The 115,343-nt window shown below is 71.9% G+C and carries 93 protein-coding genes (1 of these 93 running past the window's edge); 40 read left to right on the plus strand and 53 right to left on the minus strand.

Annotated features, from left to right (window positions below; genetic code table 11):
• Positions 1-575 (minus strand): transglycosylase domain-containing protein (locus QSK31_RS04945; protein WP_285681446.1); only part of this gene is annotated, 575 nt, incomplete at its 3' end.
• 395 nt (positions 576-970) lie between these two features.
• On the opposite strand from QSK31_RS04945, the gene QSK31_RS04950 reads away from it, so the two are divergent.
• Positions 971-1,735, plus strand: coding sequence for a methyltransferase domain-containing protein (locus QSK31_RS04950; protein WP_285681447.1), 765 nt, complete (start codon positions 971-973; stop codon positions 1,733-1,735).
• A gap of 90 nt (positions 1,736-1,825) precedes the next feature.
• Here QSK31_RS04950 and QSK31_RS04955 read toward each other — a convergent pair whose 3' ends face one another.
• The 9 genes from QSK31_RS04955 to QSK31_RS04995 form a co-directional block, all read right to left on the minus strand.
• Positions 1,826-3,289 carry an acyl-CoA synthetase gene (locus tag QSK31_RS04955; RefSeq protein WP_285681449.1) on the minus strand — a complete coding sequence of 488 codons (1,464 nt, stop codon included), beginning with the start codon at positions 3,287-3,289 and terminating at the stop codon, positions 1,826-1,828.
• A gap of 2 nt (positions 3,290-3,291) precedes the next feature.
• On the minus strand, positions 3,292-3,747 hold the full coding sequence (locus tag QSK31_RS04960; protein WP_285681451.1) for a MaoC family dehydratase: 456 nt from the start codon (positions 3,745-3,747) through the stop codon (positions 3,292-3,294).
• A complete protein-coding gene (locus QSK31_RS04965; RefSeq protein WP_285681453.1) occupies positions 3,744-4,631 on the minus strand; it encodes an amidohydrolase family protein in 888 nt (295 codons plus the stop codon). Before QSK31_RS04965 ends, QSK31_RS04960 begins: the two co-directional genes overlap by 4 nt.
• 1 nt (position 4,632) lies before the next feature.
• The gene (locus QSK31_RS04970; protein WP_285681454.1) at positions 4,633-5,529 is read right to left on the minus strand and encodes an SDR family oxidoreductase; all 897 of its coding nucleotides are present in this window, start codon (positions 5,527-5,529) and stop codon (positions 4,633-4,635) included.
• Positions 5,530-6,373: 844 nt separating this feature from the next.
• Positions 6,374-7,315, minus strand: coding sequence for a branched-chain amino acid ABC transporter permease (locus QSK31_RS04975; protein WP_285681456.1), 942 nt, complete (start codon positions 7,313-7,315; stop codon positions 6,374-6,376).
• Positions 7,312-8,172 (minus strand): branched-chain amino acid ABC transporter permease, encoded by an 861-nt coding sequence (locus QSK31_RS04980; RefSeq protein ID WP_285681458.1) that lies wholly within the window; start codon positions 8,170-8,172, stop codon positions 7,312-7,314. The genes QSK31_RS04975 and QSK31_RS04980 overlap by 4 nt, the downstream gene beginning before the upstream one ends.
• Positions 8,169-8,840, minus strand: a complete 672-nt coding sequence (locus QSK31_RS04985; protein ID WP_285681459.1) for an ABC transporter ATP-binding protein — start codon at positions 8,838-8,840, stop codon at positions 8,169-8,171. The genes QSK31_RS04980 and QSK31_RS04985 overlap by 4 nt, the downstream gene beginning before the upstream one ends.
• Entirely contained in the window at positions 8,837-9,607 is a 771-nt protein-coding gene (locus QSK31_RS04990; protein ID WP_285681460.1) for an ABC transporter ATP-binding protein, read from the minus strand. Before QSK31_RS04990 ends, QSK31_RS04985 begins: the two co-directional genes overlap by 4 nt.
• Positions 9,604-10,746: an ABC transporter substrate-binding protein gene (locus QSK31_RS04995; RefSeq protein ID WP_285681462.1), complete on the minus strand. Its 1,143-nt coding sequence runs from the start codon at positions 10,744-10,746 to the stop codon at positions 9,604-9,606. Before QSK31_RS04995 ends, QSK31_RS04990 begins: the two co-directional genes overlap by 4 nt.
• A 129-nt stretch (positions 10,747-10,875) precedes the next feature.
• On the opposite strand from QSK31_RS04995, the gene QSK31_RS05000 reads away from it, so the two are divergent.
• On the plus strand, positions 10,876-11,658 hold the full coding sequence (locus tag QSK31_RS05000) for a PaaX family transcriptional regulator (protein ID WP_285681463.1): 783 nt from the start codon (positions 10,876-10,878) through the stop codon (positions 11,656-11,658).
• Positions 11,659-11,701: 43 nt separating this feature from the next.
• Here the strand turns inward: QSK31_RS05000 and QSK31_RS05005 are convergent, their stop codons facing one another.
• Both QSK31_RS05005 and QSK31_RS05010 read right to left on the minus strand, forming a co-directional pair.
• A complete protein-coding gene (locus QSK31_RS05005) occupies positions 11,702-12,781 on the minus strand; it encodes a zinc-dependent alcohol dehydrogenase (protein WP_285681465.1) in 1,080 nt (359 codons plus the stop codon).
• Positions 12,774-13,742, minus strand: a complete 969-nt coding sequence (locus QSK31_RS05010) for a Gfo/Idh/MocA family protein (RefSeq protein ID WP_285681466.1) — start codon at positions 13,740-13,742, stop codon at positions 12,774-12,776. Before QSK31_RS05010 ends, QSK31_RS05005 begins: the two co-directional genes overlap by 8 nt.
• A gap of 160 nt (positions 13,743-13,902) precedes the next feature.
• Here QSK31_RS05010 and QSK31_RS05015 point away from each other — a divergent pair, with 160 nt between their 5' ends.
• The 4 genes from QSK31_RS05015 (at position 13,903) to QSK31_RS05030 (ending at position 19,659) form a co-directional block, all read left to right on the plus strand.
• Complete coding sequence (locus tag QSK31_RS05015) at positions 13,903-14,913, plus strand: glucosyl-3-phosphoglycerate synthase (protein WP_285681468.1); 1,011 nt, start codon at positions 13,903-13,905, stop codon at positions 14,911-14,913.
• Positions 14,910-16,034, plus strand: a complete 1,125-nt coding sequence (locus tag QSK31_RS05020; RefSeq protein WP_285681469.1) for a glycosyltransferase — start codon at positions 14,910-14,912, stop codon at positions 16,032-16,034. Before QSK31_RS05015 ends, QSK31_RS05020 begins: the two co-directional genes overlap by 4 nt.
• Before the next feature lie 80 nt (positions 16,035-16,114).
• Positions 16,115-18,235 carry a putative bifunctional diguanylate cyclase/phosphodiesterase gene (locus QSK31_RS05025; RefSeq protein WP_285681471.1) on the plus strand — a complete coding sequence of 707 codons (2,121 nt, stop codon included), beginning with the start codon at positions 16,115-16,117 and terminating at the stop codon, positions 18,233-18,235.
• A gap of 11 nt (positions 18,236-18,246) precedes the next feature.
• Positions 18,247-19,659, plus strand: coding sequence for a sensor domain-containing phosphodiesterase (locus QSK31_RS05030; RefSeq protein ID WP_285681475.1), 1,413 nt, complete (start codon positions 18,247-18,249; stop codon positions 19,657-19,659).
• Positions 19,660-19,668: 9 nt separating this feature from the next.
• Here QSK31_RS05030 and QSK31_RS05035 read toward each other — a convergent pair whose 3' ends face one another.
• On the minus strand, positions 19,669-20,736 hold the full coding sequence (locus QSK31_RS05035) for a DUF2855 family protein (RefSeq protein ID WP_285681476.1): 1,068 nt from the start codon (positions 20,734-20,736) through the stop codon (positions 19,669-19,671).
• A 187-nt stretch (positions 20,737-20,923) separates the two neighbouring features.
• On the opposite strand from QSK31_RS05035, the gene QSK31_RS05040 reads away from it, so the two are divergent.
• Positions 20,924-21,886 carry a hypothetical protein gene (locus QSK31_RS05040; protein WP_285681478.1) on the plus strand — a complete coding sequence of 321 codons (963 nt, stop codon included), beginning with the start codon at positions 20,924-20,926 and terminating at the stop codon, positions 21,884-21,886.
• Here QSK31_RS05040 and QSK31_RS05045 read toward each other — a convergent pair.
• The 6 genes from QSK31_RS05045 to QSK31_RS05070 all read right to left on the minus strand — a co-directional run bounded on the left by QSK31_RS05045 (position 21,825) and on the right by QSK31_RS05070 (position 31,773).
• Positions 21,825-22,499, minus strand: coding sequence for an ABC transporter ATP-binding protein (locus QSK31_RS05045; RefSeq protein WP_502872911.1), 675 nt, complete (start codon positions 22,497-22,499; stop codon positions 21,825-21,827). The genes QSK31_RS05040 and QSK31_RS05045 overlap by 62 nt on opposite strands.
• A 62-nt stretch (positions 22,500-22,561) precedes the next feature.
• Positions 22,562-25,306 carry an FtsX-like permease family protein gene (locus QSK31_RS05050; protein WP_285681481.1) on the minus strand — a complete coding sequence of 915 codons (2,745 nt, stop codon included), beginning with the start codon at positions 25,304-25,306 and terminating at the stop codon, positions 22,562-22,564.
• A gap of 5 nt (positions 25,307-25,311) precedes the next feature.
• Positions 25,312-28,047, minus strand: coding sequence for an alpha-amylase family glycosyl hydrolase (locus QSK31_RS05055; RefSeq protein WP_285681483.1), 2,736 nt, complete (start codon positions 28,045-28,047; stop codon positions 25,312-25,314).
• A gap of 122 nt (positions 28,048-28,169) precedes the next feature.
• A complete protein-coding gene (locus QSK31_RS05060; protein ID WP_285681484.1) occupies positions 28,170-29,123 on the minus strand; it encodes an ROK family protein in 954 nt (317 codons plus the stop codon).
• Positions 29,120-30,607: a M81 family metallopeptidase gene (locus QSK31_RS05065; protein WP_285681486.1), complete on the minus strand. Its 1,488-nt coding sequence runs from the start codon at positions 30,605-30,607 to the stop codon at positions 29,120-29,122. Before QSK31_RS05065 ends, QSK31_RS05060 begins: the two co-directional genes overlap by 4 nt.
• 8 nt (positions 30,608-30,615) lie before the next feature.
• On the minus strand, positions 30,616-31,773 hold the full coding sequence (locus QSK31_RS05070; RefSeq protein ID WP_285681488.1) for an ROK family transcriptional regulator: 1,158 nt from the start codon (positions 31,771-31,773) through the stop codon (positions 30,616-30,618).
• A 191-nt stretch (positions 31,774-31,964) separates the two neighbouring features.
• Here QSK31_RS05070 and QSK31_RS05075 point away from each other — a divergent pair, with 191 nt between their 5' ends.
• The 4 genes from QSK31_RS05075 to QSK31_RS05090 are packed head-to-tail and all read left to right on the plus strand — an operon-like array spanning position 31,965 to position 37,553.
• Positions 31,965-33,728 carry a peptide ABC transporter substrate-binding protein gene (locus tag QSK31_RS05075; protein WP_285681490.1) on the plus strand — a complete coding sequence of 588 codons (1,764 nt, stop codon included), beginning with the start codon at positions 31,965-31,967 and terminating at the stop codon, positions 33,726-33,728.
• Between the two features lie 2 nt (positions 33,729-33,730).
• On the plus strand, positions 33,731-34,690 hold the full coding sequence (locus tag QSK31_RS05080) for an ABC transporter permease (RefSeq protein ID WP_285681491.1): 960 nt from the start codon (positions 33,731-33,733) through the stop codon (positions 34,688-34,690).
• Positions 34,687-35,550, plus strand: a complete 864-nt coding sequence (locus tag QSK31_RS05085; protein WP_352244369.1) for an ABC transporter permease — start codon at positions 34,687-34,689, stop codon at positions 35,548-35,550. The genes QSK31_RS05080 and QSK31_RS05085 overlap by 4 nt, the downstream gene beginning before the upstream one ends.
• Before the next feature lie 11 nt (positions 35,551-35,561).
• Entirely contained in the window at positions 35,562-37,553 is a 1,992-nt protein-coding gene (locus tag QSK31_RS05090; RefSeq protein ID WP_285681492.1) for an ABC transporter ATP-binding protein, read from the plus strand.
• Here QSK31_RS05090 and QSK31_RS05095 read toward each other — a convergent pair.
• A complete protein-coding gene (locus tag QSK31_RS05095; protein WP_285681494.1) occupies positions 37,527-39,101 on the minus strand; it encodes a methyl-accepting chemotaxis protein in 1,575 nt (524 codons plus the stop codon). The two genes, QSK31_RS05090 and QSK31_RS05095, sit on opposite strands and share 27 nt — an antisense overlap.
• A 17-nt stretch (positions 39,102-39,118) precedes the next feature.
• Positions 39,119-40,195 (minus strand): multiple monosaccharide ABC transporter substrate-binding protein, encoded by a 1,077-nt coding sequence (gene chvE / locus QSK31_RS05100; protein ID WP_285681495.1) that lies wholly within the window; start codon positions 40,193-40,195, stop codon positions 39,119-39,121.
• 115 nt (positions 40,196-40,310) lie between these two features.
• Between chvE and QSK31_RS05105 the strand changes: the two genes are divergently transcribed.
• Together QSK31_RS05105 and QSK31_RS05110 are read left to right on the plus strand one after the other, a co-directional pair.
• Complete coding sequence (locus QSK31_RS05105; RefSeq protein WP_285681497.1) at positions 40,311-43,673, plus strand: TIR domain-containing protein; 3,363 nt, start codon at positions 40,311-40,313, stop codon at positions 43,671-43,673.
• Positions 43,674-43,711: 38 nt separating this feature from the next.
• Positions 43,712-47,095 (plus strand): TIR domain-containing protein, encoded by a 3,384-nt coding sequence (locus QSK31_RS05110; protein WP_285681499.1) that lies wholly within the window; start codon positions 43,712-43,714, stop codon positions 47,093-47,095.
• Between the two features lie 7 nt (positions 47,096-47,102).
• Here the strand turns inward: QSK31_RS05110 and QSK31_RS05115 are convergent, their stop codons facing one another.
• Positions 47,103-48,641 carry a phospholipase D-like domain-containing protein gene (locus QSK31_RS05115; protein WP_285681501.1) on the minus strand — a complete coding sequence of 513 codons (1,539 nt, stop codon included), beginning with the start codon at positions 48,639-48,641 and terminating at the stop codon, positions 47,103-47,105.
• A gap of 73 nt (positions 48,642-48,714) precedes the next feature.
• Between QSK31_RS05115 and QSK31_RS05120 the strand changes: the two genes are divergently transcribed.
• The 6 genes from QSK31_RS05120 (at position 48,715) to QSK31_RS05145 (ending at position 56,535) form a co-directional block, all read left to right on the plus strand.
• A complete protein-coding gene (locus QSK31_RS05120) occupies positions 48,715-49,908 on the plus strand; it encodes a carbohydrate-binding protein (protein ID WP_285681503.1) in 1,194 nt (397 codons plus the stop codon).
• Between the two features lie 747 nt (positions 49,909-50,655).
• Entirely contained in the window at positions 50,656-50,907 is a 252-nt protein-coding gene (locus QSK31_RS05125) for a hypothetical protein (RefSeq protein ID WP_285681504.1), read from the plus strand.
• 144 nt (positions 50,908-51,051) lie between these two features.
• Positions 51,052-53,001: a tachylectin-related carbohydrate-binding protein gene (locus QSK31_RS05130; RefSeq protein WP_285681505.1), complete on the plus strand. Its 1,950-nt coding sequence runs from the start codon at positions 51,052-51,054 to the stop codon at positions 52,999-53,001.
• Between the two features lie 226 nt (positions 53,002-53,227).
• Positions 53,228-54,982 carry a CehA/McbA family metallohydrolase domain-containing protein gene (locus tag QSK31_RS05135; protein ID WP_285681506.1) on the plus strand — a complete coding sequence of 585 codons (1,755 nt, stop codon included), beginning with the start codon at positions 53,228-53,230 and terminating at the stop codon, positions 54,980-54,982.
• A gap of 9 nt (positions 54,983-54,991) precedes the next feature.
• Positions 54,992-55,315 (plus strand): YciI family protein, encoded by a 324-nt coding sequence (locus tag QSK31_RS05140; RefSeq protein WP_285681507.1) that lies wholly within the window; start codon positions 54,992-54,994, stop codon positions 55,313-55,315.
• Complete coding sequence (locus QSK31_RS05145; RefSeq protein ID WP_285681509.1) at positions 55,312-56,535, plus strand: RNA polymerase sigma factor; 1,224 nt, start codon at positions 55,312-55,314, stop codon at positions 56,533-56,535. Before QSK31_RS05140 ends, QSK31_RS05145 begins: the two co-directional genes overlap by 4 nt.
• Before the next feature lie 6 nt (positions 56,536-56,541).
• Here QSK31_RS05145 and QSK31_RS05150 read toward each other — a convergent pair whose 3' ends face one another.
• The 5 genes from QSK31_RS05150 to QSK31_RS05170 form a co-directional block, all read right to left on the minus strand.
• The gene (locus QSK31_RS05150) at positions 56,542-58,269 is read right to left on the minus strand and encodes a potassium channel family protein (RefSeq protein WP_285681510.1); all 1,728 of its coding nucleotides are present in this window, start codon (positions 58,267-58,269) and stop codon (positions 56,542-56,544) included.
• A gap of 42 nt (positions 58,270-58,311) precedes the next feature.
• Positions 58,312-58,698: a DUF6394 family protein gene (locus tag QSK31_RS05155; RefSeq protein WP_285681511.1), complete on the minus strand. Its 387-nt coding sequence runs from the start codon at positions 58,696-58,698 to the stop codon at positions 58,312-58,314.
• Positions 58,699-58,737: 39 nt separating this feature from the next.
• Positions 58,738-59,712: a class I SAM-dependent methyltransferase gene (locus QSK31_RS05160; protein ID WP_285681512.1), complete on the minus strand. Its 975-nt coding sequence runs from the start codon at positions 59,710-59,712 to the stop codon at positions 58,738-58,740.
• A gap of 103 nt (positions 59,713-59,815) precedes the next feature.
• A complete protein-coding gene (locus QSK31_RS05165) occupies positions 59,816-60,274 on the minus strand; it encodes a prepilin-type N-terminal cleavage/methylation domain-containing protein (protein ID WP_285681514.1) in 459 nt (152 codons plus the stop codon).
• Positions 60,275-60,406: 132 nt separating this feature from the next.
• A complete protein-coding gene (locus QSK31_RS05170) occupies positions 60,407-60,907 on the minus strand; it encodes a glutathione peroxidase (RefSeq protein WP_285681516.1) in 501 nt (166 codons plus the stop codon).
• Positions 60,908-61,069: 162 nt separating this feature from the next.
• Between QSK31_RS05170 and QSK31_RS05175 the strand changes: the two genes are divergently transcribed.
• Positions 61,070-62,416: an FAD-dependent oxidoreductase gene (locus QSK31_RS05175; protein ID WP_285681518.1), complete on the plus strand. Its 1,347-nt coding sequence runs from the start codon at positions 61,070-61,072 to the stop codon at positions 62,414-62,416.
• Positions 62,417-62,465: 49 nt separating this feature from the next.
• On the opposite strand, the gene QSK31_RS05180 is transcribed toward QSK31_RS05175, so the two are convergent.
• From QSK31_RS05180 to QSK31_RS05190, 3 genes are all read right to left on the minus strand, one after another.
• Positions 62,466-64,898 carry an immune inhibitor A domain-containing protein gene (locus QSK31_RS05180; RefSeq protein WP_285681520.1) on the minus strand — a complete coding sequence of 811 codons (2,433 nt, stop codon included), beginning with the start codon at positions 64,896-64,898 and terminating at the stop codon, positions 62,466-62,468.
• A 97-nt stretch (positions 64,899-64,995) separates the two neighbouring features.
• Positions 64,996-68,127 (minus strand): family 78 glycoside hydrolase catalytic domain, encoded by a 3,132-nt coding sequence (locus tag QSK31_RS05185; RefSeq protein ID WP_285681522.1) that lies wholly within the window; start codon positions 68,125-68,127, stop codon positions 64,996-64,998.
• A 198-nt stretch (positions 68,128-68,325) separates the two neighbouring features.
• Positions 68,326-69,525, minus strand: a complete 1,200-nt coding sequence (locus tag QSK31_RS05190) for an FAD-dependent monooxygenase (RefSeq protein ID WP_285681524.1) — start codon at positions 69,523-69,525, stop codon at positions 68,326-68,328.
• Positions 69,526-69,629: 104 nt separating this feature from the next.
• On the opposite strand from QSK31_RS05190, the gene QSK31_RS05195 reads away from it, so the two are divergent.
• On the plus strand, positions 69,630-70,541 hold the full coding sequence (locus tag QSK31_RS05195; protein ID WP_285681525.1) for a TetR/AcrR family transcriptional regulator C-terminal domain-containing protein: 912 nt from the start codon (positions 69,630-69,632) through the stop codon (positions 70,539-70,541).
• A 55-nt stretch (positions 70,542-70,596) separates the two neighbouring features.
• Here the strand turns inward: QSK31_RS05195 and QSK31_RS05200 are convergent, their stop codons facing one another.
• Entirely contained in the window at positions 70,597-70,833 is a 237-nt protein-coding gene (locus QSK31_RS05200; RefSeq protein ID WP_285681527.1) for a type 2 periplasmic-binding domain-containing protein, read from the minus strand.
• On the opposite strand from QSK31_RS05200, the gene QSK31_RS05205 reads away from it, so the two are divergent.
• Positions 70,832-71,512 carry an SDR family NAD(P)-dependent oxidoreductase gene (locus QSK31_RS05205; protein ID WP_285681530.1) on the plus strand — a complete coding sequence of 227 codons (681 nt, stop codon included), beginning with the start codon at positions 70,832-70,834 and terminating at the stop codon, positions 71,510-71,512. The genes QSK31_RS05200 and QSK31_RS05205 overlap by 2 nt on opposite strands.
• Before the next feature lie 43 nt (positions 71,513-71,555).
• On the opposite strand, the gene QSK31_RS05210 is transcribed toward QSK31_RS05205, so the two are convergent.
• From QSK31_RS05210 to QSK31_RS05220, 3 genes are read right to left on the minus strand one after another with little or no spacing between them, the layout of a single operon-like run.
• Positions 71,556-72,206: a response regulator transcription factor gene (locus tag QSK31_RS05210; RefSeq protein WP_285681532.1), complete on the minus strand. Its 651-nt coding sequence runs from the start codon at positions 72,204-72,206 to the stop codon at positions 71,556-71,558.
• Positions 72,194-73,324, minus strand: a complete 1,131-nt coding sequence (locus QSK31_RS05215) for a hypothetical protein (protein ID WP_285681534.1) — start codon at positions 73,322-73,324, stop codon at positions 72,194-72,196. The genes QSK31_RS05210 and QSK31_RS05215 overlap by 13 nt, the downstream gene beginning before the upstream one ends.
• A complete protein-coding gene (locus QSK31_RS05220; RefSeq protein WP_285682041.1) occupies positions 73,321-74,427 on the minus strand; it encodes a sensor histidine kinase in 1,107 nt (368 codons plus the stop codon). The genes QSK31_RS05215 and QSK31_RS05220 overlap by 4 nt, the downstream gene beginning before the upstream one ends.
• A gap of 140 nt (positions 74,428-74,567) precedes the next feature.
• Here QSK31_RS05220 and QSK31_RS05225 point away from each other — a divergent pair, with 140 nt between their 5' ends.
• Complete coding sequence (locus QSK31_RS05225; protein WP_285681536.1) at positions 74,568-75,401, plus strand: peptidoglycan-binding domain-containing protein; 834 nt, start codon at positions 74,568-74,570, stop codon at positions 75,399-75,401.
• Positions 75,402-75,416: 15 nt separating this feature from the next.
• Positions 75,417-76,016, plus strand: coding sequence for a hypothetical protein (locus tag QSK31_RS05230; RefSeq protein ID WP_285681538.1), 600 nt, complete (start codon positions 75,417-75,419; stop codon positions 76,014-76,016).
• Between the two features lie 93 nt (positions 76,017-76,109).
• Here QSK31_RS05230 and QSK31_RS05235 read toward each other — a convergent pair whose 3' ends face one another.
• The 3 genes from QSK31_RS05235 to QSK31_RS05245 are packed head-to-tail and all read right to left on the minus strand — an operon-like array spanning position 76,110 to position 80,373.
• A complete protein-coding gene (locus QSK31_RS05235) occupies positions 76,110-76,898 on the minus strand; it encodes an oxidoreductase (RefSeq protein ID WP_285681540.1) in 789 nt (262 codons plus the stop codon).
• 4 nt (positions 76,899-76,902) lie between these two features.
• On the minus strand, positions 76,903-77,697 hold the full coding sequence (locus QSK31_RS05240; protein ID WP_285681542.1) for an alpha/beta hydrolase: 795 nt from the start codon (positions 77,695-77,697) through the stop codon (positions 76,903-76,905).
• Between the two features lie 39 nt (positions 77,698-77,736).
• On the minus strand, positions 77,737-80,373 hold the full coding sequence (locus tag QSK31_RS05245; protein WP_285681544.1) for an AAA family ATPase: 2,637 nt from the start codon (positions 80,371-80,373) through the stop codon (positions 77,737-77,739).
• A gap of 28 nt (positions 80,374-80,401) precedes the next feature.
• Between QSK31_RS05245 and QSK31_RS05250 the strand changes: the two genes are divergently transcribed.
• Positions 80,402-81,463, plus strand: coding sequence for an FAD-dependent oxidoreductase (locus QSK31_RS05250; protein WP_285681546.1), 1,062 nt, complete (start codon positions 80,402-80,404; stop codon positions 81,461-81,463).
• An 83-nt stretch (positions 81,464-81,546) separates the two neighbouring features.
• Here QSK31_RS05250 and QSK31_RS05255 read toward each other — a convergent pair whose 3' ends face one another.
• Positions 81,547-83,271 carry an MOSC and FAD-binding oxidoreductase domain-containing protein gene (locus QSK31_RS05255; RefSeq protein WP_285681548.1) on the minus strand — a complete coding sequence of 575 codons (1,725 nt, stop codon included), beginning with the start codon at positions 83,269-83,271 and terminating at the stop codon, positions 81,547-81,549.
• A gap of 135 nt (positions 83,272-83,406) precedes the next feature.
• On the opposite strand from QSK31_RS05255, the gene QSK31_RS05260 reads away from it, so the two are divergent.
• Genes QSK31_RS05260 through QSK31_RS05270 form a run of 3 tightly spaced genes read left to right on the plus strand, consistent with a single transcriptional unit; the run spans position 83,407 to position 88,155 of the window.
• Complete coding sequence (locus tag QSK31_RS05260; protein ID WP_285681549.1) at positions 83,407-84,222, plus strand: class I SAM-dependent methyltransferase; 816 nt, start codon at positions 83,407-83,409, stop codon at positions 84,220-84,222.
• A 51-nt stretch (positions 84,223-84,273) separates the two neighbouring features.
• Positions 84,274-86,709, plus strand: a complete 2,436-nt coding sequence (rph, locus tag QSK31_RS05265) for a rifamycin-inactivating phosphotransferase (RefSeq protein ID WP_285681550.1) — start codon at positions 84,274-84,276, stop codon at positions 86,707-86,709.
• A gap of 24 nt (positions 86,710-86,733) precedes the next feature.
• Entirely contained in the window at positions 86,734-88,155 is a 1,422-nt protein-coding gene (locus QSK31_RS05270; RefSeq protein ID WP_285681552.1) for a hypothetical protein, read from the plus strand.
• 38 nt (positions 88,156-88,193) lie between these two features.
• On the opposite strand, the gene QSK31_RS05275 is transcribed toward QSK31_RS05270, so the two are convergent.
• Together QSK31_RS05275 and QSK31_RS05280 are read right to left on the minus strand one after the other, a co-directional pair.
• A complete protein-coding gene (locus tag QSK31_RS05275) occupies positions 88,194-88,496 on the minus strand; it encodes a hypothetical protein (protein WP_285681554.1) in 303 nt (100 codons plus the stop codon).
• Between the two features lie 340 nt (positions 88,497-88,836).
• Positions 88,837-89,667 carry a helix-turn-helix transcriptional regulator gene (locus tag QSK31_RS05280; RefSeq protein WP_285681556.1) on the minus strand — a complete coding sequence of 277 codons (831 nt, stop codon included), beginning with the start codon at positions 89,665-89,667 and terminating at the stop codon, positions 88,837-88,839.
• Positions 89,668-89,794: 127 nt separating this feature from the next.
• On the opposite strand from QSK31_RS05280, the gene QSK31_RS05285 reads away from it, so the two are divergent.
• The 3 genes from QSK31_RS05285 to QSK31_RS05295 are packed head-to-tail and all read left to right on the plus strand — an operon-like array spanning position 89,795 to position 92,202.
• Positions 89,795-90,790 carry an SDR family oxidoreductase gene (locus QSK31_RS05285; RefSeq protein WP_285681558.1) on the plus strand — a complete coding sequence of 332 codons (996 nt, stop codon included), beginning with the start codon at positions 89,795-89,797 and terminating at the stop codon, positions 90,788-90,790.
• Between the two features lie 9 nt (positions 90,791-90,799).
• On the plus strand, positions 90,800-91,552 hold the full coding sequence (locus QSK31_RS05290; protein WP_285681560.1) for a methyltransferase domain-containing protein: 753 nt from the start codon (positions 90,800-90,802) through the stop codon (positions 91,550-91,552).
• Positions 91,549-92,202 (plus strand): pyridoxine/pyridoxamine 5'-phosphate oxidase, encoded by a 654-nt coding sequence (locus tag QSK31_RS05295; RefSeq protein ID WP_285681562.1) that lies wholly within the window; start codon positions 91,549-91,551, stop codon positions 92,200-92,202. Before QSK31_RS05290 ends, QSK31_RS05295 begins: the two co-directional genes overlap by 4 nt.
• A gap of 33 nt (positions 92,203-92,235) precedes the next feature.
• On the opposite strand, the gene QSK31_RS05300 is transcribed toward QSK31_RS05295, so the two are convergent.
• From QSK31_RS05300 to QSK31_RS05330, 7 genes are all read right to left on the minus strand, one after another.
• Positions 92,236-92,775 carry a hypothetical protein gene (locus QSK31_RS05300; protein ID WP_285681563.1) on the minus strand — a complete coding sequence of 180 codons (540 nt, stop codon included), beginning with the start codon at positions 92,773-92,775 and terminating at the stop codon, positions 92,236-92,238.
• A gap of 140 nt (positions 92,776-92,915) precedes the next feature.
• Entirely contained in the window at positions 92,916-94,406 is a 1,491-nt protein-coding gene (locus tag QSK31_RS05305) for a sensor histidine kinase (RefSeq protein WP_285681565.1), read from the minus strand.
• Positions 94,403-95,095: a response regulator transcription factor gene (locus QSK31_RS05310; protein ID WP_285681567.1), complete on the minus strand. Its 693-nt coding sequence runs from the start codon at positions 95,093-95,095 to the stop codon at positions 94,403-94,405. The genes QSK31_RS05305 and QSK31_RS05310 overlap by 4 nt, the downstream gene beginning before the upstream one ends.
• Positions 95,096-95,178: 83 nt before the next feature.
• The gene (locus tag QSK31_RS05315) at positions 95,179-97,332 is read right to left on the minus strand and encodes an FtsX-like permease family protein (RefSeq protein WP_285681569.1); all 2,154 of its coding nucleotides are present in this window, start codon (positions 97,330-97,332) and stop codon (positions 95,179-95,181) included.
• Positions 97,329-98,009, minus strand: a complete 681-nt coding sequence (locus QSK31_RS05320) for an ABC transporter ATP-binding protein (protein ID WP_285681571.1) — start codon at positions 98,007-98,009, stop codon at positions 97,329-97,331. The genes QSK31_RS05315 and QSK31_RS05320 overlap by 4 nt, the downstream gene beginning before the upstream one ends.
• Positions 98,006-98,530, minus strand: coding sequence for a PadR family transcriptional regulator (locus QSK31_RS05325; protein ID WP_285681574.1), 525 nt, complete (start codon positions 98,528-98,530; stop codon positions 98,006-98,008). Before QSK31_RS05325 ends, QSK31_RS05320 begins: the two co-directional genes overlap by 4 nt.
• A gap of 65 nt (positions 98,531-98,595) precedes the next feature.
• Positions 98,596-99,384: an SDR family NAD(P)-dependent oxidoreductase gene (locus tag QSK31_RS05330; protein ID WP_285681575.1), complete on the minus strand. Its 789-nt coding sequence runs from the start codon at positions 99,382-99,384 to the stop codon at positions 98,596-98,598.
• Between the two features lie 101 nt (positions 99,385-99,485).
• Here QSK31_RS05330 and QSK31_RS05335 point away from each other — a divergent pair, with 101 nt between their 5' ends.
• On the plus strand, positions 99,486-100,058 hold the full coding sequence (locus QSK31_RS05335) for a TetR/AcrR family transcriptional regulator (protein ID WP_285681577.1): 573 nt from the start codon (positions 99,486-99,488) through the stop codon (positions 100,056-100,058).
• Between the two features lies 1 nt (position 100,059).
• On the opposite strand, the gene QSK31_RS05340 is transcribed toward QSK31_RS05335, so the two are convergent.
• Complete coding sequence (locus tag QSK31_RS05340; protein ID WP_285681579.1) at positions 100,060-100,803, minus strand: SDR family oxidoreductase; 744 nt, start codon at positions 100,801-100,803, stop codon at positions 100,060-100,062.
• A 46-nt stretch (positions 100,804-100,849) separates the two neighbouring features.
• Between QSK31_RS05340 and QSK31_RS05345 the strand changes: the two genes are divergently transcribed.
• Positions 100,850-101,902: an alpha/beta fold hydrolase gene (locus QSK31_RS05345; protein WP_285681580.1), complete on the plus strand. Its 1,053-nt coding sequence runs from the start codon at positions 100,850-100,852 to the stop codon at positions 101,900-101,902.
• On the opposite strand, the gene QSK31_RS05350 is transcribed toward QSK31_RS05345, so the two are convergent.
• From QSK31_RS05350 to QSK31_RS05365, 4 genes are all read right to left on the minus strand, one after another.
• Positions 101,892-102,794: a carbohydrate ABC transporter permease gene (locus QSK31_RS05350; RefSeq protein WP_285681582.1), complete on the minus strand. Its 903-nt coding sequence runs from the start codon at positions 102,792-102,794 to the stop codon at positions 101,892-101,894. The genes QSK31_RS05345 and QSK31_RS05350 overlap by 11 nt on opposite strands.
• The gene (locus tag QSK31_RS05355; protein WP_285681584.1) at positions 102,791-103,720 is read right to left on the minus strand and encodes a carbohydrate ABC transporter permease; all 930 of its coding nucleotides are present in this window, start codon (positions 103,718-103,720) and stop codon (positions 102,791-102,793) included. Before QSK31_RS05355 ends, QSK31_RS05350 begins: the two co-directional genes overlap by 4 nt.
• Positions 103,721-103,723: 3 nt before the next feature.
• Positions 103,724-105,025 carry an ABC transporter substrate-binding protein gene (locus tag QSK31_RS05360; RefSeq protein ID WP_285681586.1) on the minus strand — a complete coding sequence of 434 codons (1,302 nt, stop codon included), beginning with the start codon at positions 105,023-105,025 and terminating at the stop codon, positions 103,724-103,726.
• Positions 105,026-105,155: 130 nt separating this feature from the next.
• Positions 105,156-106,472 (minus strand): PQQ-dependent sugar dehydrogenase, encoded by a 1,317-nt coding sequence (locus tag QSK31_RS05365; protein WP_285681587.1) that lies wholly within the window; start codon positions 106,470-106,472, stop codon positions 105,156-105,158.
• Between the two features lie 336 nt (positions 106,473-106,808).
• Here QSK31_RS05365 and QSK31_RS05370 point away from each other — a divergent pair, with 336 nt between their 5' ends.
• The 5 genes from QSK31_RS05370 to QSK31_RS05390 are packed head-to-tail and all read left to right on the plus strand — an operon-like array spanning position 106,809 to position 111,831.
• A complete protein-coding gene (locus tag QSK31_RS05370) occupies positions 106,809-107,969 on the plus strand; it encodes a hypothetical protein (RefSeq protein ID WP_285681588.1) in 1,161 nt (386 codons plus the stop codon).
• Positions 107,956-110,322 carry a sensor histidine kinase gene (locus QSK31_RS05375; RefSeq protein ID WP_285681589.1) on the plus strand — a complete coding sequence of 789 codons (2,367 nt, stop codon included), beginning with the start codon at positions 107,956-107,958 and terminating at the stop codon, positions 110,320-110,322. The genes QSK31_RS05370 and QSK31_RS05375 overlap by 14 nt, the downstream gene beginning before the upstream one ends.
• Positions 110,323-110,337: 15 nt before the next feature.
• On the plus strand, positions 110,338-110,787 hold the full coding sequence (locus QSK31_RS05380; protein WP_285681591.1) for a roadblock/LC7 domain-containing protein: 450 nt from the start codon (positions 110,338-110,340) through the stop codon (positions 110,785-110,787).
• Positions 110,784-111,230: a DUF742 domain-containing protein gene (locus QSK31_RS05385; protein WP_285681593.1), complete on the plus strand. Its 447-nt coding sequence runs from the start codon at positions 110,784-110,786 to the stop codon at positions 111,228-111,230. The genes QSK31_RS05380 and QSK31_RS05385 overlap by 4 nt, the downstream gene beginning before the upstream one ends.
• 10 nt (positions 111,231-111,240) lie before the next feature.
• Entirely contained in the window at positions 111,241-111,831 is a 591-nt protein-coding gene (locus QSK31_RS05390) for a GTP-binding protein (RefSeq protein ID WP_285681595.1), read from the plus strand.
• Between the two features lie 535 nt (positions 111,832-112,366).
• On the opposite strand, the gene QSK31_RS05395 is transcribed toward QSK31_RS05390, so the two are convergent.
• Positions 112,367-113,944, minus strand: a complete 1,578-nt coding sequence (locus QSK31_RS05395; protein ID WP_285681597.1) for an MFS transporter — start codon at positions 113,942-113,944, stop codon at positions 112,367-112,369.
• Positions 113,945-114,081: 137 nt separating this feature from the next.
• On the opposite strand from QSK31_RS05395, the gene QSK31_RS05400 reads away from it, so the two are divergent.
• Entirely contained in the window at positions 114,082-114,774 is a 693-nt protein-coding gene (locus QSK31_RS05400) for a response regulator transcription factor (RefSeq protein ID WP_285681599.1), read from the plus strand.
• Positions 114,774-115,343: the 5' end (the start) of a sensor histidine kinase gene (locus QSK31_RS05405; protein ID WP_285681601.1), read on the plus strand. Its footprint extends 1,194 nt past the window's final position; only the first 570 of its 1,764 coding nucleotides appear in the window; its start codon is at positions 114,774-114,776; the stop codon falls past the right edge of the window. Before QSK31_RS05400 ends, QSK31_RS05405 begins: the two co-directional genes overlap by 1 nt.

Here is a 115,343-nt window from a genome sequence, read left to right on the forward strand (position 1 = left end):
CGCATGATGCCCTTCATGTCGATGCCGTGATGGTCGAGGAACCCCTTGTCCTCGGCGGCCATCACCGCCTCGCTGATGATCGGGTTGATGCTCTGGTACGGCAGCAGGGACCGGTTGGTGTCACCGATGGTGGCCAGCGGCGTCGTGTCGTTGGCCGCGAACAGCTGGGTGACCTGGTCCTCGGCCTTGGGCTCGGTGAGCTGCACATCGTCGAAGAACCAGGTGCCGGCGACCACACCGCCACCGAGCAGGATCACCACGACCGCCGCCAGCGCGGTCAGGATGTTCGCCCGGCGCCGCTTCTTGGCCGCCTTGGTCCGGTCCTTACCCGGCGGCGGCGGACCACCAGGACCTGCCAGATCGTCGTACACCGGCCCGGGCACCGGTCCGGGCGGGACCGCGGCCCTGGCCACCGACGCCGACCCGACCCGGGCCGTGCCCACCGACGCACGCCCACCGACCCGGGCCGACCCGACCGAGGCCGAGCCCACCGAGGCACGGCCACTGTTTCCGCCCACGGAGGCCGAACCACTCACGCCGGCACGGCCGGACTGCGGATCACCGTACGAGTTCATCGGGCACACCTACCGGTCATCGTGTCGCGCGGGCGAGGCATTGTCGGCACATCGAATCGAAAGGCACGATCGGGGCGACATGATGCCATCTCTCGACCATGTCGGTACCCCCGGTGGCTTTCGCGGCGGCCTCGTCGTGCGGTGGACGGTCGACGACAGGCAGGCCAGGGCCGTCATGAAGCGTCCGAACTGGACCGGATGCCGCCAGCTCGGACCGAGGTCGTTCCGACTCGAGCGGTCGTGACCGGCGCCGTGGCGTGGGCGACGACGCGCCGCAGAGTGTCGAAGGTCTCCAACGAGTGCCCGGCCACATTGTCAACGAGTGCCTGGCCACATTGTCCTGGCCACATTGTCTCGTAGAGTGGACTCCGCGCGACGACCCCGAGAGGATGCGAATGTCTCTGCAAGCCACTCAGGCCGAGTCGACGAGCCGCCGTCGGCGCCACCACGCCGGGCGCACCGCCGAGTCGCACGCCGCGTTCCTGCTGCCTCATCTGCGGCCGGGCATGGCCCTGCTCGATCTCGGCTGCGGTCCCGGCTCGATCACCGTCGGCCTGGCCGCCGCCGTCGCGCCGGGCGGGACCACCGGCATCGACGTGGATCCCGAGCCCATCGACGGCGTCACCGTGGTGGCCGGCGACGCCACCCACCTGCCGTTCCCGGACGACAGCTTCGACGCCATCCACGCCAGTGCGGTGCTCCAGCACGTGCCCGATCCCCTCGCGGTGCTGCGAGAGGCGCGCCGGGTCGCCCGTCCCGGCGCGGTGATCGGCGTCGTCGACGCCGACTGGGACGGCGAGTTGCTGTACCCGGCGGACGACGTGATCCGCCGGTCGATGGAGATCGCCCGAAAGCTGCGGGAGGGCACCAGCCCGTTCGTCGGCAAGCAGCTGCGTCACCTGCTGACCGAGGCGGGTTTCGTTCGCGCCGAGGGATTCGCCCGGGTGACCCACCACGGCACGGTGGACGAGGTCGCCGGCGTCAGCTCGTTCACCGCGTCACTCTTCCGCTACCCGGCCGCCGTCGACCGTGCGGTGGCCGAGGGCTGGGCGACGGCGGCGGAGCTCGAGGAGATGAGCCTGGCCTGGACGGCCTGGGGCGAGCAGCCCGGCGCGTTCCTGGCCCGGTTCTGGTGCGAGGCCGTCGCCTGGGCGGAGTAGCCCCCTGTCACCACGCGGCGCGCCAGTGATGGACGAGGCCGGTTGACTACCGCGACAACATCGTCGTCTTCGCCGCCTTGACCCGATGACCTACGGCAGCGGCGCGGCTCGTAGCGCCGACTTGCGGACCTTGTTGGACGCCGTGCGGGGGAGCTCGCCGACGACGTCGAGGTAGCGCGGGATCTTGTAGCGGGCCAGCCGCAGCTCCAGGAAGGCCCGGATCTCGGCCGCGTCCACCCGCCTGCCGGGCGCCGGCACGAGGAAGGCCCGCCCGGTCTCGCCCCAGGTCTCGTCGGGCACGCCGACCACCGCGGCCTCGGCGACCGCCGGATGGTCGAACAGCACCGCCTCCACCTCGGCCGGGTAGACGTTCTCGCCGCCGGAGATGTACATGTCCTTGATGCGGTCGACGATGCGGTAGTGGCCGTCGGGACCGACGACGGCGACGTCGCCGGAGCGGAACCATCCGTCGGTGAAGGCGTCGCGGGTGGCCGCCGGGTCGTTCCAGTAGCCGGGCGTGACGTTGGGCCCGCGCACGAGGACCTCCCCGGGCTCGCCGGGCTCGGTGTCGCTGAGGTCCGGGCGTACGCATCGCACGTCGGTGAAGAACACGGGAGCGCCCGCCGATCCGGGGTGGCTGACGCTCTCCGGCGCATCGAGGAAGGTCGCGCCGGGCGCCGTCTCGGTCATGCCGTAGCCCTGGCAGAAGGTCAGCCCGCGCTTTTGATAAAGCTCGATCAAAGCTGAGGGTACGGACGTCCCGCCGGTCAGCAGCCTGCGGATCGAGCCGAGATCCGCCGTGGGCCAGCGCGGCGAGGCGGCCAGCGCGGCGTACATCGACGTGACGCCGAACATCAGCGTGATCCGGTGGCGTTCGATGGCGTCCAGGCAGCCGTCGACGTCCCAGCCGGGCATGATGACCGAGCAGCCGCCCTTGAGGAACGTCGGCAGCAGGCACTGGTTGAGCGTCGCGACGTGGAAGAGCGGCGCGCTGGCCAGGGTCACCTCGTCGCCGGCGACGTCCACGCCGACGAGCAGGTTGTAGGTGTTCCAGACGATGTTGGCGTGGGTGAGCACCGCGCCTTTGGGCCGCCCGGTGGTGCCGGAGGTGTAGAGGATGCACGCGGGGTCGTCGTCGGCGGTGGCCGGGACGCCGATCGGGGCGTCGTCGCCGGCCGCGAGCCAGGGTTCGTAGTCGTCGAGGGTCACCGTGACGATCGCCGTCCGGACGACGAACGAGGGCGCGTGGATCAGCAGGCGCGCGCCGCTGTGCTCCAGCATGTACTCGATCTCGGGGGCGGCGAGCCGGAAGTTGAGCGGGACGAACACGCCGCCCGCCGCGTACGTGGCGAACATGGTCTCGACGAAGGCCGGATGATTGGGGCCGAGGTAGGCGACCCGGTCGCCGGGACGCACCCCGGCGGCACGCAAGCGGCTCGCGAGCCGGGCCACCCGGTCGGCGAGCTGCGCGTAGGTGGTCGCGCGGCCGGCGTACACCAGGGCGGTGCGGTCGGGGGAGATCAGGGCGCGGCGCGCCGGCCAGGTCCCGAGCATGGTCAGGCGTACTGGCGGAAGACGGCGCGGGCGACGCAGGCCGGCTTGTCGGCGCCGTCGATCTCGACGGTGAAGTCGAGGGCCAGCTGCACGCCGTTGCCGGACACCTCCTCGACGCCGGCCACGGTGCCGGCCAGCCGGATCTTGGCGCCGACCCGCACCGGGCCGGGGAAGCGGACCCGGTCGAGGCCGTAGTTGATGCCCATCCGGACGCCGCGGATCTCGAGGAGCTCCTGGAACAGCGGGATGACAAGGGACAGGGTGAGGTAGCCGTGGGCGATCGTGCCCCGGAACGGTCCCGCGGCGGCCCGGTCGGCGTCGACGTGGATCCACTGGTGGTCGCCGGTGGCGTCGGCGAACGTGTTCACCCGGTCCTGGGTGATCTCCAGCCACGAGCTGTGGCCGAGGTCGCGTCCGGTCAGAGCCTTGAGCTCGTCGAGTCCGGTGACGGTGATCATGGGCGGGACTCCTTGTCGGTGGTGAGGCCGAGCAGCCGGGCGGCGTTGTCCTTGAGGATCTTCGGGCGTACGTCGGGCTTGATGTCCAGATCGGCGAAGTCGGCCAGCCATCGGTCCGGGGTGAGGACCGGGTAGTCGGAGCCGAACAGCACCTTGTCGCGCAGCAGGGTGTTGGCGTAGCGGACGAGTTGCGGCGGGAAGTACCTGGGCGACCAGCCGGAGAGGTCGATGTGGACGGACGGCTTGTGCGTGGCCACCGCCAGCGCCTCGTCCTGCCACGGGAACGAGGGGTGGGCGAGGATGATCCGCAGATCCGGGAAGGTCGCCGCGACGTCGTCGACGAGCATCGGGTTGGAGTACCGCAGGCGGATGCCCCCGCCACCGGGCACCCCGGCGCCGATCCCCGTCTGTCCGGTGTGGAACAACGCGGGGACGCCGAGCTCCTCGATCGCCTCGTACAGCGGGAAAGCCATCGGGTCGTCCGGAGCGAAACCCTGGAGGCTGGGGTGGAATTTGAAGCCGCGCACCCCGTGTGCCTCGACCAGCCGCCGTGCCTCGCGCACCCCGGCCCGGCCCTTGTGCGGGTCGATGCCGGCGAACGGGATCAGCACGTCCGGGTGGCGGGCGCAGTCCTCGGCGATCTCCTCGTTGGGAATCCGCGGGTGCCCGGTGGCGTGCTCGGCGTCGACGGTGAAGACCACGGCGGCCATCCGGCGCTCGCGGTAATACGCCGCGGTCTCGTCGATTCCGGGCTGCCGTGGCGCTCCCGACCTGAAGTACGCCCCGGAGGCGGCGAGCAGCTCGGGGCTCAGCGAGCCGCGCCCGTCGCGCCCGATCTCGGCGTGGGTGTGCACGTCGATCGCGGTCAGTTTCTCGACGTCCACGTCACACCGCCGGGATTCCGTACGTCTCGGGCTCGGCGCCCACCCCGGACGGCCAGGCGGCGGCGATCGCCTCGGCGGTCCAGCCTCCGTCGGCGAAGGCGACCGTCTTCTCGGCCGGGTGCGACCACAGCGCGAGCCGGTCGCCGCCGACGCCGATCGCCTGGCCGGTGATGTCCGCCGCCGCGTCCGACGCCAGGAACGTGATCAGCCCGGTGACGTCCTCGACGGTGCCGAGTCCCGCGTCGCGCCGCAGCCGCGCCGGCAGCGGCTGCCCGGTGCGTTCGGCCTCCTCGATCAGCGGCGCGAACGCGGGGATGGTCCGGGTCATCTCGGTGGCGGCGACCGGCACGACGGCGTTCACGGTGATCCGCGACCGGGCCAGCTCCATCGCCCAGGTGCGGGCCATGGCGGCGATCCCGGCCTTGGCCGCCGCATAGTTGGTCTGCCCGAAGTTGCCGCGCTGCCCGGCCGGTGAGCCGACCAGGATCAGCCGGCCGCCGTCGCCCTGCTCGCGCATCCGCACGGCCGCGGCCCGCGCGCAGGTGAACGTGCCGCGCAGATGCACCCGCACCACCGCGTCGAAGTCGTCGTCGGTCATCTTCCACAGCACCCGGTCGCGCAGGATGCCCGCGTTGGTGATCAAGACATCGATCCTGGTGTACGCGCGGACCGCGGTCTCGACGAGCAGTTCGGCGGTCTCTGTCCCGCCCACCTCGGCGGCGACCCCGGTGGCCGCGCCGCCGTCCTTGGCGATCGCCTCGACCGCGGCGTCCACGGCGCCGGGGTCGAGGTCGTTGACGACGACGGAGGCGCCGGCGGCCGCCAGGGCGCGGGCATAGCCCAGTCCGAGGCCGCGTCCGCTCCCGGTGACGACGGCGACCTTCCCGTGCAGATCCATGAGCTCTCCTGATCTCCCGCCGGCGCGGGAAAGAACGTTCGTTCTCTTCTATGAACGGGCGGGTCGTCAGCGGGCGAGGTCGAAGGGCGCGGGTAGGGGCTCGGCCGGTAGTGCACATACGAGTGGGACGGCAGGCCCGGCGGCCACCGGCCGGACGTGACGCGCCGTTCGAGCGTGCCCAGCGCGGCCGGCATCTCGTCGTCGGTGAACGTGCGGTGCCCGGCCCGGTCGACGAAGGCCTGCCGCAGCTGCCCGAGCCGGCCCGCCCGGGCGGCCGTGTCCCGGTAGGCCGCCCGCACCTGGACCGGCACGAGCTCGTCGCCGGTGGTGTGGATGGTCATCAGCGGCTTGTCGAGGCGCCCGGTGAACGAGATGTTGCGCGCCATGAAGGCGACGGCCCGGCGGTCGGCGGAGATCCGAGGCGCGGCGGCCAGTGCGGCGAGGTCCCGCTCGACGGTCACGCCGGCCTCGCGGTACAGCGCCAGGACCTCGTCGCGCTCGGCCGAGCGGGCCAGCATGCGCCGGTAGTCGACGCCCGTGTTCCACGACATGTTCCCGCCCGAGCGGCTCTCCGCCTCCTGTCGCCACGACAGTCCTACATAGACGGTCGTGCCGATCGCGCCGGGGGAGATGTTGTGCAGCGCCGCGGCGAGGGCCGTGCGCGCCCGTCCGAGCGGGGTGGCCTGGGCCGCGCCGAGCGCCGCCGACAGCGTGGCGATCGACGCGGCCGCCGTCGCCTGGTCGGGCAGCCGGACCAGCGGCACCGTGGAACCCGGCAGCAGCAGGGTGCGCAGCGCGAAGAGCGGGTCGAGCGTGCTGGCCGGCGCCATGGCGAGGAGGAGCTTCATGGCCTGCGTTCCTTCACGAGGCGGTCGGTCACGGCGGGGACGATGCCGCGGGGGAGGTACAGCACGGTGACGACGAGCAGCAGGGCGTAGACGGCGTACGACAGCACGCTCGGCGCGTAGCCGGGCATGCCGGGCTGGGTGCCGAGCGTGTTGAGCGCCTGGACCAGCAGCACGATGACGGTGGCGCCGACCACCGGGCCGGCGATCGTGCCGAGCCCGCCGACGACCGCCATCACCACGAACTCGATGGACAGCAGCACCGGGAACGAGCCCGGCGACAGGTAGCCGAGGTAGAACGCGTAGACGCCACCGGCCAGCCCGGCGAACGCCGCCGACAGGGCGAACACGGTCAGCCGGTAGCGGCCGATCGCCACGCCACCGGCCGCCGCCGCGATCTCGCTGGTCGCGGCGGCACGCAGCCCGCGCCCGGCCCGGGAGGCGACGATGTTGCGGGAGATCACCAGCACCACCGCGAGCACGGCCCAGGACAGGTACGCGTACCCGAGGTCGCCGCCGACCGGGAGGGTGGGTATGCCCTGCAGACCGATGGCGCCGCCCGCCCAGTCGCCGCGCCCGAGCAGGGACAGCAGGATCAGCTGCATGGCCAGCGTGGCGAAGGCCAGGTGGTGCCCGCGCAGCCGCAGCAGGGGAGCGCCGAGCAGCACCGCCGCCACGGCCGCGACCACCGGCGCCGCGAGCAGTCCTGCCAGGGTCGGCACGCCGTGCACGGTGAGCAGGCCGGCCGCGTACCCGCCGATCGCGTAGAAGGAGGCCTGCCCGAGCGAGACCTGACCGGCGTACCCCATCAGCATCGACACCCCGGCGGTGACGGTCGCGGCCAGCCCGAGCAGCACGAAGGTCCCGAGATGCCGTTCCGGCAGGAGCGGCGGCAGGGCGAGCGTGACGACCACGGCGGCGACGAGCAACCAGCGGTTCATCGGGCCGGCTCCGGGACCGCGCCGCGCCGGGAGGCCTGCACGATCATCACGGCGAGCATGAGGACCAGAGCCACCTCCAACTGGTACGCGCTGCCCCCGTACCCGGCGATCAGGGTTTGGGCGACGCCGAGCAGGAGGCCGCCGCCGAGCGCGACCACCGGCCGGGTCAGGCCGCCGAGGATCGCGGCCGCGAATCCGTTGACCAGCAGTGTCACGTCGCTGTCGAAGGTCACCTGCTGCACCGGCGTGGTCAGGACTCCGGCGAGGCCGCCGAGCGCGCCGCCCAGCGCGAACGCGAGCAGGCCCATCCGCCGCACGTCGATGCCCACGACCAGTGCCGCGTAGGGGTTGGAGGCGCAGGCGGACAGCGCCTTGCCCACGTCGGTGCGGGCGAAGAACGCGGCCATGGCCAGGAACACCGGCACGGTCACGGCGAGGATCAGCAGGTAGTGGGCCTGCAGCCGGGCGCCGCCGACCACTGCCACGCCGGGCACTCCGGCGAACGACCGCGGCTGGTCACCCCAGATCACGATCTCGATCGCGTACGCGAAGATGCCGAGCCCCAGCGTGATGATCAGCGACGTGCCGGGCGTGGTGCCGGGACGGCCGATCGCGACGAGGCCCACGAGCAGCCCGGCGAGCGCGGCGGTCAGCACCCCGGTGAGTTCGGCGAACCCGTGCGGCAGCCCGGCCGCGAGCAGCGACGAGGTGAGCATGGCGGCGACGACGGCGAAGGCGCCCTGCGCGAAGTTGACCACCCGGGTGACCCGGTGGATGGCCACCAGGCCGCTGGCGACGAGCGCGTACCCGGCGCCGATGCCGAGGCCGGTCAGCAGGTACCCGAGGAAGTCGCTCACCGCACCGGCCCACCCAGGTAGGCGGCGGTCACCCGCTGGTTGTGTGCCAGGTCGTCGGCCGGTCCGTGCAGGACGATCCGCCCGGCCTCCAGGACGTACGCCCGGCGGCAGAGGTCGAGCGCGAGGCGGGCGTTCTGCTCGATCAGCAGCACCGCCAGCCCCCGCTCGGCGTTGAGCGTGCGCAGATGGGCGATCAGATCGGTGACCACCAGCGGGGCCAGGCCCAGGCTGAGCTCGTCGACCACCAGGACGTCGGGGCGGGCCATCAGCGCCCGCCCGATCGCCACCATCTGCTGCTCGCCGCCGGAGAGCAGACCGGCGCGGCGGCGTCGCAGGCCGTCCAGAGCGGGCAGCAGCCGGTAGATCTCCGTGGTGTCACGGCCGCCGCGCCCGTTGCGCCAGCCGCCGAGGCGTAGATTGTCGTCCACGCTCAGGTCGCCGAACATCTCCCGGCCCTCGGGCACCTGCGCGAGCCGGCCCCGGACCGTGACCCGGCCCGCCGCCGGGCGCACCAGCCCGGACAGCGCCTTGACCAGCGTGGTCTTGCCCGCCCCGTTGGGGCCGATCAACGCCACGAGGTCACCCTCGGCCACGGTCAGGTCGACGCCGTCCAGCGCGGTGGCGCCGCCGTAGCGCACCGTCAGCCCGGCGACCTCGGCGACGTTCACGCCGCGGTGCCCAGGTAGGCGCCGACCACCCGCGAATCGGCCCGGATCTCGGCCGCGGTGCCGTCGGCGATCACCCGGCCCAGGTCGAGCACGGTGACCCGGTCGGCGAGGCGCATCACGAACGCCACGTCGTGCTCGACGAGCAGGATCGTCAGCCCGTCGCCGCGGAGATCCTCGACGAGCGTGGCAAGGCGTTCCCGCTCGGCCGTGCGCAGCCCGGACGCCGGCTCGTCGAGCAGCAGCAGGCGCGGCCGGCCGCAGAGCGCCCGGGCCAGCTGCAGCGCGCGCTGCTGGCCGAGCGGCAGTTCCTCGGCCGGCCGGTGCGCCCAGTCCTCGATGCCGGTGCGGCGCAGGCACTCGGCGGCGCGGTCGCGGATCTCGCGTTCCTCGCGACGGTGCGACGGCAGCCGGAACGCGGCGGCGAGGAACCCGGCGTGGGTGGTCGCGTGCGCGCCGGCCATCACGTTCTCCAGCGTGGTCATGCCGGGGAAGATCCGGGCCGCCTGGAACACCACGCCGACACCGAGCCGGGCCCGGCGGTGCGGTGGCAGGCGATCGATGCGGACGTCGTCCAGCCGTACGGAGCCGGCGTCGGGCGCGAGCTGGCCGCCGATCAGGCCGAACAGCGTGGACTTGCCGGCGCCGTTCGGCCCGATCACCGCCCGCAGCTCACCCGGCGCCACGCTCAGGTTTGCATCGCGTACGGCGAAGACACCGCCGAAGGCGCGAGACACCCCCGAGACCTCGAGCGCGGCGCCGGACGTCACCTGCCACCGACCGTGGCGAGCTTGGCCTTGGAGTAGCCGGTGGGCACGAACCCGCCGTCCCGGACCGTGTTGAGGGAGATGTAGTCGGTGGTCAGTCCGCTGTGGTCGGTCGCCGAATACTTGTAGGTGCCGTTGGGCGTGGTCAGGGTCAGCCCCTCGAGCGCGTCCCGGACCTTCTCCCGGTCCGAGCTGCCGGCCTTCGCGATCGCCGCCGCCAGCAGCTTCACCCCGCTGTAGCCGTCCTGCGCGAACTGTGGCGGCGGGTATCCGTGCGCGGCGGTGAAAGTGGTGGCCAGCTCGTCGATCGCGGCCTTCTGCGGACCGGCCGGCAGGGCGTTGCCGACCACTCCGATCGAGCTGGCGACGGTGACGCCCTCGGCCGCCGGACCGGCCGGGTCGAGGAACAGCTTGCTGGCCTGCGAGCCGGTCATCACCAGCGGGATCTTCAGGCCGGACGCGGCGTACTGCTTGGTCAGCGCCACCGCGGGCGCGCCGGTCGCCCACACCATCAGCGCCTGCGCCTGCGACGACCGGACGTGGGTGAACACCGCCCCGAACTCGGTGGCGCTGGTCTGGAACTCCTCGACCGGCTCGAGCGTCACCCCGTACGTCGCGGCCTTGCTCTTCAGGCCCTTGGCCCCGGCGTTCGCGTAGCTGCTCCGGGTGTCGAAGGCGACCGCGAGCCGGGTCACCCCGGTGGCCTTGAGGTACTGCAGGGTCGCCTCGGCGTAGGTGCCGGCGGTGGCCGGGACGACGAAGACGTACGGATGGATGGGCTGGACCTGCTCGTCGGCCGGTGTGAGCGACAGGTACGGGACCTTCTCCCGGTCGACCAGCGGGATCGTGGCCAGCGCGGAGTTGGAGAACGGCGAGCCGATGATCGCGTCGGCGTCGCCCTTGACCTCGTTGAAGGCCAGCACCGCCTGGTCGGGCAGGCTCTTGTCGTCGCGGACGGTCAGCTCGATGCGCCGCCCGCCCACCCCGCCGGCGTCGTTGATCTGTTGGACGGCCAGGGCGACGGACTTCTGGTTCTCGCTGCCCAGCGGCGAGTAGTTGCCGGTCAGCGAGACGATCTGGGCGACCCGGACGGGGTCGTCGCCGTCCGCGGCGTCGCCGCCGCAGCCGGCCGTTGCGGTCACGAGGATGAGGGCGGATAGGAGCGGCACTGCTCTACGCACGAGTACCTCCGCGTTTCGGTCCCGTTACGGTAGGTATCGAAGTTAGGCTCTTTCGTATCGGCCGTCAACAATCTGACTAACATCGATGCCATGCCGTCCCCGCAGACCCTGGTCCTGATGCTGCTCGGCGACTTCGTCCTCGACCGGGACGTCTGCGTCTACTCCGGCAGCGTCATCGACACGCTCGCCCGGCTCGGCATCTCCTCGCACGCCACCCGCTCGACGCTCACCCGGATGGCCGGCCGCGACCTGCTGCGCCGTCAGCGCCACGGCCGCCGGATGTACTTCGGGCTCACCCCGCGATCGACCGCGATCCTGCGCGACGGCCGCCGGCGCATCTGGGACACCGGCGCGGTCAACGACCGGTGGGACGGCACCTGGACGCTGCTCAGCTTCTCGCTGCCCGAGTCCTGGCAGCGGCAGCGCCACGACCTGCGGTCCCAGCTCAGCTGGACCGGGTTCGGACCGCTGCAGGGCGGGCTGTGGATCGCGCCCGGCGAGGTGAACGCCCGCGACATCGTCACCGGGCTCGGCCTGGAGGCGCACGCCCGGGTCTTCCACGCCCGCGTCGACGAGATCACCGACATCGCGGCCATGATCGCCGACGCGTACGACCTGGCCGAGGTGGCCGCCCGTTACCAGGACTTCCTCGACCGCTGGGAGAACGCGCCGGCAGCGCCCGACCCGCTCGCGGCGCGGCTGAGACTGACCGCCGAGTGGCTCGACGCCATCCGCCGTGATCCCCGACTGCCGGTCGAGCACCTCCCGGCCGACTGGCCCGCCGTCCGTGCGCAGAAACTCTTCCGGGATCTGGAGCTCTGCTACGCCGAGCCCACCGCCCCGCTCGACCTGCAACCGGTGCGCGAGCAGTGACGGACTCCGCGTGCGGACGGTCGACTGTGGACGGTACTACCGGTCAGAAGGCCAGCACGGCCTGCACCTCCTGGCGGCGGCGGTCGGCGAGGTCGGTCAGCAGGGCCGGCCCGTCGTCGAACGGGACCACCGCGGTGATCAGGTGGCGGCGGATCGCGTCGCCGTCGCGGTGCAGCAGACGGACGGTCTCGGCGGACAGCCGTTCGCGGTCCCAGGTCGCGCCGAGCCCGCGCGGCACCCGGCCGATCTGGGCGCAGCGGACCGTCAGGCCGTTGTGGTGGAACTCGGCGCCGAGCCGTACCTCGTCCGCGCCGCCCTGGTAGAAGGCCAGGTCGATGACGGTGCCCTGCGGGCGTAGCAGGCGCAGCGCCAGGTGCAGGGCGGACGCCTGACCGCGGCACTGGAACACCACGTCGGCGCCGCGGTCGTCGGCGGTGTGCCGCCAGGTCGTCTTCAAGGTGACCGCGATGTCATCGGCGTCCGGGTCGAGCGCCTCCAGACCGAGCGCCTCGGCGATCGACCGCCGCTGCGGGGTCGGGTCGATCACCACCACCGACGCGGCGTGGTGCGCGCGGGCGAACAGCGCGGTGAGCAGGCCGACCACGCCGGCGCCGACGACCGCGACCCGGCGGCCCTCGACGCCGTCGCCGAGCCGGCGCGCACCCGGGCCGTACAGGTCGGCGGCGGCGTGCAGCAGGCCGTTGGCGCAGATCGGGCCCATGTGCGCGACGTAGATGCCGAGGATCGGGTCCAGGCCGGCGGGCAACGGCACCACCCGGTCGCGCAGCGGGTCGCCGGTCCAGCCGGTCCGGTGCCCGTACGTCATCGCCACGACTTCGCCTTCGGCGACCGCCGGGGTGTCGCTGCGTTCCACCCGGCCGACCTCCATGTAGCCGAGGCGGGTCACCGGGTACGGGTCCGGGGCGTCGCCGGCGCGGAACAGGCCGAGCGCCGGGTCGAACCGTTCGTGCAGCGCCGGGTTGGTGCCCTTGACGAAGCTGAGCTCGGTGCCGGCCGAGACGCCGCTGAACAGCGTGCGCACCCGGAACGGGCCCGGCGCTCGCGGTTCCTCGACGATCTCCGGCTTGCCCGGCCCGGTCACCACCAGGTTGCGGTCAGACATGCGGCACCGCCACCGGGCGGCCGATGCGGGCGGACTCGGCCACGGCGGCGGCGAGCGCGTGGGTGCGCAGAGCTTCGGCGTACGGGACGCGCACGTCCTTGCCGTCGCCGCGCACCGCCTCGACGAACGCCCGGTCGACGGCCACGCGGGCGTCGTCCGGGTCGGTGTCGACGCTCCACTCGCCGTCCCCGTCGCGGACCGTCAGCTTGTCCTCGGTGATCGCCAGCGCCAGGCCGTCCGCATAGATCTCCAGGCCGGCCCGCTGCTTCCAGCCCAGCACACAGGTCGCGGCGAGGGTGCCCACGGCGCCGCCCGCGAAGCGCAGCGTGGTCACGGTCGCGCCGTCGATGTCGGCGCCGTCGACCGCAGGCGGGATGCCGTTGCCCGTCGCGTTCACCTCGTCCACCTCGCCGACCAGGTGCCGGAGCAGGTCGAGCACGTGCGCGGCCTGTTCGACGACCGGCCCGCCGGAACGGTCGCGGTGCGGCCACCACGCCACCGGGGGCACCTTGTCCAGCCAGGCGCCGGTCACCAGGCGTACCGGCCGATCCCCGAGCACCTCGCGGGCCCGCTCCACGACGGTGCTGTAGCGCCAGTGATGACCGACCCCGGTGAGCAGCCCCCGCTGGGCGATCAGGGTCGCCGTCTCGCGTGCTTTCTCCAATTTGATCTCTATGGGCTTTTCCACGAAGAGAGGAAGACCGGCCTCGATGACCGCTCGTTCCGCCGGCCCGTGGGCGAACGGCGGGACGCACACGTAGACCGCGTCGACGCCCTCGGCGAGCAAGGCCGCAACGTCCGGCAGAGCGCTCGCGCCGTGCTCGGCCGCGAGCTCGCGGGCGGCCGCCGGTTGGACGTCCGTAACTCCTGCCACCTGCACATCCGGCAGGCCGGACAGGACGCGCGCATGCCTCTGTGCCACGCCGCCCGCGCCGACCAGTCCCACCCTTGTCGCCCCCATCGGGCCTCCCGTCGTCGTTCAGCGGTTCCGGCCTGAAGACTTCCGCGGCGTGGCGAGTCGAAACCTCGGACCGATCTTGTTCACACGCCGGAAAGATTGTTCCGGGCACTGTGGGGAATGCGGTGATCTCCAATCGCATCGAGCCTCGGGGGATCCGCGCATGCAGCAGTCGACTTCACCGGCCGTCTCGCCTGTCGTCGAGGCCTGGGCCACGTACCGCACCGGCAACGCCACGCAGTGGAGCGCACGTCACCTGGCCGCGGCCAAACGCGGCACCCGGGTCAGCGTGGTCATCCCGGCCCGCAACGAACAGCAGACGATCGGCGCGATCGTGACGACCATCCGGCGCTGCCTGGTGGCCGAGGTCCCGCTGGTGGACGAGATCGTGGTGGTGAACTCGCGCTCCACCGACGCCACGGCCGCCCGCGCCCGGGCGGCCGGAGCCCGGGTCGTCGATCAGGACGAGGTCACCCGGGGCCTGCCCCGGATGGAGGGCAAGGGCGACGCGCTCTGGGCCGGCCTGGCCGCCAGCACCGGTGACATCGTCGCGTTCGTCGACGGCGACCTGCGCGACTTCTCCGCGGCGTTCGTCACCGGGCTGCTCGGCCCGCTGCTCACCGACCGGTCGGTGGAGTACGTCAAGGGCTTCTACCACCGCCCGCTGGTCGGCGCGGCCGGCGTCGAGGCGGACGGCGGCGGCCGGGTCACCGAGATCAGCGCCCGTCCGCTGCTCAACCTGTTCTGGCCGGATCTGGCCGGCTTCGTGCAGCCGCTGGCCGGCGAGTACGCGGGCCGCCGGGCCACCCTGGAGCGCATCCCGTTCGTCTCCGGCTACGGCGTCGAACTCGCCATGCTCATCGACCTGCTCGACCTCGTCGGCCTGGACGCGCTGGCCCAGGTCGACCTCGGCGAGCGCCACCACCGGCATCAGAGCCTGGACGCGCTCGGCCGGATGTCCGCGCAGATCATGGTGACCGCATGGAGCCGGCTGCACCGCCGCGGCCTGGTCACCGAGCCACAGCCGCCGGCCACCGCGCTCACCCAGTTCAGCCGGGGCGGCACCGATCCGCTGCCGCACCTCAACCGCGAGGTCAGCACGGCCGACGTGAGCGTGGGCGAGCGCCCGCCGCTGGCCACCATGCCCCGCCCGGCGACGGTGCCGGCCGCATGAGGGTGCTGATGAACGCCGGCCCGTGGCTGCCGGTCCCGCCTCGTGGCTACGGCGGCATCGAGAACGTGATCGCGACCCTGGTGCCGGAGCTGCGCCGGCTCGGGGCCGAGGTCGTGCTGGCGACCGTGGGGGACAGCGACCTGGCCGTCGAGGAACGGGTCGCGGTCTTCCCCAGCGGCCGGTTCGACGAGTTGCAGCGCCCGTACAACCAGGTCTGCGGCGTGGTTCCGGCGCACCAGCACGCGGTGGTCCGGCGGCTCGACCGCGGCGACATCGACCTGGTGCACGACCACGTCGAGGCGGCCGGCCTGACCATGCTGGCCGGGCTCGGGCCGGATGCGCCGCCCGGGCTGCACACCCTGCACTGGGATCTGCGGAAGCATCCCGAGCTGTACGGCACCTTCGACGGTGGCTCTCGCGTACGCGTCAACGGCGTCTCCGCCGACCAGCTGACGCACGCCCCGGAGGCGTTGCGCGCGCACGCCGTGGGTCACGTGCACCTGGCGACCCCGCTGGCCGACGGCGCGGATCGCCGCGCGCGTACGGAGAAGAGCCCGTATGCCGTGGTCCTCGGCCGCATCACCCCGGGCAAGGGACAGGACCTCGCCGCGCGGCTGGCACACAGCGCCGGCTTCGACCTGGTGCTGGCCGGTCCGATCGGCCCCTACCGGCAGCCCGCCGACCTGCTGGCGGCCGACCAGCGGAACCCGGACGTGCGGTTCTGGCACGAGGAGGTGGCGCCGCACGTCGACGGCGACCGGGTCCGCTGGGTGGGCACGGTCGCCGGGGCGGCGCGGGACAGCCTGGTCGCGTCCGCCGAGGTGGCGCTGTTCCCGTTGCGCTGGAACGAGCCCGGCGGCACCGCGGTGGTCGAGTCGCTGGCGCTGGGCACCCCGGTCGTCGGCATCGCCCGGGGCTGCCTGCCCGAGCTCGTCGAGCACGGCCGCACCGGGCTGATCACGACGGACGAGGAGGAGCTGGGGGAACTCGTCCACGCGGCGCGACGCCTCGAGGAGGCCGAGTGCCGGGCCGAGGCCGCCCGGCGCTTCACCCCGGCGACGATGGCCGCCGCCTACCTGGGGCTTTACGAGCGGATCAGCGCCCCGGTTCCTGCCGGATAAGGGGACCGCAACGCCCGGGTGTCCGGAAAGTTTCGGCTGTCCTCTTATGCGGTCACCGCTCAAGGTCGATACTGCGAAACGTGTGGCAGCGAATCCGTCGTCGGAGCGCCGACGTCCGCCTGGGCGTGAAGATCGTCGTCGTGTCCGTCGCCGGCTCGATGATCTTCGCCGTCCTGGGCGTGGTGGGTCAGGTGAGGCTTCACGACCTGTCGGCCCGCCAGGACGGCGAATACCGGACGAACGTCACCGCGCTCGGCCTGATGACCTCGATGCGGTCGGCCATCGGTGGTCAGCAGGAGGCGGTCCTGTCGTTCATCCTCTCCGACGCGGGCCCGTACCGGGACGCGTTCGGCGCCGCGATCGCCACTACCGACCGCACGATCGACGACAGCCTCACCCGCCTCGCCGGCATCGGCCTGCCGCCGGCGGAGACCAAGATGCTCGCCGCCGTCCGCTCGGACATCGGGATCTGGCGCAAGTCCCGCGGCGTCGCGCTGGGCGCGGCCCAGGAACAGAACGACCGGCAGGGCGTCGTCTACACGATCGTCCGGCTCGAGTCGGTCGCCCGGGCGGTCAAGCAGTCGTCCGACGATCTGCTCAACCGCCTGGTCGAGAAGGTCGCGGCCGGCGCCAAGCAGGCTTCCACGGACAGCGCCGAGCTCGCCCGGCTGATGCTGGTGCTCGGCGTCGTCAGCCTGGTCGCCGCGCTGGCCATCGCCCTGATCCTGGTCCGCGGCATCTCGCGCCCGCTGTCGGAGGTGGTGGACGTGCTGAGCCGGGTCGCGAGCGGCGACCTGAGCAAGAAGGTGACCGTCCGGAGCCGGGACGAGATCGGCCGGATGGGCGAGGCGCTGAACACCACCCTGGAGGTCCTGCGGCACAGCTTCGACGCCGTGCAGTACCAGGCCTCCCACGACAGCCTCACCGGGCTCGCGAACCGGTCGCTGCTCCAGCGGCAGATGCAGGCCGCCGAACGGCAGGCGCGGACCTCGGCCGGCGGCGCGATCGTGCTGCTCGACCTGGACGGCTTCAAACAGGTCAACGACATGTTCGGGCACGCGGCCGGCGACCGGGTCCTGACCATCACGGCGCAGCGGCTGGTACGCACCCTGCGCGGCGCCGACACCGTCGCCCGGCTGGGCGGCGACGAGTTCGCGGTGCTGCTCACCGACATGCCCGGCCCGGCCGAGCTGCAGCGCCTGGTCGAGGTGCTCGTCGAAGCCCTGGAACAGCCCGCCGACTTCAACGGGCGCACGCTGTCGCCGCGGGTGAGCGTCGGCGCCGCCCTGTGGGAGCAGGGTCAGGGTGCGGAAGCGGTCATGCGTTCCGCCGACGAAGCGCTCTACCTGGTCAAAACCGTCCGCAAGGGCATCCATCCCGATCGGCGGCGTGGCCGGGACTGGCTCGCGGCCGACCTGCGGACCGCCCTGCAGGAGGAGCAGTTCGAGGTCTGGTACCAGCCGCTGGTCCGGCTCGAGGACGAGCGCCCGGTCGGTGTCGAGGCGCTCGTCCGCTGGCACCACCCCGACCAGGGCACCATCTCACCGGCCGAGTTCATCCCGATCGCCGAGCACGCCGGCGTCATCTACCCGCTCGGGCTCTGGGTCCTCGAGCAGGCGTGCCGCCAGGTCCGGGCGTGGCAGCAGCACCTGCCGGGCGGCAGCGACCTCTACGTGAGCGTGAACCTGTCGCCCCAGCAACTGCACGACCCGAAGCTGGTCGACGACGTGGTGTCGGTCGTGCGCGAGACCGGCCTCGACCCGCGGTCCCTCGTCCTCGAGGTGACCGAGTCCGCCATCGTCGACGAGCGTCAGGCGGTTCCCAACCTCCTTGCGCTTCGCGCCCATGGCGTACGCATCGCGATCGACGACTTCGGCACCGGCTACTCGTCCCTGCACTACCTGGCCAGCCTCCCGATCGACATCGTGAAGATCGACCAGTCGCTGGTCAGCGGGCTGGACGGCTCCCCGGAACGGGCGGTGATCATCGAGGCGGTCGTCCACCTGAGCCGTGTTCTGCGGTTCAGCACCGTGGCCGAGGGCATCGAGACCACCGACCAGGCGAGCGAACTGCGACTGCTCGGCTGCGTCGTCGGCCAGGGGTACCTGTGGTCACCGCCACGTCCCGCCGACGACATCCGGTCGCACCTGACCGTCCTGCCCCTCATCAGCGACGAGCGGCGGCCGATAAGAACGGTGTGACCGTCCCCCATGTGCGTGACGACGCCGACCCGGCCGCGAAGGCCGTTTCCGGCATCGAGGGCACGAGGCGGGTGCTGTCCTGGGCGATCGTGGTGGTGGGCATCGGCGTCCTGACCGCCTTCACGTCGTACCTGTGGGACTGGTCCGAGGTCTTCATCGGCGGCGAGGCGCCGGAACGGGACGAATGGCTGGAACTGGTCGGCGCGGCCTGGCTACCGGTCGTCGTGGCGGCGGTGATCCGCCTGGTGCGGGCCCACCGGGCGCTGACGACGACCGCGCTGGAGGCGCTCGACGCCTTCGACCAGACGGTTCACACCAGCCACGGCTGGGCCTGGCGGATCGACCACGACCGCCGCATCCTGCATTCCAGCGACGGCATCCGGGCGTTGCTGGGGTACGACCCGGAGGACGTACTCGGCAGCGACGTGCTGGACCTGCTCCACTGCGACGAGAGCCGGCCGCTGATCCTGGCCAGGCTTCAGAGCGAAGCCGCGACCAAGAACTGGGACGACTGGCAGACCAGGCTCAGACACCGCGACGGATCCGTCCGCCACGTGCGCAGCAGCGTCACTCCCATCCTGAGCAAGGAGGGCCGGGGGAGCGGCAACCGCATCGTCGCCTACCGCGGCTTCACCACCGACGTCACCGCGGAGGTGGTCGCCGCCGCGGCGGACCAGGCCCGCGAGTTGCAGGAGCAGGCCGCGCACGCCCGGATCAGCGCGGTGCTGGCCGATCCGCGGGCGTTGCAGATCGTCTTCCAGCCGATCGTCGACGTCCGCGCGCACCGGACCATCGGCATGGAGGCGTTGTCGCGGTTCGCCGGCGAGCCGTACCGCACGCCGGACGTCTGGTTCGACGAGGCGTGGCAGGTCGCGCAGGGCCCCGCACTGGAACTGCATGCCATCGGCGTCGCCTGCGCGCAACTGGCGACCCTGCCCGCCGACATCTACCTGTCGGTCAACGTCTCGCCGCAGACCATGAGCACCCCGCGGTTCACCACCCTGCTGGCCGATCTGGGCGCGGACGCGCACCGGATCGTCGTGGAGGTGACCGAACACGCCGCGGTCACCGACTACGACGTCCTCGCGGCCGCCGTCAAGCGGTTGCGCGGCTTCGGCGCCCGGGTCGCCGTCGACGACGCCGGTGCGGGCTACTCGTCCATGCAGCACGTGCTGCGGCTGACCCCGGACATCATCAAGCTCGACCGCGGGATCGTCGCCGGCATCGACGAGGACGCCGCGAAACGCGCCCTGGTCACCGCGATGACGGGTTTCGCCGCCTCGCTGAACATGACCGTCGTCGCCGAGGGCGTCGAGACGGACGCCGAACTGAAGGCCCTGATCGGCGCGGGCATCCACCACGCGCAGGGCTACCTGCTCGGCCGTCCGGCGCCGTTGACGCCGGCCGTCCCGGTCCCGACGTAGCCGCCGGGATCACAGCTGGAGAACGTGTCCCACCCGTGGCGGCGTCCGGCCGTCGAGAACCTCGAGCCACACCCGCGGCAGGTCGGCGGGCGCATCGCTGACCCGGATCTCGATCCACTCACCGACCGCCGCAGCAAACCGCTGCCAGGCGACCGTGAACCGCCTGTCGAGCTCGTCGCGCCCCCAGTCCTGGCCGCGCTTGCGCATCTGCACCGGGGCGAAGAACACCTCGCCGGCCGCGTCGGCGTTCGGCGTCTGTCCGGTGAGCCCGACGGCGATGTCACGGACCAGCCGGCCACCCAGATGCCGGCGAAGCGCGTCCCGGATCGCGGGCCGTCCCGACAGGTCGAGATACACGGCGGGCGCCGCGTCGAGGCGGCTGACGTCCTCGTACGGCAGGACCTCGTCGTAGCAGCCGAGCGACCGGGTGAAGTCGACGTTGGCCGCCGAGGTGAGCGCGACCAGGCGCGGGCCGCGGCCCCGCAGCTCCACCGCGGCGGCGTAGGCCGTCTTGCTCGACGCCGACGAGAAGATCAGCGACTCCGCGCCGTAGAAACCGTTGTCGGCGACCTGATCCGCCAGCATGAACGAGGTGAAGAACAGCGGCCGGAACAGGATGAGCAGGTCTTCGGAGTCCTTGCGGTAGGCGGGGTCGCCGGTGGTCAGCCGGTACGCGTTGTACGGCGACGGCAGGCCGGCCCGGTGCGGGCTCCCGTCCCGGAAGCCGTGCTCGTCGGCCCGGCCGGGCCGGACCACCAGATGGCCCGCGGGCGGCAGATAGCCGTAGACCCGTTGTCCCGTAACGACATCGGGAACCGTCGAGGCGACGACGTCGGCGAAGCCCCACAGCGGTGGCAGGCCCCACCCGCCGGTCAACCCGCGCGGCTCGGGCGGGAAGAACTCCCAATATCTCATCGCGTCGCCGAGCACCGCGTAGGTCACGTTGTTGGCGGAGAGGCCGACCCGGTCGACGCGCAGCAGAACCTCGCCGCCGGCCGGCTCGGGCGCTTCGCCGTCGGCGAGTGTGGTGCGCCGGAGGTCGTCGCGCGCGACGGCGAAGGTCCAGGATCCAGGCATGGTCCGACGGTAGGTAAGTAGTGCGGTGCTCGGCAAGTGCACTGTGAGTGCAAAATCCCACATTCGTCACTCGAATGTGAATGGATATTGTCGGATCAGGGACTCGTGAAACATATTCCTTTGCCCCCCGTTCCGTATGCGTGCGAACCTCGGCCGGTTGATTGAACTATCAGTGACGGAGGGCGACATGGATCGGCTGACATCGGGCGGCATATTACGAACGGGCGAGCGGCTCCGGTCCGTCACGGGCTGGCTGGAACTCGTCATGCAGGCCGACGGCAACGTCGTGCTCTACCGCATCCAGAACGCGGTGCCGCTGTGGGCCAGCAACACATTCGGCCAGCCGATCTCCCGGCTCGTCATGCAGGGCGACGGCAACCTCGTGGCGCAGGACGCCCAGGGATCACCGCTGTGGGCGAGCGGCACCCATGGTCATCCCGGCGCGGAGCTCGTGCTCCAGAACGACGGCAATCTGGTGATCTACGACGTGGCCCGGAACCCGCTGTGGGCGACGAATACCTTGCGGAACTTCAATATTCCGACAATGCGTACCGAGGACGCACGGGGCTATTCCTACGTGGAGACCTCGGAGCGCTGGAAACTGCTGTGCCAAGGCCTTCCGTGCTTCACCGCGCTGCAATGGCCGGGTTATGCGACCGCCGTCATCGAGGACGTGATCGACGGCGAGCCGGTCGTCATTCAACTCTGGCGGGGATGGTGTCAGAAATTTCTCAACAATCCCGTCTTCCCGGGCGGCATCGGCGCCGAGGTGGGCATCTACCGCCGCGATCCGGGCCGCGTTCTGCCGGCGTCGCTGCCGTTCCTGCCGGCACCGCTCGGCGCGTTCTACACCAGCGCCGTCGCCGGCCTGGACGACACCCAGGTGTGGTGGCCCGCCCCCGACCTCGGCACGAAGCTCGAATTCTCGCTGATCAACCCCGTGACGATGGAGACCGTCTTCAGCGTCGGGCCGCAGCGGTCGTACTGGCTGACCAGGTGGATGAACGAGGACTCGTACCTCAAGTACACCGCCGATCAGGGGTTCCGCATCCCGATCCTGCCCGACGCGTACATCCTCGAGTACCGGGTCAACGGCCGCGCCCGGCGCTGGTCGAGCCGGGTCGCCCGGGCCGACCGGGTACCGGCCTGACGGAGGAGCCGGTCCGGGGCGAGAGGCGGCCGTCCTTCAGGCGCAGCACCCGGTCGCAGCGGTCGGCGACCTGCTGCTCGTGCGTGGCCACCACGATCGTCACGTCGGGCACGGCCAGGAGGACGTCGAGGATCTCCGCGCCGGTGGCCGAGTCCAGGTTTCCGGTCGGCTCGTCGGCCAGCAGCAGCGACGGGCCACCGATCAGCGCGCGGGCGATGCCGACCCGCTGCTGCTGGCCGCCGCTCAGCTGGGACGGCAGCGCGGACTCGCGACCGGCGAGCCCGACGGCGGCCAGCAGCTCGCGTGCCCGGGCCCGCTTGTCGAAGCCCACCCGGAACGGCTGTACCGGCGCGATCACGTTGTCCTCGGCGGTCAGCGCCGGCAGCAGGTGGTAGCGCTGGAAGACGAAGCCGATCGAGCGCCGGTAAGCGGACAGCCCGCGCCGCGTGAGCGAGGTGATCTCGATGTCGCCGACGACGATCGTGCCCGCGTCGGCGCGGTCGATGGCGCCGAGCAGATGCAGCAGGGTCGACTTGCCGCTGCCGCTGGCCCCGGTCAGCGCCACCACACTGCCGGCGTCGATGGTCAGCGACACGTCGTCGACCGCGGCGATCCGGCCGGGCCCGCTGCCGTACGCCTTGCTCACGCCACGTACCGAAACAAAGGTCACCGCGGTCACTCCTCGGCCAGCAGACGGGCGGGCGGCAGGCGACGCAGCGCGATGGCGGGCGCCACCACGGCCAGACCGGCGACCGCGACCGCACCGGCGGCGATGAGCGCGGTCAGGCCCAGCAGGTGATTGTTGACCCCGCCGGCGAACCAGGCGACCCCGGCCAGCCCGGCCGCCGCACCGGGCACGGCGCCGAGCACGCCGATCCCGAGTCCCTCGTACGCGATCATCCGCAGCAGCGCGCCGTCGGTCCAGCCGCTCGCCCACAGCGTGGCGAGTTCCGCGGCGCGTTCCCGCACGTTGATGTAGAGCACGTCGCCGACCGCGCACGCGCCGAGGACGACCGTGGCCACCGACGCGGCGAGGTCGACCGGCCGGACCCGTACCGCGACGGCGTCGCCGAGCAGCGTGCCGACCACGTCGTTGTGGAAGACCACGAGCACGGCGAGCAGCATCGTCAGCGCGGCCACTCCCACGGCGAGGGCGAGTGCTCCGACGAGGGTGCGTCCGGGTACGCGTACCAGCTGAACCAGCGCCTGACCCACCAGCGTGCGATGGTGCCGCGCCCGCCGCGCCACCCGGACGGCCGGATGGACGGCCGCGCCCGGCGTGGCCCGGGCAGCCGACGCGGCCGGCACCACAGCCGCCAGCACGGCGATGACCAGGCCGATCGGCACGGCCGCCGCCGCCTGCGTCGCGGACAGCTCCACGCCGGCCAGACGTGCCAGCGGTATCGACGAAGCGCCGGCGAGCACGCCGGCGGTCAGCCCGACGAGGGCCACCTCGCCCATGATCGCCGCGGCCAGGCGCCCGGCCGGCCAGCCGAGGCAGGCCAGGACGGCGAGTTCGCGGCGGCGGTCCCGGACGGCCGCCGCGACCGCGTTGCCGAGGAAGAGCACGCAGACCACCAGCACCAGGCCGGACAGCAGCACACCCTTGCGGTCGGCGGCCCGGACGATCGCGACCGCCACACCCTTGCGGGACCACGGCTCGGCCAGCGTCAGCGCGGGACGCCCGTAACCGCCCGCCGGGAGTTCCACGGTCTGCGGCGCGGGCGACGACCCGATCATGATGTCCACGTCGAGGCCGGTCGTGACGGCGACGTCGTGCGCGACCTGCCGGACCCGTTCCTGGCTGAGCGGGTCCATCCCGGTCACGCCGGCCACCCGCAGCCGGATCGCGCTGATCGGGGCGGCCTGCTGCGCCGGTGGCAGATGCAGCGCGCCGACCGCGGCCAGGTTGGTGAGGATCAGCGGCGGCGCGGACAGATAGCCGACCGGGCTGCCCGTCGGCAGCAGCGGCCGATCGTGGAGCAGTCCCCGGGTGCGGTCGTCGGCGCCGGGCACCCCCGCCGGGCGGTACGTCTCCATCGGCACCGCGGACAGCGGGGAGAACTCGCGCAGCCGTTCCGGATCGAACTCGCCGGTGATGTCCGCCCGCGGATAGCGGTCGAGGGTGAGCAGGGGAGCGCGGGGCGGGCTCAGCGGCCGGAACCCGGTGTCCAGCGCCACCGCCGGGGGCAGGTCGGTGCCCTGCCCGCCGCCGTCGAGATCGACCCGCCAGCCCTTCGCGTTGCCGGTCACCGGCCGGGGGCGGAGCCGGCCGTCGTAGCTCGGCGCGCCCGGCTGATAGAGCAGCCCCAGGTCGGCGCCGTCCCCGAGGGGCGCCGCCGCCGGCGAAACCGTGACACCGGTGTCGACCGGGTCGCCGCCGGCCCGGCCCAGCGCCGGCAGGGACTCGGTGATCTCCTTGCCGGGCAGCACCGTCGCGGCGGCCGGGCCGAGCCGGCGCACCGACACCCGCACCTGCTGATCGACAAAGCTACGGTCGGCGACCATCACCGGCACGCCGAGATGACCGAGGTCCTGGTCGGCGATGCGGGTGTTGGGCGGGCGGGGCACCGGCTGCTCGTCCGGCCGCAGATACCGTCCCGACACGAGCGCCCGGTCCAGTCCGACCAGCGCGGCCTCCGCGGACGGGTCGACGGCGGCGGCCGGCACCATCACCCGCGAGCGCAGGGTGACCACGAGCGGGCTGGACGCCTGCCGGAACGTCAGCTCGGAGCGCTCCGCCGGCGTCGTGCCGTCCTCGCCCGGGACCAGCCCGTCCGCGCACATCGGCACCTTGCGGCCGTCCGGGTGCACCTCGAGCACGGTTGAGTAGCACAGCGGGAGCGGGCGCTTCGGCAGCCGCGTACCGTCGCCGTAGACCGGCCCGGGCGGCTGCACACCCACGATGTCCTTCTCGGGGTAGATCCTGTTGCGCGTGACATAGACATAGTGCGGGGCGTCGGCGATGACGGTGAGACCTCGGTCGGTGGTCCAGGTGGGCGTCAGAGCAAAGATCTGGGTACGCCGTGACGGATCGATCGCCCCGGTCAGATCGACCTTCTGCTCGATCGGCACATAGGTGTAGCCGAGCATCGCGATCGGCGCGGTGACCGCCACGCCCGGCAGGCGGCGGACCAGGTCCAGTTGCGCGGTGGTGATCCCGCCGTACACGCCGGTCAGGTAGTTGGGCCGAACCAGCCCACGCTCGTCCTCGGCGCCTCCGCGGGCGCCCGCGGGCCGGACGAGCACGTCGTAGGCCGCGCGGTAGCCCGCCTCCACCGTGCCGACCGTGCGCACCTGCGAGGTGGTCGCCGAGCCGCTGAGCACGACGAAACCCGTGGTGGCCGCCAGGATGCCGGCCAGCATCGCCAGCGCACGCCGAGGCCGCCCGCGGAGTTGCGCGATCACGAACCTCAGCACGATGCCTATTGTGGCGGGCTGGTGCGGATCGCGGGATCCCCCTGGACGATCCAGACCCGCGGATGGTCGATCGGGGTGAACGACCGGTCACCGCCGGGCTCGCGGGTGGTCGGCACGGTGTCGCCACCGGGCGTGTGCATGATGAAGTTGACCGGCTTGGTGTCGTCGGTGAGCGGGATCTCGTACTCGGCCCACCCGTCGGCGATCCGCGCCGGTGGCCACGGCCGGTCCCACGCGACCTGCGCCAGCACCGCGGGATCGATCCCGTCGCCCCACAGGTGCAGGCCCCAGCCGTCATAGTCCCCGGCCGGCCGGTGGTAGCGCAGCGTCGCCACGGTCACCGGCGGTCCGGCGTACCGGACGGTCCGCACCGCGCTGGTCACCCGGGTGCCGTCCGGCTCGGCGAGGATCGCGCGATAACGCACCTGCGCACCGGCGGCCAGGTTCAACGGACCAAGATCATCCAAGATGGTGTACGCGGGTGACGACGCGTCCCGGCCGATCGTGGTCCACGGCCCACCGGCGACGCCGCGCTCGAAGCGGACCACGTGGGTGGCGCGTTCCGGGTCGGCGACCGCACGCACCTCGACCGTGCCGCGCACGTTTGCGCCCTCGGCGGGGGCCTCGACGGTCACGGCCGGCGGCGGCACCCGGGTGTCCCGGGGCCGGCTCGCCCGCGAGTGCCCGGCGTTGTCCAGCACGACCGCGCGGTACCGCACCTTCGTGCCGGTGGCCAGCCCGGAGACGTCGTGGAAGACCCGGTACGGCGCGGTGTCGTCGGTGCCGATCGGCGTCCAGCCGCCCCGGCCCGCCTCGGCGTAGAAGGTGACCTCCTGGAACGAGTCGCTGCCGACGTTCGCGGTCACCTCCATGCGTGCGCCGGCCGGTGCGGGGGCCGCCAGCGAGACGGCCGGGGCCTGCCGGGACGCCGGGATGCGGCCGGCGGACCGGTAGACCACCGTGGACAGTGGGGGAACGGTCACACTCAGAAGGCCGGCGTTCGTCTTCCGGGAACCGCTTGCGCCGTAGACGGCGGTGAAGTCGCCGCCGGTGAAATAGGTCGGGACGGCCGCGGTGCGGGGCTGCTCGCTGTTGTTGAGCGCCACCACGTACTCGCGCTGCTTCTGGCGGTCGACCCGGGAGAACGCGTAGACCCCGGCGTCCTGGTCGGCGTACCGGCTCTGGTGGGCGCCGTCGCGCAGCGCCGGATGCTGCCGGGTGAGCGCGGCCAGGTCGCCGATGGCCCGGTAGAGCGGGTGGCCGGCGACGAAGTTGTCCTGCGCGTGGGTGGCGGCGGTGCCGAGCAGGTCGTCGTCGAGGTAGTCGGGCACCCGGCTGGCGAACATCGTCTGCCGCGCATCCTGGTCGCCGCCCGGCCCGGTGAAACCCTGCTCGTCGCCGTAGTAGACGACCGGGTTGCCGCGGGACAGGTACATCAGCTCGTGCGCGAGCCGGTCGCGGGCCACCCACTCGGCGTCGCCGGCGTCCGGGTTGTCGGCCCGCACGAAGCCGCCGATCCGGCCCATGTCGTGGTTACCGAGGAAGGTCGGCAGCTCGTAGACGTTCGAGTCGGCGTCGGTGTACCAGTCGTCGTCGGTGAAGAACCGCCCCAGCGCCTCGGCCGGCTGCCCCCGGGAGGCGTAGTTGCGGGCCGCGTCCTGGAACGGGAAGTCCAGCACCGCCTGCATCCGGTCGCTGGTGGTGAAGTGCGAGGTGAACGGCCGCGAGGTGTCGAAGACCTCGCCGTACATGAAGAACTCGCTCTTGCCGTGCTCCTTCGCGAAGCGCAGGATCTCGGGACCGAACCGCTGCCAGAACTCGTCGTTGACGTGCTTCATCGTGTCGATCCGGAAGCCGTCCACCCCGAAATCGGCGATCCACGTCCGGTAGATGTCGGTCATGCCGCGCACCACCCGCGGGTGCTCGGTGAACAGGTCGTCCAGGCCGAAGAAGTCGCCGTAGAGCGAGTTCTCGCCGGTGAACGTGGTGTCGCCGCGGTTGTGATAGAGGGTGACGTCGTTCAGCCAGGCCGGGACCTTGAGGTCACGCTCGGCCGGGTCGAGCACCGGCGTGTACGGGAACGACACCGCCGGATCCAGCTTCGGGAAGGTGCCGGTCCCCGCGTGATCGCGGTCGTCGAACGGCCGGCCCGCGGCGGTCCGGTACGGCACGGCGTCCTTCGACACGTACGGCCGGCGCGCGCCCTGCTCGTACCCGATGACGTCCGCGGTGTGGTTGGTGATGATGTCGAAGTAGACCTTCATGCCCCGCCGGTGCGCGGCGTCGATCAAGGCCCGCAGGTCGGCGTTGGTGCCCAGGTGCGGGTCGATCTGGGTGAAGTCGGTGATCCAGTACCCGTGGTAGCCGGCCGACGGCCCGTCCTCCAGCTGCACCGCCTTGTTCTTGAAGCTCGGCGTCAGCCAGATCGACGTGGTGCCCAGACCCTGCACGTAGTCGAGCCGCTGCAGCAGCCCGGCCAGGTCACCGCCGTTGTAGAAGCCCTTGCGCGCCGGGTCGAAACCGGACACCAGCGGGTCGTCGCCGAGCCCGCCGCGGTCGTTGGCGGTGCTGCCGTTGGCGAAACGGTCGGCCATGACGAAGTAGAAGTTCTCGTCGGTGACCGGCGCCCGCAGCGAATGCCGCCCCCGCAACTCGTCACCGCCCGCGTGCGCGGGAGTCGCGATCACGCCACCGGCCAGCACGGTGGACAGCAACACGGCCAGAGCACGGCGGACGCGCATGGTTCCTCCCACTGTTACGCAGCGGAAACATTCAACCACGCGATCGCGCGATGTCTATCCGCTCGGCGAGGCCGGCGGGCCCACCAGTGCGACGCCGCTGCCAGGTAGCTGTCGTCGCTGCCTTACGGCAGGCCCCAGCCGTCGGGCACCGGGAGGCCGGCCTCGCGGCGAGCCATGATCGCCGCGCCCATCAGGGCCGCCCGCGCGCCGAACGTCGACGGCAGCACCGGCGGTGGCGGGCGCCAGGCGAGCGCGTCACGCAGGGTGTCCCGGACCGGGGCGAAGAACAGAGCGCCCGCGTCGGCGAGCCCACCGCCGAGCACGATCTCGGCCGGGTCGAGGGTGAGGGTGAGGGTCGCCAGGGCCGTGCCCAGGGCGAGGGTCGCGTCGTCCCAGACCGTGCGGGCCAGCGGATCCGAGCCGACCGCGGCGGCGATCGCGCGGCTGTCCATCTCGGGCGCGCCGCTGGGCTCTTTGCCGGCCGCGCCGCTGGGCTCTTTGCCGGCCGCGCCGCTGAGCCGTGCGTAGCGGCGGGCCAGGCCGCCGGCGGAGGCGTACACCTCGAGGCAGCCGCGCTGGCCGCAGCTGCACGGCTCGCCGCCGGGGTGGACCGGCATGTGGCCGACCTCGCCGGCGGCCCGGGTGGCGCCGGCCAGCGGCACGCCGTCCACCACGACGGCCGCGGCGATGCCGGTGCCCAGCGCCAGCAGCAGGAAGCCGGTCAGCCCCCGCGCCCGGGCCTCGGCGACACCCGCCGCCCGCACGTCATGCCCGACCGCCACCGGGATGCCGAGGTCCTCGCTGATCAGGGCGCGCAGCGGGACGTCCCGGAGCCGGAGATTCGCGGCCCACCGCACCACGCCCTCGTCCTCGTCGACCAGCCCGGGGGTGACCACGCCGATCGCCGCGGGCTCGGCGGCCTCGTCCCGAAGCCGGCGGCACAGGGATCTGACGGCGGCGACCGGATCGTCGTCGGCTCGGGTCGGCGCGGTCACCGAGTGCCGGACCCGGCCCGCCGCGTCGACCACGGCGCCCTTGATCGTGGTTCCGCCGACGTCGACCGCGAGAACGGTCACCCGGTCACCACGGTGAGGTCCGCGTCGAAATCGCGGTCCAGGGGAAAGAACGGTCTTTCTACTTTGGTGTACGGCAACCGGGCCAGGTGCTGGTCGACGCCGCCCGGCGTGAGCGCGAGCATCCAGTTCCCGGCGGCCTCGAACAGCTCGGGCTCCAGGTAGCCGATCTTCACCGTCACGATGCCGGCCGACGCCACGTCCACGCCGAGCCGCCGGTAGGAGTCCAGCAACCGGTACTGCATCCGGCGGGACGTCACGAAGACGCTCAGACCTTCGATGCGTACGCTGACGCAGCGCCCGCCGGCCGGGTCGTCGGCGACGGCTTCCAGGGTGCCGTCGAGGTCCAGCGGTCCCGGGTCGCGGCCGTCGATCCGCCCACCGGCGGTGACCCGCACCCGCGAGCCGATCGGATGATCCGCCACCTCGGCGACGGCCTGCGGATCGACCAGCGAGGCGAAGACCGACCGCCGGGCGAGCACGTCGGGGCGGGCCAGCATCCGCGACAGGGCGTAGGTGACGTCGTCGGCCCCGCCCGCACCCGGGTTGTCACCGGAGTCGCTGATGAAGAACGGACCCGGCGCGGACGAGGCGACCGCGGCGTCCAGGCACTCGTCCATCGTGCCCGTGGGTGCCACGAAGGCGAACTTCTCGCGCGCCGCCCAGAAGTGGTCGCCGAGTTCCCGGGCAGCGGTGGCGACCGCGGTCGCATCGTGCCCGGTGACGACCACAGCGCCCCGGCAGCGGGGCTGGTCGGCCCAGGCGAATCCGATCCAGACGGCCGCGTCGATGATGCCGGGGCGGGCCTCGATCTCCGGGATCCGGGCGTAGAGGCCGCGGGCGGGCTCGTCGCGGGTGCTGGTCTGTTCGCCGGGCAGCAGGATCGGCACGTGCACGAGGGCCTTGTGCGGCCGCACCGAGGCGGCGCCCGTGGAGGTCGAGGCGGCGCCCGTGGAGGTCGAGGTGGCGGCCCGGCGCAGGGCGTCGGTCAGGTTGCGGGCGGCTCGCTCGCGGGTCTCCCAGACGTCGACGTGCGGCGCGGTGCGGTAGCAGGTGAGCAGGTCGCAGGCGTCGAAGAGCACCCGGGACACGTTGCCGTGCAGGTCCATCGCCGTGGAGATGAGCGGCGCCGGGCCGATCGCCGCGCGGATGGCGGTGACCAGGTCGCCTTCCGCGTCGTCGCGCCCGACCACGCTCATCGCGCCGTGGAAGTCGAGCAGCATGCCGTCGACCGGGCCGGCGGCGGCGAGCTTCTCCACCATCTCGCTCTCCCACGCCCGGTACGCCTCCGGGTCGACCGCCCCGCCGGGGAGAGCTCGGGCGTGCACCAGCGGAACCCACTCCACGCCCTCCGCCCAGGGCTGGTCGAGCCAGTCGTAGCGGGCCAGCAGCTCCTTGTCGCGCGTGACGTCGAAGTCGAAGGTGGTGCTGATGTGCGGGGAGAACGTGCTGGACTCGATGTGGATGCCGCCGATGGCGACGCGCATGCGGGCTCCTAGGAGGGGGATCTGACGTCGGCGGTGGTGCGTAGCAGGTGTCCGAGGCCGGTGAGCGCGGCGTCCGGTCCGGCGGCGCTGGCCTCGATGGCCAGGGCCTGGGTCATCGAGGGCAGGCAGCGTTCGTAGAGCATGCTGCGCGTCGCCGCCACGTAGACGTCCAGGCTGGACAGTGCGCCGCCGACGACGACCGAGCTGGGGTTGAGGAAGTTCACCAGGCCGGACAGGGCCACGCCGAGGAGGCGGCCGGCCTGACGCACGGCGGTGACCACGGCGGGATCGCCGTCGTGGACCGCGACCATGATGTCCTGCAGGCTCATGCCGGGTGTGCCCGGTGCGGCGAGCTGCCGGGACAGGGCGGCCCCGCTGGCCACCGTCTCCAGGCAGCCGCGGCTGCCGCAGGAGCACTGCCGCTCGCCGCTGTCGGCGACCCGCACGTGGGTCACGTCGCCGGACAGGCCGCGCCCGCCGCGGAAGATCTGGCCGTCGCTGACCAGACAGGCGCCGATGCCCGTGCCGGCCTTGACGTAGATCATGTCGCCGGTGTCCTGGCCGCGCGTCACGTACTCGCCGATGGCCGCGGCCTTGGCGTCGTTGTCGACCAGCAGCGGCCCGGCGAAGTCGTCGAAGGCGTGCGCCAGGTGCACCGCCGGCTCGGCGCCGCTCCAGCCGGGCATGCGGGCCGGGCCGATGACCCGCCCGCTGGGGAACTCCACCGGGCCGGGCAGCGCCACGCCGACGCCGAGCAGGGCCTGGCCGGGCGCCGTCGTCGCCTGGAGCCGGGCGAACGTCTCGTGGACCGTGCCGAAGACCGCGGCCGGGCCGGCCCCGATGTCGATCGGGACCTCGGCGGTGTCGCGCACGGCGCCGCCGGCCGTCAGGAGCCCCACCCGGGCGTGTTTCCCGCCGAGCTCGGCGACGGCCAGGACTCCGTCGGTCTCCCGCAGCCGCAGGATGCGCGGGCGCCGGCCCCCGGTGGACCGGCCGCTGCCCTCCTCGAGCAGCACGCCCTCCTCGATCAGCCGGCGCACCACGGCGGTGACGGTGGAGGGCGCCACCCGGAGCGCCTCGGCCAGGTCGGCGCGCGAGGTGGCCGCGCCGCTGGAGAGCAGACCGAGGGTCTGATCGCGCAGCGTGGCGGGGATCGATGGGTGCACAGGCCTCTCCTTGTCCGAACAGACCCACAGTCTGCCCGGCGCCCAGATCGCCGGGAGCAAGAGTTCGGTCAGGGCGTCAGTGACTTTGAACGTAGCACGGCGAAAGTAACCGAACTAAGCCCTTATTTTTCGTTGACCTGAAACTTTGGCGGGTTTAGGTTCACGGCGTCGGACGTCAAGGAGCGGTGATGATGACAAGCAGACTTCTGCGCACGGTGGCGGTGGCAGCCGGCGCGATCCTCGTCGGGACGGGCCTGGTGGCGTGTTCCGGCGGTTCCTCGGAGGAGGGCGGCAAGGGCGCGAGCAAGGACTCGGCGACCGTCGCGTTCCGTACCCCGAACTGGATCCTGCCGATCTCGGCGCCCGGCTTCACCCAGGGCGAGAACGCGATCTTCACCTCGGCGCTGTACCGGCCGCTGTACTCGTACCAGCTGGACGGCACCGCGCAGTACAACATCGACGCGAACCGGTCGCTGGCCGAACCTCCGGTGGTCAGCAACGGCGGCAAGACGCTGACCATCACGCTCAAGGACGACAAGTGGTCCGACGGGACGGCGCTGACGACCAAGGACATCCAGTTCTGGTACGCCCTGGTCACCGCCAACAAGGACAAGTGGGCGTCGTACCGCAAGGGCGGCTTCCCGGACAACATCGCCGACTGGTCGGTCAAGGACGACAAGACGTTCTCGATGACCACGACGCAGGCGTACAACCCCGCGTGGTTCGTGGACAACCAGCTCAACCGGATCACCCCGTTGCCCGCCCACGCCTGGGACTCCGAGGGGGCGGCGAGCACGCCCGCGGGGGCGAAGAAGGTCTTCGAGACGCTCACCGCGGCCGCGAAGGACCCCAAGACGTACGACGCCAACCCGCTGTGGAAGGTCGGCAGCGGCCCGTGGAAGCTCGAGAAGTACGTGCCCGGCGGCGAGGTCACGCTGGCCGCGCAGGCGAGTTATTCGGGTAGGGACAAGCCGAAGCTGGCGAAGGTCGTGCTGCGCCCGTTCACCGGTGACGACGCCGAGTTCAACGTGCTGCGCGCCGGTCAGATCGACTACGGGTACGTGCCCGCGGCCAACACGTCGCAGAAGTCCTATCTGGAGTCCAAGGACTACAAGGTCTCGCCCTGGTACGGCTGGTCCATCACCTACCTCCAGCTGAACTACAGCAACCCGAAGACCGGCGTGCTGTTCAAGCAGCCCTACCTGCGCCAGGCGATGCAGATGCTGATCGACCAGCCGACGATCAGCAAGGTGATCTGGGCCGGCATGGCGGCGCCCACCTGCGGCCCGGTCCCGCCGAAGCCGGGCACCACGGACGCCTCGGGCTGTGTCTACAAGTTCGACCCGGCCGCCGCGAAACAGCTGCTGGAGAGCCACGGCTGGAAGGTGACGCCGGACGGGCAGACCACCTGCCTGACCCCCGGCGCGGCGGACACCCAGTGCGGCGAGGGCGTGGCCGCCGGTCAGCCGCTGACGTTCACGGTGACCAGCCAGACCGGCTTCGCCGCCACCACGAAGATGTTCGCCGAGATCAAGTCGCAGATGGCCAAGCTGGGCATCACGCTGACCATCAAGGAGGTGCCCGACTCGGTGGCCGTCACGCCGGCCTGCAAGCCGGCCGAGGCGACCTGCGGCTGGGACATGTCCTTCTTCGGCTCGCAGGGCAGCTGGTACTACCCGGCGTTCGCGAGCGGCGAGCGGCTGTTCGCCACCGACGCCCCGGTGAACCTGGGCAGCTACAGCAATCCGGAGGCGGACAAGCTGATCGACGCGACCCAGTTCTCCGGAGATGACAGCGCCCTGACGGCGTACAACGACTTCCTGGCCAAGGATCTGCCGGTGCTGTGGATGCCGAACCCGGTCTACCAGATCTCGGCGTACCGCTCGGGTCTGCAAGGTGTGGAGCCGCAGGACCCGATGAACTCCATGCGCTTCCAGGACTGGTCCTGGAAGTAGCGATGGTCCGATACCTCGTCACGCGGGTGGGGCAGGCGATTGTCGTCATCGTGCTGGTCACGGTGATCGCCTTCCTCATCCTGCACCTGCTGCCCGGCGGCGCCGCGCGGGCCACGCTGGGCAAGGAGGCGACGCTGGACCAGCTCGCGGCCTTCAACCACGAGATGGGCTACGACAAGCCCTGGTTCCAGCAGTACTTCCTGTACCTGCGGCGGCTGGTGACCGGCGACTTCGGCTACTCGTACCAGCTGAACCAGTCGGTGGCCGAGGCGATCACGCAGCGGCTGCCCAAGACGATCGTGCTGTCCCTGCTGTCGACGGTGCTGGCCGTGCTGGTGGCGATCCCGCTGGGCGTGATCCAGGCGGTGCGGCGCAACCGGTCGGCCGACTACGTCATCACGTCGTTGTCACTTCTGGCGTACGCGACACCGATCTTCTTCATGGGTCTTCTGATGATCATCCTTTTCTCGCAGGTCTGGCCGGTGCTGCCACCGGAGGCGCCGCAGGGCTTCACGGTGGGTGAGGTGCTCGCCGAGCCGGCCGGGCTGGTGCTGCCCGTGGTCACGCTGGCGATCGTCACCATCGCGGTCTACTCGCGGTACGTGCGCTCGTCGATGGTCGACAACCTGAACGAGAACTACGTGCGCACCGCCCGCAGCAAGGGCCTCCCGGAGTGGCGGGTGGTGCTGGTGCACACCTTGCGCAACGGGCTGTTCCCGGTGATCGGCCTGCTCGGCATGTACCTGCCGGCCCTGTTCAGCGGCGCCCTGGTGGTCGAGTCGCTGTTCAACTTCCCGGGCATGGGCCAGCTGTTCTGGCAGGCGGCGCTCAAACGGGACTTCCCGATCCTGCTCGGCGTGACCGTCGTCGTGACGATCGCGACGGTGGCCGGATCGCTGGTCGCCGACCTGCTCTACGCGGCGGCCGACCCCCGGGTGCGACTTCGGAGGAACGTGTCATGACCGCGCCCGTCCGCTCCCGGTGGCGGCTCGGCCTCGGCGTCTTCGCGGAGAACCGCCTCGCCCTGGTCGGCGCCGGCATCTTCCTCGCCCTGGCCGCCTTCTCGTTCCTGGGCCCGTTCGTCTGGCACACCGACCAGGTGCACACCGACCTCGCGTCGGTGCACCTGGACCCGGGCACGCCCGGCCATCCGCTCGGCACCGACGGCGTCGGCTACGACCAGCTCGGCCGGCTGATGCTCGGTGGGCAGACGTCGATCATCGTCGGGCTCGCCGCCGGCCTGCTCGCCACGCTGGTGGGCACGATCTGGGGCGCCGTCGCCGGGTTCGTCGGCGGCTGGGTGGACTCGGCGATGATGCGGGTGGTCGACGCGATGATGTCGATCCCGGCGCTGTTCCTGTTCATGCTGCTCGCCGCGATCGTCACCCCGAGCGTCACGATGCTGATCGTGATCATCGGCGCGTTCGCCTGGCTGGGCCCGGCCCGGCTGGTCCGCGGCGAGGCGCTGAGCCTGCGCACCCGCGAGTACGTGCAGGCCATGCGCGGGATGGGCGGCACCAGTGGCCGGGCGGTGCGCCGGCACATCGTGCCCAACGCGATCGGCACGGTGATCGTCAACGCCACCTTCCAGGTCGCCGACGCGATCCTCTACGTGGCGTACCTGTCCTTCCTCGGCCTCGGTGTGCCCCCGCCCGCGGCGAACTGGGGCGGGATGCTCTCCGACGGCCTCGCCGACACCTACAGCGGCCACTGGTGGCTGCTCTATCCGCCCGGCATCGCCATCATCCTGATCGTGCTCGCCTTCAACTTCATCGGCGACGGCTTGCGGGACGCCTTCGAGGTCCGTCTCCGCCGGCGTTGAGAGGACTTGCGATGACCGAACCCCTGCTCGAGCTGCGCGACCTCGACACCGAGATCGCGGTGCGCCGCGGCGCCGTGCACGCCCTCGACGGCGTCAGCCTGCGCGTGATGCCCGGCGAGACCCTCGGCATCGTGGGGGAGTCCGGCAGCGGCAAGACGATGACCGCGCTGTCCATCATGGGTCTGCTGCCCTCCGGCGGCCGGGTGACCGGCGGCGAGATCCTCTTCGAGGGGCGGGACCTGCGTTCGCTCCCGCCGGACGAGGTTCGCCGCATCCGTGGCGTACGCATGGGAATGGTCTTCCAGGATCCGTTCACCTCGCTCAACCCGACCATGCGCATCGGCGCCCAGGTCGCCGAGCCGCTGCGGGTGCACGAGAAGGCCGGCCGGGCCGAGGCCCGCGAGCGCGCCGTCGAGATCCTCCGACGGGTCGGCATGCCCCGCCCGGACAGGATCGCCGGCAACTACCCGCACGAGCTGTCCGGCGGCATGCGGCAGCGGGTCGCGATCGCGATGGCGCTGAGCTGCTCCCCGCGCCTGCTCATCGCCGACGAGCCGACCACCGCACTGGACGTCACCACGCAGCGGCAGATCCTCGAGCTCATCGACGATCTGCGCGAGGAACTCGGGATGGCGGTCATCCTGGTCACCCACGACCTGGGCGTGATCGCGGGCCGCGCCGACCGGGTCGCGGTGATGTACGCCGGCCGCGTCGTCGAGACCGCCGCCACCCGCGAGTTGTTCCGCGCGCCCCGCCACCGCTACACCGAGGCCCTGCTGGAGTCGCTGCCCGAGGCGGCCGACGGCGAACGCCTTTACAGCATTCCCGGCCTGCCCCCCGACCTGTCCCAGCCGCTGACCGGCTGCCGGTTCGCGCCGCGCTGCCGGCACGTCACCGACGAGTGCCGCGCCGCCGACATCCCGCTGACCGGCGACACGCACCAGTTCGCCTGCCTGCACCCCGCCGCAAATCAAGATCAACTTCATGCTCGGGTACGCCCGGAGCGCGCGCCCGCCGCGGAGCGGCCGCCACTGCTCTCGATCCGCGGCCTGGTCAAGAACTACGGGCAGGTCAGCGCCGTCGCCGACGTGTCCTTCGACGTGGCGCCGGGGGAGACCTTCGGCCTGGTCGGCGAGTCCGGCTGCGGCAAGTCCACGGTGGGCCGCCTCGCCGTGGGCCTGGAACGGCCCAGCGCCGGCCGGATCACCCTGGACGGCACGGACATCGCCGGTCTGAGCGGCCGGGAGCGGCGCCGCATGCACCGCCAGGTCCAGCTGATGTTCCAGGACAGCTACGCCGCCATGAACCCGCGGATGCGCGTCGACGCCATCCTCGCCGAGCCGCTGGAGATCCAGAAGGTCGGCGACCGCCGCGCTCGCATCGACACCCTGCTCGACCAGGTGGGGCTGTCCCGGCAGGTCCTCGAGCGCTACCCGCACGAGTTCTCCGGCGGCCAGCTGCAGCGCATCGGCCTGGCCCGCTCGCTGGCCCTGCACCCGCGCCTGATCGTCGGCGACGAGCCGGTGAGCGCACTGGACGTGTCGATCCAGGCCCAGGTCCTCAACCTGATGCGCGACCTGCAGCAGGAGCTCGGCCTGGCGTACGTGTTCATCAGTCACGACCTGTCCGTCGTCGACTACATGGCCGACCGGATCGGCGTCATGTACCTCGGCAAACTCGTCGAGGTCGGGCCGGCCGGGGACGTGGTGCGCAACGCCCGCCACCCGTACACGCGGGCGCTGATCGATGCCGTCCCGACCATCGACGCCCCCACCGTCGAGGGCCTCACTGCCGACGGCCGGGCCCGCGAGCGGATCGCCATCGAGGGTGAGCTGCCCAGCGCCCTGAATCCGCCTACCGGCTGCCGGTTCCGGACCCGCTGCCCGCTGGCCGCGGAGATCTGCGAGACCGAGCCGCCGCTGACCGGCGACACGCACCAGGTGGCCTGCCACTTCCCGCTGCGACCGGCGCGGGCCTCAGGAGCGGAAGTGGCTCACCAGTGACTGCAGGTCCTGTGCCATCTTGCTGAGCTCGGTCACCGCGTTCCGGGACTCGGCGATGCCCTTCGTGCTGACCTGGGTCGCGGTGGCCAGCCCGGTGATGTTGTCGGCGATGTGACCCGCGCCGGAGGCCGCCAGCGCGACGCTGCGGCTGATCTCCTCGGTGGTCGCGGTCTGCTCCTCGACGGCGCCGGCGATGGTGGCCTGGTAGCCGTTGATGCTCGCGATCACCGAGGTGATCTCGCCGATGGCGCTGACCGCCCCGGCCGTGTCCGTCTGGATGGCCTGCACGCGCTGCGAGATGTCGTCGGTGGCCCGGGCGGTCTCCTGCGCCAGCTCCTTGACCTCGCCCGCGACGACCGCGAACCCCTTGCCCGACTCGCCGGCCCGGGCCGCCTCGATGGTCGCGTTGAGCGCCAGCAGGTTCGTCTGCTCAGCGATGCTCGTGATGACCTTGATGACCGTGGCGATCTCGGTGGACGACTCGCCGAGCTTGCCGATCTGCGCCGTGGTCGCCTCGGCCACCTCGACCGCCCGCGCGGCGACCCGGGCCGCCTCGGCGGCGTTGTGTGCGATGTCGCGGATCGAGCCGCCCATCTCGTTCGCGCCGGTCGCGACCGAGGAGACGTTCTCGGAAACCTCCGACGCCGCCCGCGAGACGCCCTGCGCCTGCTCCGACGCCTGCTGGGCGGACGACATCATGGTGCCGGACGTGGCGGTCAGCTGCTCCGCGGCCGCGGCCACCGAGTGCGCGGAGGCGGTCACCGAGCTGACGACGCGGCGCATGTTCGCCTGGGCCTCGTCGAGCGCGAGCGCCATCTGGCCCACCTCGTCGCGGCTGTTCACGGCCGCCCCGACCGTGAGGTCACCGGCGGCCATGGCCTGGAGCGCCCCGCGTACCCGCAGCAGAGGCCGGGTGATGGACACGACGACCAGCTGGGCCAGCAGGCAGACGAGGACGGCGGCCAGCGCGACCACCAGCCAGAGCACGTGCTGAGCGTTCGCCCGGGCCTCGTCCGCCGCGGCCTCGGCCCGGGTCACGGTGTCGATGAACAGGGTTCGTTCGTTGTCGAGCACGGCGCTGATCAGGTAGTTGTCGACGCCGACCTGCTCCGAGGCCAGACGCGCGCCGTCCCGGTCCGCGGCCGCGCCGTCGACGAAGCGCCGCAGGGTGACGGTGTAGTCGGCGGTCACGCTCTTGACCCGGCCCACCGCGGCGGCCAGCCCGCCGGGCAAAGGGATCTTCTCCAGCTGGACGACGAGGTCGTTGGTCGCCGCGATCTGCTCCTGGAGCGGCTTCACCTGCTGCGCGGGGTTGTCCCGGATGACCGCGCCCTGGCCGAGGGCCTTGAGCTCGGTCGCCTTCTGATCGATCCGCAGCACCAGGGTGCTCGCGGCGTTGATCTCCTTCTGCTGCTCCGCGGTCCGGGTCGCGGTCCGGTCACCCGCGATCGTCACGATCAGGCAGGTCGCCAGGGCGGCCAGGCTCGCCACGACCAGCATGGCCAGCTTCGCGCGGATCGGTAGGTCCAGGAAACGCCTCGTGTTCACGCTCGTCCTCCGCCGGTTCAACCGGCCAGCTGGTCGGCGGTGAAATAGCCGCCGTCGACCAGGACCCGGCGATAGTTCGTCCTGTCCACGTCCACCGGCTGGAGCAGGAACGCCGGCACCACCTTGACGCCGTTGTCGTACTGCTTGGTGTCGTTGACCTCGGGGGTGCCGCCGGTCAGCAGGGAGTTGGCCATCTGCACGGCGACCTTCGCCAGTTCCCGGGTGTCCTTGTAGACGGTCTCGGACTGCTTGCCGGCCGCGATCAGCTTGACCGAGTCCAGTTCGGCGTCCTGGCCGGTGATGATCGGCAGCCGCCGCCGGTCGGCCACCAGCGCCTCCAGGATGCCGCGGCTGAGGCCGTCGTACGGCGACAGGACCGCGTCGAGCCGCTCGTCGGCGAGCGGACCGGCGAGCAGGCGTTGCATCCGCGTCTTGGCCACGGCGCCGTCCCACCGCAGCGTCGCCACCCGCCGGAAGCTGGTCTCGCCGCTGACGACCCGCAACTTCCGCGATCTCAGGTACGGCCGCAGCACGCTCATCGAGCCGTCGAAGAAGAAGTCGGCGTTGTTGTCGTCCGGGGATCCGGCGAACAGCTCGATGGTGAACGGCCCCCGCGCCTCCGGCAGGCCGAGCGCCTCGACGATGTACCTGGCCTGCAGGACGCCGACCTTGAAGTTGTCGAAGGTGGCGTAGTAGTCGACGTCCGGGGTGTCCCGGATCAGCCGGTCGTAGGCGATCACCGGGATTCCGGCGGTGGCGGCGGAGGCGAGCACGTCCTTCAGGGCGCCGCCGTCGACCGAGCCGATCACCAGAGCCCGGACGCGGTTGTCGATCATGCCCTGGATCTGGCTGATCTGACCCTTCACGTCGTCCTCGGCGTACTGCAGGTCGGTCTTGTACCCGAGCAGTTCGAACTGCTGTTCCATGCCGCGGCCGTCGCTGAGCCAGCGCTCCGACTTCGTGGTCGGCAAGGAGATGCCGATCGTCCCGCGGTCCGGCGCCGCGACGCTGATCTCCGGGGCGGCGCAGGCCGCGGACGTCGCCAGCACGATGACGCTCGCGACAGCGAGCAGCAGAACCCTGGGCAACCGCACGTCCCGACGATGCCACGGCTGGGTGCCTCATATTCGGTATTTCTGCGGATAGGCCGGAATTCCGATGGCCGGGTTTGGTGGTTGCGCGTGTGACGTGCAGAATCGACCATCGCCGATGCTGTTATCTCCACGGGGGCTTCTGGTGTCGTTCAACGGGTTCATTTCGTACAGTCATGCCGCGGACGGGCGGCTCGCGCCGGCGGTTCAGCGTGGTTTGCATCGGTTGGCGAAGCCGTGGCATCGTCGCCGTGCGCTGTGGATCTTCCGGGACCAGACCGGGCTTTCGGTCACCCCCGCGCTGTGGACCTCCATCCAGAAGGCCTTGGACAACTCCGAGTACTTCGTGTTGATGGCGTCTCCGGAGGCGGCGCAGTCACCGTGGGTGAATCGCGAGATCGAGCATTGGGTCGCGACCAAGCCGCTGGATCGCATCCTTCCCGTGGTCACCGACGGCGAGTGGCGGTGGGATCCGGTGGCCAAGGACTTCGACGCCGAGTCCACCTCGGTGCCGGCCGCGCTGCGCGGGGTGTTCGCGGAGGAGCCGCTCTACCTGGACCTGCGGTGGGCTCGCGACGACCGCCACCTGAGCTTGCGGCACTCCCGTTTCCGGGACGCGATCGCTCAGCTGGCCGCGCCGATGCACGGTGTGAGCAAGGACGATCTGGAGGGTGAGGACGTCCGCCAGCATCGCCGTGCGGGCCGGATGCGGCTGTCCGCGGTGGCCTCGCTGCTGGTGCTGACTGTGCTGGCCTCGGTGACCGGTTTGTCGGCGGTGCAGAATGCCGCCCGGGCCAACGCGTCCGCGGTGGAGGCCAGGCAGCAGCAGAAGGAGGCTTCGGCCCAGCGCGGGCATGCGGAGCGGTTCGCCACCGAGGCTCAGCAGCAGGAGGAGAAGGCGCGCGACCAGGAGGCGCGGGCGCGGGCCGCGGCGGCCGAGGCGGATCGGCAGGAGGAGTCGGCGCGGGCGCAGAAGGCTCTGGCTGACAAGGCCAAGGGTGACGTCAAGGTCCAGCTGGACAAGGCGGACAAGGCGGCGGCGCGGGCCAAGGAGCAGCAGCGGCTGGCCGCGCGCCAGGGGGTGCTGGCGCGCGAGTCGGCGGCCGAGTCGCGCAAGCAGCAGCAGCGGGCCAAGGAGCAGGAGCGGATCGCCCGGGAACAGGAGCGGCTGGCCGGCGAGGCGGGCGCGGAGGCCGCCAAGCAGAAGAAGATCGCCGGTGAGCAGCAGAAACTGGCCGCCGCCGCGGAGGCGCAGGCGCGCGCACAGGAGCAGATCGCCCGCGATCAGGAGGCGAAGGCGAAGGAGGCCGGCGACGAGGCGGCCCGCCAGCAGAAGATCGCGATCAGCCGCCGCCTGGTCAACCAGGCCAAGGCCACGGTCACCGACAACCCGCGGACGGCGTTCAAACTCGGCGTCGCCGCGCAGAAGGTCAGCCCCACGGACGAGATCAAGCGGGACGTGACCGGCCTGATCACCTCCACCAGGCAGCTGAGCACGATCGACGACGTGTTCCAGACCTCGTACGGGCCGCGCGGCCCGTTCGCCACCGGCGCCCCCGACGGGACCGTGTCGTTGTGGGACATGGCCGAGCCGGCCAATCCGCGGCGCCTCGCCACGATCAAGGAGCCCGGCGCCGAGTACGCCCACGTGTCGGTCAGCCCGGACGGGAAGACGCTGGCCATCGGCTGGTCGGACGGCGCGGCCCTGTGGAACGTGACCAACCCGGCCGATCCCGTCCGCCTCGCGCAGCTGCCTCCGGGCCGGTACGGCGTCGTCGTCTTCAGCCCGGACAACCGCACCCTCGCCACCGGCAACCGCACCGTCGAGGCCGGTGAGCCCGAGGACGACAACGGGTACGCGTCGCTGTGGGACGTGACCGACCGCACCAGCCCGGCCAAGCTTTCTGAGCTGCACGGCCCCGGCATGGAATCGGCCTACGACATGGCGTTCGGCAACGGCGGCCAGACCCTCGTGGTCCAGCACTTCGGGGCAGTCGTCTGGGACCTCACCGACCGGGCCAACCCGGTGAAGCGCAGTCAGATCAACGAGCTCCACAACTCGGCCGGGATGGCCTTCCACCCGTTCCTGTCGTTGCTGGCCATCGGCGACCTGAGCGGCGCGGTCACCGTCTACGACATGAACGACCTGTCGCAGCCGCGGGTCTGGTACACCTCCCGGAGCAGTTCCCACGAGAACCTCACGCTGGCCTACAGCCCGGACGGGAGCCGCCTGATCGCCGGGTTCTACGACGGCACGACCATCGTCTGGAACACGGCCGCCGGCAACATGTACGAGCTCGCCCGGGTGACGGGCCGCGTCGGGGTCACGTCGCTCGGTATGAGCCGGGACAACCGCACCCTGCTCACCGTGGAGTCGGCGGAGACCGCGGTGCTGTGGAACATGGAGGACTTCGCCACCCCGGAACGGCGCGCCACCCTCCCGGGGCACGACAACGGCGTGCTGTCGGTGACGTACTCGACCGACGGAAAGACCCTGATGAGCATCGGATGGGACAACCAGGCCATCTTCTGGGACGTGTCCGGCTCCGAGCCGGTCCGGCGGGCGACCGTCCCGCTGCTGAACGGCCGGCGGATCGTGCAGGGGGCGATCAGCGCGGACGGCCGTACCGCCGTCGCCGTCGACAACGACGGACTGCTCCTGCTGACCGACACGTCCGATCCCGCGAACCCGGCGCCGTTCGCCGGCACGCACCTCGGGAACAGTCTGTCGTTGATACAGCTCAGTCCGGACGGGAGTCGCCTGGCGCTGATCGTCGGCACGCACCTCCAGATGTTCGACGTGAGCGAGCACCGCGGCATGCGCCTGCTCACCGACATGCCGATCCCCGTTCAGCCGCCGCGGGCGATGGCCTTCAGCCCGGACGGGCAGATGCTGGCCTTCACCTACCACAAGACGGTGAACCTGTGGGATCTCCGCAACCCCGCGTCGCCGCAGAAGGTCGCCACCCTGTCCGGGCACGCCGACCAGACCATGTCGGTGGCGTTCGGGCCGACCGGGAAGACCGTGGCCACCGGCAGCGCCGACCGCACCGTGATCCTCTGGGACATCACCGACCTCAAGGAGCCGGAGCGGTACTCCACCCTGACCGGCGCCTACTACCCGATCGCCAGGGTCGCCTTCAGCGCGAACGGCCGGACCCTCATCGCCGGTGAGACGTCCAGGTCGTCGACCATCTGGGACGTCGCCGAGCCGGCCCGGCCGATCCGGCTCTCCCGGATCCTGACCAACCACGCGTACGAACGGGGCGCGCTCGCCTTCAGCCCGGACGGCCGGACCCTCGCCGTCGGCACCGACCAGGACCTGCGGGAAGGGGTCGGCATCTGGGACCTGACGCGGCAGAACAACCTCCGGGCGGACCCGGGTGCCTTCGGCTGCACCGTCACCGGCAAGGGCCTCACCGAACGGGAATGGGTCCGCCTCATCCCCGAGCTGCCCTACGAGCGCACCTGCGCCGGCTGAGTCCCTCGGCGGTCCACGCAACTCCATAGGAGCTTCTGGTGTCGTTCAACGGGTTCATTTCGTACAGTCATGCCGCGGACGGGCGGCTCGCGCCGGCGGTTCAGCGTGGTTTGCATCGGTTGGCGAAGCCGTGGCATCGTCGCCGTGCGCTGTGGATCTTCCGGGACCAGACCGGGCTTTCGGTCACCCCCGCGCTGTGGACCTCCATCCAGAAGGCCTTGGACAACTCCGAGTACTTCGTGTTGATGGCGTCTCCGGAGGCGGCGCAGTCACCGTGGGTGAATCGCGAGATCGAGCATTGGGTCGCGACCAAGCCGCTGGATCGCATCCTTCCCGTGGTCACCGACGGCGAGTGGCGGTGGGATCCGGTGGCCAAGGACTTCGACGCCGAGTCCACCTCGGTGCCGGCCGCGCTGCGCGGGGTGTTCGCGGAGGAGCCGCTCTACCTGGACCTGCGGTGGGCTCGCGACGACCGCCACCTGAGCTTGCGGCACTCCCGTTTCCGGGAGGCGGTCGCTCAGCGGGCCGCGCCGATGCACGGTGTGAGCAAGGACGATCTGGAGGGTGAGGACGTCCGCCAGCATCGCCGTGCGGGCCGGATGCGGCTGTCCGCGGTGGCCTCGCTGCTGGTGCTGACTGTGCTGGCCTCGGTGACCGGTTTGTCGGCGGTGCAGAATGCCGCCCGGGCCAACGCGTCCGCGGTGGAGGCCAGGCAGCAGCAGAAGGAGGCTTCGGCCCAGCGCGGGCATGCGGAGCGGTTCGCCACCGAGGCTCAGCAGCAGGAGGAGAAGGCGCGCGACCAGGAGGCGCGGGCGCGGGCCGCGGCGGCCGAGGCGGATCGGCAGGAGGAGTCGGCGCGGGCGCAGAAGGCTCTGGCTGACAAGGCCAAGGGTGACGTCAAGGTCCAGCTGGACAAGGCGGACAAGGCGGCGGCGCGGGCCAAGGAGCAGCAGCGGCTGGCCGCGCGCCAGGGGGTGCTGGCGCGCGAGTCGGCGGCCGAGTCGCGCAAGCAGCAGCAGCGGGCCAAGGAGCAGGAGCGGATCGCCCGGGAACAGGAGCGGCTGGCCGGCGAGGCGGGTGACGAGGCTGCCAAGCAGAAGAAGATCGCCAGGGACCAGGCGAAGCTGGCCACCGAGGCGGCGGCGCAGGCTCGCAAGCAGGAGCAGATCGCCCTTCAGCAGGAGAAGAAGGCCAAGGCAGCCGGCGAGGACGCTGCCCGCCAGCAGAAGATCGCGATCAGCCGCCGCCTCGTCAACCAGGCCACGGCCATCGTCGGCGACGACCCGCGGACCGCGTTCCAGCTCGGCGCCGCCGCGCAGAAGGTCGACCCGTCGGCCGAGGTCAAACGGGATGTGGCCGGCCTCGTCGCGTCCACCCGGCACGTCGGCGACATCGCCGACGTGTACCGGACCGCGCACGGCCCGGACGGCCTCCTCGCGACCGTCTCGTTTTACGGGGTCGCCTCGCTGTGGAACGTGACCGACGCCCCCAGGCCGCTGCGGCTCGGCACGGTCGCCGAGCCCGGAGTGAGCAACCCCGGCGTCGCGCTCAGCCCGGACGGGAAGACGCTCGCGATCGTCTGGGACCAGGGCGGCGCGCTCTGGGACGTGACCGATCCGGCCAACCCGGCCCGCGTCGCGGAGCTGCCGGAGGGCCGGCACTATTCCGTCGCCGCTTTCAGCCCGGACGGCCGCACCCTCGCCACCGGTGTCCGCGTCCCGACCGAGGGGCCGGAAGGGCCGGGTGGACCGGAGGGTCCCAACGGCTACGCGGCTCTGTGGGACGTCACCGACCGCACCCGGCCGGCCGAGCTCGCGGTGCTCGCCGGCGGCAAGATGTTCGCGGCTTACGAGCTCGTCTTCAGTGCGGACAGCAAGACCCTCGTGGCCGCGCACCGCGAGGCGGTCGTCTGGGACGTCAGCGACCCCGCGCACCCGGTCAAGCGCAGCCAGATCGACATGCGCGACACGACGTACGGCATGGCGTTCAGCCCGTCCCAGCCCCAGCTGGCCCTCGGGGACTCGAGCGGGGTGGTCACCGTCCACAACCTGGAGGATCCGTCACACCCGGTGCCGTTGTACACCTTCACCAGCGGGCTCCGGGGCAACATGTCGCTCGCGTTCACCTCGGACGGGCGCCGGCTGGCCGCCGGGTTCAGCGACGGCACTGCCATCGTCTGGGAGGTGACCCTGGGAGACCAGCGCGAGGTGGCCAGGCTGGCCGGCCGGATCAACGTCACGTCGCTCGGGTTCACCCGGGACGACCGGACCCTGGTGACCGTGGAGGGGTCCCAGAACGCGGTCCTGTGGAGCATGGAGGATCTCGCCGGTCCGGCACGACGCGCCCGGCTCCGGGCGCACGAGACCGGTGTGCAGCTGGTTCAGTACGCCGCCGACGGCCGTTCGATGGTGACCACGGGCTGGGACGGCAATGCCGTCTTCTGGGACGTGCCGCGCGGCAGAGCGCCGGTCCAGCAAGGCATCGCGCCGGGCGGAGTGCCGGTCCGGCAAGCCACCGTCGTGCTGCACGGCGGCCGGCGGGCCGACCGGACGACCTTCAGCGCCGATCTGCACACCGTGGTCTCCGCCGACGACGAGGGCCGGATCACCATGAGGGACACGACCGATCCGGCCGCGCCGCAGACTTTCGCCTCGATGCGGCTGCCGTTCCTGCCGATGGACCTGAAGCTCAGCTCGGACGGGCGCTACCTGGCGATAGCCGGCGGCGGTGTGGTTCAGCTGTGGGACGTGGGCGACCACGCCGATCTGCGCCGGCTCAGCGAGAATACGGTCGGCGCGGGGCCCACCTCACTCGCCTTCAGCCCGGACGGGACGGCCCTGGCCGTCGCGACCAGCAACATCGTGGGGCTGTGGGACATCGTCGCCGACCCGTCGGAGCCGCGCACGATAACCAAGATGGCCGACCCGTCCGCGGACGTGCGGACGGTGGCGTTCGCGCCCAGTGGCAACATCCTGGCCGCCGGCGGCTACCGCACCGTGATCCTCTGGGACGTCACCGACCGCGCAAACCCGCAGCGGGTCTCCGCCCTGACCGGCCACGCCGACGGGATCTCGAGGATCGCCTTCAACGCCGACGGCACGACCATGGCCGTCGGCGACCGGGCCCGCTGGGCGACGCTGTGGGACATCGCCCAGCCCGCACGGCCGATCCGGCTCTCGCGCATCGACAGCTTCGACGCGCTCCGCGACGGGGCTCTCACCTTCAGCCCGGACGCGACCACGCTCGCCATCGGCGACGACGACGGCGCCGGGGACGTCGTCCTGTGGGACCTGGCGCGGCTCAACCGCCTCCGCGCCGACCCGGCCGCCTTCGGCTGCGTGATGGCCGTCAAGGGCCTCACCCCCGCGGAGTGGCGCCGCCTCATCCCCGAGCTCGACTACCAGCCCACCTGTAACGGCTGAGCCGTGCTCAGGGCGGCCCGACGAAGGTCAGCACCGACTCGAGCGGGTCGAAACCGGCCGGCAGGTCCGGGGTGCGCCACGAGCCGGCCGGGGCCCGCGGCGGCAGCCACTCCGGACGGAAGATGCCCATCGCCAGGTCGAGGTCCTCGAGGTGCGGGCGCAGCTCGTCGGTGATCGGCGTACGCAGGTGCTCGGCCCACAGCCGCACCCGCAGGTCCCGGACGTCGTTCCCGGTGGTGACCACCGCCGTCGTCAGCTCGGTGTCCACGCCGGCCATCGACCGGCTGAAGAAGTTGGCCGAGCCGACCGCGGCGAACCGGTCGTCCACGATGACGATCTTGGCGTGCACGGTCAGGTGCTCGACCCGCCAGAGGCCCACGTTGCGGCGGAGCTGCTGCGGCAGCGGGTCGATCACCTTTCTCTGCAGGTCGGCGTTCACCGCGCCGTTGATCAGCGGCGCGGACTCCGCCGGATCCCGGGTGCCGGAGCCGACCAGGATCACCTTCACCCCGCGGGCCGCCGCCGCCCGCAGGTACGGGTACAGCTCGAAGCGGTGATCGCCGCCCGGATACTCACGGAAATACTGGTCCTCGATGTAGACGTAGCGCCGCGCGGCGCCGATCGCCTGCACCAGGGTCAGGTAGACCTCGTGAACGCCGTCCGGCGACACGTCGCTGTAGTGCCGGCGCTCCCACGGCAGCAGCGAGTCGATGTACCACGGCCCGACCGACCGCAGGACCTGGCAGGCCGAGCCGGGCGCCGGCCGGGCGGGCTGCGGCGGAGGCGAGCCGATCTGCAGCGGTATGCCCGGCGGGTTGAGCACCGGCAGGCCCTTCACCGCCGGCCAGAAGTACCGCCGGCGCGGCAGGTTCACCGCGCCGATCCAGCGCATCCGCAGCGCCCGCCAGACGTCGGTGGTGGCCGGGCCACGGATGATCGTCCCGGCGTCGTGCCAGCCCCAGCGGCCACCGCGCACGGCCAGCCGCCGATGCGGTGTCTCGTCGACCCGGCTGGCGGCGTAGTCGATGCCCCCGACACCGGCGATGAGCTCCGTGCCGCGGCGTACCAGAGTGATCTTCTGATGGTTGGAACCGACGCCCGAGCCGGACCAGTCGAGCAGGACCCGGTCGGCCAGCGGCGGGGGACCGGTGCGCTTGTCTCCGTCCAGCCGCCAGCGCCGCAACCGGTGCGCCGAGCTGACGTTCTGGTGGAACGGCCCGATCGTCGGCCGCACGATGCTGCTGCTCACGACCGCGCCGGCCAGGATCACCCGGACGTCAACGCCGTTGCCGGCGAGACCGGCCAGCAGATCCCCGAGCGGCTGATACCCGGGCTCACCGGCCTGCTTCCCGGTGAGATCCATGTCGGGTTCGAGCTGAAGACCGCAGATGTACGCCGCGTCGCCCGGCTCGAGCGACGTCAGCAGGTCCAGCATCCGCCGCATCCAGAGGCGGCCGTCGACGACGAGTTCGACCGACGAGTTCTCGCGGTGCGGCGTGACCGCGGAGGAGAAGTAGCGGGTCACAAGATCGTCGAGCGGCGCCATGGACAAGACCCTATTAACATCGTCAACAGTTAAGAGTATTGACAGTATGTTGTGCATCTATCACTCTCGATGGATGAGCGCATCGCGACGGTGGGTGGCCCTGGTCGCCGCCCTGATGATGACGGGCCTGATGAGCGCACCGGCCGCAGCCGCCGACGTGACCGTCCAGGTCGTCTGCACCGCTCCCGCCTGGGCCGAGGGCACCTACTACGCCGCCGGAGCCCAGGTGACCTACACCGGGCGCCTCTACCGATCCCGGGTCAGTCACACGCCGCCGCCCGGCGCCGGCTGGACACCTGTCGCGGCCGCCTCCCTCTGGGAGGACCTCGGCGCCTGCGACAGCACTCCGCCACCCACCGACCCGCCACCCACCGACCCGCCACCCACCCCCGGCGGGCTCGCCCACGCGCCCTACGTGGACATGGGAGCATGGCCCTCGCCGAACCTGCCCTCGATGGTCAGCGCCGGCAACCTGCGGAACGTGACGCTGGCGTTCATCACCGCGTCCGCCTGCAAAGCCATGTGGTTCAACGCCTACGACCCGCGGCAGGGCTGGGCGCGCGACCAGATCGACGCCGTACGGGCCCGCGGGGGAGACGTGAAGATCTCCTTCGGCGGCGCCACCGGCATCGAACTGGCCCAGGCGTGCACCGGCGTGGCCGCGCTCCAGGCCGAATACCAGGCCGTGGTCAGCGCGTACAACCTGAAGTACATCGACCTCGACATCGAGGGCGGCGCGACCGGCGACCCCGCGTCGGTGGCCCGCCGCTCCCAGGCGCTGGCCGCCCTGCAACGGGCCAACCCCGGCCTGCGGATCTCGTTCACGCTGCCGGTGCTGCCCGAGGGCCTGACCGCCGACGGGTTGGGCGTGGTCCGCTCCGCCCGCGACGCCGGCGTCAACGTCGACCTGGTCAACGTCATGGCCATGGACTACTACCGCAACGGCGACTACGGCGACCTCGCCGTCGCTGCGGCCAACGCTACGTTTGCCCAGGTCAAGTCGCTCTACCCCGGGCGCACCGACGCGCAGGTCTGGAAGATGATCGGCGTCACCCCGATGCTCGGCCAGAACGACGACGGCCGCGTCTACGACCAGAACGACGCGCGCCAGCTGGTGTCCTTCGCCCAGGGCCGGCACCTGGGGATGCTCAGCTTCTGGGAGCTCGGCCGGGACGCGAACGCCTGCAGCGGGCCGCTCTACCGGTGCACGAACATCGCCCAGCAGCCGTACGAGTTCAGCCGGATCTTCGCCGCGTACGCCGGCTGAGACCCCTCGTTCCCGTTCCCGTTCCGTTCCCGTTCCCGTTCCGTTCCGTCCCGTCCGTTCCGTTCCGTCCGTTCCGCCCGTCCCGTCGCGTCCGGGTTGGGTCGCCGCTTGCGCTGAGGTCGGGTCGGGTCGGGCCGGGTCGCTGCTCGCGCCGCGCTTGGGGCCGGGCTGGGTCTCCGCTTGCGCTGGGGTTGGGGTTGGGCCGGCTCGCCAGGCGCCCAGGTGCCCACTCGCCGTCACTGCCGCCGCTCGCGGCAGTGGCCGGGTCCGGAGTGGTAGGACCGGGCGGCATCCGAGCCCGACTCACCGCCACTGGCTACCGCGAGCGCGGACCGTGGTAGCGCACGACGGTGTCTGCGCGCGGATGCCGCGCCTGGCCACCACTGGTGCGAGTTCCTACCACCAGCGTGCGCTCCTACCACTCGCGCGCCCAGCCGGGGCCCGGACCGGCGGCAGTGGCGGTGAGTGGGCAGTGGGGGCGCCTGGCAACCGGGCTGGGGTGCGACGCGGCGTGGGTGGCGGCAGTGGCGGTGAGTGGGCAGTGGGGCCGCTGGCAACCGGGCTGGGACCCTACCCGGCGCGGGCGGTGGCAGTGACGGTGATGGGGCACCGAGAGTGCCGGCAACGCGGCGAGGGCGGGCACCCGGGGGCGGGTTGGCGGCAGTGGCGGTGATTGGGCATCGAGAGTGCCGGGCAACGCGGCGAGGGCGGACACCCGGCGGGTTGGCGGAACCCTAAGGTTGGGGCATGACTGACGAGACGAACGCCGAGCGGCTCCGTGCGGAGCTGGCTGACATCGACGCCCAGATCGCGGAGCTGCGCCGGCTCGACGGGGACGCCCAGTCGCGGCGGGGTGTTGACGGCGCCGCGTCCGAGGGGATCATCAAGCCGGAGGAGCGCGCCACCGAGCTGACCGGCATCGCCGAGAACGAGGCCGTGATCGACATTCTGACCCAGCGCCGCGAGGGCCTCGCGGAGAAGCTCCGCGCGCTGGGCTGACCTCTCTTCGGGGCGCGGCTGACGTCGTCGATTCGCTGTGCGGGCGCCGCCTGCTGGTCATGAAGTGCGCCGCGGGCCACGAGTCATCGAGACGCCGGATTCGGTAACATCGGCCGCGTTCGATGACACGGGGGAGACGGCATCATGCTGAAAAGATTTGGCGTCGCGGCGGCCGCGGCGCTGGTGACCATTCCGCTGCTGGTGGTGGCCGGCGGCGGCGCCGCGCAGGCGGCTGACACGTTCGAGTGTTCCGGGGCGGCGCCGGTGTTCAACGCCGCCTCCGACGGCAAGGGGCGGGAGCGCAAGCTCAACTCGCCGGGGACCAGCAGCGCCGCCTTCGCCACGGCGGAGAGCGGGGCCGGCTCGGTGTGGAATACCTATCCGCGGATCCTCGGCGGTCCGAACGGCCGGATCTACGGCATCAACGACCAAGGCGCGTTCCGTTACCGCTACACCGGCAACAACACCTTCGAGACCAAGCCGGACGGCTCCCAGCGCACCCAGCTGACCAACAGCTGGCAGCGGTTCGCGCAGCCGTCATTCCGCGACATGATCACCGTGGATGAGATCGGCGACTTCTACCTGGTCGACGGCAACGGCCACCTGCGCTGGTACCGCTTCAACGAGACTACCGGCACGTTCCTCTGGAACCGGGTGATCGACAACGGCTGGAACCGCTACAACCTGATCGTCGCCGCCGGGCCGGGCGTCATCTACGGCCGCACCACCGACGGTGGCCTCTTCCGCAGCCGCTTCGAGCCGACCAGCCAGCGCTGGGTCGAGCAGCACCGGCAGGTCGGGAGCGGGGTGTGGAGCTCCTTCACCAAGGGCATCTTCTCAGCCGGCGGTGACACCCTGTTCGGCATCAAGGCCGACGGCAACCTGATCCACTACCGCTACCGCGAGGACAACAACTCGTGGGCGCTCCTCACCAAGGACGTCGGCGACGGTTACCAGGCCTTCCCCAACACGTGGGCGAACACCGACACGTGCAAGCTGACCGACCGGCACGTGCCGGCCCGCCCGGCCGTGACCGAGTCGTACAGCCCGACGGTCGCGATCCAGCGCCCGGCCGGCGGCACCGTCCTGGGCGCCCTCGAGTACGTGTACGCCGACAACATCGGCCAGCTCCGGCACGGCTTCCAGAACGACCCCGACCAGTTCGGCTCGATCCAGTGGACGGCCGGGGACGCCAGCCAGGTGTTCACCGGGCGGCCGTCGCTGGTGGTGAACCCGCAGGGCGACGTCCGCGTGTTCGCGCACCAGTGGAACAGTGACGCCTGGTCCTACACCCGGCTGCCCGCACCGAGCACGGCGTTCGCCGCGGGCCTCGACTTCGGTGGCGCGCTGCGGTCCCGGCCCGTCGGGGTCCGGCTGTCCGACGGCACGCCGGCCGTGTTCGGGCTGGACGCCGAGGGCGGGCTGTGGTTCCGCGGGTGGGACGGCGTGGTCAACGAGCTGCTCGCCTGGAAGCGGTTGAGCGGCGGCGCGGCCGGGGAGCTGACGGTGGTGGCCGGGACCGACGGCAAGGCGTCGATCTTCGCACTCGACCCGGACGGCACCCCGATCGTCGCGACCTACTTCGCCGGCACCATCTCGGCGTGGACCGAGCTGGGCGGCACCGGCTTCACCGGCACTCTCGCCGTCGTCAAGATGCCGGGGCAGTTCCTGCGCGTGTTCGGCCGTGCGGCCGACGGCCACCTCCTGACCCAGCAGCAGACGCCGGCCGGCGTCTTCCCCGGGGTCTGGCAGCCGGTGGGCGACTTCGTCAGCACCGGATCGCCGGCCGCGGTGCTCGACCCGCCGACCGGCCGCCTGGTGGTGGTCGCCCGGGGTGCGGACAGTGAGATCCACCGGGTCTTCGAGACCACGGCCGGCTCACAGACCTGGGGCGGCTGGCTGCCTCTCGCCAACGGCGGCTCCGACCCGGCGGCGACCGATCCCACGATCACCTCGTACACGGGCGGCAGCGGCCAGACCTACATGATCGTCTTCCGCAATGTGGACAACGCCAACCGGGTCTACACCCGGGACACGTCCTTCGCCCGGAAGGCGGCGGCCGAGCCTCGCTTCGGCGTTCATGGGCTGAAGTAGCCGGACCACCCGGGACAACCCGGCGGTGGGGCACCGAGGGTGACCCACCGCCGGGCCGGCGTGTGGGCCACGGTCACGTTCCGTCGCGCGTACTCATAAGGGTTTCCAAGGTTGTCGTGCCGGGCTCTGGGTGTGGTGCGGGCGTTGGTCGTGCTTGTCCTGTCGTTGGGCATCGTGAGAGTAATTTCGGCCGATACGATGTGGTTCGCCCAGATCTGGAGGAGCCATGTCCAAGCCCGTCTCGCGTCGTTCCCTGCTCGCCGCCGCGGCGACCGGGGCGGGGCTGGCGGCCACCCACGCCGTCCCGTCGGACGCCGGCCGCCCGGCGCTGAAGCCGATCAGCATGGCCATGCACATCCACGGGCCGTTCAGTGAGGGCGGCGCCAGCTTCGAGGCGCACCTGCACCAGGCCCGGACCCACGGCGTCGACCTGGTGTGGTGGACCGATCACGACTTCCGGGTCGCCGCGCACGACCACCGGCAGGCGGTGCACTTCGACGCCGTCACGGAGAACGAGAACGGCCTGGCGTGGACGTGGGCTCAACGCACGGAGGGGGTTCTCGCCACGGCGGCATCCACCTTCGTGGACAGCCCGCACAGTGCCGACGACCCCGGTCGCGCCCTGCGGCTGTCCGCCCGTGGTGCCGTCGCCGCGGGCGGAATCCTGTGGCACGTGGGGTCGGCGTGGAACTCCACCTACAACGCGTGCGTCGCCGACACGACTCTCACCCTCGACGTCTTCCCGGAGCAGGCCGGTCCCGGCGCGACCCTGCTGGTGCAGATGAAACTCTCCTACCACCCGGAGGGCGAGTACGTCCTGCGGTACCGCGTCGGGGGCGTGGGGGCGAAGGCGTACACCACGGAGGGTCTGCTCGGCACCGTGGATCTCCCCGCGCCGACCTGGACCTGGACCCGGCTGTCGCTGCGGCTCGCGGAGGACATCGGCCGGCTCTGGCCGGACATGGTCGCCGGCGACAACAGCATGCGTGGGCTGCGGATCGGCGTCGCCGCCGGTGCGGACCAGCTGGCCGGGTTCGTCGTCGACCGGCTCACCTTCGACCGGTCGCGGCGGGCCGGGCAGGAGGGTGAGGACCTGCGCGCCGAGGTGCTGGCCGGGTACGACGAGAAGTACGCCGACGTCAAGCACTACCGCGCGTACGAGGTCTCCCTGGTCCGCCACCTGAACTGGTACGGCGGCGACCAGACCCTGCCGGCCTTCCCCTCGCCGCCGATCCGCGACGACGAGCCCGCTGCCGCCGCCGCGATGGTGAAGTTCCTGCACTCCCACGGCGGCATCGTCTGCTGGAACCATCCGATGGACATCGAGACCCGCGAGGGCCTGGCGACCCTGATGATCGAACGCGAGGTGCTCGGCGCCGACCTCGTGGAGATCGGCCGCGACCCCCAGGAGGATCTGCTGTGGGTCTTCGACGTGGCGGCCCGCAACGCGCTGTTCTTCACTGCGGTGGGCGCCAGTGACGACCACGACGGCGAGGACTGGCTGGCAACCCCGGAGCGATTCCTGACGTACGCCTGGGCGCCGACCCGCCGCCGGACCGACGTCGTGCCGGCGCTGCGCAGGGGGGCGGCCTGGTTCGTCGACCCGGTGCATTACCGCGGGTCGCTGGACCTGCGCGTGGCGGGCGACGACGCGATGGGCGCCGTCTACCTCACCAAGGCGAAGTCGGTGCGGGTGGACGTCGTGGCCGCCGCGCTGCCGGTCGGCTCGATGCTGGAGATCATCACCGGGGTCGTCGACCTGGCCGGCACCAGCCGGCTGGCCCCTTCGGTCACCGTGCAGCGCGTCCCGGCGTCGGCGATGATGTCCGGCAAGCACCGCCTCAAGGTCCTTCCCGGGGCCGGTGCCTACGTGCGCTCGCAGGTCCGGCTGCCCGACAATCGGCTGATCGCCGTGTCGAACCCCGTGTGGCTGCTCCCGAAGGCGCCACCGCGAGGAGTTCCGGCCGACCGGAAGAGATGAGGAACCGGCATGCAGTATCTGGTCTCCGTGATCGCCGACGAGACCTACTCCGCCACCGATGAGGAGATGGCGGCCACCATCGCGTTCAACAAGGGTCTTCAGGCCGACGGCTACTGGGTCTTCGCCGGCGGCCTCACCGAGCCCAGCACGGCCACCGTCGTCGACAACCGGGGCGGCGAGGCGCTGTTCACCGACGGGCCGTTCCTGGAGTCGAAGGAGCACCTCGCCGGCTTCTGGGTGATGGAGGCGCCCGACCTGGACGTGGCGCTCGAGCTCGCCGCCGCCGGGTCGAAGGCCTGCAACCGCAAGGTGGAGGTACGGCCGTTTCAGTGAGTGAGGCGATCACCCGCGCCCACCACGAGGAGTGGGCGGGAGTCGTCGCCGCCCTGAACAGGCGATTCGGCGACCTCGACACCGCGGAGGAGTCGGCTGCCGAGGCGTTCGCCACCGCCGTCGAACGGTGGCCGGTGGACGGCGTGCCCCCGAATCCCGGCGCCTGGCTCACCACGACCGCCAACCGCAAGGCCATCGACCGGATCCGGCGGGAGAACAAGCGCTTCGACAAGCAGAAGGAGGCTCAGGCGCTGATCGGCGACGACCCGCCGGAGCCGCCCGGCGCCGTCGACGACGACCGGCTCCGGCTGATCTTCACCTGCTGTCATCCGGCGCTCGCCCCGGAGACCCGCGTGGCGCTGACACTGCGGCTGGTCGGCGGTCTGAGCATGCCTGAGATCGCCCGGGCCTTCCTGGTGCAGGAGAGCGCCATGGGCCAGCGGATCACCCGCGCGAAGGCCAAGATCAAGGCGGCCCGGATCCCGTACCGGGTGCCGTCCGCGGAGGATCTCCCGGGCCGCGTCTCCGGTGTGCTCGCCGTCCTCTTCCTGGTCTTCAACGAGGGCTACCTGGCGACCGGCCCGGACACCGATCCGGTGCGCCACGACCTGACCGCCGAGGCGATCCGGCTCACCCGCCTGGTACACGGCCTGCTGAGAGACGACGGCGAGGTGGCCGGGCTGCTGGCGCTGATGCTGCTCACCGAGGCCCGCCGCCCCGCCCGGGTGTCGGCGACCGGCGAGTTGGTCACCCTCGGCGAGCAGGACCGGGGCGCCTGGGACGCGACGCTGATCGCCGAGGGTCATCAGCTGGTCCGCGAGCGCCTGGCCACCGGGGCGGCCCCGGGCCGCTACCAGATCCTCGCCGCGATCAACGCCGTGCACACCTCCGCCAGCGACGTCCGCGACACCGACTGGTCGCAGGTCGTCGCCCTCTACGACCAGCTCGTCCGCCTCGACCCGTCACCGATCGTCGCCCTCAACCGGGCCATCGCGGTCGCCGAGCTCGACGGTCCGGACGTGGCGCTGGCGGCCGTCGACCGCCTCGAGGACGCGCTGGCCGGCTATCACGCCTACCACGCGACCCGCGCCGACCTGCTCCGCCGGATGAGCCGCGTACGGGAGTCCCGGTCGGCGTACGACAGGGCCATCGAGCTGGCCGGCAACACCGCCGAGACCGCCACCCTGACCCGCCGCCGCGACCAGCTGGGCCAGCACTGACGGGGTTCAGCGCTGACGGGAGTGCGGGACGCGCCCGGTCACGATCTGCCAGAGCCGGCCCGACGGCACCGATCGTCCGCGCAGCACGTACTCGCTGAGGGCGTCGTTCATCATGGTCTCGGCGAGATGGCGCTGCGCCGACCGCCGGCCGGCGAACAGGATCTGGTCACCCGCGGCCAGCGGGGCGTCGTCGTCCGGGGTGAGGACGCTGTCCCCGGCGTGCCGTGACAGCAGCAGCGGCACGGCGGCCAGCTGCCGGCCGCGGTCCTGAGGACTGCGCAGCAGGTCACCCAGGCGGGCGTCGCCGCCGCGCAACCAGGAGCCGAGCGCGGGCGCCTCGGCGTCGTTCAGTGTGACCTTCCAGACGACGCCCAGCTGCCGGTCGCACTGGTTCCCGAGGCGGTCGACCAGGTGCGCCGCCCACGCGTCGTCCCGGGTGAGCATGTCCTGCAGGAACCGCCACAGGAGTGGGGTGCTCAGCTGCGCGTAGACCTCCCGCGCCATCACCTCGGTGGGCACCAGCAGCCAGTCGACGTCCACCGCGGCGAAGAGCGGGGCGCTGGCGGGGCGGTTCTGCCGCGCGGCGATGTACAGGTCGGGATTGATGGCGCGGGCGGCGGCGATCAGCGACAGGTTGGTGGTGTCGTTGTGGGTGCCCGCGACCAGCCCGACCGCCTGCCCCAGGCCCGCGCGGGCGATCACCGCCGGATCGGATGCGTCGCCGACGATGATCGCCGGGTCCGCGCCGGTGCCCGGGTCGAGGTCGATGATCGTCACCTCGAGACCCTCGGCCCGCAGGTCCCGGGTCAGCTCCCGCCCGAAACGGCCGTGGCCGCACATGATCCAGCGGCCCGTCGTCGGGGCCTGGCCGCGCGGCGGCAGGTCCGCTCCCGGACCGTTCACCAGCCAGGACATCAGCTGGTACGAGGCGGGCGCGTGCAACGCCAGCCGGAGATGATCGCCGAACCGGTCGAACGGATTGACGATGGTCGGCGACCCGAAGGCCCGCATCCGCTGCGCGATCACCGGCGACGTCGTCCGGGCGATGACCGGCAGGCCCGGCCGCAGCAGGGCCGCGGTCATCGACACCTCCAGGTTCGTCTCGTCGTCGTCGGTGAGCGCGACCACGCCCTCGCAGCGCGGATGCTCCAGCCCCGCGAGGCCGAGGGACCGTGGGTCGCGGGCGTCGGCGGCCAGCCCGGGCACGTCGGCGTGGTACTGGTCCACATCGAGCGAGTCGACCCGGTCGGAGGAGGTGTCGAGCACGACGAAGCGGCGCCCGAGCGTGTCCAGCGACCGGCCCAGCAGCCGGCCCGTCTGGCCGTACCCGACGATCAGCAGGAACGGCTCGCGCAGCCGGGCCACCTTCCGGGCGAAGCGCTGCAGCGCGAGCGCCTGCCGGAACGCCCGGTCCTGCAGCAGGGTCAGCAGCGAACCGATCGCGTACGCCCAGCCGACGACGGTGAAGTAGATCGTGGCCATCACCCAGAGCCGCTGCGCGCCGGTGAACGGATGCGGGATCTCGCCGTACCCGATCGTGGTGGCCGTGTAGCTCATGAAGTAGAACGCGTCGAAGAACCCCATCCGGTACGGCTGCCCGGCGGCGTCGCGGCCCGGGATGAGCGACAGGCCCAGCACGCTGATCGCGAAGATCATGATCAGGACGATCAGCGGGGCGCGCATCCGGCGCAGGATGAGGAAGATCGTCGACGAGGTCTCCGTGGGCCCTCTCATCGACTCTCCGTGGGTCCTGTCATCGGCTCTCCGCGTGTCCTCTCACCGGCGGCGGAACGACACGGTCTCGATCACCAGCAGCACGACCGAGACGAGGTTGGCCAGCAGCGCCCCGCCGGACAGCGACACCACACTGGCCATCGCCGACGGGTCGAGACCGGCCGAGGAGATCTGGCTCGCGTACGCCCACACCAGCGCGGCCGCGATCAGCTGCAGGTCGGCCACGAGACTGGTCGCCAGATGCACCGCCCCGATCTGCGTCCGGTCGCCGAATTTCAGCACGGTCGCGATCAGGCTCACCACGACCGCGGCGAACAACTCGTACACGTTGTGCAGCGACGGGTCGGACAGGTCACCGATGAAGAACCCGAAGTTCAGCGTCGCGGCCAGCAGCACGAAGAAGCCGAAGATCACCTTTTCCAGACTCATCCACGGCTCCCTGAGGTCGAAACCCCACGCTATCGGTGGTCAAGGGCGACGTGCCAGCACCGTGGCGCCGTGTTCGACGGGCTCGAATCCGGCCGAGGCGAGTTCGGTGCTCAGCTCGCCGGTGGTCACCGCCGGGACGTCCCACGCCTGCAGCAGCAGCGTCTGCATCGCGATCTGCGGATTCACCGGCCCCGCGGCGGGGGCAGGCAGGACCGGCGCGACCAGCAGTCCGCCCGGTCGCAGCAGCCGGAACGCGTTGGCCAGGGTCTTGACCCGGCTCGCGGCGGGGAAGAAGAACTGACTCCAGAAGACCATGTCGAACGGCTCCGGGTCGGTGAAGGCCGTGGCGTCCCCGGCGACGAAACGCACCCGGCCGGCGACGCCGAGCCCCTCCGCGTCGGCACGTGCCCGGTCGAGCAGGTCGGCGGCGAGATCGACGCCCACGGCGGTCAGGCGCGGGTGTAGCTGCAACAGCGTCAGCAGGTGGCCACCGAGGCCACAACCCAGCTCCACCGCGCGTACGTCGCCGGCGGCCAGCGCCTCGCCCCACGCGGGAATCCGTTCGACGGCGTCCCGCAGAGCCCGCCTGGCGAGTTCGGTCGACGGCGCCGCCGAGGAGCCGGCCGCGATCGCCGCCCGATCGTCGTCGGACAGGTCGCCGTACCGGTCCGGCCCGTCCGGGGTGAACATCTGCTCGTACAGCCGCGCCCGCACCGCGACGTTGCGCAGCTGGTTGGTGAAGAGGATGTCGGCGCCGTCGCGCAGCAGCGGCGCGTAGGTCACGCTCAGCCGATAGCGGTCCGGGTTGTCGCTGTCCAGCACGCCCGCCGCACGCAGGGCAACGCAGATGTCGCGGACCCGTCCCGGGCCGATACCGGTCTGCCGGGCCAGGTCGACGACGCCGATCTCCGCGCCGAGGTGGGTCAGGAACCCTGAGGTGAGCGCGCCCCTGAGCAACGCCGCCTGCTGCGCCGCCAGGGCAAGCGCGCCGATCGCCTTACTGGTCTCGTCCATGTGAACCACCGACGTGAGCCAGGGGCGGAAGTTCAGCGGCCGCGACCACCATCACGGTGGCCGCGGCCGGCACGGGTCAGCGGGTGGCCGCGGCCACGGCTGGTCAGCTGCTGCAGGTGGCGAGGGTCAGCGTGCCGCTGGAGGCGGTGACCGAGCCGCCGTTGGCGCTGTTGTAGACGTACCACTTGTCGCTGCCGCCGGTGTTGTTGGCGCAGAGCAGGTAGGTGGTGCCGTTGTTGACGTAGCCGAGCTGGGTCTTGTCCGACATCGTGATGGTCTGCGTCGTGCCGCCCCCGGCGATGGCGAGGGTCAGCGAGCCGGTGCCGCTGATCGTGTCCGGGTAGGTGTTGTTGTTGCTGGTGTAGAACTGCTCCACGGCGCTGACCCCGCCGCGTACGTCGGACTGCGCCGACTTGTCGGCCGCGCCCTTGCGGTAGTTCAGGTAGACCGGCACCGCGATCGCGACGAGCACGCCGATGATGACCACGACGACCAGCAGCTCGATGAGGGTGAAGCCCTCGTCGCCGCGCTTGGCTCGGATCCGGTTGATGCTCTGCCGCATGGGGTCCTCCGTGGGGATCAGGCAGCCCTGGTGGCTGCCGTGCCGCAACCATCGGCGGCCCGCCGGAGGAGGTGAGGGGGAGCTGCCTCAAGCGTCGCTCAAGACGTGAGGCAGTGCTCCCTCGAGCGTGGCTCAGGACGTGGGCAGCGCCGCCTCGATCGCGGCGACCACCTCGGGCGCGTCGGGACGGGTCTGCGGACCGAAGCGCGCACGCACCTCGCCGTCCGGCCCGACCAGGAACTTCTCGAAGTTCCACCGGATGTCGCCGGTGTAGCCCTCGGCGTCGGCCTCGGTGGCCAGCGCCTCGTACAGCGGATGCCGGCCGGCGCCGTTGACCTCGATCTTCTCGGTCATCGGGAAGGTCACGCCGTACGTGGCGCTGCAGAACTCGGCGATCTCCTCGGCGGTGCCGGGCTCCTGACCACCGAACTGGTTGCACGGGACGCCCAGCACGGAGAAGCCCCGCGCCGCGTAGCGCTCGTGCAGCTCCTCCAGCGCCGCGTACTGCGGGGTCTTGCCGCAGCGGGAGGCCACGTTGACGACCAGGACCTCGGTCCCGCGGAACTGCGCCAGGTCCAGTGGCTTGCCCTGAAGGTCAGCGATCGGTACGTCGTAGATGGGGGGCTGGGTCACGCGGTCCTCCGGGAGTAGTCGACGCACCCAGCCTAGCCACGCTCCGGGCGTCAGACCCGCAGTGATCTCCACCTCTAAAGGGTCTCGCCCTTCGAGGGGTTAGGTAAGGCGTGCCTAACATTGCCGGGTTGATCTGACCACCTGGGAAAGGGAACCGCGACCATGGATCGTCCGCTGCGGATCGCCGTCATCGGGACCGGCCCGGCCGGCATCTACGCCGCCGACCACCTCACCAAGGCGTCCGAGACGGTCACGGTCGACGTCCTCGACCGCCTGCCGACGCCGTACGGCCTGATCAGGTACGGCGTGGCGCCCGACCACCCGCGCATCAAGGAGGTCGTCAACGCGCTGTTCCGGGTGCTGGACAACCCGCGGATCCGGTTCCTGGGCAACGTCGAGTACGGCGTCGACGTCAAGCAGGAGGAGCTGAGCCGCTTCTACGACGCGACGATCATCGCCACCGGCGCCGAGAAGGACCGCCCGCTCGACATCCCCGGCGTCGACCTGCCCGGCAGTTTCGGCGGCGCGGACTTCGCCGCCTGGTACAACGGGCACCCGGACGTGCCGCGCGACTGGCCGCTGACCGCCGGGAAGGTGGCCGTGATCGGCGCCGGGAACGTGGCCGTCGACGTGGCCCGGATCCTCGCGAAGACCGCCGAGGAACTGCTCGAGACCGAGATCCCGGACAACGTCCACCGGCACCTGGCGGCCAGCCCGGTCACCGACGTGCACGTCTTCTCCCGGCGCGGCCCGGCCCAGGTCAAGTTCACCCCGCAGGAGCTGCGCGAGCTCGACGTGTCGCCGGACGTCGAGGTGGTCGTCCACCCGGAGGGCTTCGAGTTCGACGAGGGCAGCCTCGCCGCGATGCGCGCGACCCGCCACGTCAAGATGTGCGTCGACATCCTGCAGAACTGGGCCGTCCGCGAACCGCGCGACCGTGCGCGCCGGCTGCACCTGCACTTCCTGCAGGCGCCCGTCGCCGTCCTCGGCGACGGGAAGGTCGAGGGGCTGCGCACCGAGACCCAGGAACTGACCGGCGACGGCTGGGTGCGCGGCACGGGTGAGTTCACCGACTGGGACGTCCAGGCCGTCTACCGTGCCGTCGGGTACCTCAGCCAGGCACTGCCCGATCTGCCCTTCGACAACGCCACCGGCACCATCCCGCATCTCGCCGGGCGCGTCCTGGACCTGGACGGCGAGCACATCCCCGGGATGTACGTCACCGGCTGGATCAAGCGTGGCCCGGTGGGCCTGATCGGCCACACCAAGGGCGACGCGGGCGAGACCGTGCGGAGCCTGCTCGAGGACGCGGCCGGGCTCCCGGCAGCACCCGAGCGTGACCCGGACGCCGTGCTCGAGCACCTGCACCGGGGCGGGGTGCGCCACACCACCTGGGCCGGGTGGCAGCGGCTGGACGCTCACGAGATCGCCCTCGGTGTGCCGCACGACCGCAAGCGCGTCAAGGTCGTCGACCGCCAGGCTCTGATCGACATCGCGCGGGGCGCCTGACGCAGAGGGTGCCCGGGAGAACGGACTCCCGGGCACCCGACGAGAAGGGTCAGGAAATTCTGATCTCGGCCGAGGCGCCGTTCTCCTCGACAACGCGGATCTTCACGCCGGTCGCGGGCAGCTTGACCCCGTGGTTCGGCAGTTCGGCGTAGAAGTACTGCTTGGTGTCGTCGAACAGCGGCTGCGCGGCCTGTCCCCGGATGTAGGAGGGCCGGCCGTTGACGTGCAGCGTGAACGAGTCGGCCTTGCGCAGGCCGAACGGCGCGTCGTAGACCTGGATGCGCGAGCTCCACGGCAGGCCGTCCAGCCGGTACATCGGGCGCGGGTGCGCGTCGATGTAGAGGTTGCGGCCCTGGCCCGGATGCGTGTTGGTGTCGTTGTCCACCTGCGACCGGTCCCAGTAGGAGATCAGCAGCCCCTGCTGGTACGCGTAGTGCTCGACCCAGTTCGGCTTCGTGTTGGCGAACCCGAAGTTGTACGGGCCGGTCCGCAGGTACCGGTCGTACGAGATGTGGGTCCGCCGGCCGGCGATGTAGAAGTTGTCGTAGTCGCCGGTCGAGCTGGTGCCCACGGTGGTGAACCCGCGCAGCGTCCACGGCGAGGCGCTCTCGGCGTCGTCGCTGAACAGGACCGTGCCGCCGTCGACGACCTGGATGTTGTCGGCGAAGAAGCCACCGGCCGCGTAACCACCGTCGGTGCGGTAGTAGAACTGCAGGTAGACGTTCTGACCGGCGTAGGCGTCCAGCGGCACGGACACGTCCGCCCACCGGCCGTCGGTGCTGCCGCCGAGCGCGGGCCGCGGTGTGTTGGCCCCGTCGCGGATGAACGGCTCCCCGTCGACCGTGCCGTCCAGGGCCGTCCACCTCTGCCCGTCCAGGGACGCCCGGACGTACAGGTAGTCGAAGCCCTCCTCGATGTCGTAGCGCGCCTTGAACGTCAGCGTCGGGTCGGTCGCGCCGGTGAGGTCGAACTGCCGGGTCATCGAGTTGCGCAGATCGTCGGCGTTGCCGGAGAAGTACTGCCGCGACCCCGCGTAGGGCGCCCCGAACTCGGTGGTGACCCGTTTCTTCGGCAGCACCACGACGGCGGCCTGGGCCTGGTCCGTGTTGTACTCCTCCGGGCCGAGCGTGAGGGTGCGTTTCTGCTTCGCGACCACGGTCTCGTAGTCGAGCCAGCCGAGCTGCAGCTTGTTCCACGCGCCGAGGTCGCCCGGCCGGGTGCCGAGCGGCTCGCCGGCCGCGTTCAGCCGGCTCTGCGCCATCAGCGTCCAGTGCTCGTTGTTGTTGGTGCCGCCGGTCAGCACGTTGTAGTCGTCGGGCAGGCCCAGGTCGTGGCCGTACTCGTGGGCGAACACGCTGAGCCCGCCGTTCTCCGGCTGCATCGTGTAGTCGCCGATCCACAGTCCGGTGTCGGCGATCTCGGTGCCGCCCAGCAGGTTGCCGGACGGGCCGCGGTCACCCTCGTCGTCCTGGTAGGCGAAGGCGCGGTGGCTCCAGATGGCGTCCTCGGCCTGCCACGGGTCGCCGTCCGCCTCGTCGCCGCCGGCGTGCACGATCTGGAAGTGGTCGAGGTAGCCGTCCGGCTCGTTGAAGTTGCCGTCGGCGTCGAAGTCGTACCGGTCCCACTGGTCGAAGGTCTTGAGCTCGGCGACGATCTCCGCCCGGGTGCGCCCGCGGGCCTCCTGGTCGGCGACCCACTGGTTGGCGGCGTCCCGGACCAGGTCGAAGGTCGTGTTGCAGACGTTGCCGGCGCAGACGTTCGGGTCGTCGCCGTTGGCGTCGTTCGGGTTGTCGCCGGAGCGGCCGTACCGGGCCTCGTTGTACCGGACCTTCACCCAGTCGGTGACGGTGCCGTCCACGCTGTACCGGCCGGAGGACTGCGTCTCGTAGTAGGTCTTGACCGACTCGACGTCGCGGCCCTCGCCGAAGTAGAGGTCCTGGTAGTGCTGGCGGCCGTAGTCGGCCTGCCAGACGGTCTTGTTGTCGACGGACCGGTCCGGGGCCGGGATCTGGTTGCGCACCGGCCCGTCGAACCGCTGCGGTCCCGGTTTGGAGGGGTTGGTGTCCCGGTCCGGGAATCGCGGGTCGCGCTCGTCGCCGAACTCGGCGAGGATCACGAAGATCCGGTCGGTCTTCTCGCGGGCGAGCTCGACGTACTGATCACGGTCGGCGGACGCGCCGCGGCGGTTGCCCGCCTCCCCGCCGAACGCTCCGCCACCGGAGGCCTGGCCGACCTTGACGACGGTGCTGCCGTTGCGCTTCTCCGGCGTCGCGCGGCCGGACAGGACGTCGCTGACGGCCTTCTCCCGGAGCGCCCGGCGCTTCTTCTCCAGCGGGCTGATCAGCTCGTCGTCGGCCGGACCGGGTTCGCCCGTGACCGCGGGCGCGGATGGCGCTGGGGCCGCGGCGGCCGCGGGGCTGAGCGAGATGCCCACCCCGGACGCCAGGCTCAGGCTCAATAAGCTCCGCACGATCTTTCGCATCGACAAATCCCCCCGAATCCCACGAGCCGGCCCTGGCCGGAACCGGCGGCCCACATTGGAACGTAGACATCGACGCGCGCCGAGGGAAGACCTGCGCTCAATCTGGCAGAGCGACGAAGACGTGCTTGCCGGGCCCGACGGTGAACGTGGCATGACCGCCGCTCATACCGGCGAAGCGGGCGCCCGCCGGCGCGGTGACCTCCCGCCGGGCGTGGGCGGGCACGAAGACCGTGGCGGTCGCGCCGCCCGGCACGCCGGCCCGGAGGGTGAAGCGGTTCCGCGTACGGGTCCAGCTCGAACTGACCTCGCCGAGCGGGGTGCCGACGTGGGCGGAGGCGCTGCTCAGATCACCCGCCAGGGTGGGCTTGACGGTCACCGCGGTGTAGCCGGGAGCGGCCGGCTCGATGCCCGCCACGCGCTGGTAGAGCCAGTCGTCGACCGTCCCGAGGAACGCGTGGTCGTGCGAGCGTGCGGAGGCGCCCCACTCCTCCCACATCGTGGTGGCGCCGAGTTCTTCGAACCAGTAGCCCCAGCCGGGGTAGGTCGGGTTGGTCGCGACCCGGTAGGCGAGATCCGCGTGACCGGTGTCGGTGAGCACCGGCAGGAGAAGCTTCGTGCCGAGCGCGCCGGTGTTCAGGTGCGCGCCGCGCTGCTCGACGTCGGCGACCAGGTTCGCGACAACCCGCGCCCGGTCGGCCTCCGGCACGATGCCGAGGCTCAGCGGCAGCAGGTTGGAGGTCTGCCGGTAGCCGGCCGACCGGTCGTCGACGTAGACGCCCGCCGACCGGTCGAGGAAGGCCGCGTTGAACGCGTCCGCGATGGTGGCCGCCAGCGCCTCGAAGTGCCGGGCGTCGGCGTCGTGGCCGAGGGCGCGGGCCATCCGCGCCAGCTTCGTGGCGGTGAGGTGCAGGTACGCCGTACCGGCGAGCCTGGTCCCCTCGGGCGCGAACGCGAACCCGGGCGACAGCCAGTCGCCGTAGCTGAAGCCGGTGTAGATGTTCCCGGTCGCGGCGATCGTGCGCTCGTAGTAGCCGAGCCACGCCTTCATCGCGTCGTAGTTCTCGGCGATGGCGCCGGTGTCGCCGTAGTACCAGTACAGGTCCCAGTTCACCAGCACGAAGCTCGCCGACCAGATCGGATCCTTGACCGCCCGCCCGGATTCCGTGGTGGGTTCGGTGGTGCCGAGCGATCCGTCCGCGTTCTGGTCGTCGCGGTGCGAGCGCATCCAGTTCCGGTAGAACTCGCGCATGTCGAAGTGGGCGATGGCCGAGTCGGCGTAGAGGTGACCGTCGGCGGTGTACGGCCGCTTCTCGTACATCGGGGTGTCCGTCGGGATCGAGTGCAGGTTGTTCAGGATCGTGTTCCGCTGGGCGTCCTGGTAGCGGTTCAGCAGGTCGCTCGAGCTGGTGAAGCCGCCGGTGGTGGCCACGGCGGTGTGCACGCGCACGCCGTACACCGACTCCAGCGTCACCCCCGGCGGCGCGTCGATCTGGGCGTACCGGAAACCCGCGTAGCTGTAGCTGGGTTGATAGAGCTCCAGGCCGTCGCCTTTCAGGGTGTACGCGTACGCCTGGAGCCGCATGCCGAACCCGCCGACGTTGTCCACGGTCCCGTCCGCGCGCAGCTTCTCGCCGTAGGTGATGCGCACCGTGGCGCCGGCCGGGCCGCGCACCCCGATCCGGGCCCACCCGGCCGTCGGGCTGCCGAAGTCGTAGACGTGCGCACCGGCGACCGGCTCGGTGACGCCGGCGACCGCCAGCGGCTCGGTCACCTTGATCGGCGGGAACGTCTGTGGCCGCAGGGTTCCGCCGGGCCCGTCGACGAGCAGCGCCGGCGTCCATCCGGTGTCGTCGAAGCCGGGCCGGTCCCAGCCCGGCCGTTCCAGGCGCGCGTCATAGGTCTCGCCGAACCACAGCGACTCCGAGCGGGTCGGTCCGCCGGCCACCGTCCAGTCGTCGCCGCTGAGCACCCGGTGGCTGGTGCCGTCCCGGTAGGTGATGTCGAGTTCCAGTTTCAGCCGCGGCTCGCCCCACCAGGCGGACGCCTTCCACTCGTCCGGGTTCGTCATCGAGTGGAAGCCGCGACCCAGACCGACCCCGATGGCGTTGGTCCCGCCGCGCAGGGCGGCCGTGACGTCGTACGTGCTGTAGAGGACGGTCTTGTCGTAGACCGTGAACCCGGGATCGAGCTCGTGGTCGCCGATCCGGCCGCCGTTGAGGAAGAGCTTGTTGTAGCCGAGCCCGGAGATGTACGCGCGGGCCGACGCGACCGGCTTGGTGACGGCGAACTCGTTGCGCAGCAACGTTTCCGGCGGGGGAGGGGCGGAGACCGAACTGCCCCACGGCCCGCTGCCGTAGGCGGCGGCCACCCGGGCGGCGGGCCAGGCGGTGTCGTCGAAGCCGGGCTGCTCCCAGCCCGGCGCGGCGGCGTCGGCGGACTTCCACCGGCCGTCGGTCACCAGGTCCTCGAGTTTCACGAGCAGCCCGGCCGGTCCGGCGTTGGTGTTGACCGCCACGACGGCGATCACGTTGGCGCCCGGTCGAAGCAGCGCCGAGACGTCCACGATGGAGGCTGTCCGCCACGCGTCGGCCACGGCGGGGGAACGCACCGCCTCCCGCCCGTTCACGTAGAGGGTGAAGGCGTCGTCCGCCGTCACCTGGAGCTCGGACGCGCCGGCCGGCAGGTCGAACGTACGCCGGAAATAGCGTGTCCCGGCCGGGACCGAGCTCGCCGCGTCCCCCTCGGGATGCCAGATCCAGCTCGCGCCCTCGAAGGAGAGAGCCGGCGCGGTGCGGTGCGCGCCGATCCAGTCGCCCTGGAACTGCTCCGGGCGCAGGAACGCCGTCTCGAACCAGCCCGGCCTGCTCCAGCCGGAGGCCTGGCCGCCGGCCCACACGCGGACCCGCCAGAAGTAGCGGGTGCGGGAGGCGAGCGCCGGCCCGGCATAGTCCACATCGAACGACTTCGCCGAAACGACACGACCGCTGTCCCAGACGTCCGCGGGCCCGTTGCGGGTCTTCGAGACCTCGATCTCGTACGCCGATTGCGGCTTACCCCGGGTTGAAAGGATCCAGCCGAGGCGTGGCCGCGCGATGTCCACGCCCAGGGGGTCGGTCCGATGCTCGACGCTCAGCCCGGCGACACCGGCCTGCTGAGCGCTTGCGGGCGGGCTGCTCGTCAGCAGAAGGGCGGCCACCGCCACGACGACCAGTGCTGCCCTCGACGCCATGGTTCCCCCTGAATCGTTTCATTGTCCTGATTCGATGTCGACGCTATTGACATGCATCACTGTCGTCAAGGGTCGTACCAACCGCGGCATCATCGACGGCTTCGAGAACCCCTGGCTGCCGGTCGCCTGATCCGCCGCTCACCCGCGAGGCCCGGCGTTCGCCGGCGAGGCCCGGCGTTCGCCGGCGAGGCCCGGCGCTCATCGGCGAGGGCTGGTGAGCGCCGGGTACTCGCGGAGCGTGATCGCGTCGGCCTTGGCGAACTGTCTCTCGGCGAGCTGCCGGGCCGGCCAGCGCGTCATCATCCCCATCGAGAGCGCCCGGAGGCGGATCACCGCGCGGGACCGCGGCGCGAACATGCGGATCCCGCCCGGCGGCAGATCCAGTCCGCTCGCCACGTAGCCGGCCATCGCGTCCTGGTAGGCGGCGAACGCCCGCTCCGGATCGGTGGCCTCGGCCAGCTCGCCGGCCAGCACGTACGCGCCGACCAGGCTGAGGCTGGTGCCCAGCCCGGCCAGTGGCGAACCGCAGTACCCGGCGTCGCCGAGCAGCACCACCCGGCCGCGCCACCAGCGGTCCACCCGAACCTGGTTGATCGAGTCGAAGTAGAAGTCCGCCGCCCCGGGCAGCTGAGCCAGGAGTTCGTCGACCCGCCAGCCGGCGCCGGTCAGCCGCTCGGTGAGCAGCCGTTCCTGCTCGGCCCGGGACAGCCTCTCGAAGCGGGAATCGGCCTCGCGGAAGAACAGCGACGCCTTGGCGGTGCCTCCCCGTTCCGGGCGCAGCGTGGCCACCCGGCTGCCGGGAGCGTTGTACATCTGCAGCCAGTGGTCCAGGTCGCCGGGATCCCGCACGGTGAAGTACGCCGAGTACGCGCCCAGGTAGCGGACGAAGTCGTCGTCCGGGCCGAAGGCGAGTCGCCGCACGCCGGAATGCACACCGTCCGCGCCGACCACCAGGTCGTACCGTTCGCGGGCGCCGCCGGCGAACGTCACGTCCACGCCGTCCCGGTCCTGGGTGAGGACGGTGATCCGGTCCCCGAAACGGTAGCCGACGTCGCCGGAGGTCGCGTCGAGCAGGATCCGCGCCAGGTCACCGCGAGCGATCTCGATCTCCGCCACGATGCCGTCGCCGCCGAACAGGTCGGCCGGCAACTCGCCGATCCGCCGCCCGCGGCCGTCGACGAACGCGGCGCCACGCTCGTCCACCTGGTGCTCGCGGATGCGTTCCCGCAGGCCCATCCGCTCGACCACGCCCCGGGCAACGCCACGGACGTCGACCGGGTGCCCGCCCGGCCGAGGCCGCTCCGCCCGTTCCACGACGGTCACGTCGGCGCCCGCCCGGTGCAGCCACAGTGCCAGGGCCGGCCCGGCGATGCCGGCGCCGGAGATCAGTACACGCATGTCCCGCTCCTCTGCGTACTCTGTACATCGATGTACTAGAAGCTAGGTGCGAGCGTGCTCCAGGGCCGGAAAGCGCACTAGTACGGGAGGCAGGTGTACTACCCGTGGAGGCTCCCTTCCGGCGGATCGTCGCCGACATCCGCCGGCGCATCGAGGACGGCTCGCTGCGCCCCGGCGACCGGGTTCCGTCGGCCCGGGCGATCACCCGCGAGTGGGGCGTCGCCATCGCCACCGCGACCAAGGCGCACGCCGCCCTCCGCGAGGCCGGGCTGACCGTCGCCCGCCCCGGAGTGGGCACCGTCGTCGCCGGGCCGGCCCGTGACACCGAGCTCAGCCGGGAGCGGATCGTCGCCGCGGCGGTCGCCATCGCCGACCGGGACGGCATGGCCGAGGTCTCCATGCGCCGCATCGCCGCCGCCCTCGACGTGGCCACCATGTCGCTCTACCGGCACGTGCCGAGCCGCGACGACCTGATTGTCGGCATGATCGACATGGCGCTCGGCGACCTGCGCGGCGGCCGGGCCACCGGCGACTGGCGGGCCGACCTGCAGCGGAGCGCCCGTGCGCTGTGGGAGGTGTTCCAGCGTCACGCGTGGCTCGGCCCGTCCATGTCGCTGACCCGGCCGCAGCCGGCGCCCAACGCGCTGCGCCTGGGGGAGTGGATGATGGCCGCCCTGAACCCGACCCGGCTGGCCGTCACGGACCGGCTGCTGGTGCAGGTGCTGATCTTCAGCTTCGTGCGCGGCGTCGCCAGCGGACTCGAGCCGGAGAAGCTGGCCGTCCGGGACACCGGTCTGACCGACGACGAGTGGATGGAACGGCAGGGCCCGGCCTTCCAGCGGCTCGCGGCGCGGCATCCGGTGCCGCACTACGAGCAGGTGATGCGGCTGGACTCCGACTTCGAGTTCGACCTGACGGTGCTCTTCGAGTTCGGCCTCGCACGGCTCCTCGACGGCCTCGCCGTCCTGATCGAGCCACCGGAAGGCCCGCGCCGGCGTACGGGAGGAAGGTCTTAGACCCTGGTAAACAAGGGTTTCAGGTCTGGTGGTGGCGGGAGCGCGAGGGTCCTCATCACCGTGTGTGGCGATCTTCAAATCGAGGCGGCGCCGAGTTCTCGAGTCGGTCCGATCGGCTGGTCAGTGCCGCGGCCACGAACGCCGCGACGGCCGGTCGGTGTTCGTGCGCCGACCACGCCACCGCCAGCACGCTGACCGGCGCGTCGCCTACCGGCACCAGCGTCAGTCCAGGTGGGAGCAGTTCGGCCAGCGAGCGCGGAAGCACCGCGATGATCTTACCAAGATTGATCATGTGGACGAGCTGTGGCACGACCGCACGGCTCCTGCACGAAGCCGGTGCCCGGCCCGTCCTGGCGGCCCGCCGGGCCGACCGCCTCGAGGCGCTGGGCAAGGAGCTGGACGACGCTCTCGCCGTACCGACCGACGTCACCGATCCGGCCCAGCTTCAGGCCCTGATCGCGGCGACCGTCGACCGGTACGGTCGCGTCGACGGCCTGGTCAACAACGCGGGAGCCGGCACCTTCCACCGGATCGACGCGATCAGTCCGGCAGGCTTCCTCGACATGCTCAACCTGAACGTTGTCAGCGTGCTCAGCGGAATTCAGGCGGTACTTCCCCACATGCGCAAGGCCGGCGGTGGCCGGATCGTCAACGTGAGCTCGGGCAGCACCCGCGCGCCGATGCCCGGCAACGCCGCCTACCCGGCCACCAAGTGCGCGGTGAACCGGCTCTCCGAGGTCGCACGCATGGACCTGGCCGACGACGACATTCAGGTCACCCTGCTGCTGCCGTCCATCACCGCCACCGAATTCGGCGACGGTATGTTCCTCGACGGCAAGCCACGACCGGGCGGTCTGATCCCGCACTCCCCGGAATACGTCGCGAAGTTCATCGTGCGCGCCCTGCGCACCGGCGAGGAACGCATCGATATCCCGCACGGCCCGGAACAACCGATGGAATCGCTGCTGTAGCACCCTGCCAGCCGATCACCCCGAAACCCTTATCTACCAGGTCTTAGAGGTCGTCGAGCTGGATCAGGCCGTCCTGCAGGGCGCGGGCGACCAGGGCGGCCTTGGTCGGTGCGGGGCGGCCGGCGCGGGCATAACGGACCCGGACCCGGTCGATGTAGCCCTCGACCGTGCGGGGGGAGAGATTGCAGCGGGCCGCCACCAGCTGCTTGGACTCGCACTGGAACCAGGCCAGCAGTACCTCCTGCTCCCGGTCGGTCAGCTGTGGACGGTCGGAGGCGTCGTTCGCCGACATCGCTCCGGCGAGCGCGGGCGGCACGTACGGCAGGTCCTGAGCGGCGGCGCGCACCGCCGCGACCAGGTGCTCCTCGCCCTCGGCCTTGGTGAGGAAGGTCGCGCAACCGGCGTCCAGGCAGCGCAACGCGGTCTCGCGGTCCTCCCGCATGGTGTAGACGATGACCCGCCGGCCGGCCGCGACCAGTTCCGCGAGCGCGTCCCACGACACGGTGTTCCGGTCGGCGAGCTGCAGGTCCAGGACGACGACGTCGGCGAGCAGGCCGTCCGGGCTCCAGGCGATCCGCGGGTCGCTGCCCGCCGCCGTCACCGTGATCCCGGCGCCGTCGAACCAGGCGCGCGCTCCGGCAAGGACCACCGGATGGTCGTCGACGATCGCGACGGCCGGGTTCAGACGGGACATGTCAGCTCCACCCACAGGGTCTCATCGACGGTCGTCGTACGGATCGTCAGCGGCGCGGGAACCTCGGCGAACGTCAGACGCGAGCCCGGGACCGCTGTGCGGGCGACGACGCTCAGGCACAGGTGGGTCGCGGTCGGCACGGCCGTCAGTCGCAGGCGGACCGCGGGCAGGCGGGCGATCGCCCGGACCACCTCGCAGGCGGCCCGGCGCAGCTCGACCGGCAGGCCGGCGGTGTGCACGGCGACCTCAACCCGGGCGCCCGCCGCCTGCACGTCGTCGAGGCAGGCCGACAGGTCGTCGCCGAGCGGGTCGCCCTCAGCGCGGTGCCACTCAGCCAGCAGCCGGCGCACCTGAGCCGCCGCGACACCACTGCGCCGCCGCAACGTCTCATCCGGGTCGGGGCGGGGCGTTTCGGGTGTGGGGCCGGGCCGGTCGGGTGCTTCGGGTGCGGGGCCGGGCCGGCTGGGTGCTTCGGGTGCGGGGCCGGCCAGGCTCGCGAGGACGGGTTCGACCGCGGCGGCGACCGCGTGTGAACGGCGGAGCCGGTCGTCGTGCAGGGCGGCCGCCACGAACTGGTCCGTGCGGATGCTCTCCCGTGCCAGGCTCAGCAGGCTGGCCGCCCGGGCGGACCGTTCGATCGCCCGGGCCGCGAGCGCGATCGGGGCCTGCAGGCCGAGGATGCCGAGGGCGCGCGCGGTCATCAGGACGACCTCGTCCTCGCCGGCCCGGAGGGCGGAGGACTCGGCGAACACCACCGGGATGATCAGGCACAGCATGAGCAGCGTCAGCCGGCCGCCGGAGGCGATCGTCAGGAGCAGCCAGCCGTTTGTGCCGACGGCCCAGTTCGTGGTGGTGTGCTGCAGGGCGGCCGGCACGGTGGCGGCCACGGCCGCGGTGGCGGCGAGCGTCGCGACGCCGAGGATCGCGGCCAGCGTCCGCCGCAGCCGGGTGTGCCGCCGCGGCCACACCAGCAGCCCGGCCGTCGCGGCCCAGACGCCGACGGTGGTCAGGTAGGCCGCCCGGGAGCCCGCCAGGCCCTGATGACGGTAGAGAACCAGCAGCAGCACGCCTCCGGTCAACCAGGTGCCCCACTGAACCGCCCGGCGAAGGTCGGTCACGGCGCCGGCCAGCGGAGCTCGACCCGGGTGCCCTTGCCGGGGGCGCTGACCACCCGCGCGCTGCCGCCGACCCGCCGCATCCGGGCGTCGATGGACAGCCGCAGGCCGAGGTGCACCCCGCCGGGCACCTCGTCCGGCCGGAACCCGCGACCGTCGTCGACCACGTCGAGCTCCACCGAATCCGCCGTGGGCAGCCGCAGCTCCACCCGGACCTCGGCGGTGCCGGCGTGCCGTTCGACGTTGCGGACCGCCTCGTCACGGGCCAGGAGCAGAGCATTGATCGCGTACGGGGGAATCGCCGGAGTGCCGTGGGCCGGCGGAAGCACGGTGACGACGCCGAGCGTGTCGCTCTGGGGCGGCGTGGTCAGATCGGCGAACGTGCCGGCCCGGGGCGCGGGCTCGAGCCGGGACAGGTCGGACCGGGCGCGGCGGCGCAGCTCCGGGCCGCCGGCGCCGCGCGCCGACGCCGCGGTGAGCGTCGCGGCGACGGTGTCGTGCAGCACCGCCAGATGTTCCTCGACGTCGGCCCGGCGGGCGGTGGTCAGTTCGGCGTCCCGCCGGAGCGAAGCGGTGGCGATCGCGAGGTCGTCGACGCGCCGGGCGCTCCGGGACACCAGCACGATAAGGCACCTGGCCAGCGCACCCTGCCAGAGCAGCATCACCGCCTGAGAGCCGCCGAGGTCCCAGTCGCCGGTCGCCCGGGTGGATCCCAGCCACACGGCCGCCGACGTGACGAGGGTGTAGACGGCGCCGGCCCGCGGGCGGGTGTAGAACTGGGTCGCCCCCACGCAGACCGAGGTCACCGGCCGCGCCCAGTCGTCCAGATCAAGATGCCCGTGCGGCGGGTGGAACACGGGCAGCAGCACGCAGGCGGCGGCGAGCGGGACCACATCGACGGCCGCCGTCCAGCGTGGCCACCGGGCGGCGGCGACGAAGCCGAGCTGCCACGCCAGGACGGCGGCGACGACCACCGCGGAGGCCGCGGGCGTGCCCCCGATGGGCAGCAGGGCGGTGCAGGCGACGACGACGAGCACGCGGGCGACGAGGGCGATCCGGGCGGCGGCCGTCTTGACCGAGGTCTCCACCGGTCCGGTGTGACGCATGGTGTGCACGACCCCTCCCGCTCGCCGACATGGTAATCGGTCGATACGAATGGGGGTTGTTCAACCCTCACGGTCCGGTTTACCCGTCGGTAGCGTCCTGAGTCGACAGGACGGCGATCGCTTGTCCGGAAGGGTTTCCCGTGAATTTCTCCCGTCGTTCCCTGTTGGCGGTGTGCGCCGTCGTTCCGGCGCTCGCGCTGGCACCGCAGCCGGTGGCGGCCGCCGCCGCGCTGCCCACAGTCGACATGGAGGCGGTCCTCAAGGCCGCTCAGTGGGATCCGGCCAAGGCCGATTCGGCGATCACCCCCGGCGCCGGCCCGAGCGTCAAGCTGGTCGAGACGGCGCTGCGCAAGAAGGGCTACCTCGACCCGGCCTACGAGGACGGGCACTTCGGTTCGAGAACCATCACCGCGTACGCGCTGTGGCAGCGGGAGCTCGGCTACAGCGGCCTCGACGCCACCGGGCTGCCCGGCCGGACATCGCTGACGAAACTGGGCGATGGGCAGTTCACGCTGACCAGGGTCCTCACGCCCGGTGCCAAGACCACCCACCAGGGCTTTCCGGTCAACGCGCGCACCCTCGCGATGCTCCAGGCGGCGCAGGGGCGCTCCGGCCGTACGTACGTCGTCGAGCAGGGTTCCTACTCGGCCGGAACCGATCCGACCTCGGCCGGCACCCACGACGGCGGCGGCGCGCTCGACCTCGACGCCGAGGCGCTGACCGCCGCCCAGCGCACCGCCGCGGTGACCGCCCTGCGTCAGGTCGGGTTCGCGGCCTGGCTGCGGACACCCGCCCAGGGCGACTGGCCGCTGCACATCCACGCCATCGCGATCAGCGACACCGACCTGTCGGCGCCGGCGCAGAAGCAGGTCGGCGCCTACTACGAGGGCCGCAACGGCCTGGCGAACAACGCGGCCGACGACGGTCCGCGCGTTCCCAAGGTCACCTACGAGGAATACCTCCGTTCCCTCTGATCGAGGAGTTCGTCCATGAAGAAGAAACTCGTCGAGATGCGTCTCGGCCGCCGGGAACTCGCGGCCCGGAGCGTCGGCGACCACCACGAGAACCCGAACCCGAACTCATTCTGGAACGACCGGGGGGTACAACGTCCGATGACCTCACGTCTGCGGGCCGGCTTCACCGCCGGCCTCCTCCTCACCTCGCTGTTCACGCTCGCGGCGCAGTCACCGGCGTCGGCGGAGCCCACCGGGAACTGCGACGGTCAGCTGATCGACACCGCGGACATCCGGGCCGGCGGCCAGAGCTTCGGCACGCTGCGCCTCTACTACAACTCGAGCACCCGCAAGAACTGCGCCAAGGCGAGCAAGGCGTCCCGCCTCGTCGGCACGCGGCACTACATGTCCGTCTGGATCATCCGCTGCAAGGACGGCACCGGCGAGACCATCAGCACCTGTGACCAGATCGACCAGCCGACCGACGGCCTGAACATCGACTCCGGCGAATTCACCAGCTACGCCGGCCCGGTCCACAACAAGGGGTTGTCGGACGGTCTGTGCATCGACGCCGGGGTCACGATGGAGGTCGGCAGCGCCTTTCCCAGGGCCTCGATCGGCGGCCACTGCGACTGACCACAGCTCACCCCGTCCCCCGGGGGCGGAGAAGCCCGGCCGGCATGTTCTCCCGGCCGGGCTCCTGGCGTTCCGCGCGTGGTGACTCGGTGGTCAGAGGGTGGTGATCAGGCCGCCGTCGATGGCGAAGTCGGCGCCGGTGACGTTGGCGGTCCGGTCGCTGGCCAGCAGCAGGACCAGGTCGGCGACCTCGTCCGGCTCGGTGAACCGGCCGGTCGCCGACTGGCCGGCGGCGCCCGCGGCGACGCCCTCCGGGTTGGCCCCGCCGGCCTTGGCGACGGTGGCGGCCACGCCCCCGGGGCCCAGCCACAGCCCGGTGGCGACCGGTCCGGGGCTGACCGTCGTGACGCGGACGCCGTGCCGGGCCACCTCCTTGGACAGTGACTTGCAGAAGCTGGCCAGGGCGGCCTTGGCGGCGCTGTAGTCGATGACGAGCGGGTCGGGCAGCCGCGCGTTGACCGAGTTGACGGTCACGATCGCACTCGAGCCACGCTCGATGAGGTGAGGCAACGCGGCGCGCGTCGTGCGTACGGCGGAAAGGAAGTTGATCGTCAAGGTCGCCGCCCAGTCGTCGTCGGTGACCGAGAGGAACCCGCCGGTGCGAGGCCGGACCGCGCCGACGTTGTTGACCAGGATGTCGAAGCCGCCGAACCGGTCGACGGCCGTCTCGATGAGCCGGGCCGGGCCGTCCGGCGTGGTCAGGTCCACCGCCACCGGGTGGACGGTCGTGCGCGCGGCCAGGTCGGACAGTTCGGTGGTGGCCGTGCGCGCCCCGGCGACCACCGTGACGCCCTCGCCGGCCAGCGCCCGGGTGATCGCGAAGCCGATGCCCTTGCTGGCGCCGGTGACGACCGCCGTCCTACCGCTCAGATGAAGGTCCACGGCGTCAGAGGGAGTGCTGCTTGAGCCATGCCAGGGTGGCGTCGGCGACCTCGCGCCAGCCGTGGTCGACGGTCAGCGAGTGCCCCCGGTCGGCGAACTCCAGGATGTCGGTGACCGCGTCGGAGTGCCGGTACTGCTTGAGCGTGGCCCGGGTGACCGCCTCCGGCACGGTGTGGTCCCGGCCGCCCATCATCAGCAGCAGCGGTCCGCGCAGTTCGTTGGCGGTGTCCACCTTCGCCGGCGAGTGCGGGTCGAAGTTGGCCGCGGCGGCCTCGAAGAGCGGCTTGCCGGGCGCCGGGATCGCCCACTGCTCGAACAGCTCGCCGGACTCCTGCTCCGGGATCGCGTTGCCGAAGCCGTACCGGAACTGCTCGGCGGTCAGCGACACCGCCCGGTGCCGGTTGGCCGGGTTCTTGAAGACCGGGAAGGTGGCCCGCAGCGCGGACAGCGGCAGCGGCAGCACCCCCTTGATCTGCGCGGCGTCGATCGCGACGGCCGCCGCGGCGAGGTCCTGGCCGAGGAGCTTCTGGGCGATCATGCCGCCGAACGAGTGGCCGACGAGGATCGGCTTCGCGTCCAGCTTGCCGATGATCTCCGTGTAGTGGGCGACGACGTCGTCGATGCCGTGGTCGGCGACGCTGTCCGGGTTGGCGCGGGCCCCCGCGACGGTGTCCGGCTCGCCCGGCCAGCCGGGCGCCGAGGTCCGGTAACCGGCCTCCTGGAAGAGGCTCTGCCAGGGCGCCCACGAGGTCGCGTGCAGCCAGAGTCCGTGGATGAAGATCACATGTTCGTTCGCCATGACCGCAACGTAGTCGCGGATGATGAAGCTTCGCTTACGTCATGTGACGGTATCCCGCAGCTCCGCGCGGGACGTGACGCCGAGCTTGGGGAAGATCCGGTGCAGGTGCGAGCTGATCGTCCGATGTGACAGGTACAGCCGCTGACCGATCTCCCGGTTGGTCAGCCCGGCCGCCGCCAGCTGCGCGATCTGCAACTCCTGCGGGGTGAGCCGGTCGCGGGCGTCGGGGATCCGGCTGCCGCTCGTCTCCCCGGAAGCGCGCAACTCCACCCGGGCCCGGTCGCCCCACGGCGTCAGACCCAGCGCGTCGAACGTGTCACGGGCCGCCCGCAGGTGCGCCCTCGACTCGGCCACCCGCCGCTGGCGGCGCAGCCATTCCCCGTACCCGAGCTGTGCCCGCGCCCGGGGAAAGGGCCACGGACCCGGGGCGGCCTGGTACAACGGCTGCGCCTCGGCGTCGCCGGCCAGCAGGGCACGGGCGTAACGCAGGCCGATGTGCAGGACCGGTGACGGGGTACGCCGCCCGACCGCCGTCATCTCGGCCAGCACTCCCCGGACCGCGTCCGGCTGCCCGCCGCGCACCGCCGCCTCGACCAGGTCGCCGACGGCGTGGCACCGCAGCGCCTGGTGGTACGCCGGGTCGGCCGGGTCGAACATGCGCCGCAGCTCGGTGAGCGCGTCCTCGTGGCGGCCGCCGGCGAGCGCCGCCGACCCGCGGGCGTACTGCACGGCGGCCAGCACGGCGTTCGCGGCGCCGGGCAGCGCCGCCTTCTCCGCCCGCGCGGCGAGCCGGTACGCGTCGTCCTGCTCACCCCGGACCGCGGCGAGCTGAGCCTGGGCGGCCAGCGCGGTCGCCGCCACCAGCGGCTGCGAGGTGTCACGGGCCAACCGGTACGCCTCGTCGGCGGCCGGTATCGCGACGCCCAGATCGACCAGGTAGGCGCAGCTGCGCGCCTGCAACGTGAGGGCGCGAGCCAGCAACGCGAGGCTGCCCTGCGCGCGCAGCCCGGCCAGCGAGCCGGCGAAGAACCCGGCGGCCAGGTCGAAGGCGCCGACCGCGTGCGCGGCGTTGCCCAGCATCCGGGTCGCCCGCCCGTCGCTGGTCACCGTGTGCCGCCGCAGCCGGTCCAGCACGACACCGCCGTGGTCGATCGGCGAGGCGAACGCCAGGACCATCAGCAGCCGGGGATCGTCGGAGTCCACCGGCACCCGCTCGGCGGCGGCGACGACGCTGCGCCGGGCCTCCACGCCGGGCTCGGTCCACCAGCACCGCAGCGCCGCCCCGTACAGCAGATTGAGCGCCAGGTCCGGGTCGTCGGCCGCCGCGCGCTCGGCGACCTGCGCCAGCGGCCACGCGGCCTGCGCCCGGCCGAGCACGCCGTCGTCGAAGCTGTCCCGGATCCACGCCGTCCGCCAGCGCTGCCGCTCCGACAACCCCACCCGGTCGGCCTCGGCCAGCAGCCGTTTCACGCCGTCGCTCCGGCCCAGCTCGAAGGCGAGTTCCGCCGCACGAAGCAGCCGCTCGCCGCGCAGGGCCGGGTCGCCGGTGAGCTCGGCCGACCGTTCCATCGCCGCCGCGCCGGCCGCGATGCCACCCTGGCGCTGGGCGCGCCCCGCCGCCGCCTCCAGCTCGGCGGCGACCGCCTCGTCCGGGCCGGACGTGGACGCGGCCCGGTGCCAGACCCGGCGATCGTCGTCGGCGACCACCAGGGCCAGGGCGGCGTGCGCGGCGTGCCGACGGCCGATGCCGGCACGCTGGCGGATCGCGGAGCGCATCAACGGATGCAGGAACCACACACGGTCGGTGCCGGCGTCGATCAGCCGCGCCGCGATCGCGGGTTCCAGATCGTCGACGGTGGCGTGCGAGGCGGCCAGCGTCTCGGCGAGGGCGTCGCCGTCGTTGAGCGCGGCCGTCAGCAGCAAGGTCTGGGTGGCCGCGGGCAGGCCGGTCACGCGGGCCGCGAACGCGTGCTCCAGCCGCGCGCTCAACGGCATCGCGGACGACGAGTCATCCGCGGCGGTGGGCAGCTCCACCAGCGCGAGCGGGTTGCCGGCCGCCTCCCGGAGCACCCGCTCCCGCACCTCCGGCCGCAGACCCGGCGCGCGCCTGTCCACCACGAGCTCGGCCTCGGCACGCCCCAGCCGGCGCAGCGCGAGTTCGGGCAGGCCGCTGCCGGTGAACGGGCCGTCGAAGCCGTCCCGCACCGCCGCCAGCAACACGACCGGCTCGAAGTCCAGCCGCCTGGCGACGAAGACGAGGACATCCGCGCTCGACCGGTCCAGCCACTGAGCATCCTCGACCACCACCAGCACGGGCGCCGCCGCGGCGGCCTCGCCCAGCAGGCTCAACGTCGCCAGCGCGATCAGGAACAGCTCCGGCTCGGCCGTGCCGCTGCGCCCGAACGCCGCCAGCACGGCGTCCCGCTGCGGCGGCGGCAGCTGGTCGACCTGGTCGAGGATGGGCCGCAGAAGCTGGTGGAGGCCGGCGAACGCGATGTGCGCCTCGCTCTGCACGCCGGTGGTGGTGAGGACGCGCGTCCGCCGGGACTCGGCCAGCCGGGCCACCTCGGCCAGGAGCGCCGACTTCCCGATCCCGGCCTCGCCGCGGACCACGGTGACCCCACCGCCGTCGAGGAGCCGGAGCTCATCCGCACGACCGACCAGCTCCGCCGACATGCCGCCATCATCCCCGTACGCTTGCTCGGTGATCAACTCGCGGCGGGCGGCGGTGGCGGTCATCGGCGGCGGGCAGTCCGGGCTGTCGGCCGCCTACCACCTGCGGCGGCGGGGCGTCGACTTCGTCGTGTTCGATGCCGAGGCGGGACCGGGCGGGGCCTGGCAGCACCGGTGGGAGTCGCTGCGGATGGCGACCGTGAACGGGATCTTCGACCTGCCCGGCTTTCCCAAGCCGCCGATCGACCCCGCCTCGCCGAGCCGCGTCGCGGTGCCGCACTACTTCGCGGACTTCGAACAGGCGGCCGGGCTGTCGATCCTGCGGCCCGTCAAGGTCAACGCCGTACGCCGAGCCGACCCTGACCTCCTTGTGGAGACCAGCGCCGGCGACTGGATCGTGCGGGCGGTCATCAACGCCACCGGCACCTGGACCAATCCGGTCCGGCCGCACTATCCGGGACAGGAGACCTTCGCCGGGCTGCAACTGCACACCAGCGAGTACGTGTCCGCGGAACGTTTCGCGGGGATGCGGGTCGCGGTCGTCGGGGGTGGGATCTCGGCCGTTCAGCAACTCGAGGAGATCTCCCGGGTGGCGACCACGTTCTGGTACACCCGGCGCGAGCCGGTCTTCCGCGACGGCGCGTTCGAGCCGGAGGTCACCGGGCGCGAGGTCATCGGCAAGGTGGTCGCGGACGTCGAGGCGGGGCGGCCGACCGGCAGCGTCGTCTCCTACACCGGGCTGCTCTGGACGCCGTACGCCCTGGCCGCCAAGGAGCGCGGCGCCCTGGAACGCCGGCCGATGTTCACCTCGATCGCGCCGCACGGGGTCTGGGAGAAAGAACGTTCGTTCACTTCATTGCAAGTGATTCTGTGGGCTACCGGATTCAAGGCGGCGCTCGGCCACCTCGACCCTCTCGGCCTGCGCAACGAGCAGGGCGGCATCCGGCTGACCGGTACGCAGGTGGCCGGCGAGCCTCGCGTCCATCTGATCGGCTTCGGCCCGTCGCAGTCCACCGTCGGCGCCAACCGGGCGGGCCGCGCGGCCGTGAGCGCCCTGGTCAGGTGGCTCTCGGGTGACAGGCCGGGGTGGTGAATCCAGGCCTCGAGGCGAGGCTGACCGAGCTGTCCGGCTTGATGCGCGAGAGCGACGCCGCCGGCTGGTCCGCGTCTCGGAGCTCAAAGGTCCAGCACGACCGGGCCGCGGGGCCGGGCGGAGCAGATCAGCACGTTGCCTTCGGCGGGCGCGTCGACCGGCTCCGACGTGTAGTCGACCGTGCCGGAGAGCATTCCGGTCTCGCAGGTGTGGCACACCCCGGAACGGCAGGACCAGCGGGCCGGCACGTCGCACGCCTCGGCCAGGTCGAGCAGGCTGGCGCAACCCTCCGGCCACGGGACGGTGAGGTCGCTGCGGACGAAGGACACCGCCGGGCCGTCGCCGGGCGGATCCGCGGGCGGGTGCGGGGGACGGGCCGCCTTGGCGCTGATGCCGGGAGTGAGGCCGGGCTGCGCCCCGAAGATCTCGGTGTGGATGCGGTCGGCCGGCACGCCGGCCTCGACCAGCGCGGCGGAGACGTCGGTGAGGAAGGTCGCGGGCCCGCAGAGGTACGCCTCGGCGTCGGGCGGCAGCGCCAGCGTACGCAGCAGCTCTGCCGACAGCCGGCCGGCGGTGTCGTAGTCGTCGCCCGGGCCGGGCCGGCTGAGGCAGACGTGCGAGCGGGCGTGCGGCAGGGCGGCGAGCAGCGTGGCCACCTCGGCGGCGAACGGTCGCTCGGCGCCGTCGCGAGCGGCCTGGATCCACCACACCTCGCGCGGTGATCGTTCCGCGGCCAGGGCGTGGAGCATTGCCAGCACCGGCGTCGCCCCGACGCCGCCGCCGATCAGCAGGACCGGGGTCGTCGCCGGGCGCAGGACGAAGCCGCCGCGGGGCGCGGCCGCGTCGATCAGGTCGCCCGGGCGGATCTTCGTGTGGATGTAGGCACCGGCCAGGCCGTGCGGCTCGCGTTTGACGCTGATCCGGTAGCCGGCGTCGCCCGGCCGCCCGGACAGCGAGTAGCTGCGGACCAGGCCCGGCCGGAGCCGTACGGTGAGGAACTGCCCGGGAAGCGCGGCCGGGACCGGCGTGCCGTCGGGGTCGGCCAGCCGTACCGAAGAAATGGTGGTGCTCTCGGTCTCGACCGCGGTCACCAGCAGGGGGCGGAACCCGGTCCAGGCCGGTGGCGGCGCCGCGGTGACCAGGCCGGCGTTGCCGTTCGCGGACTCCGGCTCGGCGAGCATCGCCCGGAACGAACCCTGCCAGCCGGGGCTGAGCGCGGGGATCCGCAGCGTCCGCTCGATCCGGTCGCGCGGGTGGCCGGGCAGGTAGAGCAGGGCGTCCACCTCGGCCACCGTCATGCCTTCAGGGCCGTCGGCGACCTTGACGATCTCGTCGCCGGACCGGACGTGGCCCTCGCGCAGCACCCGCAGGTAGAAGCCGGGCCGGTGGTGCTGGACGAGCAGCGCGGGCATCCGGGGCTCGTCCATCCGCATGCCGACCCGGTAGCAGGTGACCCGCGGCTGCGTCACCTCGAACAGGGCGTCGCCGACCTGGTACCGGTCGCCGATGCACACCTCGTCGTCCGGCAGGCCGTCGACGGTGAAGTTCTCGCCGAACTGGCCGTACGTGAAGTCGTCGCGGCCGAGGAACTGCTGCCAGTGCCGGTACGAGCCGAGCTGGTAGACGAAGACCGCCCGCTGCTCGCCACCGTGCCCGCCGAGGTCGCCCTGCCCGTCGCCGTCGATGTTGAGCCGCCGCACCAGGGCGGGGCCGTCGACCGGCGCCTTCCAGACCCCGGTGTGGACTGTCTGCCCGTGCCAGAGCACGTCCTGGGGAAGCCCCACATTGACCGACCGCAGCGTCGCCATCCCGGCAGCCTAGCGACGACGGGCCGCGGTCCGTTGGGACCGACGTGCGTGTCCGGGAGTGCACTAAGTGGACGATGACGGACATCGGCGTCACGGAGCGACCTAGGGTGGGTGCGCCGACGAGGGGAGCAATCATTGTCCGGGACAGACATCGACTACGACGGGCTGGCGGCCGGGTTCGACGAGATCCTGCCGTTGCTGGCGCCGGTGACCGATGGCCTCGCCGCGCGGGCGCCGGGGCTGGTGACGGGCGCGGCGGTGCTGGATGTGGCGTGCGGGACCGGCGAGCCGGGGCTGACGCTCGCCGAACGGCACGGCGGGCTGCGGCTGCTCGGGGTCGACGCGTCCGAGCGGATGATCGCCATCGCCCGTGCCAAGGCCGCGCGGCGCGGGCTGTTCGGCGTGCGGCACGAGGTGATGAACGCCCAGAAGCTGGACGTCGAGGACCGCAGCGTGGATGTGGTGGTGTCCCGGTTCGGGCTGCTCTCCTTCGCCGATCCGGAGGCGGAGGCGCGCGAGGTGGAGCGGGTGCTGCGCCCCGGCGGGTCGGTCGCGGTCGCGACGTGGGACGCCCCGGAGGCGAACACGATCACCCACGCGCTGATGGCGGCCGCGGAGGCCTCGCTGCCGGCGCCGGTCAAGGCGGTGGCCGAGCAGCAGGCGCGGTACGCCGAGCCCGGACTGCGGGAGTCGTGGCTGCGCGGGGCCGGCCTGGTCGACGTGACCAGTGAGACCTTCGGCTGGAACGCGGATTTCCGGGACGAGGCGGCCCTGTGGAGTCTGGCCTCGGGCCCGGCCATGCTCGGTGCGTTCTCGACGAACATCGACGATGCGATCCGTGACGCTTTCCGCGCCGCGATGGCCGAACACCGGGGTGCCGACGGCTCCTACACCATCCCGTACGCGTGCCGTCTGATCTTTGCTCGAAAGAACTCCCACCTCAACATATAGCGGAGTGTCCGTCTTGCGGCAAGACCGGGGGGTTCGCGCACACTCTCCTGCGTGACCCACTACATCCTGCAGTTGACCGACATCCGGCCGGCGCAGTTCGCGCTCGCCGGTGGCAAGGGTGCGAACCTCGGCGAGCTCGCCCGGATGGACGGCGTCCCGGTGCCGCCCGGGTTCGTCGTGACGACCGACGCCTTCCGGCTGATCACACCGTCGATCGAGGGCCTGCTCGACCGGCTCGGGCCGGGCGACGGGGGCGCGGAGATCCGCCGGGCCATCCGGGCGATCCCGATTCCGGACGAGGTGGCGGCGGAGGTCACGCGCGAGATCGGCGAGGGGGCGTACGCCGTCCGGTCCAGCGCGACCGCCGAGGACCTGCCGTCCGCCTCCTTCGCCGGCCAGCACGACTCGTACCTCGGCGTCGTGGGGCCGGCGGCGGTCCTCGAGCACATCGGCCGGTGCTGGGCGTCGCTGTTCACCGAGCGGGCGATCAGTTACCGCCTGCGCAACGGCGTCGACCACCGCACGGTCCGGATGGCCGTGGTCGTGCAGCGGATGGCCGTCCCGCGCGTGTCCGGCGTGCTGTTCACGGCCGACCCGGTCACCTCGAACCGCAAGATCGCCTCGGTGGACGCCGTCCCCGGCCTGGGCGAGGCGCTGGTCTCCGGGCTGGTGAACGCCGACGGCTACCAGGTGCGCGACGGCGGCATCGTCTCCCGCCGGGTTGCCGGGCAAGGGGAGCCGACGCTGACCGACGCGGAGGTCCTGCGGCTGGTGCGGCTGGGCCGCAGGATCGAGGCGCATTTCGGCCGCCCTCAGGACATCGAGTGGTGCCTGGCCGGCGACGAGTTCCAGATCGTCCAGAGCCGTCCGATCACCACCCTGTTCCCGATCCCGGAGGCGGGCGACGAGGAGAACCACGTCTACGTCTCGGTCGGCCATCAGCAGATGATGACCGACCCGATGAAGCCTCTCGGGATCTCCTTCTGGCAGATGACCACGCCCCGGCCGATGGCGGTGGCCGGCGGGCGGCTGTTCGTCGACGTCACCCAGACTCTGGCCGTGCCGGCGAGCCGGGACGCGCTGATCGAGGCCCTCGGCACCAGGTCCGATCCGCTGATCGGGGACGCCCTGCGGACCGTCGTGGAGCGCGAGGGTTTCCTGCCGGCGCCGCCCGGGGACGGCCCGGCCTGGACGGCGCCCGGCAGCGGTCCGGACCCGCTCGAGGCCGATCCGGACGTCGTGGACGCGCTGATCGAGCAGTACCGGGAGTCGATGGCCACCCTCCGGCGGGAGATCCGTACGCGGTCCGGGAAGGCTCTGCTCGATTTCATCCGGGCCGACCTCCAGGAGCTGAAACGGCTGCAGTTCGACCCGCGCAGCATGCGGGTGATCATGTCGGGGATGGAGGCGGCCTGGTGGCTGAACGACCACATGCTCGAGTGGCTGGGTGAGAAGAACGCGGCCGACGTGCTCACCCAGTCGGTGCCGCACAACGTCACCTCGGAGATGGGGCTGGCGCTGCTCGACGTCGCGGACGCGATCCGTCCGTACCCGGAAGTGGTTGATCTTTGGGAGAAGGCCGCCGGCGACGATTTCCTGGACGGGCTCCCCGCGCCCGTGCGCGACGCCCTTCAGACCTACCTGGACGAGTACGGGATGCGCTGCGTCGGCGAGATCGACATCACCCGCCCACGGTGGGCCGAACGGCCCGTCACGCTCCTGCCGCTGATCCTGGCGAACGTGCGCAATTTCGAGCCCGGCGCCCACCGGCGGCTCTTCGAGCAGGGCCTGCGGCAGGCGCGGGAGAAGGAGCGTGACCTGCTGACGCGCCTGCGGGACCAGCCCGACGGGGAGCGCAAGGCCGCCGAGACCAAGAAGATGATCGATCGTGTACGCACGTTCAGTGGTTACCGGGAGTACCCGAAATACCACATGATCAGCCGCTACTGGATCTACAAGCAGGCGCTGCTGGCCGAGTACGACGAGGACATCTTCTTCCTGAGCTTCGACGAGCTGCCCGGTGACGGGGTGGACGCCCGGGTTCTTCGCGAACGCGAGGAGGCGCACGAGTCGTACCGGGCGCTTACGCCGCCCCGGGTGCTCACCTCGGACGGCGAGGCGGTGACCGGCAGCTACCGGCGGGAGGGCCTGCCGGAGGGCGCGCTGGCCGGGATGCCGGTCTCCGCCGGGACCGTCGAGGGGCGGGCCCGGGTGGTCCGAGACCTGGCCGAGGCCGACCTCGCACCCGGTGACATCCTGGTCACCGCCTTCACCGACCCCAGCTGGACGCCCTCGTTCGTCACCGTCGCGGGACTGGTCACCGAGGTCGGCGGCCTGATGACCCACGGCGCGGTGATCGCCCGCGAGTACGGGCTGCCGGCCGTCGTGGGGGTGGAACAGGCGACCAGGCTGATCCCGGACGGGCAGCGGATCCGGGTGCACGGCGCCGACGGTTACGTCGAGTTGCTCGGGGATCTTGGCACATAGTCAAATCATCTTTATATTGACCGGGTGGATGACGGGACGGAACGGTATCGCCGCTACCGGCGGCTGGTGCGCGCCTATCCGCCGGGGCCCCGGCGGGACGAGCTCCTCGACACGATGGTCGAGGTCGCTGCGACGGCCGGCCGCCGAGGTCCCACGCCGCGCGAGAGGATCAACGTCTTCGGGTACGCGCTGAGGACGCGTCTCCGCCGCCCGCGCACCATCGGCGTGCTCGTGTTCGCCGTCGTGCTCATGGCGGCCGGGGCGTACCTCGGCGCCGCCGCGGGCAACCGGATCGGGCTCGGACAGGTCACCGCGCAACCCACCGGCGACCTGTCCGGGATCGTCTTCCCCGGCCTGACGGTGTGGGGCGGCAAACCGGCCGACGTCATCGAGAGCCAGCCCGACGGCGAGGGCATCGAGTACGGCTGGAGCGTCTACTGGGTACGGCACACCGACGCCACCCGCGACGTGGCGGCCTACACCGCGGGCGCGCGTTCCCGGCTGGCCGCCGCCGGCTGGGCGACGCACGACCTCGAGGAGGGTTTCTGGGCGAGCCGGGACGGCCTGGTGCTCCGCTTCGAGGACATCGTGTTCACCGACGTCCCCTATTACGACTCGGACGGCGGGGCACGCTTCTCGGTACGCGGTGACGCGCAGCCGCCGATCTGGTTCGACCGCGCCGGAGCCGTGCTCGGTGCGATCGTCGCGCTGCTGCTCACCGTCTACGTCAGCCGCCGTATCGGCTACAGCAGCGAGGGCAACGGGCTGCTCGGGATCTTCACCGGCATCATGCTCCTGCTGCTGGTGCCCGGGATGACGCTGAGCCAGCCGCCGGACCCGCCGGGCCGGGAACCGTGGTGGAACGGCCTGCAGTCCGAGCTGGGCGCCGGCCCGGCCTACATCGCCGGCTTCATCGCGGTTCTGCTGCTGACCGTGGCCTTCTTCCACAAGAAGGGCCTGCCGCGCCGGGGGATCCGCGCGGCGGGCGCCTTCCTGCTGCGCAACGAGAGAGCCACCACCGCGGCGGTGCTCGTGCTGGTCGGGTGCCTCGCGGCGTACGGAATCCTGTGGCTGGTGAACGTCACCGACCCGCCGTGTCATCCCAGGGCGGGCGTTCCGGTGGCCGCGCCCGACAGCGAGGTCCGCGACAGCGACCGGGTGCACATCTACGTCGACCCGCAGGCCACCCCGGAGCAGCGCAACCTGATCGTCGCGGCGACCCGGCGCAGCTGGGCGTTGGGCGAGGAGGCCGAGCTCGTCTGGCAGCCCGGCTCCGCCGAGTTCCGCGAGCAGTACTGCGGCGGCGGGAAGGTGCCCGCGGAGGCCGTCACCGGGCTGCCGCACTTCTTCTCGGTCAAGCTCAGTTACGCCCGCGATTACCCGGCGCTGCTCGACGAGGTGCGGGACCAGGCCGGGGTCCTCTCCGTACAGCGCGTGCCGTCCTGACCGGGCAGTGTGCTGCTTTCGTGCGTCCGGTCAGGGAGCTACAGGCCGGAGCGCTGACGCGGCGGCGCCATCTGCACGGTCCAGGTGCGGGCCGTGCCGACGACCGCCATCGCCCGGCAGAGGAGATCGCAGCCGAGCTGGGGGCTGCCCTCCGCGAAGCCGCGGTTGATGAAGCTGACGGCCCGGTCGTGATCACCGGTGGCGAGCGCATCCTCGAGCCCCGCGGTGAGGGCCCCGGCGAGTGCGGCGTGGAAGCTGTCCGCGCCTTTCTCCCGCAGCGTCTTGATGGGCTTGCGCACCGTCTGCATGGCGATCGCGGGCGGCGCGGACGCGGCGTTCATCTAATTACTCCTTAGCGGTCGGTGACCTGCTCAGGATCAGATGGACCCCGAAGAATGAATCTCGTCACCCGTCACTCTACCCGCAGGAGCAGGTCTTCCGTCGTACGAGACTGTCAGTAGCCGGAGGGTAGACGGTGTGTGTAGTGCCCCTCCAGAGCGGCGATCTCGTCGCCGGTCAGTTCGATCTCCAGAGCGGCCGCCGCGTCGGTCGGCGGCCTTGTCGTCGAGCGACCACTGGTCGGCGCCCCGGACCGCCGCCCCGAAGATCATGCACCCCAGCGTGATCCTGCTGATCTTGAGACCCGAACTCCCCGGCCGCGTGTACTCCGTGATCTTCAGCCTACGACGGGACGAGCGCGGCCAGCAGCCGCAGCCGCTCATGACTCTCGCTGCCCGGGGAGGCGGTGTAGACCAGCAGCGAGTGTCCCTGATCGGGGTCGATCAGCCGCTGGCAGCTGAGCTCGAGCATCCCGAGGTCCGGATGGACGAAGCGCTTGACCTCGTCCAGACCCACCCCCACCTGGTGCTCGCCCCAGAGGGCGGCGAACTCCGGGCTCTCGGCCAGCAGCCGGTCCGCCAGCCGCGCGGCCCGCGAGCCCGGGCCGCGGAGGGTGGCCATGCCCCGGGCGCCGGAGGCGAACACGCGGGACAGCCGCTCGTGGTCGCCGGGATGGTAGAGCGCCCGGGTCGCCGGGTCGGTGAACCATCGGTAGGCGATGCTGCGGGCCGGTCCCGTGTAACGGGTCGAGTCGCCGGTGAGCGCGACCCCCAGCGGGGTCTGCCGGAGCGTCTCGCCGAGCTCGGTGAGGATCTCGGCGGGGCTGTCGGCGAGCCGGTCGAAGATCCGGAGCAGGCCGGGGCCGATGTGCTCGCTGGTCGAGCCGCGCAGGGGCGGGTGGTGCCCGGCGAGGCGGAAGAGATGGTCGCGCTCGTCGAGGGAGAGGTGCAGGCCCTGGGCGATCGAGGCGATCAACCGCTCGGAGGGATGCGGGCCGCGCTCACGCTCGAGCCGGCCGTAGTAGTCGGCGGACAGGTGGCAGAGCGTGGCGACCTCCTCGCGGCGCAGGCCGGTGGTCCTGCGCCGTTGCCCGCGGGGGAGACCGACGTCCTCGGGCTGCAGGGACTCCCGGCGGTGACGCAGGAACTCGGCGAGCCCGGCACGATCGATCATGCCTCCGTTGTACCGCCGGCGCCCGGACGACGGCCACGGGTTTGCCTGGGATCGTCAGGCCGTGGATGACTCGCGATCCGCGGCGCAGCCTGAAGTCACACCGTTCGACGGAAACCAGGAGTGACACATGGCACGCACACGACCGGACATCGACGTTCCCGACCTCTCCGGGAAGCTCGCCGTGGTCACCGGCGCGAGCGACGGCGTGGGCCTGGCGCTCGCGGGGCGCCTCGCCTCGGCCGGCGCGGAGGTCGTCATGCCCGTACGCAATGCTCGGAAAGGCGAAGCGGCGATCGCGACCATCAAGCGCAAGCACCCGGCGGCCGCCGTCTCCCTCCGCGAGCTCGACCTGTCGTCGCTGGCCTCGGTCGCCGCGCTCGGCGCCACCCTGCGCGGCGAGAACCGCCCCCTGCACATCCTGATCAACAACGCCGGCGTGATGACCCCGCCCGACCGGCAGACCACGGCCGACGGGTTCGAGCTGCAACTCGGCACGAATCACCTGGGTCACTTCGCCCTCGTCGGCCACCTGCTGCCCCTGTTGCGCGCGGGCCAGGCCCGGGTGACCTCCCAGCTCAGCGTCGCCGCGAACCAGAACGCGATCAACTGGGACGACCCGAACTGGGAACGGTCCTACGACGGCATGCGCGCGTACAGCCACTCCAAGATCGCGTTCGGCCTCTTCGGCCTCGAACTGGACCGGCGCAGCCGGGCCGGCGGCTGGGGCATCACCAGCAACATCTCCCACCCCGGCCTGGCCGTCACCAACCTGCTGTCGGCGCGCCCCGAACTCGGCCGGGCCCAGGACACCCTGGGACGGCGCGTGATCGGCGCCCTCGGCAGGCGCGGCATCCTCGTCGGCACGCCCGAGACCGCGATGCTCCCCGCCCTGTACGCCGCGACCTCGCCGGACGCCCGCGGCGGCCTCTTCTACGGCCCGAGCGGGATCGGGCATCTGTCCGGCGCACCCGCCGAGCAGACCCTCTACTCCCGGCTCCGCGGCAAGGAGGACGCCGCACGTGTCTGGCAGCTCTCCGAAACCCTGATGGCGACATCCTTCGCCTCCGTGTCGCTCGGCCCAGCGCCCGAGAATCACCGGCCGGGGCCGACGCCGGGTTCCTAGAGTGTCGGCATGGCTGGAGACTTCGACTACGAGGCCCACGGCGGCGGGTACGTGCTGCAACGCCGCCCCGATCCTCGGATCGCCGCGATGGTCCACGCCGCGTTCGGTGACGCCCGGACCCTGCTCAACGTGGGCGCCGGCGCGGGTTCCTACGAGCCGGACGACCGGTACGTCGTCGCCGTCGAGCCGTCCGCGGCGATGCGGGCGCAGCGACCGGCCGGCGCGGTGCCGGCGATCGACGCGACCGCCGAGGCGCTGCCGTTCGACGACGACGCGTTCGACGCGGCGCTCGCCTCGATCACCGTGCACCAGTGGTCCGACAGCGCGAAGGGGCTAGCCGAGCTGCGCCGGGTCACCCGCGGCCCGGTGGTGGTGCTGACCTTCGACGGCGACGCCCTGGACACCCTGTGGCTGGCCGACTACGTGCCCGAGCTGATCGCCGCCGAGCGCCGCCGTTACCCGCCGATCGAGGTGATCGCCGCCGCGGCCGGCCGCACCGCCGACGTGCTGCCGGTCCCGATCCCGATCGACTGCGTGGACGGTTTCACCGAGGCCTACTACGCGCGGCCGGACATGTTCCTCGAGCCCCGGGTGCGGGCCGCGCAGTCGGGGTGGGGCTTCGTCGACGAGCCGGCGATCGCCCGCGGCGTGCGACGTCTGCGCGACGATCTGGCCTCCGGGGCGTGGGACGACCGATACGGCTCGTTGCGCACGCAACCGGAGTTCGTCGGCGCGCTGCGGCTCATCGTGGGGCACCGATGACCGATCTGCGGAGCTATCTGCGCTCCCTGCCGGTCTTCGCCGGCGACCTGCCGGTCTTCGACCCGGCCGAGGCGCCGGACCGGCCCGACGTTCTGTTCCGGTCCTGGTTGGTCACCGCGGTTCAAGCAGGGGTACGCGAACCGCACGCGATGACACTGTCGACGGTCGGCGCCGACGGTGTCCCGTCCGGGCGGGTCCTGATCGTGAAGGACGTCGACGACGCGGGCTGGCGGTTCGCCGCCCACGACGCCAGCCCCAAGGGACAGGACCTGCTCGCCCGCCCGGCGGCCGCGCTCACGTTCTACTGGCCGGCGCAGGCCCGTCAGGTCCGGGTGCGCGGCCCGGTCGTCCCCGATCCGGCCGAGCGCAGCGCCGCCGACTTCCTGGCCCGGCCGCCGGGGTCCCGCGCCGAGGCGTCGCTCGGCATGCAGAGCCGGGTCCTGCGTGACCGGCAGGACCTGGAGGCCGCCACGAGGGAGGCGCTGCGCCGGATCGAGGAGCGGCCCGATCTGGTCGTACCCGAATGGACCCTCTACTCGCTGCGCGCGACCGAGGTGGAGTTCTGGCAGGGCGACGCCCAGCGCAAGCACACTCGCCTGCGCTACACCCGCACCGGCCTCACCTGGCGCCGCGACGCCCTCTGGCCGTGATCCGGAGGTCCGTCGAAGCGCTGTGACCGGCCGTCAGGACGCGGCCGGGGCGGGTGCGGAGGCCGCGGGTGCGGAGGCCGCGGGGCCCGGCGCCGCCGGCGGCGCGTTGCCGGGGCCGTTGCCGGGGCCGTTGTCGCCCGGCCGGCCGCCGTCGCGCCGCCAGCCGCCGTCGCCGGGCCGGCCGCCGTTGCCCGGGCCGTCGTCGCCACGCCGGCCCCGGTCGCCTCGCTCGCGGTCGCCGCCGTCGCGGAAGTCCGGGCGGCCGTGCCCCCGATCGTCGCCGCGGTGGCCGAAGGCGAACGAGCCGATCGCGACCAGCCCTCCGCCGAGCATGCAGCCCAGCAGCAGCGCCACGAGGGCGATCGCCAGCGGCACCCGCCGGCCGTTCCCCGCGGGCCGGTTCCACCAGCGGCCGCGCGACGGTCGAGGCTGCTCGGCGGCCGGGTCGCCGACCGGTCCGGCCGCCGCCGGGTTGCCGGCCGGCTCGGTGTGGCCGGGCTCGGTGCCGGCCGGCTCGGTGCTGAGGGGCTCGGTGTCATCGCCGGCGTTCGGGCGCGGCGTCTGGTCGGTCATGGCGGACCCCGTTCTCGTGATCAGGTTGCCGGGCTCTTCCGGCACATCCCACGATCGGTCCCGGCGCTAAGAGGCGGTGCGCGACCTTCTTAAGAAATCGATCAGAAAGCAGGCCTGGTCCGCGCCGCGAGGCCCGGCGGTCACGGTGTCCGCGCCGGCGGGGGAGCGGGCAGGCGGATGGTGATCACCGTCCCGTGCGGCTCAGCGGCCTCGGCCGTCACCGTGCCACCGTGCTGCGCCGCGGTCTGCGCGACGATCGCGAGGCCCAGGCCGGAGCCGGGCGTCGACCGGGCCGCGACCGCGCGGTAGAAGCGGTCGAAGACGTACGGCCGGTCCGCCTCGTCGATGCCGGGGCCGTGGTCGGTGACGGTGAGCCGGTAGCCGTCCGCGCCGTCGGCGTGCAGCTCGGTGTGCACGGTGGCGCCGGGCGGGCTGAACTTGGCGGCGTTGTCCAGGACGTTGACGAGCATGCGTTCCAGCTCGTTCGGCCGGCCCAGGACGGCGGCCGGGTCGAGGTCCGCGGTGAAGGTCAGGCCGGGCGCGCGGATCCGGACCCGGGCGAGCGCGGCGTCGGCCACCTCCTGCAGCTCGACCTGTTCCGCGTGGCCGCGGGCGGTCTCCTCGCGGGAGAGCTCGACCAGCTCGGTGGTCAGCGTCGCGAGCTCGGCGACCTGGGCGTCGAGGTCGTGCAGCAGCTTGGCGCGTTCCTCGGGCGGGAGCCGGTGGGCCAGCTCGGGGTGGCGTTCCACCTCGAGGAGCAGTTCGATGTTCGTACGGATGCTGGTCAGCGGCGTCCTCAGCTCGTGGCCGGCGTCCTCGACCAGGGTGCGCTGCGCGCGGCGGGCGGTGTCGATCGCGGCGAGCATGGTGTTCACCGACGTGCCGAGGCGGGCGATCTCGTCGGCGCCCTCGGTGGCGATCGGGCGGCTCAGGTCCATGGTGACCGCGACGTCCTCGACGGCGTCGGTGAGCCGTTGCACCGGCACCAGCCCGGCCCGGGCCACGGCCCGTCCGAGCACGGCGGCCCCGGCGATGCCGAGCGCGCTGCCGACCGCGAGCAGGACGGCGAACAGGCCGAGCGTACGGTCGTCGGGTCCTTGGTCGAGGGCGACCTGCACCGCGCCGCCGCCGGCGACCGGGACGGTGAGCATCCGGTAGGTTTCCCGGCCGACCGCGACATCCTCCTGCGCCATCCGGCTGCCGCCCGCCGCGACCGTCCGCGCGCGCGGGGTGACCGGCAGCGGGCTCGCGGCCGAGCTGATCACGGTGGCCCGGGCGTCGAGGATCTGCCAGCGCGGTCCGAGCTGGCGAGGGCCGTGCCGCCCACCACGGTTCCATCGCTCGCCTCCAGGGCCAGAGCCAGGGCCGGGGCCAGAGCCGGGGCCAGAGCCAGAGCCGGGGCCGGGGCCAGAGCTGGGGCCGGGGCCGGGCGGCGGAATGAGCCACTGATCGGGTTGCGCGGCGATGGCGGCGGCGTCCGCGCTCAGCGCCGACTGCATCCGGCGCTGCTGGATCTGCTCGACGACCAGCCAGGACGTCACCGCCATGGCCACCACGGCGGCCGCCACCGCGCCGGTGACCAGCAGCGACAGCCGGGTGTGCAGGGTGCGCCGGCGCCACCAGGTGGTCACAGCGGCTCCTCCCGCAGCACGAAGCCGACACCGCGGACGGTGTGCAGCAGCCGCCGCTCGTCCCCGGTCTCCAGCTTGCGGCGCAGATATCCCAGGTAGACGTGGATGCTGTTGGAGGTCTCGCCGAAGTCGTAGCCCCACACCTGCTCGAACAGGACGGTGCGGGTGAGCACCTGCCGGGGGTGCCGCAGGAAGACCTCGAGGATGGAGAACTCGGTGCGGGTCAGCCTGATCGCCCGGTCACCCTTCCACACCTCCCGGGTACGCGGATTGAGCCGCAGGTCCGCGAAGGTGAGGAGCTCATCGGCCGCGGGAGCCGGGGCGGTCAGCATCGAACGGCGCATCAGGGCTCGCAGCCGGGCCTTCAGCTCCTGGATGGCGAACGGTTTGACCAGGTAGTCGTCGGCGCCCGCGTCCAGCCCCGCGACCCGGTCGCCGACGCTGTCGCGGGCGGTGACCATCAGCACGGGCAGCAGGATCCCGTCCTCCCGCAGCTGCCGGCACGTCTCCAGCCCGTCCAGGCGGGGCATGCTGACGTCCAGGATCATCACGTCCGGTTCGCCGGCGCGGACGGTGTCCAGCGCCTCCTGCCCGTCCCCGGCCGTGTCCACGTCGTGGCCTTCGAAGCGCAGGGTACGCGCGAGCGAGTCACGCACCGCCGCGTCGTCGTCCACGACCAGGACCCGCATGTGTCTCCCCGTTCTCGGCCTGGTCCCATGGTGGGCCGGGAACGGGGAGAAACGGTGGCGCCTTTCCTAAGCGTTTCCTATGTTTATTCGCTCCGGGCGGTCTCCGGCCCGGTCACGCGTTCCAGCAGAGGCAACGTGGAGGCGATGATGCCCAGGCAGCCGCCCAGGCCCAGCACCACGATGACGTAGTACTCCGCGCCGGGGGCGATCAGCGTGTAGTCCATCTGGGCCCGCAGGAAGAGCTGGGCCGCCAGGAAGCCCATGCCGATCGCCACCACCGCCACGGTCAGCATCGGCACGGCGCTCTCCAGCGCGACCACCCGGCGCAGCACGCTGACCGGCACGCCGGTCAGGCGCAGCAGGCTGAACGGGCGTTTCCGCTCGGTCAGGCCGCCGGCCACGCTCACCGCGAGGCTGCACCCGGCCAGCGCCAGGCTCGCGATGATGATGACGTCGGCCAGTTGCTTCCAGCCGCTCAGCTGGTCGGTGAGCGTCGACTCGAACTCCCCGGGAGCGTTAGCGGCCACCCAGAAATCCGGGAAGGCCAGCGAGAGGGCGGTGCGCACCCGTTCACGCGGTGCGGTCGAGCCGTCCGTGCCGACCACGATGGACACCACCGGCAGCTTCGCCACGGCGGCGGCGGTCAGGGGCGCGGCGGGCCAGACCCGGCTCGCGGACGCCGACTCCCGCCAGGGAATGAAGTTGCCCGCCACGACGGCCACGTCGGTGCCGTCCGCGCAGCGCCCGTAGACCGGGGGGATGTCGGCACAGGCGATCACGCCGGCCTCGCCGCCGCGGACCGGGTTCGAGTGGACCGCGGTGACGGTCCGGACGCCGGGGATCGCGCGGAGCTCGGCCAGCAGGGTGCCCGGGACCGTGGGTGGTTCCTGGTAGAAGGCGGTGGACAGGGTGGCGGCGTCGGTCGAGCCGCGCTGCGCCGGGCCGCGTTCCGCGACGATCGTGGTGATCACGCCGACGGCCACGCTGGTCACGAAGAGGGCGAGCATGATGCCGCTGATCGCGCGGAAGCCGGCCTTGGGGTTGTCGGCGAGGCGGCGGGCGGCGATGAGCGTAGCGGGGTGCCGGGCCCGCCGGGCCATCAGGCGGGCGCCGGCCATGGTGAGCCACGGCCCGGCCAGCACCAGCCCGGCCATGATGAGCAGCAGACCGGGAAGGAAGATGGCCGTCTGTCCGCCCGATGTCTCCGGCCTGTGGCCGATCGCGAAGGTCAGCACGGCGATCCCGATCAGCAGCGGGATCAGGCGCCAGGCCCGCGGCGGACGCGGGGTGACCCGCCGGGTGACGCCCAGCGGCGAGATCCGCACCCGGGCGAGCGAGACCCACGCGGCCAGCGCTGCGCCGGCCGGAACCCCGATCGCGACGACGAGCGCGTCCAGCGGCCGCAGCGACATGTCGGCGGGGAAGAACGGATCGCCGGTGAACGGGATGCCGGCGAGCCGGCCGCGGAAGGCGTAGAACAGCGCGAAGCCCAGTGCCACACCGGCCAGTGCCGCCAGCGCGGCCTCGGTCGCCGCGATCACCGAGATCTGCCGGGGAGTGGCGCCGACCAGCTGCATCGCCGCGAACCGCTGCTCCCGGCGCGCGGCGCTGAGCCGGGTCGCCGTGCCGATGAAGATCAGCACCGGGAAGAGCAGGCCACCGGCGATGACGCCGAGAATCAGGTCCACCACGGTTTCCGGCAGCGCGGGAGGTTCGCCGCCGACCGTGGCCAGGTGTCGTGCGTGCGGCAGCTTGGCGACCTCGCCGGGGGCACCGCCGACGATCACGAGCAGCGAGTCCGGTGAGGCCAGCGTCTGGTCGCCGATCATGCCGAGGTTCTGCCCGGGGTAACGGTCGCCCAACTGCTGGGGCGGCGCCGTGGCAAGCAGCTTGGCGAGAGCCGGTGAGGCGTAGAACTCGCCCGGCCCTGGCGTCCTCGGAATGCCGACCGGCGTCGGTGAACCGGGGCCGGTGGCGGCGACGTCGACCCTGGTGATCAGCTCGCCGTCGAAGAAGTCCTGGCGGGTCGACCACCACAGGGGTTCCGCCGGTGTGGTCGCCGGCTGTTTCGGGAACAGCGCGGCGTCGCGGGTGAGCTGTGCGTTGACCGCGTTGACCCCGGCCAGCGTGACCAGCAGGAGGCCGGCGCCGACGGCGACGGCCAGCGCGATGATCGTCAGGCGGGTGAGCGCCTCGCGGCCGCCGGAGACGGCGAGGCGGATCCCGAAACGGATCATGAGGCGATCCGGTCGTGCGCGATGACCTGGCCGTCGCGCACGATGACCTCGCGATCCGCGTACGCGGCAACCCGCGGCTCGTGGGTGACCAGCACGACCGTCGTCCCCTGCTCCCGCGCGGTTCCCACCATCAGGTCCATCACCTGCTCGCCGGTCAGCGAGTCGAGAGCGCCGGTCGGCTCGTCGGCGAACAGCACCCGCGGTTCCGCCACCAGACCTCGCGCCAGCGCGACGCGTTGCGCCTGCCCGCCGGAGAGCTCACCGGACCGGCGCTGCTGCATGCCCTCGAGGCCCAGCCGCGCGAACCAGCCGCTCGCCCGGCGCAGCGCCTCGGCACGCCTGACGCCGGCCAGCAGCAGGGGCAGGGCGACGTTCTCGACCACGGTCAGCTCGGGCACGAGCTGACCGAACTGGAACACGAACCCGAAGCGCTCCCGGCGCAGCACGCTGCGCCGGGCCTCGCGCATGGTGTCGACCCGCTCGCCGTCGAACCACACCTCGCCCGCGTCAGGCACCAGGATCCCGGCCAGGCAGTGCAGCAGTGTCGACTTGCCGGAGCCGCTCGGACCCATGATGGCGAGGATCTCGCCCTGCTCGACGGCGATGCTCGCCTCGCGCAGCGCCGGGGTCGTGCCGAACGAGAACACCACCTCGCGTGCTTCCACCGCGATCGTCACGGCCGGACCACCTTCCGCAGGGCGTCGAGCCGGGCGCTGGTCGCCTCGATCCAGCGCAGGTCGGCCTCCAGGTGATAGAGGCCGTGGTCGGCGAGCATCACGTCGACGAGGCCGCCGGCCCGTTTGATCTCGGTCAGCTCGCGCATCCGCCGCAGGTGGGCGCGACGCTGGGTGTCCAGGTACTCCTCGGCCGGACGGTCCAGCATCAGCGCCAGCGCGACCTTGGTGAACAGCACGCTCTGCAGATGCGGCTCCGGCTCGACCGGCTGGGTCAGCCACTGGTCGACGTCGGTCGCGCCGACGTCGGTGATGACGTACTGCTTGCGGTCCGGGCCGACGCCGGGGCCGACCTCGCTGATCATCACCTTGCCGTCGCGGGCCAGCCGGCTCAGCGTCGAATACACCTGCCCGAAGGGCAGCTGCTTGCCCCGGCCGAAGTAGGTGTCGTAGGCGCGCTTGAGGTCGTAACCGTGGCTGGGCTCCCGATCGAGCAGGCCCAGGAGGGTGAGAGGAACGCTCATGCGGACGACCATACACCGGGGGTATACACCGCGTATATACCCCCGGTGTGCAAGTGGGTTGCGAGTCAGGCGGCTCGCAAGTTGCCGCCGTCCACCACCCAGTTCGAGCCGATCGCGCTCGGCATGGTGGCGGAGGACAGCAGGAGCACCGCGCGGGCGATCTCGTCGGGCTCGATCATTGCGCCGCTCAGCATCCCGCTCTGCTGCGGCAGGGCGGCCAGCAGAGTGGCGTGGTCGATACCCATGTGCTCCGCCAGTTTCGCGCCGTACCCGTCCTTGCCCTCGAGCATGTGGGTGCGGGTGGAGCCGGGCGTGACGACGTTGACCCGGACGCCGTCGCCGGCCACCTTCTCCGCGAGCCCGCGGGAGAAGGCGTTGATCGCGGCCTTCGACGCCGCGTAGGCGAGTGGCACGCCGCGCGGATCGCGGGAGCTGGTCGAGCCGATGTTGACGATGGCGCCCCGCGACCGGGTCAGGGCGGCCAGTGCCGCGCGGGTGGTGCGCACGGCCGAGCTCAGATTGAGGCCGAAGACGTAGTCCCAGACGTCGTCGTCGCCGTCGAGCGGGTCGGCGAGGGAGCCCTCCGGCGGCACGCCGCCACCGGCGTTGTTGACCAGGACGTCGAGCCGCGGATCGGCCGCGAGGACCGCCTCGACCGCCTGCCGGGGGCCGTCGGGCTCGGACAGGTCGGCCGGGACGAAGAAGGCGCCGGTGGCGTCGAGCTCGGGCGTGCTGGTCCGGGAGACGGCGGCCACCTTGGCCCCCTCGGCCACGAAGGCCCGGACGATCGCGAGGCCGATGCCCTTGCTCGCTCCGGTGACGAGGACGCGCTTGCCGGAAAGTTGGAGATCCATGCCCAGAACTGCACCACGGTGGTCGGCGTAATGTCAATAACTGAGTCTCTTCAGTCTCATTTATGGGTCGAGTAGAGTGTGCGTTGACTCAGGGAGGTTGGATGAGGGCGGACGCGGAGCGCAGCACGGCGCGGATCCTGGAGGCGGCCGAGGCGGTGCTCGCCGACGACCCGAACGCGTCCCTGGAGCGGGTCGCCGACGCGGCCGGGCTGGCCCGGGCGACCGTCCATCGGCGCTTCTCCTCGCGGCAGGCGCTGGTGGAGGCCCTGACCCAGCAGCTGAATGAGCGCTACCTGCAGGGGCTCAAGCAGGCGCGGGTGGAGACGGCGCCCCCGCTGGTCGCCCTGCACCGGCTGACCGAGACCGTCTTCGAGCTCAAGGTCAGCCATCGGTTCGCCATGAACGCCTCGGCCGACCCGGTGACCCTCTGCCCGTCGCTCAGCCCGGAGGTGACCGCGGGCCTGGAGCTGTTGTTCGGCCGGCTGCGCTCCGCCGGGGTGATCACCGCGGACGGTCCGGCCTGGTGCGTCCGGGTCTTCCTGGCACTCCTGATGGAGGTCGACAAGCTGCCCTCCGACGCGCCCGACCTCATCCCGGCCGGTGATCCCGGCGCCCGGATCGACCTGCTGGTCCGGTCGGTGATCGGCGCCCTCGGCGGCGACGTTCGCGCCTAGCTCAGTGCGCGGTCCATCCGCCGTCCAGCGCGATCGAGGCGCCGGTGATCAGGTCGGCCGCGGGGGTGCAGAGGTACGCCACGAGCTCGGCCACCTCCTCGGGGGTGATCAGCCGTTTGATCGCCGTACGCGCGAGCATGATCTTCTCGACCACCTCGACCACCTCGGCCTCCGGGATGCCGTGCGCGGCGGCCTGGTCGGCGATCTGCTTGTCGACCAGCGGCGTACGCACGAAGGCCGGGTTGACGCAGTTGGACGTCACGCCGTGGCCGGCGCCCTCCAGCGCGATGGTCTTGGAGAGCCCTTCCAGGCCGTGCTTGGCCGTCACGTAGGCCGACTTGTACGGCGACGCGATCAGCCCGTGCACCGACGAGATGTTCACGATCCGGCCCCAGCCGCGGTCGTACATGTGCGGCAGGACTCGGCGCGCCAGCCGGAACGGCGCCTCGACCATGACCTTCTGGATGTGTACGAAGCGTTCCGGCGAGAAGTCCGGCAGCGGCGCGACGAACTGCAGCCCGGCGTTGTTGACGAGGACGTCGACGTTCGCCGGGAGAGCCTCGACCGCGTCCGGGTCGGCGAGGTCGGCGACCAGGTCGGCCGCCTCGTCGATGTCCACGACGAGCACCTCGGCGCCGGCCTCGGCCAGCCGCTCGGCGCACGCCCGGCCGATCCCGCTCGCGCCGCCGGTCACCATCGCCGTCCGGCCGGTCAGATCAAGCGCGACCACGCGCGTCGTCGTCATGCGACGAACCTATGACGGACCTGAAGGATTGTGTCAAGATCGGCCGATGGAGACCCGTGATCTGCGCGTTCAGGCCCGCGGTGTTACCCAGAACGTGCTCGTCGGCGGGCCGGATGACGGGACGCCGGTGCTTCTGGTGCACGGCAACTGCTCCTCCGCGGCGTTCTGGACGCCGCTCGTCCGGCGGCTCCCCGACGGCATCCGGGTCGTCGCCCCGGACCTGCGCGGGTACGGCCGCAGCGAGACCGCTCCGGTGGACGCCACCCGGGGTCTGAGCGACTTCGCCGACGACGTGGCCGCCCTGCTGGACGACCGGAGCCTGTTCCCGCGGGAGGGCCCGGTCGTGGTGGCCGCGCACTCGATGGGCTGCGGCGTGGTGATGCGGATGCTCGCCGACCACCCGGGCCGGTTCTCGTCGGTACTGCTGGAGGCGCCGGTCAGCCCGTACGGCTTCGGCGGCACCCGCGACCTCGACGGCACCCCGACCACGGCGGACTTCGCCGGCACCGGTGGCGGCACCGCCAACCCGGACTTCGTGGCGCGCATCCAGGCGGGCGACCGCAGCGCCGACGTGCCGACCAGCCCGCTCTCCGTGCTGCGCGCCGCCTACGTGGCCGATCCGGCGTCACTCGGCGAGGACGAGACGCTGCTGCTCGACACGGTGCTGAGCACGGCCGTCGGGGAGGACAACTACCCGGGCGACGGCCGGCCGGTGCCGAGCTGGCCGGGGATCGGGCCGGGCGACCGCGGCGTGCTCAACACGATGGCGCCCAGCCACTTCAACGTCGCCGAGGCGCTGATCGGGATCCCGTCGAAGCCGCCGATCGTCTGGGTTCGCGGCGACCGGGACGCGATCGTGTCCGACACGTCGCTGTTCGACCTGGCGTACCTCGGCTCTCTCGATCTGGTGCCGGGCTGGCCCGGCGCCGAGGCCTGCCCGCCGCAGCCGATGGTCGGCCAGACCCGCGCGGTGCTCGAGCGGTACGCGCAGAACGGCGGCACCTTCCGCGAGGTCGTCTACGCCGGCTGCGGCCACTCACCGCACATCGAGCGCCCGGCCGAGGTGACCGCGGAGCTGCTCCGGCTGGTCAGCCCTTGATCCCGGTCTCCGCGACGCCCTGCACGAGGTAGCGCTGGAGCAGCACGAACACCAGCACCAGCGGTGCGATGGAGACGGCGGCCGCCAGGAACAGCTCGTGCAGGTTGATCGTCTGGGCGGTGAGGAACGTGCTCAGCGCCACCTGGACGGTCCACTTGGACGAGTCCTGCCCGATGATCAGCGGCCACAGGAACTGGTTCCAGTTGTTGATGAACGTGATCACCGCGATCGCCGAGAAGAACGCTCCGGAGTTGGGCACGACGATCCGCCAGAAGGCGCCGAAGTAGCCCAGCCCGTCGAGCCGCGCGGCCTCCTCGAGACTGCGCGGGAAGTTGAGGAAGTACTGCCGGAACAGGAACGTCGTGAAGCCGCTGAACAGGACCGGCACGATGATCCCCTGGTAGGTGTCCACCCAGCGCAACTGCGACACGATGATGAACGACGGAATGAACGTCACGGCCGGCGGGATCATCAGGGTGACCAGGACGGCGTAGAAGATCGGCGTCGCGTACCGGTACGGGATGCGGGCCAGCCCGTAGCCGGCCATCGAGCAGAGCAGCAGCATCCCGACGGTCTGGCTGATCGCCACGATGGCCGAGTTGCCCAGGGCCTGGAGCAGGTTGACGGACGGGTCGGTGAACAGCTCGCCGAAGTTCTCCCAGTGGATGGTGCTGGGGAACAGCGTCCAGCCGGGGGCGGTGATCTCCGAGTCGGCCGCGAGCGCGTTGCGGATGATCAGGTAGAACGGCACCAGGAACAGGCCGGCCGCGATGATCAGGGCCAGATAGCGTGCCGAGGTGCCGAGCGTCTCGGCGGGCGTTCGCGGGCGGGCGCGAGGGCGCAGCGGGGCTTCCTCCTCCGCGGCAACGGGCGGTGTCGTCGTGGCGGTCATTCAGCCCTCCCGAAGCCGAAGATCCGGCCCTGCGCCAAGGTCACGATCATGATCAGCAGCGCCAGGATGACGGCGCCCGCCGTCCCGTGGCCGTAGTCCTGGTTGCCCTGCGCGGTGTAGTACAGGTAGACCAGCGGCGGGCGGGCGAACGACGAGTTGCCGAGCAGGTTGAAGAACTCGTCGAAGGCCTGATAGGCGTTGATCAGCAGGAGCAGCAGCACCGCCACCGACGTCGGCCGCAGCTGCGGGAAGGTGATGTAGCGGAAGGTCTGCCAGCCGCGCCCGGCGCCGTCCACGTCGGCCGCCTCGTACAGATCCCGCGGGATCCGCTGCAGGCCGGCGATGAACAGGATCATGTAGAAACCGAGCTGCAGCCAGAGCCGGACGGTGACGATCACCAGCCAGTACCAGGGCGGGTCGGTGGTGGCCAGCCACGCGATGTTGTCCACGCCGAACCAGCCGAGGACGGTGTTGGCCAGCCCGAACCGCACCCCGTTGAAGATCGAGAGCTTCCAGACCAGCGAGGCCACCACGTACGAGCAGGCGGTCGGCAGGAAGAACACCGAGCGGAAGAACGTCCGCATGAACCGGATCCGGTTGAGCAGCATCGCCAGACCCAGCGCCAGCGCGAAGGTCAGCGGCACGATGAACGCCGCGAACACGGTGAACGTGACCAGGCTGTCCAGGAACGGGCCGGGCTTGAGCAGGTCGATGTAGTTGTCGAGCCCGACCCAGTCGCCCGGGGTCACGGTGTTCTGGCCGCGCGAGAAACTCAGGATCACCGACCAGATGATCGGCACGTAGACGAAGATCACCAGGCCGGCCAGGAACGGGCCGACGAACAGCCAGAAGGCCGGGGCGACGCCGCCGATACGGCCCCGGCCCCGGCTCCCGCGCGGGGGCGCCGCCACTTCTGTCGTGGCCACGTGTCAGCCGTACAGGCGCTTGAGTTCGGCGTTGACGGCCTTCTCCGCGGTGGCGATGCTGGCGTCGATGTCGGCGCCCTTGCGGACGATCGCCGTGGCCGCGTCGGCGTAGGCGCTGTTCATCTTCGGCGTCCAGGCCGGGTTGCCGGCGACGGCGTAGTCGTTGAAGATCTTCAACGCGTCCGCGGCCGGGCCGGACTGCAGCTTGCTCGCCTTGGCGGCCAGCGACTTGCGCGGCGGCACGTGGAACCCGTAGCTGAGGTTGAAGTCCTCCTGGTTCTTCACATTCTCGATCCAGAGCCATTTGATGTACGCCTTGGCGGCGTCCACGTTCTTGGCCTTGGCGCTGACCATCGCGCCCCAGCCGCCGGCGAACGTGGACGGCTTGCCGACGCTCGCGCTGAAGGCGGGCCACGGTACGACGCCGAAGTCGTCACCGACGGCCTTCTGGATGCCGGGCATCGCCCACAGGCCGCACCACTGCATCGCCGCCAGGCCCTGGGTGAACGAGGAGGGATCCCACCAGTCGGTCGGCGAGCCCAGCAGGATCGACTTGGAGTTGAACAGCTCCCGCATCTTGGCGAACGACTGCTTCGCCTCCGCGCTGGTGAAGCCGGGCTTGTTGTCGGCCGTCAGGTAGTCGCTGCCGACGCTCCAGAGGATCTGGCCGAGCAGCGATCCGCCGCCGAACGCGGGGGTCACGCCGGCGTCGTTGCCGATGAAGAGCCCCTTCTGGTCCTTGGTGTTCAGTGCCTTGGAGGCGGCGATCAGCTCGTCGATCGTGGTCGGCGGCTTGATGCCGGCCTTGGCCAGCAGGCTCTTGCGGTAGTAGAGGACGCCCATGTCGTCGACCATCTTGATCATGTAGATCTTGCCGTCGACAGTGGAGGACTTGATGTCCGCCTCGGTGTAGTCGCTCTTGACGTCGGCGATGATGTCGTCCAGCGGCACGATCTGGCCGCTCTTGACCTGGTCGATGTTGGGTGTGCTCTCGAAGACGTCCGGCCCCGAGGTGGAGAGCAGCCCCGAGTTGAGCTTGGACGTGTAGTCGCCGGGCGTCCACTGCACCTTCACCGCGGCCTTGTCGTACTCCTTGGCGTAGCGCTCGACGGCCTGTTGGGTGCCGGCCTCGCCGTACTGGTGGTACCAGACGTTGAGCGCGGCCTTGGATCCGTCGCCGCCGCTGTTCGACAGGCCCGAGCTGCCTTCGCCGCAGGCGGCCAGCAGGGGTCCGGCGGCGAGTCCCGCCGCGCCCAGGCCGAGCCCTCGAAGGACCTGCCGTCGTTCGATTCCGCGTTCCTCCACAGTCTTGCTCCCGCCTGATTTCGAGGCCCTGGCACGGCGATGGTTTGACATGCGTGAAACAAGTTTGCAATCTTGGTGCGACCGACCCTAGTACCCGAACGGGCGCCGCGCATCTGTCAAAAGATCACGGTCAGGGTGCGATGACGCGGTAGACCGCTCCGGCGAGATCGTCGCTGACGTAGAGAGCTCCGTCCGGGCCCTGCACGGCCATGACGGGACGGCCCCAGCGGGAACCGTCATCGAGCTGGAAACCGGTCAGCAACGTCTGCTGGGGGCCGAGGGTGCCGTCGCGCCAGGCGAAGAACGACACCTCGGGCGGGCGGGGCGGTTTGCGGTTCCACGAGCCGTGCACGCCGACCAGGGCGCCGGGGCCGTACGCGCCGGGCAGGCCCGGCTTCACCGCGAAACTCAGGCCCAGGGGAGCGGAGTGCGCACCCATGCCCTGCTCGACCGGTGGCAGCTTCGCGCAGTCGAGCTCGGCGCCGTCCGGGTTCGTCTGGACGTCCCGCACGAAGGGTCGCGCGGTGTAGCCCAGCGGCGAGCCTCTGGTGCCGGGCCGCAGATCGGGATCCGGGTTGCAGTACGGCCAGCCGAGGTCGCGTCCCTGCTCGAGCCGGGCCAGCGGCTCGAGCGGATGGTCGTTCACGTACGACTGGAGGATCTCGCCCCGGTCGTCGCCGTCGTGCGGATAGCCGATGTTGTCCCGGTTGTTGACCGCGGTCCACACCGCGCCACCGGGATCCACGGCCAGGCCGGTGCCGTTGCGGACGCCCCGCGCGAACACCGTGGGCTTTCCGCCGCCCGCCGGGGCCCGCAGGATGGTGGCGCGTTCCGGGGCGGCGTCCCGGTCCCCGGCCGAGATGTTGCCGGTCGAGCCGACCGAGACGTAGAGCGCGCCGTCCGGGCCGACCGCCACGCTCTTCAGCGCGTGCGCGTACTGACCGCCCAGCTCCGGGCTCTTGGCGTCGGGCAGATCGCCGATGACGACCCGCCGGCCGGAGACCTTCCCGGACGCGTACGTGTAGGCGTCGACCCGGTCGCTCTCGGCCACCAGCAGGGTGTCACCGTCCAGGGCCAGCCCGTGTGGCTGGTTCAGGCCGCTGACCAGGGTGCTCGCGGCCGGAGCGGCGTCACCGGCGCCGGGGGAGAGCTCGACGACGTCGCCGAACTTGGGCCGGGAGACGAGCAGCCGCCGATCGCCGGTCCACGCCAGCAACCGGGCTCCCGGCACGCGCGCCCACACGGTCACCGTCCAGCCGGGCGGGGCCTGCAGGCGGCGAGCCCGATCGAAGGGCGCGGCATCGTTGCCGGCCAGGGGGCGAACGGCGGTTTCGGTGAGAGTCGAGCCGGCGGGCCGGGCCCCGCCGGCTGTGGGCTCGTCCGCGGAACAAGCCGCCGTGGTGAGCGCCATCGCGCCGGCCAGAAGCGCTCGCGCGATCCTGTTCATCGCGCCTCCAGAGGTGCCGGTCGAGTGGGTCGCGGATCTTACGACTCGCATGATCACAAGACAATACTTCGAACATCATCACTGTCCGGATGTCGATCAATCCTGTCTGGACCGCCGTAACAATCGGTCAAGGCTCCATGACTCGATGCGGTCCCGCATCAGTAAGTTTCACCCCGACCGGCCTGCGGTTTGTTCCCAGGACGGAGAGTTTCAAAGCTAGCGCGGAGTTCGCGCCGAGGGTGAGTGATGATGACAACAGGGGCGCGTCAGCGACGGCGTAGTGGGCTGTTCAGCGGCAGAACGCGAAGTCTGTTCCCGCTTGTCCTGGTTCTGCCGGTGACATTGCTGTTCTCGATGGTGTGGCAGTCGGTCGGCGATCAGATCGACTTCGCCAACCTGGAACGGGACGGCGTCAGGTACATCCAGCAGCTCGGACCGCTGGAGATCGCGTTGACGAACACGCAGTCCGCCGTCGTCAGCGGCCGGCCGTTGCCACGCCAGGAACTGATCCGGGCGGTCGACAACGTCGCCGCCGTGGATCGTGAACTCGGCGGGCGGCTGCACACCGAGGACCGGTGGACCGGGCTGCGCACCAAGATCGAATCGCTGCCGGGCAGTGGCGCCGGCGCGACGGTCATGGACGCCTACGCCGGCGCCCACGACCTGCTGCTGGCCCTGATGGACAAGGTCCGCAACAACTCCAAGCTGATCCGCGACCCGGACGCCGACAGCTACTACCTGGGTGACGGCGCGACCCAGGAGCTCCCGGAAGGCATCATCGCCGCCGCCAACTACACCGACCTCCTGGTGAGCGCGGCCGGCCTGCCCGGTGGCGACCGGGCCGACGCCCTGGTCGACATCAACTCCGCGCGCTCCGATCTGGTCGGCAACGCCCGCGACCTCTCCGAGGACGTCCGGCTCGCCGTCGAAGGCGCCACCGGCAGCCGGAGCCTCGGCAGCGCGCTGCTGAGCAAGCTCGACCGCCTCAACCGCTCGATCGACAACCTCGTGCCCCTGATGCAGCCGGTGCTGGCCGGGAAGGGCCGCGTGGACGTGGCCCAGATCGCCCGGGCCCGCGACGAGATGCAGGCCGCGGCGGCGGACTTCTCGGCGGCGCTCCTCGTCCAGATCGACATCGCGCTGAAGGACCGGCTCTCGTCGCTCGGCCAGCGCCGCCTGCTGGCGATCGGGACGCTGGCGCTGGCGGTGCTGCTGGCGCTCGTGCCGCTCGTCATGGCCCTGGTGACCCGTCGAGGAGACGCCAAGGGCAGGAGCGAGCCGAACCGGCCGCCGGCGCCGCGGGTTCCGGCCCATCAAGCGCCGGCCCATCAGGCGCCGGACCGCCCGGCACCGGAACGCCAGCACCCGGAGCGACCGGCCGCGCCACCGCGGCAACGGCCCGCGGAGCCCGTGCCGGCGCACTGGCCCCCATCGAGGCAACCCGACCGGTCCGACCCGGAGTTCGCGCGATGGGAGCGATTCGGTGCTCCTCAGTAGGCTCCGCATTCGCGGCAAGCTGACGTTGCTGGTGATGATCCCGCTGCTGGCGATGGCCGGGCTGGTCCTGCCGGTCGTCCGCGAGCTCGCCGTCAACGCCAACCAGGCCACCGAGATCGACACCGCCGCCACGGTGGCCGGGCGGGTCGGCGCGCTCCTGCAGGACATGGAACGCGAGCGCCTGCTCTCGGTCGGTTTCCTGCTCGGCGTCGCCGACAAGGACGAGCTCACGCTGCAGACCGCCACGGTCACCGACCGGGCCCTCGACGTGCGCCAGGACCTCGGCGACGACCTGCCACCCGAGGTGGTCGCCGCGCTCGACGGAGCGGCGCGGCTGACCTCGACGCGCAGCCAGGTGCTGCTGAAGCGGATCGCGCCCGAGGAACTGCTCGACAAGTTCGCCCCGGTGCTGGCCGGCATCATCGAATCGCTGCGGCTGGTGCAGAACGCCGACGCCGGCACCGACGCCGGCCGGCAGCTGATCGCGCTGGACGCGTTGCTGCGCATGGACGAGTCCAACACCGAGAGCACCGCGCTGCTCGCCGTCATGGCCGGTGGCGACGTCGTCCGCCAGTCGGTGCGCTACCGCGAGGAGCGCGCCGAGTTCGACACCTACCTGACGCGGTTCACCAACTTCGCCACGCCGGCCCAGCGCGGACTGTACGACCTGGTGGCGACGGCCTTCACCGAGCGCGTCGGCGTCCGCTTCGACAACGACTTCGAGGCCGACCCGGTCCGGACGATGGCGGCGTTGCCGGTCGCCACGCTGTTCCCCGCCCTCCAGTCGTTCAACGCGCTCGGCAGCTTCGTGGAGAAGCGCCTCGTCGACGACGTCACGTCCCTGGTGGCCAGGCAACGGCAACAACAGCTCACCATCGCGTACGGAATCGGCGCTCTTGCCCTGGCGGTCCTGCTCCTGGTCCTGATCCTGGTGGCGGCGGTCGCCCGGGCCGTGGCGGTCCCGCTGACCCGGCTCAGCCGCTCGGCCGCGCAGGTGGCGGACGCCGGCGAGACCGAACTGCGGAGGGTTGCCGACGACGAGAGCGAGACGGTCGATCCGGTACGCCTCGAGGTGCTCGAGGTGAACTCCAACGACGAGATCGGCGACCTGGCGCGCGTCTTCGAACGCGTGCAGAGCACCGCCTCGCTACTCGTCGAGCGGCAGGTGCTCAGCCGGCGCAACGTCGCGGAGATGTTCGGCCACATCGGCCGGCGTACCCAGAACCTGGTCGGCGGTCAGGTGAGCCTGATCGACGAACTGGAGACCGAGGAGGCCGACCCGGACCGGCTGGCGAAGCTCTACCGGCTCGACCACATCGCCAACCGCCTGCGCCGCAGCGCCGACAGCCTGGTGGTTATCTCCGGCGCCGAGCGGGAGGAGAGCCACCACTCGCCGGCCCGGCTGGTCGACGTGGTGCGCCTCGCGCTCGCCGAGATCGAGGAGTACACCCGGGTCGACGTCGACGTGCCGCTCGACCTGTCGGTGGCGCCCGCTCTCGTCGGCGACATGGTGCTGATCTGCGCGGAACTGCTGGAGAACGCGACGTCGTTCTCCCCGCCGCACACCCGGGTCAGCGTCAGCGCCCAGGTCGTGCGGGGCGGCGCCCGGCTGGTCGTCGCCGACCACGGCATCGGCATGCCCGACGAGCGGCTCATCGAGGAGAACTCCCGGATCGCCCGCCGCGAGCGGCTCGACCTCGTGCCCAGCCAGGTGCTCGGCCTGTTCGTGGTCGGCCGCCTGGCCCGCCGGCACGGGCTCGCGGTCGCGCTGTCACACACCCCCGGCGGCGGCATCACCGTCGGCGTGGACATCAGCGAGGCGCAGCTCGCCGGGGAACGGAACGTCGTGCCCGAACCGTCTCCGGTGCCGTCGCCCTGGGAGATCGCGGCGCCCGCCGAGGTCGTGCTCACCCCGCACCGGCAGGAGTCCCCGCAATCGCGGCCGGCCGGGCTGTGGCCCACCGAGGAGGAGGCGCTGGCGCGGGTCAGCGACCTGATGCGATACGACCAGCTGACCTGGAACGGCTTCGAGGTCGTTCGCAGCCTGCAGGCGGCGCCGTCGGCACCCGCTCGCCCTGAGCCGCCTGTCGTTCCGCCGCCCGCCCTCCGTGAGCCGCCGCCCCCGCCCACGGCCGCCGCGCGTCCGTCTGCCGCGCCTGCGTCCGCCGAGGCGCAGTCGCTCAGCCGGCGGGTGCCCGGGGCGTCCCTGCCCTCGCCCGATTCCTCTCCACGCCGCGCAACCGGCCTGCCGGCGGTCGTGCAGGACCCGGACGCGGCGCGCAGCCTCGTCGAGCAGATCGAGTCCGGCGTGGCGCGGGCGCTCCACGACGCCTCACCGAAGAACCGACAGTGAAGAGGAAACAGCACGATGGACAGCATCCACACTCACACCCCCGTCGTGGAGATCAGCGCCGAGGCGAAGACGTTCAACTGGCTCCTGGGCTCGTTCACCACCAGGACGTCGGGCGTGGAAGAGGCGATCGCGGTGTCCTCGGACGGTCTGCTCATCGCGAAGTCGTCCAAGCGGGACCGGGGCAGCTCCGACCGCCTCGGCGCGGTGGTGTCCGGAATGACCAGCCTGGCCAGCGGCGCGGCCGAGTGGTACCGGCTGGGCGCGCTGAACCGGGTGGTCGTCGACATGGCGGACGGGTACCTGCTGGTCACCTCGATCAGCCGGGGCGCGGTGCTCGGCGTCATCGCGAGCCGGTCGGCGAATCTCGGCACCGTGGCGTACGAGATGACGCTCTTCGGAAGCCGGGCCGGAGCGACCCTGACACCGGGGTTGATCGCGGAACTGAAGAGAGCCGTCCAGATGTGAGCGAGCCGATCGGGAGAATCCCCCCGTACCTCCGGGTTCCACCGGCCGGAGGCGCGCCGACCAGCCCACCGGATCCGCCGGCCGCTCCCGGCGACCAGATGCGGCAGCGCCCGTTCGTCCTGACCTCCGGCCGGGTCAACGCGGTCGATCGCGAGATCGAGTTCGAGACCCAGGTGACGTTGCGGCCCTACGACCCGCGGGTCGGGCGGGTGCCGCTCGCGTCGCTGGGCCCGGAGATGCAGGCGATGGTGGCGCTGTGCCAGGATCCGATCTCGGTCGCGGAGATCTCGGCGCGGCTACGCCTCCACCTCGGCGTCACCAAGATCCTGGTGGCCGACCTGCGTGCCGCCGGATACCTCGACGTGCACGTCACCGACACCCTGAACGCCCATTCCCCCGAGCTCATCCTGCGAGTGATGCGTGGACTACGCGCGATTTCCTGACGAGCCGGCCATGCCGGCATTAGGCCGTGCCGGCGTCCGGACCCCACCGGTCCCGGTCAAGATCATCGTGGCCGGCGGCTTCGGCGTCGGCAAGACGACGACGGTACGGGCGATCTCCGAGATCGCCCCGCTCACCACCGAGGCCGAGATGACCGAGGTGGCCGCCGGCGTGGACGAACAACGCGCGGACAGCCTCAAGACCACCACGACGGTGGCGATGGACTTCGGCTGCGTGACCATCGACCAGAGCCTCAAGCTCTACCTGTTCGGCACGCCCGGGCAGGACCGGTTCGGCTTCATGTGGGACGACCTGACCCACGGCGCGCTCGGAGCGCTCGTCGTCGTGGACAGCGCGCGGCTGGCCGACTGCTATCAGCCGGTGGACTACTTCGAGCGCGCCGGGCTGCCGTTCGCCGTCGCGGTCAACACCTTCGACGGGCGCCTGGCGTACGACCTGGCCGAGGTGCGCTGGGCCCTGGCCGTCAACGACCGCGTGCCGATCGTGACGTTCGACGCCCGGTTCCGCACGTCGGTGCGTGACGCCCTGATGGTGGTCCTCGAACAGGCCCTCGACCAGGTCCTGCACGCCCAGACCCCGTGACCGGGCGCGTCGGCCGTCCCGCCCGTCCGGTGCGTGCCCGTCGGGTTGCCTGGCGGCGGGGTGTTTGCTCGCGGCCGTGCCGCTGCTTCTGCCGGGCGTGGGGTTCGGCGGGGTTGCCAGGCGGCGGGGTGTTTGCTCGCGGCCGTGCCGCTGCTTCTGCCGGGCGTGGGGTTCGGCGGGCTTGCCAGGCGGCGGGGTGCCTGCTCGCGGCTGGTGCCGCCGCTCGCGGTGGTAGGTGGGGACGAAAGTGGTGGTCCAGGGCGGCATCCGCCGGTGTGGACGGCCGGTCAGACCGTCGTGGCTTGCGACTCGCGCGGCCAATGGTAGGAGCGGGCGCTATCCACCGGGACCTCCGCGCTCTCGGCTACCGCGCGCGCGAACAGCGGTAGCTCAGCGCGGCATTCGGGGCCGGATGCCGCGCTGGCCCACCACTGCATGCCTGGTCCTACCCCTCGCGCGGACTTCTACCACCGACCCGTCCCCGCGCCGGGCGCGAGCGGCGGCGAGCAGGCCCCCGTCCCACGCGCCGGCAAAGCTAGACCGGGGACAGCTCCGCGCCCTTCGCCGGCGTGAAGGACACCATCAGGACCCGGTCGGCCTGCAGGTAGATGGACAGGTCGGCGGCGACGCCGCGCAGGTCGGCCGCCGGGGTGACCGCGATCGTCAGAGCCCCGGCGTCGACGTACTCGCCGAGCACGAGCGCGTCGTGCCCGAGCCCGGCCGTGTCCGGGCCGAGGCGGACGGCCACCACGCTGTGCCGGGGGAGGCGGCAGCGCAGCCCGGCGGCGATGGCGCGTCCGCTGGTCCGGGGCTCGTCGGCGCCGTAGACGACGAGCAGTTCGTCGCTGGTGGCGAGCTCGGCCAGCCGGGCCACGACCGCGGCACCGCCGAGGCGGGTGTCCGGCTCGCTGACGACCGCGATCGTCATCGCCGTCGGTCCGGGTTCCGGCTCGAAGCGCGTCGTGAGCCCGAGACCGACGGACAGCCCGTGGCCGCCGACGTAGACGGCGGCCCCGAGCAGCAAGGCGGCGAGCAGGACCCAGGCCACGGCGTACGAGTGGGTCAGCCCGATCGCCCCGGCCACCAGCGCCGGCGGGAGCAGCGCGCCGAGCGCTCCCACCGAGCCGGTCACGCCCATCACGGCGCCCGCGTCGTCCGGCCGTGCGGCCTTGCCGATCAGGGCGAGCAGGGCGCCGCTGGCGATGCCGTCGCACACCGCGATCCCCGCGATCACGGGCGCCATCAGCCACCACACCCGCGGGATCAGCGCGCCGGCCAGGCACAGGGTCGCGGCGGCGGCGTAGCAGATCATCACCAGCCGGGCGGTGGGCCGCCGGTCGGTCCACCACCCACCGGCCAGCCGACCGGCCGACGCGAGGCCGACCACGGCCGCCGTGACGATCAGGGCGTGGAGCCGGCTGAGGCCGGTGGCGGCGGTCAGGAACACGGGCAGATACACCGCGATCGAGACGATCCCGCCGAGGGCGAGGAGGTAGAGCAGTGACAGCGACGTGGACGAGGCGAGCCGGATCATCGCCGCGCACCGGCGGGCCGGAGATTCGCGGGGACGCGCCGGGACCGGGTCCCGGAGCACCGCCGCGGCCAGGACGGCGTATCCCGCCAGCGACCCGGCCAGGACGTACGCGGCCTGCCGTCCCTCGGGGTCGAGTCGCCAGGACACGGCCGAGATCACCACGGCGACCAGCGCGCCGAGGCCGAAGAGCCCCAGACCGAGACCGCGCCGGCCGTACGGCAGGGCCCGCGACACGAGGGTGGAGCCGACCACGAACGCGCCCCCCGCGACGCCGGTGGCGGCGCCGGCCAGCGCGACCGCCGGGACCGTGCCGGCCAGTCCCACGGCGGCCACCGACATCGCCGACAGCAGGCTGACGGCGGGCACCATCACCCGCGCGCCGTAGCGATCGGTGAGCACCCCCACGGGCAGCCGCACCAGCGCCGCGACCAGCAGCGGCAACCCGATCAGCACGGCATAGCGCCCGGGGCCGACGTCGAACCGTTCGTGCAGGTGCGGGCCGATCAGGATCGAGGCCCGCAGGTTCAGTCCCAGCCCGAGGGTCGCCACGAACAGCGTCGACAGCTCCCGCGAGGTCATCAACGAGCCAGCCTTCCACAGGTTGGTGACGATCGGTCGGACAAGGGGTCCGGCCTGGGCAGATGTCAGGAAGGTGTTCGATCGGGGTAACGAATCGGGCGGCGAGATCGGCGGCGGGGGAGATCTATAGTCGCCGCGTGTGCGCACACGTTCTGGTCGCCGAGGACAACGTGAAGCAGGCCGAGGTGCTGCGGCGGTACCTGGAGGCGGACGGCCACTCCACCGTAGTGGTGCACGACGGGCGCAGCGCCCTCGAGCACGCCCGGCGGCAGCCTCCGGACCTGCTGGTGCTGGACGTGATGATGCCCGGCCTGGACGGTCTCAACGTGTGCCGGATCCTGCGGCAGGAATCCGACCTGCTGGTGCTGATGCTGACCGCCCGCACCGAGGAGGAGGACCTGCTGCTGGGGCTGGAGCTGGGCGCCGACGACTATCTGACCAAGCCGTACAGTCCGCGAGAGCTGGCGGCCCGGGTCCGCACCCTGCTCCGCCGGGCCGGGCGGGCGCCGGCCGGGGTGACCGCGGTCCGGCACGTCGGTCCGCTGCGCGTCGACCCGTCCCGGCACGAGGTGATCGTGGACGACCGGCGGATCGAGTGCACGCCCGGCGAGTTCGCCATCCTGTCCGCGATGGCGGAGCAGCCCGGCCGCATCTTCACCCGCGCCCAGCTGCTGGAGCACACCAGCGGCTTCCAGCGTGACTCCACCCATCGCACGATCGACGTGCACGTGCTCAACCTGCGGCGCAAGATCGAGCCGGACCCGCGGCGCCCCGTCCATCTGGTGACCGTGCACGGCGTCGGGTACAAGCTCACCGACGGCGCCGGCTGATGCTCGGCAACAGCCTGGTGACGCGGATGCTGGCCACGTCGGTGCTGGTCGCCGCGTTCGCGACGACGGCCACGACCTGGCTGGCCGTGCAGTCCACGACGCGGGCGATCCGCCAGGAGCAGACCCGGTCGCTGGCCGGCGACAAGAGCGTGTACGACACCCTGCTCGGCTTCGCGGCGACCCACCGGGACTGGACCGGCGTCGAGCGGCCGGTCGCCGAGCTCGCCGCGCGCCTCGGCCGCCGGATCATCCTGTCGGCCGAGGACCGGCAGATCATCGCGGACTCCCATCCGGGTCAGCCGCTGCCGGGCGCACGCGCGTCGGCCACCGTCGATCCGCTCCGCGTGGACCTCGGCCTCACCGGGGGAACGGAACGGATCGACCCCCGGGTCACGGGCCCCTACCGGCCGACCGCCGGGGAACTGGCCGAGCTGCGGAGGCGGGCCGCCGATCAGGTCCGCTGCCTGGACTCGTTCGGGGTGCCGGCGCGGGTCGGCGTGGGCCCGGACGGTCGCCCCGCCGCGGCCGGTCCCGGCGTCCTGTCACTCGCGCTGCAGTGTCCGCCGCCG

Origin of the sequence: Actinoplanes sp. NBRC 103695 (assembly GCF_030269485.1) — a bacterium.
In the GTDB taxonomy this organism is placed as follows: domain Bacteria; phylum Actinomycetota; class Actinomycetes; order Mycobacteriales; family Micromonosporaceae; genus Actinoplanes.

Excerpts from the sequence above, each read along its gene's own strand:
- QSK31_RS04950 (WP_285681447.1), top strand. The coding sequence starts at position 971 with ATGTCTCTGCAAGCCACTCAGGCCGAGTCGACGAGCCGCCGTCGGCGC.
- QSK31_RS04955 (WP_285681449.1), bottom strand. The coding sequence starts at position 3,289 with ATGCTCGGGACCTGGCCGGCGCGCCGCGCCCTGATCTCCCCCGACCGC.
- QSK31_RS04960 (WP_285681451.1), bottom strand. The coding sequence starts at position 3,747 with ATGATCACCGTCACCGGACTCGACGAGCTCAAGGCTCTGACCGGACGC.
- QSK31_RS04970 (WP_285681454.1), bottom strand. The coding sequence starts at position 5,529 with ATGGATCTGCACGGGAAGGTCGCCGTCGTCACCGGGAGCGGACGCGGC.
- QSK31_RS04975 (WP_285681456.1), bottom strand. The coding sequence starts at position 7,315 with ATGAACCGCTGGTTGCTCGTCGCCGCCGTGGTCGTCACGCTCGCCCTG.
- QSK31_RS05000 (WP_285681463.1), top strand. The coding sequence starts at position 10,876 with ATGCCGTCCCCGCAGACCCTGGTCCTGATGCTGCTCGGCGACTTCGTC.
- QSK31_RS05005 (WP_285681465.1), bottom strand. The coding sequence starts at position 12,781 with ATGTCTGACCGCAACCTGGTGGTGACCGGGCCGGGCAAGCCGGAGATC.
- QSK31_RS05010 (WP_285681466.1), bottom strand. The coding sequence starts at position 13,742 with ATGGGGGCGACAAGGGTGGGACTGGTCGGCGCGGGCGGCGTGGCACAG.
- QSK31_RS05015 (WP_285681468.1), top strand. The coding sequence starts at position 13,903 with ATGCAGCAGTCGACTTCACCGGCCGTCTCGCCTGTCGTCGAGGCCTGG.
- QSK31_RS05020 (WP_285681469.1), top strand. The coding sequence starts at position 14,910 with ATGAGGGTGCTGATGAACGCCGGCCCGTGGCTGCCGGTCCCGCCTCGT.
- QSK31_RS05035 (WP_285681476.1), bottom strand. The coding sequence starts at position 20,736 with ATGCCTGGATCCTGGACCTTCGCCGTCGCGCGCGACGACCTCCGGCGC.
- QSK31_RS05040 (WP_285681478.1), top strand. The coding sequence starts at position 20,924 with ATGGATCGGCTGACATCGGGCGGCATATTACGAACGGGCGAGCGGCTC.
- QSK31_RS05055 (WP_285681483.1), bottom strand. The coding sequence starts at position 28,047 with ATGCGCGTCCGCCGTGCTCTGGCCGTGTTGCTGTCCACCGTGCTGGCC.
- QSK31_RS05065 (WP_285681486.1), bottom strand. The coding sequence starts at position 30,607 with ATGCGCGTCGCCATCGGCGGCATCCACATCGAGTCCAGCACGTTCTCC.
- QSK31_RS05075 (WP_285681490.1), top strand. The coding sequence starts at position 31,965 with ATGACAAGCAGACTTCTGCGCACGGTGGCGGTGGCAGCCGGCGCGATC.
- QSK31_RS05080 (WP_285681491.1), top strand. The coding sequence starts at position 33,731 with ATGGTCCGATACCTCGTCACGCGGGTGGGGCAGGCGATTGTCGTCATC.
- QSK31_RS05085 (WP_352244369.1), top strand. The coding sequence starts at position 34,687 with ATGACCGCGCCCGTCCGCTCCCGGTGGCGGCTCGGCCTCGGCGTCTTC.
- QSK31_RS05090 (WP_285681492.1), top strand. The coding sequence starts at position 35,562 with ATGACCGAACCCCTGCTCGAGCTGCGCGACCTCGACACCGAGATCGCG.
- QSK31_RS05105 (WP_285681497.1), top strand. The coding sequence starts at position 40,311 with ATGCTGTTATCTCCACGGGGGCTTCTGGTGTCGTTCAACGGGTTCATT.
- QSK31_RS05115 (WP_285681501.1), bottom strand. The coding sequence starts at position 48,641 with ATGGCGCCGCTCGACGATCTTGTGACCCGCTACTTCTCCTCCGCGGTC.
- QSK31_RS05120 (WP_285681503.1), top strand. The coding sequence starts at position 48,715 with ATGAGCGCATCGCGACGGTGGGTGGCCCTGGTCGCCGCCCTGATGATG.
- QSK31_RS05125 (WP_285681504.1), top strand. The coding sequence starts at position 50,656 with ATGACTGACGAGACGAACGCCGAGCGGCTCCGTGCGGAGCTGGCTGAC.
- QSK31_RS05130 (WP_285681505.1), top strand. The coding sequence starts at position 51,052 with ATGCTGAAAAGATTTGGCGTCGCGGCGGCCGCGGCGCTGGTGACCATT.
- QSK31_RS05135 (WP_285681506.1), top strand. The coding sequence starts at position 53,228 with ATGTCCAAGCCCGTCTCGCGTCGTTCCCTGCTCGCCGCCGCGGCGACC.
- QSK31_RS05140 (WP_285681507.1), top strand. The coding sequence starts at position 54,992 with ATGCAGTATCTGGTCTCCGTGATCGCCGACGAGACCTACTCCGCCACC.
- QSK31_RS05150 (WP_285681510.1), bottom strand. The coding sequence starts at position 58,269 with ATGAGAGGGCCCACGGAGACCTCGTCGACGATCTTCCTCATCCTGCGC.
- QSK31_RS05155 (WP_285681511.1), bottom strand. The coding sequence starts at position 58,698 with ATGAGTCTGGAAAAGGTGATCTTCGGCTTCTTCGTGCTGCTGGCCGCG.
- QSK31_RS05160 (WP_285681512.1), bottom strand. The coding sequence starts at position 59,712 with ATGGACGAGACCAGTAAGGCGATCGGCGCGCTTGCCCTGGCGGCGCAG.
- QSK31_RS05165 (WP_285681514.1), bottom strand. The coding sequence starts at position 60,274 with ATGCGGCAGAGCATCAACCGGATCCGAGCCAAGCGCGGCGACGAGGGC.
- QSK31_RS05175 (WP_285681518.1), top strand. The coding sequence starts at position 61,070 with ATGGATCGTCCGCTGCGGATCGCCGTCATCGGGACCGGCCCGGCCGGC.
- QSK31_RS05180 (WP_285681520.1), bottom strand. The coding sequence starts at position 64,898 with ATGCGAAAGATCGTGCGGAGCTTATTGAGCCTGAGCCTGGCGTCCGGG.
- QSK31_RS05185 (WP_285681522.1), bottom strand. The coding sequence starts at position 68,127 with ATGGCGTCGAGGGCAGCACTGGTCGTCGTGGCGGTGGCCGCCCTTCTG.
- QSK31_RS05190 (WP_285681524.1), bottom strand. The coding sequence starts at position 69,525 with ATGCGTGTACTGATCTCCGGCGCCGGCATCGCCGGGCCGGCCCTGGCA.
- QSK31_RS05205 (WP_285681530.1), top strand. The coding sequence starts at position 70,832 with ATGTGGACGAGCTGTGGCACGACCGCACGGCTCCTGCACGAAGCCGGT.
- QSK31_RS05200 (WP_285681527.1), bottom strand. The coding sequence starts at position 70,833 with ATGATCAATCTTGGTAAGATCATCGCGGTGCTTCCGCGCTCGCTGGCC.
- QSK31_RS05210 (WP_285681532.1), bottom strand. The coding sequence starts at position 72,206 with ATGTCCCGTCTGAACCCGGCCGTCGCGATCGTCGACGACCATCCGGTG.
- QSK31_RS05220 (WP_285682041.1), bottom strand. The coding sequence starts at position 74,427 with ATGCGTCACACCGGACCGGTGGAGACCTCGGTCAAGACGGCCGCCGCC.
- QSK31_RS05230 (WP_285681538.1), top strand. The coding sequence starts at position 75,417 with ATGAAGAAGAAACTCGTCGAGATGCGTCTCGGCCGCCGGGAACTCGCG.
- QSK31_RS05240 (WP_285681542.1), bottom strand. The coding sequence starts at position 77,697 with ATGGCGAACGAACATGTGATCTTCATCCACGGACTCTGGCTGCACGCG.
- QSK31_RS05245 (WP_285681544.1), bottom strand. The coding sequence starts at position 80,373 with ATGTCGGCGGAGCTGGTCGGTCGTGCGGATGAGCTCCGGCTCCTCGAC.
- QSK31_RS05255 (WP_285681548.1), bottom strand. The coding sequence starts at position 83,271 with ATGGCGACGCTGCGGTCGGTCAATGTGGGGCTTCCCCAGGACGTGCTC.
- QSK31_RS05275 (WP_285681554.1), bottom strand. The coding sequence starts at position 88,496 with ATGAACGCCGCGTCCGCGCCGCCCGCGATCGCCATGCAGACGGTGCGC.
- QSK31_RS05280 (WP_285681556.1), bottom strand. The coding sequence starts at position 89,667 with ATGATCGATCGTGCCGGGCTCGCCGAGTTCCTGCGTCACCGCCGGGAG.
- QSK31_RS05285 (WP_285681558.1), top strand. The coding sequence starts at position 89,795 with ATGGCACGCACACGACCGGACATCGACGTTCCCGACCTCTCCGGGAAG.
- QSK31_RS05290 (WP_285681560.1), top strand. The coding sequence starts at position 90,800 with ATGGCTGGAGACTTCGACTACGAGGCCCACGGCGGCGGGTACGTGCTG.
- QSK31_RS05295 (WP_285681562.1), top strand. The coding sequence starts at position 91,549 with ATGACCGATCTGCGGAGCTATCTGCGCTCCCTGCCGGTCTTCGCCGGC.
- QSK31_RS05300 (WP_285681563.1), bottom strand. The coding sequence starts at position 92,775 with ATGACCGACCAGACGCCGCGCCCGAACGCCGGCGATGACACCGAGCCC.
- QSK31_RS05310 (WP_285681567.1), bottom strand. The coding sequence starts at position 95,095 with ATGCGGGTCCTGGTCGTGGACGACGACGCGGCGGTGCGTGACTCGCTC.
- QSK31_RS05315 (WP_285681569.1), bottom strand. The coding sequence starts at position 97,332 with ATGATCCGTTTCGGGATCCGCCTCGCCGTCTCCGGCGGCCGCGAGGCG.
- QSK31_RS05325 (WP_285681574.1), bottom strand. The coding sequence starts at position 98,530 with ATGAGCGTTCCTCTCACCCTCCTGGGCCTGCTCGATCGGGAGCCCAGC.
- QSK31_RS05330 (WP_285681575.1), bottom strand. The coding sequence starts at position 99,384 with ATGGATCTCCAACTTTCCGGCAAGCGCGTCCTCGTCACCGGAGCGAGC.
- QSK31_RS05335 (WP_285681577.1), top strand. The coding sequence starts at position 99,486 with ATGAGGGCGGACGCGGAGCGCAGCACGGCGCGGATCCTGGAGGCGGCC.
- QSK31_RS05340 (WP_285681579.1), bottom strand. The coding sequence starts at position 100,803 with ATGACGACGACGCGCGTGGTCGCGCTTGATCTGACCGGCCGGACGGCG.
- QSK31_RS05345 (WP_285681580.1), top strand. The coding sequence starts at position 100,850 with ATGGAGACCCGTGATCTGCGCGTTCAGGCCCGCGGTGTTACCCAGAAC.
- QSK31_RS05350 (WP_285681582.1), bottom strand. The coding sequence starts at position 102,794 with ATGACCGCCACGACGACACCGCCCGTTGCCGCGGAGGAGGAAGCCCCG.
- QSK31_RS05365 (WP_285681587.1), bottom strand. The coding sequence starts at position 106,472 with ATGAACAGGATCGCGCGAGCGCTTCTGGCCGGCGCGATGGCGCTCACC.
- QSK31_RS05380 (WP_285681591.1), top strand. The coding sequence starts at position 110,338 with ATGGACAGCATCCACACTCACACCCCCGTCGTGGAGATCAGCGCCGAG.
- QSK31_RS05390 (WP_285681595.1), top strand. The coding sequence starts at position 111,241 with ATGCCGGCATTAGGCCGTGCCGGCGTCCGGACCCCACCGGTCCCGGTC.
- QSK31_RS05395 (WP_285681597.1), bottom strand. The coding sequence starts at position 113,944 with ATGACCTCGCGGGAGCTGTCGACGCTGTTCGTGGCGACCCTCGGGCTG.